The 115,343-nt window shown below is 28.9% G+C and carries 98 protein-coding genes, 2 pseudogenes and 3 riboswitches (2 of these 103 running past the window's edge); of the genes and pseudogenes, 89 read left to right on the top strand and 11 right to left on the bottom strand.

Annotated elements, in window-relative coordinates:
* The 20 genes from KGF36_RS09615 to fabZ all read left to right on the top strand — a co-directional run.
* Nucleotides 1-138, top strand: partial view of a thiamine pyrophosphate-dependent enzyme gene (locus KGF36_RS09615; protein WP_227827895.1) — the 3' portion only. Its footprint begins 615 nt before the window's first position; the window shows 138 of its 753 coding nt (coding positions 616-753); the start codon falls outside the window, past its left edge; its stop codon occupies nucleotides 136-138.
* Nucleotides 139-696 (top strand): 2-oxoacid:acceptor oxidoreductase family protein, encoded by a 558-nt coding sequence (locus KGF36_RS09610; RefSeq protein ID WP_227827894.1) that lies wholly within the window; start codon nucleotides 139-141, stop codon nucleotides 694-696.
* 170 nt (nucleotides 697-866) lie between these two features.
* Nucleotides 867-2,213, top strand: a complete 1,347-nt coding sequence (gene glmM / locus KGF36_RS09605) for a phosphoglucosamine mutase (protein ID WP_227854695.1) — start codon at nucleotides 867-869, stop codon at nucleotides 2,211-2,213.
* 267 nt (nucleotides 2,214-2,480) lie between these two features.
* On the top strand, nucleotides 2,481-4,313 hold the full coding sequence (glmS, locus tag KGF36_RS09600; RefSeq protein WP_227827892.1) for a glutamine--fructose-6-phosphate transaminase (isomerizing): 1,833 nt from the start codon (nucleotides 2,481-2,483) through the stop codon (nucleotides 4,311-4,313).
* A 105-nt stretch (nucleotides 4,314-4,418) separates the two neighbouring features.
* Nucleotides 4,419-5,576 carry a (Fe-S)-binding protein gene (locus KGF36_RS20475; RefSeq protein ID WP_413926883.1) on the top strand — a complete coding sequence of 386 codons (1,158 nt, stop codon included), beginning with the start codon at nucleotides 4,419-4,421 and terminating at the stop codon, nucleotides 5,574-5,576.
* Between the two features lie 28 nt (nucleotides 5,577-5,604).
* Complete coding sequence (locus KGF36_RS09590; protein WP_227827891.1) at nucleotides 5,605-6,201, top strand: CDP-alcohol phosphatidyltransferase family protein; 597 nt, start codon at nucleotides 5,605-5,607, stop codon at nucleotides 6,199-6,201.
* Between the two features lie 23 nt (nucleotides 6,202-6,224).
* Nucleotides 6,225-7,442, top strand: coding sequence for an ABC transporter substrate-binding protein (locus KGF36_RS09585; protein ID WP_227827890.1), 1,218 nt, complete (start codon nucleotides 6,225-6,227; stop codon nucleotides 7,440-7,442).
* Nucleotides 7,432-8,307 carry an ABC transporter permease subunit gene (locus KGF36_RS09580; protein WP_227827889.1) on the top strand — a complete coding sequence of 292 codons (876 nt, stop codon included), beginning with the start codon at nucleotides 7,432-7,434 and terminating at the stop codon, nucleotides 8,305-8,307. The genes KGF36_RS09585 and KGF36_RS09580 overlap by 11 nt, the downstream gene beginning before the upstream one ends.
* An 8-nt stretch (nucleotides 8,308-8,315) precedes the next feature.
* Entirely contained in the window at nucleotides 8,316-9,110 is a 795-nt protein-coding gene (locus tag KGF36_RS09575) for an ABC transporter permease subunit (protein WP_227827888.1), read from the top strand.
* A 20-nt stretch (nucleotides 9,111-9,130) separates the two neighbouring features.
* Nucleotides 9,131-10,168: an ABC transporter ATP-binding protein gene (locus KGF36_RS09570; RefSeq protein ID WP_227827887.1), complete on the top strand. Its 1,038-nt coding sequence runs from the start codon at nucleotides 9,131-9,133 to the stop codon at nucleotides 10,166-10,168.
* 135 nt (nucleotides 10,169-10,303) lie between these two features.
* Nucleotides 10,304-11,044, top strand: a complete 741-nt coding sequence (locus KGF36_RS09565) for a rhodanese-like domain-containing protein (RefSeq protein ID WP_227827886.1) — start codon at nucleotides 10,304-10,306, stop codon at nucleotides 11,042-11,044.
* 42 nt (nucleotides 11,045-11,086) lie between these two features.
* Nucleotides 11,087-11,872: a rhodanese-like domain-containing protein gene (locus KGF36_RS09560; RefSeq protein WP_227827885.1), complete on the top strand. Its 786-nt coding sequence runs from the start codon at nucleotides 11,087-11,089 to the stop codon at nucleotides 11,870-11,872.
* A gap of 185 nt (nucleotides 11,873-12,057) precedes the next feature.
* Complete coding sequence (locus tag KGF36_RS09555; RefSeq protein WP_227827884.1) at nucleotides 12,058-12,927, top strand: 4Fe-4S binding protein; 870 nt, start codon at nucleotides 12,058-12,060, stop codon at nucleotides 12,925-12,927.
* Between the two features lie 85 nt (nucleotides 12,928-13,012).
* On the top strand, nucleotides 13,013-13,750 hold the full coding sequence (locus tag KGF36_RS09550) for a YwmB family TATA-box binding protein (RefSeq protein ID WP_227827883.1): 738 nt from the start codon (nucleotides 13,013-13,015) through the stop codon (nucleotides 13,748-13,750).
* Between the two features lie 20 nt (nucleotides 13,751-13,770).
* The gene (gene murA, locus KGF36_RS09545; RefSeq protein ID WP_227827882.1) at nucleotides 13,771-15,024 is read left to right on the top strand and encodes a UDP-N-acetylglucosamine 1-carboxyvinyltransferase; all 1,254 of its coding nucleotides are present in this window, start codon (nucleotides 13,771-13,773) and stop codon (nucleotides 15,022-15,024) included.
* A gap of 86 nt (nucleotides 15,025-15,110) precedes the next feature.
* Nucleotides 15,111-16,175 (top strand): stage II sporulation protein D, encoded by a 1,065-nt coding sequence (spoIID, locus tag KGF36_RS09540; protein WP_227827881.1) that lies wholly within the window; start codon nucleotides 15,111-15,113, stop codon nucleotides 16,173-16,175.
* 65 nt (nucleotides 16,176-16,240) lie between these two features.
* Nucleotides 16,241-16,909: a M23 family metallopeptidase gene (locus KGF36_RS09535; RefSeq protein ID WP_227434544.1), complete on the top strand. Its 669-nt coding sequence runs from the start codon at nucleotides 16,241-16,243 to the stop codon at nucleotides 16,907-16,909.
* 97 nt (nucleotides 16,910-17,006) lie between these two features.
* Entirely contained in the window at nucleotides 17,007-17,267 is a 261-nt protein-coding gene (gene spoIIID, locus KGF36_RS09530; RefSeq protein WP_044212029.1) for a sporulation transcriptional regulator SpoIIID, read from the top strand.
* Nucleotides 17,268-17,464: 197 nt separating this feature from the next.
* Nucleotides 17,465-18,484, top strand: coding sequence for a rod shape-determining protein (locus KGF36_RS09525; protein ID WP_003425449.1), 1,020 nt, complete (start codon nucleotides 17,465-17,467; stop codon nucleotides 18,482-18,484).
* 15 nt (nucleotides 18,485-18,499) lie between these two features.
* A complete protein-coding gene (gene fabZ / locus KGF36_RS09520; protein ID WP_227483562.1) occupies nucleotides 18,500-18,928 on the top strand; it encodes a 3-hydroxyacyl-ACP dehydratase FabZ in 429 nt (142 codons plus the stop codon).
* 135 nt (nucleotides 18,929-19,063) lie between these two features.
* Here the strand turns inward: fabZ and yyaC are convergent, their stop codons facing one another.
* Nucleotides 19,064-19,573, bottom strand: coding sequence for a spore protease YyaC (yyaC, locus tag KGF36_RS09515; protein WP_161803358.1), 510 nt, complete (start codon nucleotides 19,571-19,573; stop codon nucleotides 19,064-19,066).
* A 188-nt stretch (nucleotides 19,574-19,761) separates the two neighbouring features.
* A riboswitch (SAM riboswitch) is annotated at nucleotides 19,762-19,865 on the top strand.
* A 136-nt stretch (nucleotides 19,866-20,001) separates the two neighbouring features.
* Between yyaC and metK the strand changes: the two genes are divergently transcribed.
* From metK to nhaC, 35 genes are all read left to right on the top strand, one after another.
* Entirely contained in the window at nucleotides 20,002-21,195 is a 1,194-nt protein-coding gene (metK, locus tag KGF36_RS09510) for a methionine adenosyltransferase (protein ID WP_227827880.1), read from the top strand.
* Nucleotides 21,196-21,529: 334 nt separating this feature from the next.
* Nucleotides 21,530-22,627, top strand: a complete 1,098-nt coding sequence (locus tag KGF36_RS09505; protein WP_227827879.1) for a hypothetical protein — start codon at nucleotides 21,530-21,532, stop codon at nucleotides 22,625-22,627.
* 271 nt (nucleotides 22,628-22,898) lie between these two features.
* Complete coding sequence (locus tag KGF36_RS09500; protein WP_227827878.1) at nucleotides 22,899-25,118, top strand: ATP-dependent RecD-like DNA helicase; 2,220 nt, start codon at nucleotides 22,899-22,901, stop codon at nucleotides 25,116-25,118.
* A gap of 2 nt (nucleotides 25,119-25,120) precedes the next feature.
* Nucleotides 25,121-25,903, top strand: a complete 783-nt coding sequence (locus KGF36_RS09495) for a ComF family protein (RefSeq protein ID WP_227827877.1) — start codon at nucleotides 25,121-25,123, stop codon at nucleotides 25,901-25,903.
* A 343-nt stretch (nucleotides 25,904-26,246) separates the two neighbouring features.
* Nucleotides 26,247-28,151 (top strand): BglG family transcription antiterminator, encoded by a 1,905-nt coding sequence (locus KGF36_RS09490; RefSeq protein ID WP_227827876.1) that lies wholly within the window; start codon nucleotides 26,247-26,249, stop codon nucleotides 28,149-28,151.
* Nucleotides 28,152-28,290: 139 nt separating this feature from the next.
* The gene (locus tag KGF36_RS09485) at nucleotides 28,291-28,599 is read left to right on the top strand and encodes a PTS lactose/cellobiose transporter subunit IIA (RefSeq protein WP_227483559.1); all 309 of its coding nucleotides are present in this window, start codon (nucleotides 28,291-28,293) and stop codon (nucleotides 28,597-28,599) included.
* 26 nt (nucleotides 28,600-28,625) lie between these two features.
* Complete coding sequence (locus tag KGF36_RS09480; protein WP_227434553.1) at nucleotides 28,626-28,952, top strand: PTS sugar transporter subunit IIB; 327 nt, start codon at nucleotides 28,626-28,628, stop codon at nucleotides 28,950-28,952.
* Between the two features lie 46 nt (nucleotides 28,953-28,998).
* Nucleotides 28,999-30,333 carry a PTS cellobiose transporter subunit IIC gene (gene celB, locus KGF36_RS09475; protein ID WP_227842679.1) on the top strand — a complete coding sequence of 445 codons (1,335 nt, stop codon included), beginning with the start codon at nucleotides 28,999-29,001 and terminating at the stop codon, nucleotides 30,331-30,333.
* A gap of 10 nt (nucleotides 30,334-30,343) precedes the next feature.
* Nucleotides 30,344-30,862 carry a GrdB-related putative oxidoreductase gene (locus KGF36_RS09470; RefSeq protein WP_227827874.1) on the top strand — a complete coding sequence of 173 codons (519 nt, stop codon included), beginning with the start codon at nucleotides 30,344-30,346 and terminating at the stop codon, nucleotides 30,860-30,862.
* A gap of 95 nt (nucleotides 30,863-30,957) precedes the next feature.
* Nucleotides 30,958-31,917 carry a N(4)-(beta-N-acetylglucosaminyl)-L-asparaginase gene (locus KGF36_RS09465; protein WP_227827873.1) on the top strand — a complete coding sequence of 320 codons (960 nt, stop codon included), beginning with the start codon at nucleotides 30,958-30,960 and terminating at the stop codon, nucleotides 31,915-31,917.
* A 54-nt stretch (nucleotides 31,918-31,971) separates the two neighbouring features.
* Nucleotides 31,972-33,024, top strand: a complete 1,053-nt coding sequence (locus KGF36_RS09460) for a Sapep family Mn(2+)-dependent dipeptidase (protein ID WP_227827872.1) — start codon at nucleotides 31,972-31,974, stop codon at nucleotides 33,022-33,024.
* Nucleotides 33,025-33,026: 2 nt separating this feature from the next.
* Nucleotides 33,027-33,701, top strand: a complete 675-nt coding sequence (locus tag KGF36_RS09455; protein ID WP_227827871.1) for a copper homeostasis protein CutC — start codon at nucleotides 33,027-33,029, stop codon at nucleotides 33,699-33,701.
* 556 nt (nucleotides 33,702-34,257) lie between these two features.
* Nucleotides 34,258-34,809, top strand: coding sequence for a ribosome hibernation-promoting factor, HPF/YfiA family (gene hpf, locus KGF36_RS09450; RefSeq protein ID WP_227827870.1), 552 nt, complete (start codon nucleotides 34,258-34,260; stop codon nucleotides 34,807-34,809).
* 131 nt (nucleotides 34,810-34,940) lie between these two features.
* Nucleotides 34,941-37,616, top strand: coding sequence for a preprotein translocase subunit SecA (gene secA / locus KGF36_RS09445; protein ID WP_227827869.1), 2,676 nt, complete (start codon nucleotides 34,941-34,943; stop codon nucleotides 37,614-37,616).
* A 14-nt stretch (nucleotides 37,617-37,630) separates the two neighbouring features.
* Nucleotides 37,631-38,738 (top strand): peptide chain release factor 2 gene (gene prfB / locus KGF36_RS09440; RefSeq protein WP_227850250.1). Its coding sequence is split into 2 segments (ribosomal slippage): nucleotides 37,631-37,705 and nucleotides 37,707-38,738, totalling 1,107 coding nucleotides; the frame shifts between segments, so codons are not numbered across the junction.
* Nucleotides 38,739-38,886: 148 nt separating this feature from the next.
* The gene (locus KGF36_RS09435; protein WP_227850251.1) at nucleotides 38,887-41,028 is read left to right on the top strand and encodes a Tex family protein; all 2,142 of its coding nucleotides are present in this window, start codon (nucleotides 38,887-38,889) and stop codon (nucleotides 41,026-41,028) included.
* Nucleotides 41,029-41,175: 147 nt separating this feature from the next.
* On the top strand, nucleotides 41,176-42,342 hold the full coding sequence (locus KGF36_RS09430) for an amidohydrolase (protein ID WP_227827866.1): 1,167 nt from the start codon (nucleotides 41,176-41,178) through the stop codon (nucleotides 42,340-42,342).
* Between the two features lie 59 nt (nucleotides 42,343-42,401).
* Nucleotides 42,402-42,519: riboswitch (FMN riboswitch) on the top strand.
* A 124-nt stretch (nucleotides 42,520-42,643) separates the two neighbouring features.
* Nucleotides 42,644-43,249: an ECF transporter S component gene (locus KGF36_RS09425; RefSeq protein WP_227827865.1), complete on the top strand. Its 606-nt coding sequence runs from the start codon at nucleotides 42,644-42,646 to the stop codon at nucleotides 43,247-43,249.
* Nucleotides 43,250-43,585: 336 nt separating this feature from the next.
* The gene (locus KGF36_RS09420) at nucleotides 43,586-44,626 is read left to right on the top strand and encodes a DUF4116 domain-containing protein (protein ID WP_227827864.1); all 1,041 of its coding nucleotides are present in this window, start codon (nucleotides 43,586-43,588) and stop codon (nucleotides 44,624-44,626) included.
* Nucleotides 44,627-44,813: 187 nt separating this feature from the next.
* Nucleotides 44,814-45,266, top strand: a complete 453-nt coding sequence (tsaE, locus tag KGF36_RS09415) for a tRNA (adenosine(37)-N6)-threonylcarbamoyltransferase complex ATPase subunit type 1 TsaE (RefSeq protein ID WP_227827863.1) — start codon at nucleotides 44,814-44,816, stop codon at nucleotides 45,264-45,266.
* On the top strand, nucleotides 45,266-45,982 hold the full coding sequence (gene tsaB, locus KGF36_RS09410; protein ID WP_227854694.1) for a tRNA (adenosine(37)-N6)-threonylcarbamoyltransferase complex dimerization subunit type 1 TsaB: 717 nt from the start codon (nucleotides 45,266-45,268) through the stop codon (nucleotides 45,980-45,982). Before tsaE ends, tsaB begins: the two co-directional genes overlap by 1 nt.
* Nucleotides 45,972-46,448: a ribosomal protein S18-alanine N-acetyltransferase gene (gene rimI, locus KGF36_RS09405; protein ID WP_227827861.1), complete on the top strand. Its 477-nt coding sequence runs from the start codon at nucleotides 45,972-45,974 to the stop codon at nucleotides 46,446-46,448. Before tsaB ends, rimI begins: the two co-directional genes overlap by 11 nt.
* Before the next feature lie 5 nt (nucleotides 46,449-46,453).
* The gene (gene tsaD / locus KGF36_RS09400) at nucleotides 46,454-47,470 is read left to right on the top strand and encodes a tRNA (adenosine(37)-N6)-threonylcarbamoyltransferase complex transferase subunit TsaD (protein ID WP_227839993.1); all 1,017 of its coding nucleotides are present in this window, start codon (nucleotides 46,454-46,456) and stop codon (nucleotides 47,468-47,470) included.
* A 273-nt stretch (nucleotides 47,471-47,743) separates the two neighbouring features.
* Nucleotides 47,744-50,452 (top strand): 4-hydroxyphenylacetate decarboxylase large subunit, encoded by a 2,709-nt coding sequence (hpdB, locus tag KGF36_RS09395; protein ID WP_227827859.1) that lies wholly within the window; start codon nucleotides 47,744-47,746, stop codon nucleotides 50,450-50,452.
* Nucleotides 50,453-50,455: 3 nt separating this feature from the next.
* Complete coding sequence (gene hpdC / locus KGF36_RS09390) at nucleotides 50,456-50,713, top strand: 4-hydroxyphenylacetate decarboxylase small subunit (RefSeq protein ID WP_227827858.1); 258 nt, start codon at nucleotides 50,456-50,458, stop codon at nucleotides 50,711-50,713.
* Nucleotides 50,706-51,656: a 4-hydroxyphenylacetate decarboxylase activase gene (gene hpdA, locus KGF36_RS09385; protein WP_227827857.1), complete on the top strand. Its 951-nt coding sequence runs from the start codon at nucleotides 50,706-50,708 to the stop codon at nucleotides 51,654-51,656. Before hpdC ends, hpdA begins: the two co-directional genes overlap by 8 nt.
* A 237-nt stretch (nucleotides 51,657-51,893) precedes the next feature.
* Complete coding sequence (locus KGF36_RS09380) at nucleotides 51,894-53,294, top strand: sigma 54-interacting transcriptional regulator (RefSeq protein WP_285891668.1); 1,401 nt, start codon at nucleotides 51,894-51,896, stop codon at nucleotides 53,292-53,294.
* Between the two features lie 217 nt (nucleotides 53,295-53,511).
* Complete coding sequence (gene ord / locus KGF36_RS09375) at nucleotides 53,512-54,579, top strand: 2,4-diaminopentanoate dehydrogenase (protein ID WP_227827855.1); 1,068 nt, start codon at nucleotides 53,512-53,514, stop codon at nucleotides 54,577-54,579.
* A 32-nt stretch (nucleotides 54,580-54,611) separates the two neighbouring features.
* Complete coding sequence (ortA, locus tag KGF36_RS09370) at nucleotides 54,612-54,920, top strand: 2-amino-4-oxopentanoate thiolase subunit OrtA (RefSeq protein WP_227827854.1); 309 nt, start codon at nucleotides 54,612-54,614, stop codon at nucleotides 54,918-54,920.
* Complete coding sequence (gene ortB, locus KGF36_RS09365; protein WP_227839989.1) at nucleotides 54,913-56,343, top strand: 2-amino-4-oxopentanoate thiolase subunit OrtB; 1,431 nt, start codon at nucleotides 54,913-54,915, stop codon at nucleotides 56,341-56,343. The genes ortA and ortB overlap by 8 nt, the downstream gene beginning before the upstream one ends.
* Before the next feature lie 77 nt (nucleotides 56,344-56,420).
* Nucleotides 56,421-56,795, top strand: a complete 375-nt coding sequence (locus KGF36_RS09360; protein WP_227827852.1) for an ornithine aminomutase subunit alpha — start codon at nucleotides 56,421-56,423, stop codon at nucleotides 56,793-56,795.
* The gene (gene oraE, locus KGF36_RS09355; protein WP_227827851.1) at nucleotides 56,789-58,993 is read left to right on the top strand and encodes a D-ornithine 4,5-aminomutase subunit OraE; all 2,205 of its coding nucleotides are present in this window, start codon (nucleotides 56,789-56,791) and stop codon (nucleotides 58,991-58,993) included. The genes KGF36_RS09360 and oraE overlap by 7 nt, the downstream gene beginning before the upstream one ends.
* Nucleotides 58,993-60,402 (top strand): GlmL-related ornithine degradation protein, encoded by a 1,410-nt coding sequence (locus tag KGF36_RS09350; RefSeq protein WP_227854693.1) that lies wholly within the window; start codon nucleotides 58,993-58,995, stop codon nucleotides 60,400-60,402. Before oraE ends, KGF36_RS09350 begins: the two co-directional genes overlap by 1 nt.
* On the top strand, nucleotides 60,387-61,451 hold the full coding sequence (gene orr, locus KGF36_RS09345; protein WP_227842673.1) for an ornithine racemase Orr: 1,065 nt from the start codon (nucleotides 60,387-60,389) through the stop codon (nucleotides 61,449-61,451). The genes KGF36_RS09350 and orr overlap by 16 nt, the downstream gene beginning before the upstream one ends.
* A 29-nt stretch (nucleotides 61,452-61,480) precedes the next feature.
* Complete coding sequence (nhaC, locus tag KGF36_RS09340; protein ID WP_227827848.1) at nucleotides 61,481-62,902, top strand: Na+/H+ antiporter NhaC; 1,422 nt, start codon at nucleotides 61,481-61,483, stop codon at nucleotides 62,900-62,902.
* Nucleotides 62,903-63,036: 134 nt separating this feature from the next.
* On the opposite strand, the gene KGF36_RS09335 is transcribed toward nhaC, so the two are convergent.
* The 3 genes from KGF36_RS09335 to KGF36_RS09325 all read right to left on the bottom strand — a co-directional run bounded on the left by KGF36_RS09335 (nucleotide 63,037) and on the right by KGF36_RS09325 (nucleotide 68,030).
* Nucleotides 63,037-64,392, bottom strand: coding sequence for an APC family permease (locus tag KGF36_RS09335; RefSeq protein ID WP_227854692.1), 1,356 nt, complete (start codon nucleotides 64,390-64,392; stop codon nucleotides 63,037-63,039).
* Nucleotides 64,393-64,428: 36 nt separating this feature from the next.
* Nucleotides 64,429-65,649 carry a M20 metallopeptidase family protein gene (locus tag KGF36_RS09330; protein WP_227842671.1) on the bottom strand — a complete coding sequence of 407 codons (1,221 nt, stop codon included), beginning with the start codon at nucleotides 65,647-65,649 and terminating at the stop codon, nucleotides 64,429-64,431.
* A 368-nt stretch (nucleotides 65,650-66,017) separates the two neighbouring features.
* Nucleotides 66,018-68,030, bottom strand: coding sequence for a sigma 54-interacting transcriptional regulator (locus tag KGF36_RS09325; protein WP_227827845.1), 2,013 nt, complete (start codon nucleotides 68,028-68,030; stop codon nucleotides 66,018-66,020).
* Nucleotides 68,031-68,642: 612 nt separating this feature from the next.
* On the opposite strand from KGF36_RS09325, the gene KGF36_RS09320 reads away from it, so the two are divergent.
* Nucleotides 68,643-69,293: a cyclic nucleotide-binding domain-containing protein gene (locus KGF36_RS09320; protein WP_227827844.1), complete on the top strand. Its 651-nt coding sequence runs from the start codon at nucleotides 68,643-68,645 to the stop codon at nucleotides 69,291-69,293.
* A 149-nt stretch (nucleotides 69,294-69,442) separates the two neighbouring features.
* Here the strand turns inward: KGF36_RS09320 and KGF36_RS09315 are convergent, their stop codons facing one another.
* Entirely contained in the window at nucleotides 69,443-70,819 is a 1,377-nt protein-coding gene (locus tag KGF36_RS09315) for an MATE family efflux transporter (RefSeq protein ID WP_227850256.1), read from the bottom strand.
* A 15-nt stretch (nucleotides 70,820-70,834) separates the two neighbouring features.
* Complete coding sequence (locus KGF36_RS09310) at nucleotides 70,835-72,748, bottom strand: ABC-F family ATP-binding cassette domain-containing protein (RefSeq protein WP_227827842.1); 1,914 nt, start codon at nucleotides 72,746-72,748, stop codon at nucleotides 70,835-70,837.
* A 135-nt stretch (nucleotides 72,749-72,883) separates the two neighbouring features.
* Here KGF36_RS09310 and KGF36_RS09305 point away from each other — a divergent pair, with 135 nt between their 5' ends.
* Both KGF36_RS09305 and KGF36_RS09300 read left to right on the top strand, forming a co-directional pair.
* Nucleotides 72,884-73,516 carry a redox-sensing transcriptional repressor Rex gene (locus KGF36_RS09305; RefSeq protein ID WP_227434586.1) on the top strand — a complete coding sequence of 211 codons (633 nt, stop codon included), beginning with the start codon at nucleotides 72,884-72,886 and terminating at the stop codon, nucleotides 73,514-73,516.
* A 137-nt stretch (nucleotides 73,517-73,653) separates the two neighbouring features.
* Nucleotides 73,654-74,208 carry an FmdE family protein gene (locus KGF36_RS09300; RefSeq protein ID WP_227827841.1) on the top strand — a complete coding sequence of 185 codons (555 nt, stop codon included), beginning with the start codon at nucleotides 73,654-73,656 and terminating at the stop codon, nucleotides 74,206-74,208.
* A gap of 213 nt (nucleotides 74,209-74,421) precedes the next feature.
* Here KGF36_RS09300 and KGF36_RS09295 read toward each other — a convergent pair whose 3' ends face one another.
* Nucleotides 74,422-74,592 (bottom strand): DUF362 domain-containing protein, encoded by a 171-nt coding sequence (locus tag KGF36_RS09295; protein ID WP_009888017.1) that lies wholly within the window; start codon nucleotides 74,590-74,592, stop codon nucleotides 74,422-74,424.
* Between the two features lie 283 nt (nucleotides 74,593-74,875).
* Between KGF36_RS09295 and KGF36_RS09290 the strand changes: the two genes are divergently transcribed.
* The 4 genes from KGF36_RS09290 (at nucleotide 74,876) to KGF36_RS09275 (ending at nucleotide 79,682) form a co-directional block, all read left to right on the top strand.
* On the top strand, nucleotides 74,876-75,943 hold the full coding sequence (locus KGF36_RS09290) for a CapA family protein (protein ID WP_227854691.1): 1,068 nt from the start codon (nucleotides 74,876-74,878) through the stop codon (nucleotides 75,941-75,943).
* A 170-nt stretch (nucleotides 75,944-76,113) separates the two neighbouring features.
* A complete protein-coding gene (gene cooS, locus KGF36_RS09285) occupies nucleotides 76,114-78,015 on the top strand; it encodes an anaerobic carbon-monoxide dehydrogenase catalytic subunit (RefSeq protein WP_227839780.1) in 1,902 nt (633 codons plus the stop codon).
* A complete protein-coding gene (locus KGF36_RS09280; RefSeq protein ID WP_227854690.1) occupies nucleotides 78,008-78,481 on the top strand; it encodes a 4Fe-4S dicluster domain-containing protein in 474 nt (157 codons plus the stop codon). The genes cooS and KGF36_RS09280 overlap by 8 nt, the downstream gene beginning before the upstream one ends.
* Nucleotides 78,456-79,682, top strand: coding sequence for an FAD-dependent oxidoreductase (locus tag KGF36_RS09275; RefSeq protein ID WP_227854689.1), 1,227 nt, complete (start codon nucleotides 78,456-78,458; stop codon nucleotides 79,680-79,682). The genes KGF36_RS09280 and KGF36_RS09275 overlap by 26 nt, the downstream gene beginning before the upstream one ends.
* Before the next feature lie 129 nt (nucleotides 79,683-79,811).
* On the opposite strand, the gene KGF36_RS09270 is transcribed toward KGF36_RS09275, so the two are convergent.
* Nucleotides 79,812-80,999 carry an SAM-dependent methyltransferase gene (locus tag KGF36_RS09270; protein WP_227827836.1) on the bottom strand — a complete coding sequence of 396 codons (1,188 nt, stop codon included), beginning with the start codon at nucleotides 80,997-80,999 and terminating at the stop codon, nucleotides 79,812-79,814.
* A 267-nt stretch (nucleotides 81,000-81,266) separates the two neighbouring features.
* Between KGF36_RS09270 and KGF36_RS09265 the strand changes: the two genes are divergently transcribed.
* The 17 genes and pseudogenes from KGF36_RS09265 to KGF36_RS09185 all read left to right on the top strand — a co-directional run bounded on the left by KGF36_RS09265 (nucleotide 81,267) and on the right by KGF36_RS09185 (nucleotide 99,671).
* Nucleotides 81,267-82,091 (top strand): ATP-binding protein, encoded by an 825-nt coding sequence (locus KGF36_RS09265; RefSeq protein ID WP_227854688.1) that lies wholly within the window; start codon nucleotides 81,267-81,269, stop codon nucleotides 82,089-82,091.
* Between the two features lie 127 nt (nucleotides 82,092-82,218).
* Complete coding sequence (gene gluD, locus KGF36_RS09260) at nucleotides 82,219-83,484, top strand: Glu/Leu/Phe/Val family dehydrogenase (protein WP_227434603.1); 1,266 nt, start codon at nucleotides 82,219-82,221, stop codon at nucleotides 83,482-83,484.
* 406 nt (nucleotides 83,485-83,890) lie between these two features.
* Entirely contained in the window at nucleotides 83,891-84,265 is a 375-nt protein-coding gene (locus KGF36_RS09255; RefSeq protein ID WP_227827834.1) for a M56 family metallopeptidase, read from the top strand.
* Between the two features lie 113 nt (nucleotides 84,266-84,378).
* On the top strand, nucleotides 84,379-85,035 hold the full coding sequence (locus KGF36_RS09250; protein ID WP_227854687.1) for a M56 family metallopeptidase: 657 nt from the start codon (nucleotides 84,379-84,381) through the stop codon (nucleotides 85,033-85,035).
* A gap of 674 nt (nucleotides 85,036-85,709) precedes the next feature.
* Nucleotides 85,710-86,840: a M56 family metallopeptidase gene (locus KGF36_RS09245; RefSeq protein ID WP_227850259.1), complete on the top strand. Its 1,131-nt coding sequence runs from the start codon at nucleotides 85,710-85,712 to the stop codon at nucleotides 86,838-86,840.
* 436 nt (nucleotides 86,841-87,276) lie between these two features.
* On the top strand, nucleotides 87,277-88,305 hold the full coding sequence (locus KGF36_RS09240) for an NlpC/P60 family protein (RefSeq protein ID WP_227842664.1): 1,029 nt from the start codon (nucleotides 87,277-87,279) through the stop codon (nucleotides 88,303-88,305).
* Nucleotides 88,306-88,596: 291 nt separating this feature from the next.
* A complete protein-coding gene (gene pyrB / locus KGF36_RS09235; RefSeq protein ID WP_227827830.1) occupies nucleotides 88,597-89,517 on the top strand; it encodes an aspartate carbamoyltransferase in 921 nt (306 codons plus the stop codon).
* A 40-nt stretch (nucleotides 89,518-89,557) separates the two neighbouring features.
* Nucleotides 89,558-90,250, top strand: coding sequence for a dihydroorotate dehydrogenase electron transfer subunit (locus KGF36_RS09230; RefSeq protein WP_227827829.1), 693 nt, complete (start codon nucleotides 89,558-89,560; stop codon nucleotides 90,248-90,250).
* Nucleotides 90,243-91,145: a dihydroorotate dehydrogenase gene (locus tag KGF36_RS09225; RefSeq protein ID WP_227827828.1), complete on the top strand. Its 903-nt coding sequence runs from the start codon at nucleotides 90,243-90,245 to the stop codon at nucleotides 91,143-91,145. Before KGF36_RS09230 ends, KGF36_RS09225 begins: the two co-directional genes overlap by 8 nt.
* An 87-nt stretch (nucleotides 91,146-91,232) precedes the next feature.
* Complete coding sequence (pyrE, locus tag KGF36_RS09220; RefSeq protein ID WP_227827827.1) at nucleotides 91,233-91,817, top strand: orotate phosphoribosyltransferase; 585 nt, start codon at nucleotides 91,233-91,235, stop codon at nucleotides 91,815-91,817.
* 220 nt (nucleotides 91,818-92,037) lie between these two features.
* Nucleotides 92,038-92,964 carry a ketopantoate reductase family protein gene (locus KGF36_RS09215; protein WP_227827826.1) on the top strand — a complete coding sequence of 309 codons (927 nt, stop codon included), beginning with the start codon at nucleotides 92,038-92,040 and terminating at the stop codon, nucleotides 92,962-92,964.
* 199 nt (nucleotides 92,965-93,163) lie between these two features.
* Nucleotides 93,164-94,450: a hypothetical protein gene (locus tag KGF36_RS09210; RefSeq protein WP_227854686.1), complete on the top strand. Its 1,287-nt coding sequence runs from the start codon at nucleotides 93,164-93,166 to the stop codon at nucleotides 94,448-94,450.
* Nucleotides 94,451-94,506: 56 nt separating this feature from the next.
* Entirely contained in the window at nucleotides 94,507-95,166 is a 660-nt protein-coding gene (locus tag KGF36_RS09205) for a prolyl oligopeptidase family serine peptidase (protein WP_227854685.1), read from the top strand.
* Between the two features lie 18 nt (nucleotides 95,167-95,184).
* A pseudogene (locus KGF36_RS20470) lies at nucleotides 95,185-97,140 on the top strand (prolyl oligopeptidase family serine peptidase).
* Nucleotides 97,141-97,155: 15 nt separating this feature from the next.
* Complete coding sequence (locus KGF36_RS09195; protein WP_227827823.1) at nucleotides 97,156-97,347, top strand: hypothetical protein; 192 nt, start codon at nucleotides 97,156-97,158, stop codon at nucleotides 97,345-97,347.
* 9 nt (nucleotides 97,348-97,356) lie between these two features.
* On the top strand, nucleotides 97,357-98,346 hold the full coding sequence (locus tag KGF36_RS09190) for a permease (protein WP_227854684.1): 990 nt from the start codon (nucleotides 97,357-97,359) through the stop codon (nucleotides 98,344-98,346).
* Nucleotides 98,347-98,936: 590 nt separating this feature from the next.
* Nucleotides 98,937-99,671 (top strand): MBL fold metallo-hydrolase, encoded by a 735-nt coding sequence (locus tag KGF36_RS09185; RefSeq protein ID WP_227827821.1) that lies wholly within the window; start codon nucleotides 98,937-98,939, stop codon nucleotides 99,669-99,671.
* Nucleotides 99,672-99,906: 235 nt separating this feature from the next.
* Here KGF36_RS09185 and KGF36_RS09180 read toward each other — a convergent pair whose 3' ends face one another.
* The gene (locus KGF36_RS09180) at nucleotides 99,907-100,803 is read right to left on the bottom strand and encodes a LysR family transcriptional regulator (protein ID WP_227827820.1); all 897 of its coding nucleotides are present in this window, start codon (nucleotides 100,801-100,803) and stop codon (nucleotides 99,907-99,909) included.
* 190 nt (nucleotides 100,804-100,993) lie between these two features.
* On the opposite strand from KGF36_RS09180, the gene KGF36_RS09175 reads away from it, so the two are divergent.
* The 8 genes and pseudogenes from KGF36_RS09175 to guaA all read left to right on the top strand — a co-directional run bounded on the left by KGF36_RS09175 (nucleotide 100,994) and on the right by guaA (nucleotide 111,045).
* Complete coding sequence (locus KGF36_RS09175; protein ID WP_227827819.1) at nucleotides 100,994-102,025, top strand: YeiH family protein; 1,032 nt, start codon at nucleotides 100,994-100,996, stop codon at nucleotides 102,023-102,025.
* A 293-nt stretch (nucleotides 102,026-102,318) separates the two neighbouring features.
* Entirely contained in the window at nucleotides 102,319-103,194 is an 876-nt protein-coding gene (locus KGF36_RS09170) for a DNA-3-methyladenine glycosylase family protein (RefSeq protein WP_227827818.1), read from the top strand.
* Between the two features lie 19 nt (nucleotides 103,195-103,213).
* Entirely contained in the window at nucleotides 103,214-104,704 is a 1,491-nt protein-coding gene (gene cls / locus KGF36_RS09165) for a cardiolipin synthase (protein WP_227827817.1), read from the top strand.
* A 192-nt stretch (nucleotides 104,705-104,896) separates the two neighbouring features.
* A complete protein-coding gene (gene groES, locus KGF36_RS09160; RefSeq protein ID WP_003420907.1) occupies nucleotides 104,897-105,181 on the top strand; it encodes a co-chaperone GroES in 285 nt (94 codons plus the stop codon).
* 32 nt (nucleotides 105,182-105,213) lie between these two features.
* Nucleotides 105,214-106,842 carry a chaperonin GroEL gene (groL, locus tag KGF36_RS09155; RefSeq protein ID WP_227827816.1) on the top strand — a complete coding sequence of 543 codons (1,629 nt, stop codon included), beginning with the start codon at nucleotides 105,214-105,216 and terminating at the stop codon, nucleotides 106,840-106,842.
* A 266-nt stretch (nucleotides 106,843-107,108) separates the two neighbouring features.
* Complete coding sequence (gene larB / locus KGF36_RS09150; RefSeq protein WP_227827815.1) at nucleotides 107,109-107,849, top strand: nickel pincer cofactor biosynthesis protein LarB; 741 nt, start codon at nucleotides 107,109-107,111, stop codon at nucleotides 107,847-107,849.
* 47 nt (nucleotides 107,850-107,896) lie between these two features.
* Nucleotides 107,897-109,122 (top strand): annotated as a pseudogene (gene larC / locus KGF36_RS09145) (nickel pincer cofactor biosynthesis protein LarC).
* Between the two features lie 59 nt (nucleotides 109,123-109,181).
* Nucleotides 109,182-109,283, top strand: a riboswitch (purine riboswitch).
* Nucleotides 109,284-109,506: 223 nt separating this feature from the next.
* Entirely contained in the window at nucleotides 109,507-111,045 is a 1,539-nt protein-coding gene (gene guaA, locus KGF36_RS09140) for a glutamine-hydrolyzing GMP synthase (RefSeq protein ID WP_227434621.1), read from the top strand.
* 192 nt (nucleotides 111,046-111,237) lie between these two features.
* Here guaA and KGF36_RS09135 read toward each other — a convergent pair whose 3' ends face one another.
* Nucleotides 111,238-111,717, bottom strand: a complete 480-nt coding sequence (locus tag KGF36_RS09135) for a MarR family winged helix-turn-helix transcriptional regulator (protein ID WP_227827814.1) — start codon at nucleotides 111,715-111,717, stop codon at nucleotides 111,238-111,240.
* A gap of 161 nt (nucleotides 111,718-111,878) precedes the next feature.
* Between KGF36_RS09135 and KGF36_RS09130 the strand changes: the two genes are divergently transcribed.
* Entirely contained in the window at nucleotides 111,879-112,778 is a 900-nt protein-coding gene (locus tag KGF36_RS09130) for a hypothetical protein (protein ID WP_227854683.1), read from the top strand.
* Nucleotides 112,779-112,946: 168 nt separating this feature from the next.
* On the opposite strand, the gene KGF36_RS09125 is transcribed toward KGF36_RS09130, so the two are convergent.
* Entirely contained in the window at nucleotides 112,947-113,780 is an 834-nt protein-coding gene (locus tag KGF36_RS09125; protein WP_227842653.1) for a serine aminopeptidase domain-containing protein, read from the bottom strand.
* 582 nt (nucleotides 113,781-114,362) lie between these two features.
* Here KGF36_RS09125 and KGF36_RS09120 point away from each other — a divergent pair.
* On the top strand, nucleotides 114,363-115,343 hold the beginning of the coding sequence (locus tag KGF36_RS09120; protein WP_227854682.1) for a GGDEF domain-containing protein. Its footprint extends 1,263 nt past the window's final position; only the first 981 of its 2,244 coding nucleotides appear in the window; its start codon is at nucleotides 114,363-114,365; the stop codon falls past the right edge of the window.

The following is a 115,343-nucleotide window of genomic DNA, read 5'->3' as shown; positions in this document are numbered from 1 at the left end:
ATAGTAGAAGTATTATCTACTTGTCCTACAAACTGGGGACTAGCTCCAAATGATGCTTTACAATGGTTAAGAGACAATATGATACCATACTATCCATTAGGAAATTTCAAAAATGTTGAAGTTGAGGAGGTGAAGTAAATGTCTACAGCTAGAGTAATATGTGCAGGCTTCGGAGGCCAAGGTGTTATGTCTATGGGACAATTACTTACTTATGCAGGAATGTTAGAAGGAAAAGAAGTTTCTTGGTTACCATCTTATGGACCAGAAATGCGTGGAGGTACAGCAAACTGTGCAGTAACTGTATCTAGTGAACCTGTTGGTTCTCCACTTATAACAGATGATGCAACTGCAGCTATATTATTAAATATACCAGCATTTGAAAAATTTAAAGACGATGTTGTACCTGGTGGAAAAATAATAGTAAACAGTTCTTTAATAAAAGAAAAAGTTGAAAGAACAGATGTAGATGTTTATTATATCCCAGCAAATGAATTAGCTGTTGAATTAGGTAATGATAAAGTTGCTAATATGATAATGCTAGGAGCTTACTTAAAAGTAGCTGATACAGTGGATATAGAATCTGTATTAGAAGCATTTAAAAAAGTTTTTGGACCTAGAAAAGAAAAATTTGTTCCATTAAACAGAGAAGCTTTACAAAAAGGTATGGATTCTGCATGTTGTGGAGCAACTAACTAATAAAGAAAAAAGATGTCAAAAAAAAGACAATAGAATTATTTCTATTGTCTTTTTTGCTGAGAAGTATTAAAATATTTTTATGACTGAAATTAAGAATATAATAGTATTTTATGAATTATAAAAATATAATACAAATTACAAGCTTTTCAATTATGAAAGGAGAATATTTAGTGAGAAAGTATTTTGGAACAGATGGAGTTAGAGGCATAGCAAATACAGAATTAAAATGTGATTTAGCATATAGACTTGGTAGAGCTGGTGGATTTGTTTTAGCTCAAGGAGACCATAGAGTAAAAGTAGTAGTAGGTAAAGATACTAGAATATCTGGAGATATGTTGGAGGCATCTTTAATAGCAGGTCTTATGTCTGTTGGATGTGATGTTATTACTGTTGGAATAATACCAACCCCTGCAGTTGCATATTTAACTAGAAAATATGGTGCTGATTGTGGTGTGGTTATATCTGCATCTCATAATCCTGTTGAATATAATGGAATTAAATTCTTTAATAAAAATGGATATAAATTGGATGATGAAATAGAGTTAAAGATAGAAGAATATATAGATGATATAGATAAAGTAGATTGTATGCCAGTTGGTGAAAATGTAGGACGAAGATTACATGAGCATTATGCACAAAGAGACTATGTAGATTATTTAAAATCAATAATTAACACTGATTTTAGAGGATTAAAGGTGGTTTTGGACTGTGCTAATGGTGCATCGTATAAAGTAGCACCAATAGTATTTGATGAATTAGGAGCAAGTGTAATTTCAATAAATAGTTCACCAGATGGAAACAATATAAATTATAAATGTGGCTCTACACATCCAGAACAACTTCAAAAGGCTGTTTTGGAACATAATGCTGACTTAGGTCTTGCATATGATGGAGATGCTGATAGATTAATTGCAGTAAATGAAGAGGGTCAAATTGTTGATGGAGACCATATAATGATATTGAGTGCTTTAAATTTAAAGAAAAATAATAAATTAGCACAAGATACTTTAGTAGTTACAGTTATGAGTAATATAGGATTAACAATAGCTGCAAAAGAAAATGGAATAAAATTATCTACTACAGCAGTTGGAGATAGATATGTTTTAGAAGATATGGTTAAAAATGGATATAATCTTGGTGGAGAGCAATCTGGACATATGATATTCTTAGATTACAATACTACAGGAGATGGAGTTCTTAGTTCTTTAATACTTGCAAATATAATACTGCAAGAAAAGAAACCTTTATCAGAACTTGCATCAATAATGAGTCAATATCCACAAGTATTAGTGAATGCAACAATAAAAAATGAAAATAAAACCAAATATATGGAATATCCAGAAATAAAAACTGAAATAGAAAGAATAGAATCTATTTTAGATGGAAATGGTAGAGTCTTAATAAGACCATCAGGAACTGAACCATTGGTTAGAGTTATGTTAGAGGGTAAAGAGGAAGGTCAAATAAAAGAATTAGCAACAAATTTAGCTAATCTTATACAAGAAAAATTATCGTAATTTATAAGGGTATTCTCAGATATAAACCCTGAGGACACCTTTCTAAGCGCCAGAACTTAGTTATAGACACAAGAATTAAGTATTATTGGAACTAAGTTGACGAGGTCAGAGTTAATCGAATTGTCGGCGGATGCTCTGCGGTGTGTTTACCATCGAAAGACTTCTTTAAATAATAGGAGTAATCCTATGGACAAAGGGAAGCCAAAGTAAACTTATATGACCTAACTCTTAAAATATATAAATAATATTTTTAGGAGGACACAAATAATGTGTGGAATAGTTGGATATTTAGGAAGTAGAAAGGCAGCAGAAGTTATCGTAGAGGGGCTTTCTAAGTTAGAGTACAGAGGTTATGACTCAGCAGGAGTAGCAGTTAATGGTTCTAATTGTGATGAACTTAATATTAGAAAGTTTAAAGGTAGACTTTCTGTGCTTGCAGAAGATTTAGAAAAAAATCCTATTGATGGAAATTTGGGAATAGGACATACAAGATGGGCAACTCATGGAGAACCATCTGATGTAAACTCACATCCTCATTTTAATCAAGCTAAAACAATAGCAGTTGTTCATAATGGGATAATAGAAAATTATATGGAAATCAAAGAAGAATTAATTTCTGAAGGTGTTAAATTTGAATCTCAAACAGATACAGAAGTAATAGCACATTTAGTAGATAAATACTATGAAGGTAACTTGTTAGACGCTGTATATAAAACTATATCAAAATTAAGAGGAGCTTATGCATTAGGTGTTATATGTAAAGATCATGGAAATGAATTAGTTGCAGTAAGAAAAGATAGTCCTCTTGTAGTCGGTGTGGGTGAAGGCGAAAACTTTATAGCATCAGATATACCTGCTTTATTAAAATATACTAGAGATGTTTATTTCTTAGACAATGGAGAGATAGTTCACCTAAAAGATGAAAATGTAACAATTTATGATTCTAATAGAAATCTTGTAGAAAAAGAAGTATTCCATGTAACATGGGATGTAGAAGCTGCATCTAAAGGTGGATATGATTACTTTATGTCAAAAGAAATACATGAGCAACCAACAGGAGTTAGAGAGACTCTAGAAAGAAGACTTGATGATAATGGAAATATAATTTTAGATAGTATAAATATTTCTAAAGAAGATTTAGATAAAATAAATAAAGTTTATATAGTAGCTTGTGGAACAGCATATAATGCTGGATTACTTGGTAAGTATGCTATAGAAAAATTTGTAAATATACCAGTAATAACTGATATAGCATCAGAATTTAGATATAGTGACCCATTTGTAGATGAAAACTCATTAGTAATATTAGTTAGCCAATCTGGTGAAACAGCAGACACTTTAGCAGTATTAAGAGATTCAAAAGCTAAAGGAGCAAGAATACTTTCAATAACTAATGTTGTAGGTTCATCTATAGCAAGAGAATCAGATGATGTTTTCTATACTTGGGCAGGACCTGAAGTAGCAGTTGCATCAACTAAGGCATATACAACTCAAATAACTTCTTTATATATGATAGCTTTAGATTTTGCTATTAAAAAAGGAACAATAACTAGAGAATTTTATGATAGTATGATTTCTAAGATGAAAGAAATACCATCAAAAATACAAGAAATATTAGACAATGAGGAATATATAAAAGAAGTTGCTAAAACAGTTGTTAGCTCTGACCATGCTTTCTATTTAGGAAGAGGTATAGATTATAGTTTAGCAATGGAAGGTTCATTGAAATTAAAAGAAATATCATATATACATGCAGAAGCTTTTGCAGCAGGAGAATTAAAACATGGAACAATAGCATTAATAGAAAAAGGAACTCCTGTAATTGCTATAGCTACTCAAGAAAAATTATTTGAAAAAATGGTTTCTAATATGGAAGAAGTAAGAGCAAGAGGAGCTTATGTCGTAGCAATTGCTCAAAGTCATAATAAAGACGTTGAAAAAGCTGCTGAAAAAATAATATATATACCAAACTCAGATGATATTTTATCACCAATATTAGCAGTTGTACCAATGCAATTACTTGCTTATCATGTTTCTGTACTAAGAGGTTGCGATGTAGATAAGCCAAGAAACTTAGCTAAATCAGTAACAGTTGAATAAAAATATATTAAAAATTGCATAGATAATATCTATTAGAAAAAACTCATTCTATTTGTTATAATTTTATAGAATGAGTTTTTTATTATAGAAAAAAACTATTAATCAATCTGGAGGTGTATTTGTATAAAAGAAGTAAAGCTAAAACTAGAGACATTAAAAAAAATCGAAAAAAATAACGATGATTGTATAAATTGCAAAAAATGTTTTAAAGTATGCCCTATGATGAAAGAATTTGGAGACTCACCAAGAGAACTTATGATAGATATTTTACAAAATAAATCAATAAATAAAAATATGCCATATTCCTGTATGTTATGTGGAATATGCAAGGTAGAGTGTCCAAAAGATATAGATTTAAAAGAAATATTTTTTGATGTAAGGAAAGAAATATTCCATGATAATCAAAAAGAATTAAATGATATAGGATATAGAACAATAAAATTTCATCAAACTAATAGTTTCTCTCCATTATTCTCAAAACAATTTATTAAAAAAAACACTAAAAAGATTTTTTTCCCAGGATGTAGCCTTTCTAGCTATAGTAATGACTTAGTATTAGAAACATATAAATATTTAGAAAATCATATAGAAAATATATCCTTAGCTTTTGAATGTTGTGGCAAGCCAACTTTAGCTATGGGAGATACAAATAAATTTGATGAATATTATTCTAAAATAGACAAGCTATTTAGAGAAAATGATATAGATGAGGTAATCGTAGCTTGTCCAAATTGTTTTAATACTATAAGAAATAATAGTGATATAAAAGTGATTTCAATATGGGAGGTGATAAAAGAATATGGGCTTCCAGAAAATCTAAAAAATCATTATGATGATTTAAATCAGGAATTTTTATTGCATGACCCATGCCCTATAAGAAATGAGAATAATATACATGAGTCAGTCAGAGATATACTGGGTTTTATGGGAATAAAAATAATTGAATTTGAAAAAAATAGAGAAAACACAGAATGTTGTGGCTCTGGAGGTATGGTAAGGGTTACTAATAATGAAGTTGCTATAAACCAGACCAAAAGTAGAGCAAATAATAAAAAAACAGATTATGTAATCTCATACTGTCAATCTTGTTGTGAGTCTATGTTAATGGCAGATAAAAAAGCACTACATGTATTAGATTTTATTTTTGATGTTGATGTTATAAACAAAAATAAATTAACCCAGAAAAAAACATCATCTATTAAAAAATGGAGCACAAGGTATAAAGGAATAGCATTAGCAAAGAAGATGAATATAGAAACTTAATAAATGCACATAAAAAGTATATAAGCTAATGAAAGGAAATGATATGTTAGATACACATGCAAGAAAATATGTAGAGCCATTTATAAGCAAAGGAGCAGAGTTCTTTTTAAAACTTAAATTAACCCCAAATAACGTAACAATAATAGCGCTTATAGTTGGAATATCTACATCTTTATTTATATATCTCGATATGAAAGTGCTAGCAATAATTACATTATGGGTTTCAGGATACCTAGATGCTGTAGATGGTGATATGGCTAGAAGTAGTAATAAAACATCCTTATTTGGAACATTAATGGATATTACTTTTGATAGAATAGTAGAAATAAGTATGATTTTAGTATTTGGTTTGAAGATGATTGATGTAAGATTAAATCTAATGATTCTTTTAAGTAGTATTCTTATGTCAATGACTATATTTTTAACTGTTGGTGCTTTAACTGATAAAAAAGGTATGAAATCATTTTATTATCAAGCTGGCGTAGCTGAAAGGAGTGAGGGATTTATACTTTTTACTTTGATGATTTTATTTCAAAGTTATATTGGGATGATAGCAAATCTATTTTCTATAGTAGTTTTATTTACAGCAGTTCAAAGACTATTAGAAGCAAAAAAAATATTATAAATTAATTTTCGAGAGGGGAAAAAATGAAAAAAAGGATATTAACAATACTATTATGTTTAGGACTTATATTTGGATTGGCAGGGTGCTCAAATAACGATAAAAAAGAAGAGCCTCAAAAAGACATATTAGAAAGTAGCAATGAAGAGATTTTAAAATCTGCAAAAGGTACAACAGTTAACTTTTATGGATATGGTGGAAATGAAGTAATGAATAAATGGTTTGATAGTTATGTAATTCCAAAGATGAAAGAAGACTATGAGATAACTTTAAAAAGAGTAGGAATGGATATAGAAAACATTCTTAATAAACTATTGTCAGAAAAACAAGCTGGAAGTGCTAAGGGTACTATAGATGTGGTTTGGATAAATGGAGAAAACTTTAAAACAGCAAAAGAGAATAAATTGCTATTTGGACCTTTTGTAGAGAAACTTTCTAATTATGAAAAGTATGTTGATTCATCTTCTGAAGATATTACTACAGATTTCGGAGTGAAGGTAGAGGGGATGGAAGCTCCTTGGGGTAAATCTCAATTTGCAGTTGTAACAGATACATCTAAGATTAATACAAAAATAACTGATGCAGAAACACTAAAAGAAGCAATTGTATCTAATCCTGGAAAATTTACTTATCCAGCTCCACCAGATTTTACAGGAAGTGCATTTGTTAGAAATATAATATATGATGTAGTAGGATATGATAAAGTAAAAAATTTACCAGAAGATGAAGCTAAAGTAAAACAAGCCATACAACCAGCTATGGATTATCTTAAAGAAATAAAACCATACTTATGGAATAAAGGTAAAACTTATCCTGCGACATCTTCCCAGTTAGACAATATGTATTCAGATAATGAAACTTATTTTACAATGACTTATGCTCCAAATGTATTATTAGGAAGAATAGAAAATGGAGCGTTTAGCAAATCTACAAAAGCAATAGAATTTGAAAAAGGAAATATAAGTAACACACACTTTGTTGCTATACCAGATAATTCTCAAAATAAAGAAGGTGCAATAGCGTTAATAGATTTCTTGATGAGTATAGATGCACAATCCTCTAAGACAGAAACTAAAAATTGGGGAGATACATCTGTTTTAGATATGAAAAAGATTCCAAGTGAAGATGTTAAGAAATTTAGTGAAACTATAGTATTAAAAAATTCAGTTCCAGAATTAAAAGCAGGAATAGTTCCAATAATAGAAAAAATATGGACTCAAGAGGTACTAGAAAGTGAAAAGTAAAATAATTAATGATAAAATAATTCCATATTTATTAATAGCACCTGTATCTATCATCTTGATACTTATAATGGGTGTAGGAATTATAAATTGCATCTCGCAAAGTCTAGGATTTTTTCCTCAGATTGGTCTTGAGCAAATTACATTAAGTTATTATAGAGAAATTTTTAGAGATTCTAATTTTTTAGAATCTCTTATCTTTAGTTTGAAGATTTCTTTAGTGTCATCGATTTTAGCTGTTATTATAGGTATACTTTTAGCATACATAATGTCTCAAAATAGATTTTCTAAAGTTAGATATATGATTCTAAATATTCCACTAGTAGTTCCACATATAATAGTTGTATTGTTGGTATTTATAATATTTTCTCAAACAGGTATAATTTCAAGAGTATTTTACTTTTTCAATATAATAAAGGATTCATCTGAATTTATACCAATGGTTTCTGATAAAAACGGAATAGGGATAATTTTAGTTTATCTGTGGAAAGGAATACCATATATAACACTAATGGTTTATAATATACTGAAAAATATAAATGATAATCTACAACAGGTATCTATAAATTTAGGTGCAAGTAAACTTCAAACTTTTAGATATATAGTGTTGCCACTTGCTATGCCCACAATAATTTCTTCATTTATAATAATTTTTGCCTTTTCGTTTGGTTCTTTTGAAGTTCCTTTTTTAATAGGAGCATCAACTCCAAAAGCATTACCAGTTCAAGCATATCTGAGTTATGCTAGCTCAGATTTAATGCAAAGACCAATCTCAATGTGTATCAATGTTTTATTATCTGGAATAAGTTTTATACTATTAATAATTTATGATAGATTTTTTAATAAAATATCAAAATATAATGTATAGGAGTATCTATGAGTAAAAAATTTAATATAATTCTTAATATCCTGTTTGTAGTTATTATAACTCCTATAATATTATTGGCAATATGGGGAGTTGTAAATACATGGCCATTTCCAAATTTTTTACCTAATGAATTTTCATTAAGAGGATTTAGATATATTTTAGATATAAGTAATCTGAATATTATTTTGAGAAGTATTATAATATCAATAACTGTAGTCTTAGTCACTATTTTATTAAGCATACCAGCATCCAAAGCATTAGCATTATATAACTTTAAAGGAAAAAGGTTTTGTGAGTTACTGATATTGTCTCCAATTATAATTCCACTAATATCTGTTGCTATGGGCATACATATAGCATTTATAAGAATAGGTCTAGCCAATAATACTTTGGGAGTAATTATTATAAATATACTTCCATGCATACCATATTCAGTTCGAATAATAACAGATGTTTATAAATTAATAGGTGATAATTTAGAAATACAAGCGAGAGTACTTGGAGCAAGTAGATTTAATACATTTAGATATGTGACTTTCCCTTTGATTTTACCAGGGATATTGGGTGCATCAAGTATGTCTTTCATAATATCATTTAGTCAATATTTTTTGACTCTTCTTATAGGTGGAGGTAGTGTCATAACCTATCCAATGATTATGTTTCCATATATACAAAGTGGAGACAGGACAATAGCATCTTTGTATAGTATGGTTTTTTTAATAATAAGTTTATTTATCTTGATAATAATAGAATACAATGTAAAAAAGAAATATAAACATATTCAAAATACAAGGCTATTTTAGTACGATTGGAGGTGTAACAATTGTCATCAGTTAAACTTATAAATTTATGTAAGAGTTTTAACAAAATAAAAGTTTTAAACAATATGAATTTGGATATAAAAGAAGGAGAAATAGTTTCTCTTTTAGGCCCATCAGGTTGTGGAAAAAGTACTACTCTAAAATTAATTGCTGGTATTCTACATCCTGATTACGGAGATATACTTTTAAATAATGAATCAGTATTAGATATACCTATAGGAAAAAGAGATACTGTGATAGTTTTTCAAGATTATTTACTATTTCCACATATGACTTTATATGAAAATATAGAATTTGGTCTTAAAATGAAAAAAATAAACAAGAATATAAGACAAAGTAAAGTAAATGAGCTTATAAATTTAGTTAAGCTAAAAGGATATGAAAATAAATATCCAAACGAACTCTCAGGAGGACAACAACAACGTGTTGCAATAGCAAGGTCTTTAGCAATAAATCCAAAGGTACTGTTATTAGATGAGCCATTTTCAAATTTAGATATTAATTTACGCAATGAAATGAGAGAATTTGTATTAGGATTACAAAAACATCTAAAGATAACAACGGTATTAGTAACACATGACAAAGAAGAAGCATTGATGATGAGTGATAGAATAGCAGTTATGTTAAATGGTGAGGTTAAACAATTCGACACGCCAGATAACCTTTATGAAAATCCCAAAAGTAAAGAAGTTGCAAATATATTTGGAGAAAAAAATTATTTAATAGGAAATATAAGAAACGGAGAATTTGTAAATGATATAATTTCTATTAAATTAGATAAATATAAAAATATAAATATAGATAATGTAGAATTAATGATACCAAAAGAAAGTATAATCCTAAAAGCGATTAATAATGATGTAGGAAGAGAAGGGATTATATTAAGAAAGAGATATGCAGGAGATAAAATTTACTATGATGTAGATATTGACGGAACTGTATTAAAAGCTAGTAGTAACAATAATTTATATGAAATAAATGAAAAGGTAAATGTATTTATAGAACAAAGAAAAATTCTATTCTTTCCTATTGAATTATAGAAAAAAACTATAACTGTAATCAAGTAAATAAGTATCAAATATATTTTAATTTTGTTATAATGAATTCGAATACTATAATAAAATAAGATTTTATATCAAAAAAGGGAATATTTTTAATATTTGGAGGGTAATTTTATGAAATTTAGTAAAAGATTTAAAGTTTTAGCTATTGGTTTAACTTTAGTATTAACATTAGGGAGTGTAGTTGGTTGTGATTCTAAAGAATCAGAAAAACCAAAAGAATCTTCTCAAAGTCAAGATAAGACTAGTTATAAAGAAGCCACAGGAGAAGAGGCTGTAAAAATGATGAAGAAAAATAAAGAGTTATTGATATTAGATGTAAGAGGTGCAGACGACTATGCTAAAGGTCATATTATAAATGGTATAAATATATCAGTGGATGATTTAGAAGGTAAATTAAGTGATTTAGAAGGATATAAGGATAAAACTATATTAGTGTATTGTAACTCAGGTAAAAAAAGTGCAAAAGCGGCTGAAATATTAATAAAAAATGGATTTAAAGATGTTTATAATGCAGAAGGTGTAAAAGATTTTGATTATGGACTAGTTACATATAATGATATAACTGCGCCTGAAATGTTAAAGTTAATAAGCGAAAATAAAGATGCTATAGTGATAGATGCTAGAAAGGCAAAGGAATTTGAAACTGGACATTTAAAAGAAGCTATCAATATACCATTAGAAGACACAGAAAAGAAAATGGGAGAACTTGATAAAAATAAGGATATAATCTTATACTGTAGAACTGGAAATAGAAGTGGACAAGCAGCTAAAATACTTTCAGAGAATGGATTTACAAAAGTATATAATTCAATTGATGGTGTAGATGAATATGATTTTGATTTAGTTAAATAGATTAAAATAATAAAAGATTGCTTAGAAATCGGAGTACAAATTATGTCAAAGAAATTCAGAGAAGAAAAAGAATCTTATGCAAAAGGGCATATACCTACAAGTGTTCATATAAATACTGATATTATAGAACCTCCTCCAACATGGATGCTTACTAATGATGATAATTTGGCCAAATTTGCTTTAGACTATGGATTTACAAAAGATGATACTGTGATAGTTTCAAGTAGTGCATCTATGGCTTCTTATAGAATTGCTATTATATTACGATATATAGGAGTAAGAGATGTAAGAGTTTTGAATGGCGGAATAAACTCATGGTTATCAGAAGGATATGAGTTGGAGTTAACTAGCAATCCAAAGAGTTCATGTACTACTTTTTGGGCAAATATACCAGCTAATCCACAACTAATTGTTAGTATACCAGAATTAAAGCAAAAGCTAAGAGATAAAAATAAATTTACGTTAGTGGACAATCGTTCTTGGGATGAACATATAGGTAAAATATCTGGATATAGCTATTGTGATAAAAAAGGGCGTATACCAGGAGCCTTATATGGTTATGCAGGTAGTGACAGTGTATCACTAGAAGAGTACCGTAATATAGATAACACAATGAGAAATCAATATGAGATCTTGGAAATGTGGGATAAAGAAAATATAGATACTAATAAACAACTTGCATTTATGTGTGGCAGTGGATGGCGTGCTGCAGAGGTATTAACATATGCAAATGCTATGGGATTTGAAAATACTTCTCTCTATAGTGATGGATGGATGGGATGGAGTCTTGATGATTCAAATCCAATTGAAATAGGAGATTTAAAATAGAATTTTGTAAAAAATACAATATAATTGTTTAAAATGAAGGTATATTCAGTTTATTAAGTTGAATATACCTTTGTTATGTTTTAAAATATAAACATAGTTAGAATATGCTTATATAGATGTACACTTATTTAAACATATTATTAGCAATATAGAATTAGAAATTTATATATTATGAGGTGTGAAATATGATTAGTAAAGCTGAAAAAGCAAGGTTAAAAGCTGAAGGTATATTAGCTCAAAGCCAAGAAGGGTATTTCTCAATAAGAATATTGAGTAGAGCTGGAAACTTTACAGCAGAACAACTTATCAACTTATCAAAGCTATCTGAAAAATATGGTAGAGGTTATTTAGGTGTTACTACTAGATTAGCTGTTGAAATACCATGGATAAAGTATGAAGATATAGATTTAATGAAGGAAGATTTAAAAGCTGTAGGGTTAAAGCATGGTGGTACGGGTAAAAAAGTAAGACCATTAGTCGCATGTAAGGGTACTGTATGCCAACATGGAATATATGATACACAAGAATTATGTGGAAAGTTACATGATTCATATTTTGGATATGATTTACCATCTAAAACTAAAATTACATTAGTTGGATGTCCAAATAACTGTGCAAAGGCGAATACTAATGATATGGGTATAGTAGGTCAAGTATATGTAAAATTTAATGAAGAGAAATGTAAAAATTGTGGGTTGTGTACATCATCCTGTAGACAAAAAGCAGTTTATATGGAAGATAAGAAATTAGTGTGGAATAAAGAAGAATGTGTAAATTGTGGAAAGTGTGCTCAAGCATGTCCATTTGGAGCTATGGAAGTTGATAAAAAAGGACTAGCTGTTTATCTTGGTGGTAGAATGGGAAGAGGCTATAGATTTGGAGATAGACTTAGTAATTTGTATACAGAAGATAATATAGAAGAATTAGTGCAAGATGTATTTTATACATATAAACAATTAGCAAGTCCAGGAGAAAGAATAAGTAAAGTATTAGAGAGAATTGGAATTGAAGAGTTTGAAAAACATTTATTGAATATAAAATTACAAAATGCATAAAAATACATAATGATGAAGTATATCTCTCTTAAATTTGTTAATAATTCTGTTATAGAGAAAAACAAATTTAAGGGGGATTTTTATTATGAAGATAATAAAATTAGTTGTAAGTTTTTTTATGTTAATGGCTATAGGCATGACAATATCTTATGCGGATACAAGCATAAATACTAGATATAATAAACTAATTAGTGCTCTTGAAACTTCAGAAGCTGATTTTAAATATTATAATATGAAAATTAATTCTGTTATAAATTATAATTTATCAAATAAAGAATTACATAATATTTTTCTAGAAATAATTAACAATCTAAAGCTAGATGAAAAAGGAATAAATTGGAATGAAAAAGGGTATGGCGATAAAATACAATTATGTGCTACTATAAAAGATAGCGATAAAGAAATTTCTATAAAAGGAATAAATAAAAATAATAAAGAAAGCTACATAATAGTTGACATATTGGACAACAAAGTATATAAACATAAAGAGGATATTTATAGTAGTGTAGAAAATGTGTTAAATAAATATTCATCTCAAGTAGATGTATCTGCTTGTGTTGTTGGAGAATACACAAAAAGGTTACAAAACCACAAATATGATGATATTTTACAAAAAATATTATATAATATGAGTGCTAAGCAAATAGATAAAGTGAAAGACGTAAACTTTTTATCTATGACAGCATATAGTAAAGTATTAAATGATGATGATTTAGAATATTTAGGGGAAAAAATCAATTTAAATATAGGAATTAAATATAATGAGGACGATGGAAAAACACTCATATATATTGCCACACCAATTATAAAATTAGATTATTAATTATGAGGAGATCAGAAAATATGGCTAAGATAATAGTAAAAAAGAGTAATCCACTTAAAGGTAGTGTTAAAATAGATGGTGCAAAAAATGCAGTTTTACCAATAATAGCAGCAACTTTATTAGCGAACGGGAAATCAACTTTAAATGGAGTCCCAAATTTGAGAGATGTTCATGTTATATCAGATTTATTGAGACATGTAGGAGCAGAAGTTGAATATAAAGAAAATATACTTACTGTTGATGCAAGTAATATAAAAACTTGTGAAGCTCCATATGAGCTTGTAAGAAAGATGAGAGCTTCTTTTTTGGTTATGGGACCATTACTTGCTAGATTTAATAGTACAAAAATTTCTATGCCAGGAGGATGTGCTATAGGAACGAGACCTATAGATTTACATTTAAAAGGATTTAAAGCTTTAGGTGCAAAAATAGAAATGGACCATGGTTTTGTTGAAGCTGCAACAGAAAAATTAGTAGGAAATAAATTGTATTTAGATTTCCCATCTGTTGGAGCTACTGAAAATATAATGATGGCAGCTTCTTTAGCAGAAGGAACTACAATAATAGAAAATGCAGCAGAAGAACCAGAAATAGTTGACTTAGCTAATTTCTTAAATGAAATGGGAGCAGATGTTAAAGGTGCAGGTACTAACACTATAAAGATAAAAGGTGTTAAGGAGTTAAAAGGAGCAGAACATAATGTAATTCCAGACAGAATAGAAGCAGCAACTTATATGGTTGCAGCAGCTATGACAAAAGGTGACATAACAGTTGAAAATGTTTTAATGGAGCATTTAAAGCCAGTTGTAGCTAAATTAAGAGAAGCAGGTTGTGAAATTACAGAGATGGACAATTCTGTTAGAGTAGTAGGTCCAAAGGTATTAAAGCCAATAGACATAAAGACTTTACCACATCCAGGGTTTCCTACAGATGTGCAAGCTCAGTTTATGGCTATGCTTACTGTAGCTAATGGAACTGGTGTAGTTATAGAAACTGTTTTTGAAAATAGATTTATGCATGTTGCTGAATTCAATAGAATGGGTGCTAATATAAAAATAGATGGAAGAAGTGCGGTTGTTAATGGAGTAGATGAATTACATGGTGCAGCAGTAAATGCTACTGATTTAAGAGCAGGAGCAGCGCTTATTTTATGCGGTCTTATAGCAGAAGGAGAAACTCAAATAGGAGAAATATACCATATTCAAAGAGGTTATGTTGATATAGATAAAAAGATAACAGCATTAGGTGGTCAAATCAAAATAGTAGAAGATTAATAATTGGTTTAGATAAGTAAGTTATAAATTGATAGGGTTGTTCATATACTTAAATACAAGGTTTTAAAAGCTAAGGAGGAGAGTATATGAAGAACCCATTGGTTGTTTTGTTAGGATTTGTAACTTGCTCTGTGTTAGTCCCTTCATTGATAACTTTAGTTTCTTACAAAAATGTGGAACTAACTGAAAAACCAGAGAAAGTAGTATCTATAAACAAAGCCATTAAAAAAAATGATATTAAAGATGAAAGTAAGAAAGAAGAGAAAAAGGTAGTAAACTATGAAACTGTAGACAAAAAAACACCAGTTATAAATGTCTATAATCACATATCAAGTAAAGTTGAAAAAATGGACATGGAAAACTATCTATGTGGAGTACTAGCTGGTGAAATGTCCTCGGATTTTGATATAGAGGCTTTAAAAGCCCAAGCTGTAGCAGCTAGAACGTATGTAGTATATAAGCAAGAACATGGGAAATCAAGTAAACATAAAAATGCAGTGGTATGTACTGATTACAAACACTGTCAAGAGTACAAGAGTTATGCTACTCTTAAAAAGTTGAATGGCGAAGAATGGATTAAAAATAAGTATTCTAAAATTCAAAACGCAGTTAAAGGTACTAAGGGGCAGATAATAACTTATAATGATAAGGCTATACTTCCTCTTTATTTCTCTACCTCTTCAGGGAAAACAGAGAATAGTGAAGAAGTATTTGCATCAAAATATCCTTATTTAAAATCTGTAGAAAGCCCATATGATAAGTATTCTCCAAAATTTGCATCAACACTTAAAATAAGCAATACAGATTTTGTCAAGAGTCTTAGAAAGTCTTATAGTAGTATTGTAATAGATGTGAATAATTTGAGTAAACAAGTTGCAATAACTAAAAGAAGCGATGGTGGAACTGTAGAAAAAATAAAATTAGGAAACAAAGAAGTAACAGGTAAAGATGTAAGAACTGTTTTTAACTTGAATTCTGCAAACTTTGATATAAAATTTGGAGAAGGATACATAGACTTTGTAGTAAAAGGATATGGTCATGGTGTTGGTATGAGCCAATGGGGAGCTGAAGGTATGGCAGAAGAAGGCTATAAATACTATGATATATTATCACATTACTATACTGATACAAAAATAAAAGATATATACTAATAATTGTATAAAATACCAAAAACACGTCAATAATCCAAATGTAGAAATATATTTGGAGGTGCGAAATGAAGAAAAAACTGTTAGAAAAAGATGGTTTTTATTTATCTTTATTTGTATGTGTTTGTTTATTAGCAGTAGGTGGAGTTTGGTTTACAAATAATAATGTAGATAAATTAGCTTCTAATAAAGGCATGATAGAAAAATCTAATAAAGATAGCGAAGAGGAAATACATTTAATTGAAAAAGATAAGAAAGATGCTATCCCTACTGCGACAGATTCAAAACAAAACTTAGAAAAAGCTAAGGCAAAAGAAGAAAATAAGTCAAGTACAACAAAATTAAATTACATTGGTGATAAGATAATAAGAGAGTATTCAGAAAAAGAACCTAGTTATTCTAAAACATTGGATGTTTGGGAAACTCATAAAGGTATAGATGTTAGTTGTACTAAAGGTAAAGAAATAAAATCTCTATTAAACGGAATGGTAGTAGATGTATTTGATGATGAAGAATATGGAAAATCAGTAAAAATAAAAAGCGACAATAATACTGTAGTAGTATATTCAAATCTAGATGAAAATGTTAGTGTTAAGAAGAATCAGAAAGTAACAGAAGGACAATCACTAGGTACTGTAGGAAGTACTTCTCAGATAGAAAGTGAAGAAGGTATACATGTGCATTTAGAAGCATATAATGGAGAAAAATCTATAGACCCAATGAGTCTAATTAAGTAAAAGCATAACAAGTTTAATCATATTTGGTTAAGCTTGTTATATTTTTTGGTGTTTTTACATATATATCATTAAAGCTATTATGTGAGGGGGGTAATCTTTGAGATCTCATATAGAGGAAAGAGCCATAGTGGTAGCAAAATATATACTTGAAAAAAACACTACAGTAAGACAAACAGCCAAGACATTTGGAGTAAGTAAAAGTACAATTCACAAGGATGTTACAGAAAGATTGAAGGAAATAAATCCATCCCTTGCCAAAGAAGTTAAAAGTGTGCTAGACAAAAATAAATCAGAGAGACATATTAGAGGGGGATTAGCAACGAAATTAAAGTATGAGAAGGAACATAAAAAAATGTAGGTTAAAAACCTACTTTTTTTATTACATTAAATTATTATAAGAAATATATTAGATAATTATAAATAGTAAAAGAATAATACCCTCAAAACATTTATTTTCTCTTGATTAAAGCGAGATTTTTGTATATGCTTTATTATAGGAGTATTAATAAATAGGCTTATAATATAATCTAATATATAAATGAAGGAGTTGAAAAAATGGCTGGAGCTGATATAGGCATAGATTTAGGTACTGCAAATGTACTTGTTTATGTTAGTGGTAAGGGAATCGTTTTAGAAGAACCATCTGTTGTTGCAATAGACAACAGAACAGATTCTGTTTTAGCTGTAGGAGAAGAGGCTAAAAAAATGATAGGAAGAACACCAGGTAATATAGTTGCAATAAGACCTTTAAGAGATGGTGTAATTTCAGATTATGATGTAACTGAGAAGATGTTAAAATCTTTTATAGATAAGATAGTTGATAAAAAGGGATTTGGAAGATTTTTCATGCCTAGAATTATGGTATGTGTGCCAACAGGTGTTACAGAAGTAGAAAAGAGAGCAGTAGAGGATGCAACTAGACAAGCTGGGGCTAGAGAAGTATATATCATAGAAGAGCCAATAGCAGCAGCTATAGGAGCTGGTGTAGACATATCACAACCTAATGGTAATATGATTATAGATATTGGTGGAGGAACTGTAGATATAGCCGTAATATCACTAGGAGGAGCAGTTGTAAGTGAATCTATAAAAGTTGGTGGAGACCGATTTGATGATGCTATAGTTAAGTACATGAAAAAACAACATAATCTTCTTATTGGAGAAAGAACAGCAGAAAAAATTAAGTTTGAAATTGGTTCTGCATTTAAGAGAGAAGAAGAAAAGTATATGAAAATAACAGGAAGAAATCTGATTACAGGTCTTCCTAGTTCTATAACTATAAACTCAACAGAAATGTTAGAAGCCCTTAGAGAATGTGTTGAACAAATAGTTGTTGCAACTCATGCTGTTTTAGAAAAAACACCACCTGAATTAGCAGCAGACATAGGTGATGTTGGTATAATAATGACTGGCGGAGGCTCATTATTATATGGATTAGATAAAATAATAGAACAGAGAACAGGAATAACTGTTACAATAGCAGATGAACCACTATCTTGTGTTGCGAAAGGAACAGGGATTGCTTTGGGCTCAATAGATTTACTTGAAACAGGTGGGTCTTTCAAAAGAAAATAATTAGGAGAGTTTAAAATGTTAAATATAGATGAAATAAAAGAACTAATACCACATAGATATCCATTTTTATTAGTGGACAAGATTACAGAGTTAGAAGTTGGAAAAAGAGCTGTTGGTATAAAAAATGTAACAGTTAATGAACCATTTTTTCAAGGTCATTTTCCAAATTACCCATTGATGCCAGGCGTGTTGATAGTAGAAGCTCTAGCACAAGTGTGTGGAGTGGCAATGATGTCTTTGGAAGAAAATAAAGGGAAATTAGGTGTATTTGCTGGTATTGATAAAGTTAGAATCAAGAGAGAAGTAAGACCAGGAGATACATTGACTATGGAAGTTGAAATGACAACGCTTAGAAGAAATATAGCAAAAGCAGATGCTAAAGCTTATGTTGGTGAAGAACTTGTCTGTAAAGGTGAGTTAATGTTTGCTCTAGTAGAGAAATAAAATTTTTAAGCATGAAAACAGAAGAATAAATATCAAAATAAAAAGGTAGATAATTTGGAGTATTTATTAAATTAAATACTCTATAGTATCTACCCTTTTAATACAAAAAATTTTATCAGTTACCTTATATAAGATTTAAGTAGATACCAATAGTGCTAAGGCTATTGTTTCAGCTAAGTCTAGTATAAAGCTAAGACGTATATTATTAAATGAAAGTCTGTTATTTTCATCAATTTTATCTACAATTCCTACTATAGAATAATTTCCTATTTGAGGTAGTTTTTTTCCCACACCTTTTCCAGGCAGGATAGGTCCTTCTCTAATCTGTATATTACCTATGTTACTCTGTGACCCCAAGCAAGCATCTATAGCCAAGAAGTTACCTTGTATATGTGTATTTTTTATAGTATCTAAAGACTCATATATATTTAAGGCGTGAATAGGGTTATCTAGTGTACCGTAAACGGGGTATTTAAATTTACTGTTTTTAAGTATTGTTCCAACTAAAGGGCCTAAAGTATCACCTATAGCCCTGTCTGTTCCTATGCAAACAACAATCGTATTTTCATTAATTATGGTTTTGAGAACTGAACTTAGCATCTGTATAACATCATCATCGCTGTAATTTACTTTAGCTAAATACAATAGGAACACCCCCTTCAAAAAAATATATGAATAAAAAACATTAAAAAGACCTAACTTTAAATTTCAGATAGAGATAATATTTTATTTGTCTCACAAAAAAAGTAATGGCAAAAATATGACTAAAAATCTTGACAAAATTTTAAAAAAATAGTAAGCTAATAAGGTAAAATAAAACTTAAATCTTGATTACCTTATCAAGAGAGGCTGAGGGATAGGCCCTGTGAAGCCCAGCAACCACCCAAATGGGAAAAGGTGCTAATTCCTGCAAGACAAAAGTCTTGAAAGATGAGGTCAGTTAATTAGTATGTGATTACGATTATTAACCTCTTCTTATAAGGAGAGGTTTTTTATTTTGAGTAAAATTTCTAAGAATTTAAGATAAGGTAAAACCTATAATAAAAATTAAGAATGAATAAGGAGGAACAAAAATGGCAAGACATTTATTTACTTCAGAATCAGTTACAGAAGGACATCCTGATAAGATATGTGACCAAATATCAGATTCAATATTAGATGCATTGTTAGAAAAAGACCCACAATCTAGAGTAGCTTGTGAAACTACAGTAACAACAGGCTTAGTTTTAGTAGCTGGAGAAATAAGTACATCTGCTTATGTAGATATACCTAAATTAGTAAGAGAAACAGTAAAAGAAATTGGATATACAAGAGCAAAATATGGATTTGACTGTGACACTTGTGCAGTTATAACTTCTATAGATGAACAATCTGGAGATATAGCTATGGGAGTTGATGAAGGTCTAGAAAGTAAGACTGGAGAAGAAATAGAACAAGAAATAGAAAAAGTGGGAGCTGGAGACCAAGGTATAATGTTTGGATTTGCATGTAATGAAACTCCAGAATTAATGCCACTTCCAATATCATTAGCTCATAAATTATCAAGAAGACTTACAGAAGTTAGAAAGACAGGTTTAGTTGATTATTTAAGACCAGATGGAAAAACTCAAGTTACTGTTGAATATGAAGGAAATAAAGCTATAAGAGTACATACAGTTCTTATATCAGCTCAACACTGTGAAACAGTATCAAATGATAAGATAAGACAAGATTTAATTGAGCATGTTATAAAATCAGTTATACCAGCTGAATTACTTGATGAAGATACTAAAATTTATATAAACCCAACAGGAAGATTCGTTATAGGAGGACCTCAAGGAGATACAGGTCTTACAGGAAGAAAAATAATAATAGACACTTATGGTGGATATTCTAGACATGGTGGAGGAGCTTTTTCAGGAAAAGACCCTACAAAAGTTGATAGATCTGCTGCTTATGCTGCTAGATATGTGGCTAAAAATATTGTTGCAGCTGGACTTGCAGATAAATGTGAGATAGAACTTGCATATGCCATAGGTATAGCTAGACCATTATCTATATTTATAGATACTTTTGGGACAGGCAAAGTTTCAGAAGAAAAGCTTGTTGAACTAGTAAACAAACACTTTGATTTAAGACCAGGAGCAATAATAAGAGATTTAGATTTAAGAAAGCCTCTTTACAAAAAGGTTGCTGCTTATGGTCACTTTGGTAGAACGGATATAGATTTACCATGGGAAAGAACTGATAAAGTAGAACAATTAAGAAAAGACGCATTAGGTGAATAATGCTTAGATAAGGAGCTGCTAGAATGTAATTTTAAAATTACGTTTTAGCAGTTTTTTATTTTATGATTAAATATATTTAATAAATACTAATTTTCAATCATATAATAAAGAAACGTTATTTAGTGAGATTAATATATTTCATTATATAATATTGCATTAAATTAATACATATTAGGAGACATATGTTAAAAACTGGTTAAGATTTCGTTAAGTAATGTTAAATAATTCAAAAAATATTGAAAAGCATCAATAATACAACTAATATAGTCTTAATAAACTTACATTAAATTTTACTTATTAAAAAATTTATTTTATTTAGGAGGGAGTAGTGTGTATGTTGGGTAAAATGAACATCAAAATGGTTATAAGTTTTGCTGGAGCATATGTAGCGACTGTAATAGGTTCTGGATTTGCAACTGGTCAAGAGATATTACAATTCTTTACGTTTTATGGGTATGCTGGTATTATAGGAGGAATAATATCTATGGTATTATTCTCATGGTTTGGAGCAGAAGTTATAGAAAAAGGGAGAGAACTAAAGCTTAAAGAGCCAATAAAGATTTATCAAGTATATTGTGGAAAATATCTTGGTACATTTTTTGAATGGTTTGGACCATTGTTTTTGTTTGGTACATTAGTAATAATGATTGCAGGAGCAGGAGCTACATTGTCAGAGTATTATGGGCTAAATCCATATGTAGGTAGAATTGGCATGGCAATCGTTTCCCTAATAACTGTATCTCTAGGTTTGACAAGACTTTCAAAGATACTAGGTAATATAGGTCCTATAATAATAATATTTACACTTTTAGTGGGAGCAATTAGTTTATTTAGTAATATTGGTGCTTTATCAAATGCAGGAGCTATAGTTGATAGTCTAAACGTTAAAACTGCTACATCAAATGGATATTTCTCAGGTGTACTTTATACTTGCTATAATGTAATAATAGTAATAACATTCTTGACAGGAATGGGAGCTTCAGCAGTAAATAAGAAAGATGCTGTATGGGGAGGTATAATAGGTGGAGTAGCACTTATGGCAGCAGCTATAATGATGAATCTAGCACTACTTTCAGATGTAGGAAATATATACACAAAAGAAATACCAGCTCTTTATTTAGCTGACAAGATATCTCCAATTATAGGTATTTTATTCTCAGTAGTACTTTTATTAGGAATATATACTACAGCTGTACCATTATTATGGTCAGTAACTAATAGATTTGTGGAAGATGACCATCCTAAATTTAAAATAATAACAGTAGTAGTAAGCATATTAGCATGTATAGGAGGATTATTACCATTTGATAAACTTGTAGGGACATTATATCCATACACAGGTTATATGGGAATTTTAATTTTACTATGTATGCTTTATCGAAGAATTACCAAAACTGAAGGATATAAGGAAAATAAATCTGAAGTAAATTAATATCAAAATAAATTTGTGAAATTTAATCTATGTTTTAGAAGCAAGATGGTTGAAATAAAATAATTATTTATATATGGTGCCTTTATTTTAAGGTACCATATTTTTAAGATGCAGATTTTTTTTGTTTCTGATAAAATGTATAATAGTTGGAAATTAAGTTAAGTATAAAAATATAGAAAAATTTTCTGATAGAATCCTATCATAGAACTTAATATATTTAAGTATACTAACATGCAAACGGAACAATTATTAGTATTTTTAGGAGATAAAAATGGAAAAATTAGAAGGAATGATAAGTGAAATAGTCTTTAAAAATGAAGATAATGGCTATACAATAGCTCATCTGGTAAATGAAAATGATGAAATTGTTGTTGTAGGATGTATGCCTACCTTAGCAATGGGAGAGAGTATAGAAGTTGAAGGTAAATGGGTAAACCACAAAATTTATGGAACTCAATTTGAAGTGAATAGTTTTATGCCAGTGAAACCATCATCTTTAGAAGGAATTTATGTTTACTTATCTTCTGGTATGATACATGGAATTGGCGAAAAAATGGCTAAGAGAATAATTGATAAGTTTGGTGTTGATACACTAGATGTAATACAAAATTACCCAGAAAAATTACAAGAAGTAGAGGGTATAGGCAGTAAAAAGGTAAAGCAAATAGTAAAGAGTTATGAAGAAGATAGAGAATTAAGAAACATAATAATAGAACTATCTCCTTTTGGAATAACACCCAATTATTGTTTAAAAATATATAAAAAATATAAAAGTAGTGCAATAGAAATTATAAATAAAAATCCATATCAGCTTGCTGAAGACATAAGAGGAATAGGGTTTAAAGTAGCTGATAGTATAGCTAATAAAATTGGCATAGATAAAAATTCTAAAGATAGAGTATGCCAAGGAATATTATATACCTTAAATAAATCCCTAAGTAATGGACATACATATTTACCAGAACATATTCTAATACAAGATTCGGAAAAATTGTTGGAGTTAAGTGGAGACATAGTAAAAGAATGTGTAATGATGTTGGTATATAATCAAAAAATACATATAGAAAAAGTGAATAATGAAAATCTCATATATCTTATGCCATACTACCTATCTGAAAATGGAGTATGTAGTCAAATAGTAAAATTGTCGCAGTATGAATTTGAAGATTTGAATATAGATATAGAAAATGAAATTAAAATTTTAGAAGATGATAAGAAAATTAAGTTAGCAGAGAAGCAAGTTTTAGCAGTTAAAGAATCTATGAACAGTGGAGTATTAATTATAACTGGTGGTCCAGGTACTGGAAAGACTACTACTATTAATGCAATTATAGATATATTTGAAAATAATGGTAAAAGCGTAACTTTAGCTGCTCCAACGGGAAGAGCAGCTAAGAGAATGAGTGAAACTTCTAATAAAGAAGCAAAGACTATACATAGATTATTAGAAATGGGATTTTCAACAGATGATGATTTAACATTTTTTAAAGATGAAGAAGATCCGATAAACTCAGATGTAATAATAGTCGATGAAGTATCAATGGTAGATATTATCTTAATGTATAATTTACTTAGAGCAATAAAATTAGGAACAAGAGTAATATTAGTTGGGGATAGTGACCAATTACCTTCTGTAGGTGCGGGTAATGTACTTAAGGACATGATAGACTCAAATATTATAAATGTGGTCAAATTAAATGAAATATTTAGACAAGCTCAAGAAAGTATGATAATTGTGAATGCGCATAAGATAAATAATGGCGAACCACTTCATTTAAATACAAAGGGAAAAGACTTCTTTTTTATAAGAAAATCAACGAATGAAGAGATATTGAATGAAATAATAGGTTTGGTAAATGAAAGACTACCTAAATTTTATAATGTTGATAAACTAAAAGATATACAGGTTTTATCTTCAATGAGAAAAGGAGAGCTAGGAGTTACCAATCTGAATATAGAGTTACAAAAGTATCTTAACAAAAAGGAGAAGTTTAAAGTAGAAGAAAGTTTTTCTAAAAGGTTGTTTAGAGTTGGTGACAAGGTAATGCAAGTAAAAAATAATTATACAAAAAAATGGGAGACAGAAGACCAAAAGGAAAGTGGGGAAGGTATATATAATGGAGATATAGGCTATGTATATTATATAGATAAAGATAAGAAAACTATTTACGTGCTATTTGACCAAACTAAAATTGTATCATATTTATATGATGAGTTAGATGAGATTGACCATAGTTTTTGTACAACTATACATAAAAGTCAAGGAAGTGAATTTCCAGTTGTAGTGATACCAATAACTTGGGCTCCTCCTATGTTATTAAGCCGTAATTTATTATATACAGCAGTGACAAGAGCAAAAAAATTAGTTGTGTTAGTTGGAGATGTGAAATATTTGGAATATATGATAAAAAATAATAGAGTAAATCAAAGATATTCAAACTTAGGATATAAGCTAAATAAATTCAAACAAGAAGGGCTGTTGATAGAGTAAATATGAAAATATGCAATGATAATTTTATTAAGAGTCTTAGAAATCTGATTAATAAATGTCTGGATTTTATTTATCCTGAAAATATAAATTGCATAATTTGTGATAAATCAATAAAAAAAACTAATACCTATTCAGTCTGTAAAAGTTGTTTTGATGAAATGAATTTTATACTAAATGGGTGCATAAAATGTGGAAAGCCAATCATACATCATTCGCTTGAAAAAGAATTTATTGAAGGATGTAGCTATTGTTTTGATAAAAGTTTTTATTTTGATAAGTCAATCTCCTGTATTGAATACAATGATATAACTAAAAAAATAATATTAGGATTAAAGTACAATCAAAAAACATTTATGGCTAAATACATAGCTCAAATAATGAAAGAAAAGTTGGATTTAGAAAATGTGAAATTTGATTATATATTATTTGTTCCACTTCATAGGAAAAGACTTAATAAAAGAGGATTTAATCAAGCACGAAAAATAGCTTTGAGTTTGAGTAAAATAATCAATGTTCCAATATTAGATTGTATATCTAGAGAAAAAAATACAAGGATGCTCTATAAGTTAAGTAAACAAGAGCGAAAAAAGGAATTAAAAAATGTATTTGCTGTTAACGAAAATATTAAATTAATAAATAATAAAAATGTACTTTTGATAGATGATATATTTACAACTGGCTTGACAACAAATGAAATATCTAAGATTTTAAAGTTATCTGGTGTTAATAAGGTTTTTGTAATGACTTTGCTTACAAGAGCAAATGACAACTATGTTATGGAATAATCTTATATATTGACAATTTTACTTTAAAATATTAAAATGAATAAGTGATATTTAGGTCTGTGGTTGAAAGTCCAAGCCAGTCGCAGGCAAAAGGATCCACGTAAGTTAACACTAAAAGTTGAGTTAATGAGCATGGTGCGGCTTAGAAGTAAGACCTACCGATAATAAAATCGAGAGAGAGTAGTAGTGCGGCGAACCCAAGCGAACCCTCCAGTAGGCGAGTGTGGGGTCAAAGACCAGGTCAGCTAAATATCATATTAAAAGAGAGCTAACATAATGTTTTTATGTGTAGCTCTTTTTTATATATAATAAATTTAGAATGAGTCATAAAGAGGTGATATATATGAACAAAAGACAAGAGAACTTGTTGACAGTATTGCTATTAAAAGAAGAATTTATAAATATCAATGAGATTGCTAACGATTTTGAGTGCTCAGAGAGAACAATAAGAAATGATTGTAAGTACATTGATGAATGGTTATCTACTTTTTGTAGTGCTTATATTAAAAGAAAGCCTAACATAGGGATTAAGTTTAGTGGAGATGATACGGATAAAATAGTAGTAAATCAGAAGTTAAGAGGTGAAGTTAAAAGAGTAAATAGTGAACTTCATAAACAAGTTGAGATATTGAATCTATTACTTTGCAATAATAAGAAAATTACCTTAAATGATTTATCCAATAAATTGTATATAAATAAAAATATTGTTAGAGAAGAAATAAATAAATTATCAGTAGAATTAAGTAATTATAATTTAAAAATTTCAACTAAAACAGGTAGTGGTATATGTATTGAGGGAAATGAGAAAGACATAAGGATAATGTTAGTGGCGTTCTTATTTAAATATATAGATAAATACAGACTAAACATGGATGAAATAGAATATTTCCATATGGTAGACATAATAGTTGTCAAAAATATAATGTCTATGATAGAAGATAAAATGGATATAAGACTTACAGATGTCTCATTCAGGCAATTGATGTTATTTTTACTTATAAATATCATACGAATAAGGTTAGGGAATTCTTTTGAAATATTAAATACTAAAAAAGAACTAAAATTAGAAATTCTTATATTAGATATAGAAAATGAGTTGAAATCCAGTCTGTCTATAGTGTTAAACCATGAAGAAAAATTATTTATAGAGTCACTAATACTTGGTATGAATAAACAAATAAATAGTAAAGATACTAAAAAATCACTATACCTTAATGAAGAATTATCAGAGTACACAAAAAGAATTATAAATCTAGTATCAGAAGAATCAGGTATAAACTTTAATAATGATATATTGCTTTATGACCAATTAATATGTCACTTAAATGTTACAATGCACCAAATGCAAAGTAATGTTTATTTGGAAAATCCACTTTTAGATAATATAAAAAATAAATTTTGTTTTTTATTTACAGTAATTTCAAATTCAATAGGAATTGAGCAAAAAGAAAAACAAATAACTGAAGATGAAATAGGTTATCTTACTCTTCACTTTCAAACATCTTTAGAAAGAAAAAGTAATAAGAGAGAATCAACTAAAAAAGCAAGTATCGTATGCCCATTTAGCTTTGGAGTAAGTATGTTACTAAAAGTAAAGATAGAAAAGAGATTTAATAATATAGAAATAGTTGAAACACTAAGGGAAGAAGATTTAAGAAGAGATAACTTCAATAAAATGATAGATTTTATAATTGCATTTCAAGAATATGAAAATGTACAAAAGCCAATTTTTATAACAACACCACTATTTACTGATGAAGATGAAAATAAACTCAAAGAATTTACCAACAAAATAAAAGAAAAAGATACATCATATAAACTTATGAATAGATTAATGATGTCTGATTATTTAATAAGAGAGCTAGAACATAATGATATTTATGAGGCTATAGCATACTTAACTAATTTATTAATCGAAAAGCATTATGCAGATAAGGAGTATTTAAATTCTATTATAGAAAGAGAAAAGGCATATCCAACTAATGTCGGGAAAGGAATATTGTTTCCTCATGGAGATATGAAATATATAAAACAATCTGTCCTATGTTTTGCAAGATTGAAAACACCAATAAAAATTAGAAATGGAAAATACATAAAGATTATACTTTTGTTAGCTTATAAAAAAGATGATGATAGAAAAGTATTTAGAGAATTATTCAAAGAAATATCTAAATTGACAGAAGATGAAAATATGCTTGATGTGCTAAGTAAATGTGATATTAAAAATATAAAAAATATTCTTATATAAATTTATATCAAAATGTGAATAAGCACAAAATTTTCCATGTAATGGAAAAAGTTGTGCATGTTTTTTTGTTTTTATAAGATATTATATATCTATCAGATAGAAATCAGTTAAAAGTAGACAAGTAATTTAGGAGGAAGAAATGGAAGAAATAGTATTAAAGATTATAATTCATGCTGGAAATGCAAAATCTATGCTTTACGAAGCTCTTGATTGTGCAAAGGAAAACGATTTTGAAAAGGCTGATGAATTAATCGAAAGTGCAAATGAAGAAATATTAAAAGCACATAAAGTACAAACAGAACTTATACAAAAGGAAGCAGGAGGAAATAAGTCAGATATATCTATCTTACTAATTCACTCTCAAGACCATTTAATGACTTGTATGAGTGAAAGAAACCTTATAAAAGAAATGATAGTGCTAAGAAAAGAAATTCAAAAACTAAAATAAAAAGTAGTTAAGGGGGATTTAAGATAATGAAGAGAAAAGTATATTTATTTTGTAGTTTTGGGATGTCAACAAGCTTACTTGCAGGAAAGATGCAGAAAGTAGCAGATGAACACAATTTACCAATAGAAGTAGAAGCATTTCCAATAGCAGAAATTGATAAGATAGTTGCAGAAAAGAATCCAGATTGTATATTGTTAGGGCCTCAAGTTAAATACATGCTAAAGGAGTTAAAGCCAAAGTTTGAAGCTCAAGGAAAACCTGTGGATATAATAAACGAAACTGATTATGGAACTATGAATGGAGAAAAAGTACTAAAGCTTGCTATAAAATTAATAAAATCTAAACAAGCTTAAAGGCTTAAAATATAGTAAAAAGATACTGAGAAATGAGGGTGGATAGATGAATAAATTGGAAAGAATACTTATGCCATTGGCTGAAAAAATAGGTAAAAATAAATTATTAATTGCAATTAGAGATGGTTTTTTAGTATCATCACCATTATTGATAATAGGGTCGTTATTTTTATTAGTAGCAAACTTCCCAATAAAAGGATGGGACGAATTCGTAGGTCAAATTTTTGGTCCAGATTGGGCAGTAAAATTACAACAACCAACTATAGCGACCTTTGAAGTAATGACTTTACTTGCAGTTTTAGGAATTGGTTACTCTTATGCTAAACAAATAGATGTAGACCCAATTGCATCAGCAGCAGTTGCAATAGTCGCTTTTTTTATAGTGACACCATTTGTAATACCATATACACCAGAAGGAACAAAGGCAGTCTATATGGTAACAGGTATCCCATTAGGTTGGATGGGTTCTAAGGGAATGTTTGTAGGAATGATAACCGCAATAACATCTGTTAAATTATTTGCAGTAGTTGTCAAAAAAGGGTGGACATTGAAGATGCCAGATGGAGTTCCTCCAACTGTTTCAAAATCATTTGCTGCATTAATACCAAGTGCAATAGTTATGATAGTTTTCTTTTTAGTTAAGATTGCTTTTGAAGCTACACCATATGGAAGTATACATGAATTTATATTTAAGTTTTTACAAATGCCATTATTAAAATTAGGAAATAGTTTAGGTGCTATGGCAATAGCTTATATATTCTTACATTTATTCTGGTTCTTTGGAATAAATGGTAGTAGTGTTGTTGGAGCTGTCTATAATCCAATATTAAAAATTTTATCAGCTGAAAATTTAGCTGCTTTTCAAGCTGGTTCAAAAATACCAAACATAATAACTGGTCAATTCCAGGATATGTTTGCAACATTTGGTGGAGCAGGTAGTACACTATCCTTAATTATAGCTATGTTACTTATATGCAAAAGTAAACGTATAAAATCAATGGGTAAATTATCAATTCTACCAGGGATATTTGGAATAAATGAGCCATTAATATTTGGTCTACCAATAATGCTTAACCCAATATTATTGATACCATTTGCAATAGTTCCAACAATAAACATAATAATAGCTTATTTCTGTATGTCAGCAGGATTAGTACCACTTACAAATGGAGTTCAATTGCCATGGACAACTCCAATTATATTCTCTGGATTTCTAACAACAGGATGGCAAGGTGCCTTACTACAAATAATACTTCTTGTACTAGGAATATTTATGTACATGCCATTTATAAAAATGTTAGATAAACAATATTTAAAAGAAGAAAAAACAAATGTTGAAGAGGAAGATGATGATATATCTTTTGATGATTTAGTATTATAGGAGGAAAATTATGAAGAAAATAGTTATGATATTGGATCAAATACAAGCAGGTGCAGGTGGGAAAGAAAAAAGCAATATACCTCCTGCTGGAAAATCAAGCCCATTAGGTCCAGGTATAATGATGGAACCATTTTTAAAAGAATCTAAAGTGATAGCGACACTTTTTTGTGGGGATGAATTTTTTATAAACAATGAAGAAGAAGTGACAAATAAGATGATAGCTATGGTTAAAAAGTTAAATCCTGATGTAGTTATTTGTGGACCGAGTTTTAACTATGAAAATTTTTCTAAGATGTCAGCAATATTATCTAAAAGTATAAACAATAAAACGGATATACCAGCTTTTGCGGCTATGTCAGAAGAAAATACAGATATAATAAACGAATACAAAAATGATATATGTATAGTTAAGACACCTAAAAAAGGTGGAATTGGTCTTAACGATTCACTAAACAATATATGTAAATTAGCAAAATCAATAGCAAATAAAGAAGATATAACTTCAATGAGAGAAGAATTTTGTTATTAATTAATACTTCACCAATTGTCAAGTTTAAGTACCATACTATATTATGATTAAAGTATATGGATAGAGTTTATATAATTAAGGAGGGATTTTCTGATATGTGGGGAATGATAGCAACATGGAGAATGGCCATAGAAGGAATCACTGAAGCATCAGAACATTTAGAAAAAGGAATGGAAGCAGGAGATGCTGTAGAACTTGCTGTAAGAAAAGTTGAAGATTATCCATTCTATAAATCGGTTGGATATGGAGGACTTCCAAATGAAAACTGTGAAGTAGAACTTGATGCTGCATTTATGGATGGAAACACACTAGATATAGGAGCAGTTGCAGGTATAAGAGATTATTCTAATCCTGTCAGTATAGCTAGAAAATTAAGTTATGAGAAAGTGAATAATTTCTTAGTTGGAATAGGAGCTGAAGAGTATGCTCATAAAAATGGATTTGAAAGAAAAAATATGTTAACAGATAGAGCTAAGCTACATTATAAGAAGAGAAAAAAAGAAACTTTAGATAAAGGATTAAGCCCATATGCTGGTCATGATACTGTTGGGATGATATCTTTAGATAAAAATGGAAAGATGTGTGCAGCAACCTCAACAAGTGGTCTATTTATGAAGAAAAGAGGTAGAATAGGAGATTCTGCACTATCTGGTTCGGGGTTCTTCGTTGATAGTAGCATAGGAGGGGCTACAGCTACTGGTCTTGGAGAAGATTTGATGAAAGGATGTATATCATATGAGATAGTTAGACTTATGAAAGAAGGAAAACATCCACAAGAGGCATGTGATATAGCAGTAAATGAGTTAGATGAACAGCTTATCAAAAGACGAGGAAAAGCTGGAGATTTATCATTAGTTGCTATGAATAATAAAGGAGAGTGGGGAGTAGCTACAAATATAGCTGACTTTACATTTTCAGTAGCTACTAAAGCAGAAGCTCCTACAGTATATATATCAAATAGAATAGATGGTAAAACTATACATAAGGTTGTGTCAAACGAGTGGATGGAAGCATATGAAGCTAGGATAAAGGCACCAATAGAAGTGAGTGAATAAAGTTTGTATTTATACAGTAAAGTAGAGTTCTTTAATATTTAAAAGGAGATTTTTATGAATATCATAAACAATAAAGTAGATGAGATAAAAGAAGATTTATTAAGTGATATTGTAGATATTGTAAAAATACCTAGCGTTGAAGGGGAGCCAGAAAATGGCTTCCCTTTTGGCGAAAAGGTAGGAAAAGCACTTAATAAAGCACTAGAAATTTCAAGAAAATTAGGATTTAAAGTTAGAAACTTAGACAATTATATTGGTTATGCAGAATATGGAGATAGTAAAGATTATATCTGTGTAATTGGCCATGTAGATGTAGTACATGAAGGTAAAAATTGGATATATCAACCTTATGGAGGAGAGATATATAATGGAAGAATCTATGGTAGAGGGGTATTAGATAATAAAGGGCCTATAATGTGTTCTTTATATGGACTATATGTTATTAAAGAATTAAGTTTAAAGTTAGATAAAAAAGTTAGGATAATTTTTGGTACAAATGAAGAAAGTGGATTTAAAGATATACCATATTATTTAAAAAAAGAAAAACCTCCTATAATGGGGTTCACACCAGATTGCAAATATCCTGTTGTATATGGTGAAAAAGGTATGGCGAAAATTATAATCAAAAATAACTGTAACTATAAGGAAGACATATTTTTAAGCTTTATAGAAAACATGTCTGAAAAAGTGATTGTTACAAATCAAGAGTTACATAAAGAGAATAGTTACATAATGCTGGAGATAAAAGTAAAATATGACTTTAGTTATAAACTAGAAGATGTATTATATGAAATAAAATCTAATTTTCCTAATGGTACAGAGATAGAAGTAATTTCTAATTTTAATCCTGTATATTTTGATAAGGATAGTAAGCTTGTTAAAAAACTTCAAATAGCTTATGAAAGAGTAACATCATTAGATGGTACTCCAGTAACAACTAATGGAGGTACATATGCAAAAGTAATGCCAAATATAGTTCCATTTGGACCTTCGTTTCCAGGACAAAAAGGAATAGCACATAATCACGACGAATACATGGATATAGATGATATAATTTTAAATGCAAAGATATTTGCAAATGCAATATATGAATTAGCAAAGGAGTAGTTATGTTAGAGATAATAGGAATGACAGTAGAAGACGCTAAGATTATAGAAGATTGTGGCGCAGATAGAATAGAATTAGTTAGTGCTTTAACTGAAGGAGGACTGACACCAAGCTTTGGCCTTATAGAAAGTGTTGTTAACAGTGTAAAGATACCTGTGAATGTAATGATAAGACCTCATGCCAAAAGTTTTGTGTATAGTAAAGAAGATATAAGTATAATGTTAAAAGATATAAATATAGTCAAAGAGATTGGAGCTAATGGAGTTGTATTTGGAATGCTAGATAAGAATGATAATATAGACGAAGAAAATTTAGATTTTTTGTTGCAATACTGCGATAATCTTGATGTTACATTTCATAGAGCAATAGATGAATCAAATACAATAGAAAGTGTTAATATTCTAAAGAATTATGACAGAATTACAAATATACTAACATCAGGGGGCAAGGGAAATATAAAAGATAATATAAAAATTATAAAAGATATGATGCTTAACTCTAATAATATAAAAATTCTTTTAGGTGGAGGTCTTGATTTTAATAATATAGTTGAAATAAAGGGAGTAACTAAGGCAAATAATTTTCATTTTGGTACAGCTGTTAGAATAGATAAGAGTCCATTTGAAGATATAGACAGACAAAAGCTTAAACAATTAGTAGATATAATTTCGAAATAATATAAACATATATGATTTATACAACTTATTAGATTAAATAAAGAGTGTTAGTCAATTGTAGTTTGGGTATATGAATATTGATTAAGAAATTATTGTTATGATGCTTTACTACTTTTAGGTAATCTTGAAGCTAAACTAAATAGTGAAAGAAAAAATGAAATATGGAGGTCTTAGAAGGTGGATAACTATGAAAAATTTATAAAAGTTAAGTGGCATAGAATACATATAATTTCCTAAAATTACCACTTTATGACATGAATTCACATATTAATAAACAATTATTGGAGATATTTGTGGATAGAAAGGGCAATAAAAATAGCTTTAAATACACAGGAACAAGAGTTATTAACAGTTTTATCCACATTATCCACAGGGTATTGTTATAATATTAATCCACATAAGCATTAAGGTGATTAAAAATGAAAAATAATTCTATCAATTGAATAGAAAAAATCACAAAAGTTAATAATAAAAGAAGGATTATGAGAGTTCGTGTAGAATATATTATTAAAGTATAAATTTTCTTATACTGGCATAATTGAAGGGAGATGTACTTATGAACATAATTATATCTGGAAAACAAATCGAATTGACTGATGCAATAAAAAATAAAATCGAAAGCAAATTAAGTAAGTTAGATAATTACATTCATCCAGACACTGATGTAAAGGTTACAGTAAGTGCTAGAAAAACAAGACAAAAAATAGAAGTAACAATAGCTACTGTAAATGGTCCTATAATTAGAGCAGAAGATATGCAGGAAAATTTATACACAGCTATAGATGTTGTATATGATAAATTAAGTAGACAATTAAAAAAATATAAAAAGAGACTACAAGATAAGCATCAAGACAATAAGAGTATAAGATTCCAAGATGCAGAGATAAATCTAGCAGATGAACAAGAAGATTACGAAGATGAAAATCAAGATATAGTAATTCAAAGACGTAAGAAGTTTAGTGTTAAGCCAATGAGCGAAGAAGAAGCTGTATTACAAATGGAATTAGTAGGACATGATTTCTATATGTTCAAGAATATAGATTCAGATGAAATAGCCGTAGTTTATAAACGTCATAATGGCGGATATGGTATAATAGAACATGAATAAAGCAATTTAGATTTAATCATATTAGCTATCGATAAATTATTTATCGATAGCTTTTTAAATTAATATTAAAAGTATAGTTTTTATGGTAAAATGAATAATAGTACAATAAAGAACGAGGAGAGATGTAAAATATGAGCTTTATGGATAGTTTATTCAACATGGCAGATAAAAAAGAATTGAAAAAGTTCAGTAAGACTGTTGATATAATAGATTCATTAGAACCTAAATTTGAATCTATGGCAGACTCGGAACTTAAAAATATGACAAATACATTTAAAGAAAGATTAGAAAATGGAGAAAGTATAGATGATATACTTCCAGAAGCATTTGCAGTAGTCAGAGAGACTTCTAAAAGAGTATTAGGTCTTAGACACTACAGAGTTCAAATGATTGGAGGTATAGTATTACATCAAGGAAGAATAGCTGAGATGAAAACAGGTGAAGGTAAAACTTTGGTTGCAACTGCTCCTGTTTATTTGAATGCTCTTACTGGAAAAGGTGTACATGTTGTAACAGTAAATGACTACCTTGCAAAACGTGATAGAGACCAAATGGCAAAAGTTTATGAGTTTTTAGGAATGAGTGTAGGTGTTATTGTACATGGTCAAAATCCAAAAGTTAGAAAAGAACAATATGATTGTGATATAACTTATGGTACAAATAATGAATACGGATTTGACTACTTAAAAGACAATATGGTAATACACAAAGAGCAAAGAGTTCAAAGAGGATTAAATTATGCGATAGTGGATGAGGTCGACTCTATACTTATAGATGAAGCTAGAACACCACTTATTATATCTGGTCCTGGAGATAAATCAACTCACTTATATTCAGATGCAAATACATTTGTGTTAACTTTAAAACCAGATGACTATGAATTAGAAGAAAAAGATAAGGCTGTATCTCTAACAGCATCAGGTATACAAAAAGCAGAGGTATATTTTAATGTTGATAATATAACAGATATATCTCATACAGAGTTATACCACCATATAAATCAGGCTCTAAGAGCACATGTAATAATGAAAAAAGATGTTGATTATGTTGCTAAAGACGGAGAAATAGTAATAGTTGATGAGTTTACTGGTAGACTTATGTTTGGTAGAAGATATTCAGAAGGCTTACATCAAGCAATAGAAGCAAAAGAAGGTCTTAAAATACAGAGAGAATCTAAAACACTAGCTACTGTAACATTCCAAAATTACTTTAGAATGTATAAAAAACTTTCAGGTATGACTGGTACAGCAAAAACAGAAGAAGAAGAGTTTAAAGCAATATATAAAATGGATGTTTTCCAAGTGCCTACTAATAAGCTTATGGTAAGAGAAGATTTACCAGATTGTGTATATAAAAGTGAGATAGGTAAATTTAACGCTGTAGCTGAAGAAATAATTGAAAGACACAAAGTTAATCAACCAATACTTGTAGGTACAGTTTCGATAGAAAAGTCAGAACTACTATCACAAATATTAAAGAAAAAAGGTATTAAACATGAAGTGTTAAACGCTAAACACCATGATAAAGAAGCAGAAATAATAGCACAAGCAGGTAGACTTGGAGCTGTTACAATAGCTACTAACATGGCTGGTCGTGGTACTGATATAGTTTTAGGTGGGAATCCAGATTTCTTAACTAAGAGAGAAATGAGAAGAAATGGATTTAAAGAAGATGTAGTAAATAGAGTTGATACTCCAATAGAAGGAATACCTGTGGCAGGAAATGAAATTTTATTTGAAGCTAGAGCAGAGTACGAAAGATTATATAAACAATTTAAGCAACAAACAGAAGAAGAACAAAAACAAGTGATAGAAGCAGGTGGACTTGCTATAATTGGTACAGAAAGACATGAATCTCGAAGAATAGATAACCAGTTAAGAGGTCGTGCTGGTCGTCAAGGTGACCCAGGTAGCTCAAGATTTTATATAGGGCTTGATGATGACCTTATGAGATTGTTTGGAAGTGATAGAATATCTGGAATCGTAAATAAAATAGGTCTTGAAGAAGACATGCCTATAGAACATAGAATATTATCTAAATCTATTGAAGGTGCACAAAAGAAAGTCGAAGGTAAAAACTTTGGAATAAGAAAACATGTACTTCAATATGATGATGTTATGAATAAGCAAAGAGAAATAATATATGCAGAGAGAAAACGTGTATTAGAAGGTGAAGATTTACAAGAGCAAGTACAGTCAATGACTCATTCTATAATAGAAGAATCAGTGACTCTTTATACAAAAGATAAAGGATTTGATGAAGACGGATTTAAGGAACATATGTATAATCTGTTCTTACCAAAAGGTAGTATAGAAATCCCAGAGATAGAAAAGCTTAATCCAGTTGAAATAACAGAAAAAGTTTATGAAATAGCTATGAAGATATATACTGCAAAAGAAGAACAAATAGGTTATGAAAGAATGAGAGAAGTTGAGAGAGTTATCTTACTTCAAGCTGTTGATAATCATTGGATAGACCATATAGATGCAATGGATCAATTACGTCAAGGTATAGGGCTTCGTGCTGTAGGTCAACAAGACCCAGTTATTGCTTATAAAATGGAAGGTTTTGATATGTTTGATGAGATGAATAAACATATCAAAGAAGATACTGTAAGATATTTATTTAATATAACAATAGAGGCTCCAGTGGAAAGAAAAGCAGTTGTAGATGTTGAAAATCTAACTTCTCCATCAGATGGAACTCTTCCAACAAGTAAAACTATTAAAAAAGATGAAAAGGTTGGAAGAAATGATTTATGTCCTTGTGGAAGTGGCAAGAAATATAAAAACTGTTGTGGAAGATAGTCTTGGAGGATTAAATGTTAAGGATACAAGAGTATAGACATAGTGTGGAGCAAATAGCTTCAAATTTAGAAGAATTGAGGGTTTCTCTTTGACGTAGCTTCATTGATGGAAAAGATAAAAATTAATGAAGAGAAGATAAACAAACAAGATTTTTGGAATGATAATGAAGTAGCACAAAAAGTACTTCAAGAAAATAAAGCTTTAAAAGAAACTCTAGATGAATATGAAAGTCTAAACAACTTATTAGAAGATATAGAAGTATTAATTGAAATAGGTCTAGAAGAAGAGGATGATTCTGTTGAAAAGGATATAGAAAAGTCTATAGAATCAATAGAAGAAAAATTATCTGAGATGAAAATAAAAACTCTTCTAAATGGTGAGTATGATAAAAATAATGCTATATTATCTATAAATGCTGGAACTGGAGGTCTAGACGCTCAAGATTGGGCTCAGATGCTTCTAAGAATGTATATAAGATGGGCAGAAGGTAAGGGTTATAGAGTTAAGCTTTTAGATATAATATCAGACCCTGAAGCGGGAATAAAGACATCTACAATTCTTGTAGAGGGAACCAACACTTATGGATATTTAAAAAGTGAAAAAGGGGTTCATAGATTGGTAAGAATATCTCCATTTGACCCATCAGGAAAGAGACATACTTCATTTGCTTCTATAGATGTAACACCAGAGTTAGATGAAAATATAGAAGTGGAAATTAATCCATCAGATTTAAAGATAGACACATATAGAGCGTCTGGTGCTGGAGGACAGCATGTAAATACAACTGACTCAGCCGTTAGAATAACACATATTCCTACTGGTGTAGTGGTTCAGTGTCAAAATGAAAGGTCTCAACATTTAAATAAAGATAGAGCTATGAGACTTTTGATGGCAAAATTGATAGAGTTAAAAGAATTAGAGCAAAAGGAAAAAATAGAAGATATACAAGGCAAATACTCACAAATAACGTGGGGTAGCCAAATTAGGTCATATGTTTTCCAACCATATAAGTTAGTCAAAGACCATAGGACAAATGCTGAGTTTGGAAATGTAGATAGTGTGATGAATGGAAATATAGACTTGTTTATCAATGAATACTTAAAAATGAATAAGACAGTTTAATAAATAATGCACAGTAATTAAGATAGATATATAAGAAGGTTAGTGCTTACTATGCACTTTTTACAGCACTTAGGCTGAGGACTACAACCCTCAGCCTTCGTTCTGTTTGTTATACTTATGAAAAAACTAACATTAGGAGTGAAAAAAATTGGATATAAATCAAATCTTAAAAAATGAATTTAATCTCAGAGACGAACAAATAAATAATACACTAAAGCTTATTGATGAAGGAAATACAATACCCTTTATAGCTAGATACAGAAAAGAAATGACTGGTGAGATGAGTGATGTCACATTAAGAGAATTCTATGAAAAATTGATGTATCTAAGAAACCTTCAAAGTAGAAAAGATGATGTAGTTAGGTTAATAGATGAACAAGGAAAATTAACAGATGAGATAACACAAAATATAGAAAAAGCAAAAACACTACAAGAAGTAGAAGATATATATGCGCCATATAAACAAAAGAAAAGGACTAGAGCAACAATAGCAAAAGAAAAAGGTCTAGAAAATCTAGCAGTATCAATACTAGAGAGGAATCTAGATAATATAGATTTAGAGGCAAAGAGTTATATAAATGAAGAAAAAGAAGTAATTTCTGTTGAGGATGCCCTAAAAGGCGCAAGAGATATAATTGCAGAAACAGTTTCAGATGATGCTAAGATTAGAAAATACATAAGAGAGCTTGCTTTAAGACAAGGAATGATAGTTAGTAAAAGTTCTACTGATGAGAAATCAGTTTATGATATGTATTATGATTATAGTGAAGCAGTAAAAAGTATGGCTCCACATAGAGTTTTAGCAATAAATAGAGGAGAAAAAGAGAATTTTTTAAAAGTTAAATTAGAAATAAATAATGATAAAGTTTTAAATTATATAGTAAATGAATATGTAAATGATAAAAACTTTAAGAATAAAGATGAAATTGTAAATTCAATAGAAGATTCGTATAAAAGATTAATTTTCCCATCTATAGAAAGAGAAATAAGAAATCATCTGACAGAAATAGCTCAAGAAAGAGCTATAAGTGTATTTGGAAAAAATGTTAAAAGTTTATTACTTCAACCACCAGTTAAAGATAAAGTAGTTATGGGATTTGACCCTGCATTTAGAACTGGTTGCAAAATAGCAGTTGTAGATAAAAATGGTAAATTATTGGACTATACAACAGTATATCCAACAGACCCTCAAAATAATGTAGAAGGGGCAAAGAAGGCTTTAAAAGAATTAATTGAGAAATATAATATAGAAATAATTTCAATAGGAAATGGGACAGCATCAAGAGAATCAGAAACATTTGTATCAGAAATGATAAAGGAGATAGATAGAGAAGTTCAATATGTTATAGTCAGTGAGGCTGGTGCATCAGTTTATTCAGCATCTGAACTTGCAAATGAAGAACATCCAGATATAAATGTATCAATAAGAGGAGCTATATCTATAGCGAGAAGACTACAAGACCCATTAGCAGAACTTGTAAAAATAGACCCTAAGAGTATAGGTGTAGGTCAATATCAACATGACTTAAACAAGAAGAGATTAGAAGAAGTATTAAATGGAGTTGTTGAGGATTCTGTAAATAGTGTTGGAGTAGATTTAAATACTGCATCATATTCTCTCTTAGAGCATATTGCAGGAATAAGTAAGGTTATCGCAAAAAATATAATAGCATATAGAGAAGAAAATGGAGACTTTACATCAAGAGTCCAATTGAAAAAAGTAAAAAGACTTGGACCTCAAGCATTTACTCAATGTGCTGGATTTATGAGAATTTTAGATGGAAAAAATCCTCTAGATAATACAGGTGTACATCCTGAAAGTTATGATATATGCAAAAAAATGATTGAAATAATAGGATATTCTTTGGATGATGTAAAAAATAAAAATATAGAAGAAATAGATGAAAAAGTTAAGGAAATTGGTTTGAGAGAATTAAGTGAAAAATTGGAAGTAGGTCAAGTTACTTTAAGAGATATAATAGCTGAAATCAAAAAACCAGGAAGAGACCCAAGAGAAGAAGGTATAAAGCCTATACTTAGAACTGATGTCTTAAAAATTGAAGATATACAAGAAGGAATGTCTTTAAAAGGTACTATAAGAAATGTTGTAGATTTTGGAGCATTTGTAGATATTGGAATAAAAAATGATGGATTAGTTCATAAATCAGAAATGAGTAATAGCTTTGTAAAAGACCCTATGAGTATTGTTACAGTAGGTGATATAGTAGATGTAAAAGTAATTGGAATTGACTTAAATAAAAAAAGAGTAGCATTGTCAATGAAAAAATAGGCTAATTTATGTTTAGTTATGCTACTTACATGTAACAATTATAAATGTAAGTAGCATAATAAAAAATTTAAGAAATTATGAAATGAGATTGTAAAAAAATAATATTTAAAATAATTAGTATAGTATTGAAAATCAGGAGGAAAATGAATGGTTTTTGTAAAAAATGGTAACATAAATACCATAACAAATGGAATAATTCAGGGAGATATACTTATAGACCAAGGAAAAATAATAGAAATAGGAAAAGATTTAATAGCACCTTTAGATGTAGAGGTGATAGATGCAAGTGGTAAATTTGTGTTTCCAGGGTTTATAGATGCCCATACTCATTTAGGATTATGGGAAGATGGTATAGGATTTGAAGGAGCAGATGGAAATGAAGAAACTGACCCAATAACACCACAATTAAATCCTATAGATGGGATTAATCCAATGGACAGAACATTTAAAGAAGCTTTTGAAGGTGGTATAACTTCTGTATGTACAACTCCTGGAAGTGCGAATGTTATGGGAGGTCAATGTATAGCTATAAAGACATATGGAAAAAGAATTGATAAAATGGTAATAAAAAATCCAGTAGCATCTAAAATAGCCTTTGGAGAAAATCCAAAAAGTTGTTATGGTCAAGATGATAAATCTCCACAAACTAGAATGGCAATAGCTTCATTACTTAGAGAAAATCTTAAAAAAGCAGAAGAATATTTAGAGGAAGTCGACCTGTATGAAAGTCATGATGATGAAGACTGTGAAAAACCTGAATATGATATAAAAATGGAAAGTTTGATACCTGTTTTAAGAGGAGAAATTCCTTTTAAAGCACATGCCCATAGAGCTGATGATATGTTCACAGCTATAAGGATTGCAAAAGAGTTTAATTTAAAGCTTACATTAGACCATTGTACAGAAGGTCATCTTATAGTGGATGAGCTATTGGAAGAAGGATTTCCTGTAATAGTAGGACCATCATTATCAGAAAGGTCTAAATTTGAACTTAGAAATTTAACGTTTAATACAGCTGGAATACTTTCAAATGCAGGGCTTGATGTGTGTATAATGACAGACCATCCAGTAATACCAGTTCAATATCTTCCAATATGTGCAGGGATAGCAGTTAAGCATGGTATGAAAAAAGAAAAAGCAATAGAATCCATTACAATAAATCCAGCTAAGACTCTAGGGATTGAAGATAGAGTAGGTTCTATAGAAGTTGGGAAAGATGCAGATATAGTAATTTGGGATAATTCTCCACTAGAGATTCAAAGTAAGGTGCTTTACACGATAATAAATGGTAAAGTAGTGTACGAAAAAAAATAACTTGACAATTATTAAAAAATTAACTAATATAAGAGTGTAAGGAAAATTAAAAAATCAAAGAAGATCTTCGGGGCAGGGTGAGATTCCCTACCGGCGGTATAGCCCGCGAACTACTTAGGTGGTTGATTTGGTGAAATTCCAAAGCCGACAGTAAAGTCTGGATGAGAGAAGATATTTATGGAATATAAATAAGTTTATTTTAGTTTGTTTAAACTATATCCATAAAAACTCGAAGATAGGGTCTTCGAGTTTTTTGTTTTTCCTAAAAAATATAAATATATTTATTAGGAGGATAATAATTATGCAAAGTACAGCAAAAAGAGGTAATATGATTTCAACAAGAACTTTAGTAGTAATGTCAATTTTATCAGCAATATCTTATTTACTAATGTTTATTCAAGCACCAATACCAGGTATATTTCCAGATTTCTTAAAAATTGACTTATCAGATATTCCAGCAATATTTGGTGGTATGTCTTTAGGGCCAGTGGTTGGGTTTGGAATAGTTGTAGTAAAAAATGTACTACAAGCAATTACAGCAACAACAACTGGAGGGATAGGAGAATTTGCAAATATATTAATTGGTGGTTCTTATGTAATGATACTTTGTTATTCATATAAGAGAAGTAAAGATTTAAAAGGTGTATTAATTGGTTTTGTATTAGGAACAATAGCAATGACTATAATTGGTTCATTAGTGAATTATTTTGTAATGTTACCACTTTATGGTCAAATGATGGGACTAGATGCTATAATAGGCTTAGGTTCAGCTCTAAATCCTAAAATTCACGACCTATTTACTTTTGTAATTTGGATGATAGCTCCATTTAATGTACTAAAAGCTGTGATAATATCTTTAGTAACATTACCACTTTATAAAAAAATGGGAAATGTAATAAAAAAATAATCAGACAAGAAAATATAAAATTTTAAAATTAAATATATTGGAAAGCCATAATTTATTTATAACTTCAGTCTCATGTTGTGATTGATGTATTAAATACATTATGGCTTTATTAATTTATCAAAAAATGTATTTAAAATAAGAAATATTTAGACAGATTTAATTTTTAAAATAAAGGAAGAATTAAAACGATTAACTATTAAAATACTAAAAAGGTATCTACAATATGCAGAGCGAATTCATAATAAACAAAAAATAAAGTTATTATTAAGAATAAATAATGTTTTGAACTGTAATTCTTAATAATAGCTAATTTAATAATGATAGGAGAGTAGATTTATGAAAGTATGTAAAAAAATGAAAAAAGTATTTTTAGACGATAAAGGGTATTATTTTAATAGTGATTGGGAAAATATTCATATAGGCATTGATAGTGAAATGTTAGGAGATTCTTTAAAGCATATTACGAATGAATATATTGAAAATATGGAAAGAGTGAAGTATGATTATCATGAATTAGAAAATATAAATAACCAAACAGATGGTATGTGTATTTTAGCGGTAAGGCAGAATTATAAAGCTTTGAAGTATGTAAAAGAGCAAACAGAAGAATTATGTTTAGAAGCTATAAGGTACAATTATAGAGCACTTGAATATGTAAAAGAACAAACTGAGTATATATGTCTTGAAGCAATAAAAAAGGATTGCAATGCACTTAAGTATGTAAGAAATCAAACAGAAGAACTTATTATAAAAGCAATAAGATGTTCTTCTAATATAGATGTTGTAAGTATATTAAAAGCTTTAGAGGTTCAAACAAGAAAAATATGTTTAGAATCAATTAAAAAAGATGGCAGGTGTCTTGCATATGTTAGAGAACAAAGTGAAGAATTATGTATAGAAGCAATAAAACGAAACTATAAAGCACTTCAATATGTACAAAACCAAACAGAAAAAATGTGTATAGAAGCTGTAAGTCAAAATGGTATGGCATTACAATATGTAAACCAGCAAACAGAAAAAATATGTTTAGAAGCAGTTAAACAAGATGGAAGGAGCCTACAATTTGTTAATAATAAGACAGAAGAAACATGTATAAGAGCTATAAGATATTTGGATAAAAAGTACAATATTAAAGATGTACTAAATTACATAGATAACTATACAGAAGAGATATGTACAGAGATTGTAAGACAAAATGGAAAGATGCTTATGTATATAAAAAATCAAACAGAAAAAATGTGCATTGAAGCAGTAAAAGAAAATTATAAATCTCTCAAGTACGTAAAAGAGCAATCAGAGGAAATATGTAAAGAAGCTCTAAAACAAAATTGTAAGGCAAAAGAATATGTAAAGATTGCTATTGATGATTATATATAAGTTTTGATTAAAAAATAGCTACGCACACTCATGACTTTAGCCATGGGAGGTTCAGAGAATCATCAATATTGAAAGATAAACAAAAAAGATAAATAGAAGTACTTTATAATAGTTGGGGCTTATACTATAATTAATTAAGCAGTGATATAAATTCACACGACGATTATATCAAGATGGAGATGAATTAATGGCAAAAATATATTTAGAAAATGAAAGTAAAACTAGAGAAATAGGACATAAATTAGGTAAATTATTAAAAGAAGGTAGTGTAATTTGTTTAGTGGGGGATTTAGGAGCTGGAAAGACCACAATGACACAAAGTTTAGCAGACTCATTAGGAATAAATGATTATATAACAAGTCCAACTTTTACTATAATAAACGAATATGAAGGAAAAATACCTTTGTATCATTTTGATGTTTATAGAATTGGTAGTAGTGATGAAATGTATGATATTGGATATGATGAATATATAAATTCAAATGGAATCTGTATAATTGAATGGGGTAATTTAATAGAAGATATACTTCCAAAAGAATATTTAAACATAGAATTAAGATACAAAGATGAAGGAAGAGAAATGATATTAACTCCAAAAGGAGATTATTATAAAGGTATAGTTGAGGAGTTGATTAAATAATGAAGATATTAGGTATAGATACATCTTCTATGGCAGCAAGTGTAGCAGTTGTCGAAGATGATAATTTAATCTGTGAGTTTACAGTAAATAACAAAAAAACTCATTCACAAAAGCTTATGCCAATGATAGAAAATATGTTGGATATGAGTGATTTAAACATAAAAGAGATGGATTTGTTAGCTATATGTATAGGGCCTGGTTCATTTACAGGTCTTAGAATAGGTATGGCTACAGTAAAAGCTATAGCCCATGTAAATAATCTACCAATAATAGCAGTAAATTCTTTAGAATCTTTAGCTGGTAATATGAATTTATGCGAAAGAAAAATATGCTCTATATTAGATGCACAAAAAAATCAGGTTTATTCAGCTAAATATAAGTTTGAAGATGGAGAGTTAATAGGGTTAGATAGTGTTGATGTTGTAGAGTTTGAAACTTTACTAAAAGAGATTAAATCAAGTGATGAAGAATTTATAATAGTTGGAGAAGCTGTTTATAAATATAAGGATGAGCTAGAAAACATAAAAAATATAAAGATACCTTCACCAGCTCATAATGTATCTAAAGCAGGAAGCTTATGTTCTGTAGCATTAAATAAATATAGTAAAAATATAGATGTACATACTTGTTATACAATAAACCCTATGTATATCAGAAAATCTCAGGCTGAAGTACAATATGACGAAAAAATGAAGAGGATAAATAATGAAAGATAATACAAAACAAATAGTAGATGATGTAAAAATAGAAGAAATGACTATTAAAGATATAGATGAAGTTTTTGAAGTAGAAAAAAATTGTTTTGAAGATTATTGGTCAAAAGAATCTTTTAGAAAAGAGTTATCTAATGAAGTTGCAAAGTATATAGTAGCAAAACTAGATGGAAAAGTAGTTGGATATGTTGGAATTTGGCTTATAATTGATGAAGGGCATATAAATAATGTAGCTGTTCATAGTGACTATAGAGGCAGAAAAATAGGAGATAAGTTAATAAAAAGATTAGTTGATTTATGTAAAGATAATAATATTGCGTCTATGACATTAGAAGTTAGAGCATCAAATAAAATAGCACAAAATCTATATAGAAAATATGGATTTAAAATGGGTGGAATCAGAAAAGAATACTACAGTGATAATAAAGAAGATGCAATTATAATGTGGAACCAATTAAAAGAGGTGTAGAGTTTATGGGTGATATAATAACATTAGCTATAGAGAGTAGCTGTGATGAGACAGCTGCATCAGTTTTAAAAAATGGTAGAGAAGTACTTTCAAACATAATCTCTACTCAAATAGAAACACATAAAAAGTTTGGCGGTGTAGTACCAGAGGTGGCTTCAAGAAAACATGTGGAAAATATTGATATAGTTGTTCAAGAAGCTTTAGACAAGGCAAATATAGGATTTAATGATATAGACCACATTGCAGTTACATATGGTCCAGGGCTAGTAGGGGCTTTATTAGTTGGATTATCCTATGCTAAAGCACTTGCATATACATTGGATATTCCTCTTGTAGGAGTAAATCATATTGAGGGACATCTAAGTGCAAACTATATAGAACATAAAGATTTAAAACCTCCTTTTATAACATTAATAGTATCGGGAGGTCATACTCATTTAGTAGAAGTTAAAGATTATGGTAAATATGAAATTTTAGGAAAGACGAGAGATGATGCGTCTGGAGAAGCCTTCGATAAGATTTCAAGAGCTATGAATTTGGGTTACCCAGGAGGTCCTATTATTGATAATTTAGCTAAAAAGGGAAATAAGCATGCTATAGAATTTCCAAGAGCTTATTTAGAAGAGGATAGCTATGACTTTAGTTTTAGTGGTCTAAAATCTTCTGTATTGAATTATTTAAATGGAAAAAGGATGAAAAATGAAGAAATAGTAGTTGAAGATGTTGCTGCATCTTTTCAAGAAGCTGTAGTTGAAGTTTTAGCTACTAAAGCATTAAAGGCAACAAAAGATAAAGGTTATGATGTTATAACTCTTTCTGGTGGAGTTGCTTCTAACTCTGGTCTTAGAGCTAAAATAACAGAACTTGCAAAAGAAAGTGGAATTATAGTTAAATATCCTCCTTTAATTTTATGTACAGATAATGCTGCTATGATAGGTTGTGCAGGATATTATAATTTCATAAACAATAAAACACATGATATGAGTCTGAATGCAGTTCCAAATCTTAAGATAAACCAGTAATATAAACTAGGTTTAAAAATAAATTGAGTAAGTATTTTTATAAAATTAAATATAGTGTCTATTAAAGCTTAAAACAAGACCATGGATAATCTTTATATTCTAATAAATCAGGAGGTTTTTTAGATATTTAGGTATAAGGTAAATTTATGGTCTAAATTGTTTTAAGTTTTATTTTTTTGTAGAAAGATTATTTTAGAAAGTGGGTAATAGACTCTTTTTTTTCATTCTTAAAAAGTTTTATACTAAGTGTAGAAAGTTTAAGGAGGGGAAGAAATGAGTCAAAGTAAAGAAGATAAAATAAGAAGTATTTTAGAAGCAAAAAATATTAAAGCAAATTTTCAAAATCAAGAAAATTTAGATGAACTTAGTGAAAAAAAAGCAAGTAAAAGAGCAGATGATTTATTGAATGTATATTACAATACATTGTCTACAGCTGATATGGAATTTCCATATTGGTACAATAGAGAATATAGAAAATCAGATGGTGATATAGCAGTAGTTAGAAGAGCTAAAGCTCTTAAAGCTGCTTTTTCTCATATGACACCAAATATAATACCTGGTGAGAAGATAGTAATGCAAAAAACACGCCATTATAGAGGCTCTTTCCCAATGCCTTGGGTAAGTGAAAGTTTCTTTGTTGCTCAGGGAGAACAAATGAAAGAAGAAGCAAAGAAGTTAGCTAGCAATACAGCAGATGAGCTTACAAAATTTGGTTCTGGTGGAGGAAATGTAACTGAAAGTTTTGGAAATGTTGTTTCAATAGCTGGTAAATTTGGAATGAGAAAAGAAGAAGTTCCTGTTCTTGTAAAAATGGCAAAAGAATGGGTTGGAAAATCAGTTGAAGATTTAGGATTTCACTATGAAAAGATGATGCCAGATTATGATTTAAAAGAAAATTTAATGAGTACACTTATATGCATGTTTGATTCAGGATATACACTTCCTCAAGGTAGAGAAGTTATAAACTATTTTTATCCTTTAAATTATGGATTAGATGGAATTATAGAAATGGCAAAAGAATGTAAAAAAGCAGTCGCAGGAAATGCATCTGGAGATGGTCTTATCGGAATGGATCGTCTATATTTTTATGAAGCTGTTATTCAAGTTATTGAAGGGTTACAAGCTTGGATTTTAAACTATGCAAAACATGCAAAATATTTAGAGAGTATAGAAACAGATTTAGAAGCAAAAAAAGAATATTCAGATTTAGTAGAGATATTAGAACATATTGCACATAAACAACCTCGTACATTTAGAGAAGCTCTTCAATTGACTTATACAATCCATATAGCATCAGTAAACGAAGATGCGATATCTGGTATGTCTATAGGTCGCTTTGGTCAAATTTTATATCCTTGGTATGAACAGGATATGGAAAAAGGACTAATTACAAAAGAAGAAGTTATTGAATTATTAGAACTTTACAGAATAAAAATCACTTGTATTGACTGTTTTGCTTCAGCAGGTGTAAATGGAGGAGTATTATCAGGAAATACATTTAATACTTTATCTATAGGTGGTTTAAGAGAAGATGGTTCTACAGGAGCTAATGAATTAGAAGAATTATTATTAGAGGCAAGTATGAGATGTAGAACTCCTCAACCTAGCTTGACTATGTTATATGATGAAAAACTTCCAGAAGATTTTTTAATGAAAGCTGTTGAATGTACAAAACTTGGTTCTGGTTATCCAGCATGGGTAAACAATTCAAATGGGACAACATTTATGATGAAGCAATTTGCCGATGAAGGAATGACTGTTGAAGAAGCTAGAGCATTTGCATTAGGTGGATGTCTTGAAACATCTCCAGGATGCTGGAAACAACTGACTTTAAATGGAAAGACATATTCTATTGCAGGTGGAGCAGGACAATCTGCTGGTTCTGGAGTTCACTTTATTGCTAATCCCAAAATCTTAGAGCTTGTTCTTATGAATGGTAAAGACCATCGTATGAATATACAAGTATTTGAACCTCATAATAAGCCATTAGATACTTATGAAGAAGTTGTAGAAGTATTTAAAGATTATTATAAACAAGCGATAAATGTTCTTGAGAGAGCAAATAATATTGAGTTAGATATATGGAGAAAGTTTGATACTTCTATAATAAATTCTCTATTAAAACCAGACTGTTTAGATAAAGGTCAACATATAGGAAATATGGGCTATCGTTATAATGCAACATTAAATGTAGAAACTTGTGGAACTGTTACTATGGTTAATTCATTTGCTGCACTTAAAAAACTTGTATATGATGACAAAACTTTTACAGTTGAAGAAATGAAGGATGCTGTATTAAATAATTTTGGATTTAAAGACGCATTAGAAGTTGGTAATTATTCTATGGCAGACCAAGTAAAAGTAGATAAGACTGGCAAATATGATGCTATTTATAAGGCCTGTCTTGATGCACCTAAATATGGAAACAATGATTTGTATGCAGATACGATTCTTAAAAATTATGAAATATGGTTAGCAAAAGTGTGTGAAGAAGCACAATCTTTATATGCTAAAAAAATGTATCCTTGTCAAATTTCTGTATCTACACATGGGCCACAAGGAGCTGCCACTTTAGCTACTCCAGATGGTAGATTAAGTGGAACAACATATTCAGATGGTTCAGTTTCTGCATATGCAGGAACAGATAAAAATGGTGTGTATGCATTATTTGAATCTGCAACTATTTGGGACCAAGCAGTAGTTCAAAATTCTCAAATGAATTTAAAACTTCACCCAACAACTATTAGAGGACAACAAGGAACAAAAAAACTGTTAGATTTAACAAGAAGTTATTTAAGAAAAGGTGGATTCCATATTCAATACAATGTTGTGGACTCAGAAACTTTGAAAGATGCACAAAAAAATCCTGACAATTATCGTCAACTAATGGTACGTGTTGCTGGATTTACTCAATATTGGTGTGAGTTAGGTAAACCAATACAAGATGAAGTAATTGCTAGAACAGAGTATGAAGGGGTGTAAAATATGAGAAAACATAGTGATTGTATGAATTTTTGCGCAGTAGATGCCACTAAAGGGATTTGTAGATTATCAAAACAAATGATTAATCTAGATGATGAAGCATGTTCAGAAATAAAAGTAATGCCAAAATGTAAAAATTGTAAAAATTTTGTTGACGCTAATGATGAAGGTATAGGTAAATGTGTTGGGTTAGAAAATAAAGATTGGGTATACTCAACATTAAACGCAATTACTTGTGAAGGGCATGTGTTTAATGAATAGTCAAAGCCAATTAGAAGGAATGATTTTTGATATACAAAGCTTTTCAGTTCATGATGGGCCAGGTTGTAGAACAACTGTATTTTTAAATGGATGTCCACTTAGTTGTAAGTGGTGTGCAAATCCTGAAAGTTGGACTGTTAGACCACATATGATGTTTAGTGAGTTGTCTTGTCAATATGAAAATGGATGTACTGTATGTCATGGTAAATGTAAAAATGGTGCATTGAGTTTTGACCTTGACAATAAGCCCGTCATAGATTGGGATATATGTAAGAATTGTGAGAGTTTTGAATGTGTCAACTCATGTTATTATAATGCGTTTAAATTATGTGCAAAACCCTATACTGTAGATGAACTTGTAAAGGTGATTAAGCGTGATTCTAACAACTGGAGAAGTAATGGAGGAGTAACATTTAGTGGAGGAGAGCCACTACTTCAACATGAATTTTTACATGAAGTGCTATTAAAATGTCATGAAACAAATGTGCACACTGCTATTGAAACGAGTGCATGTGTTTCAAATGAAATTTTTAATAATATATTTAAGGATATAGACTTTGCGTTTATTGATATAAAGCATATGGATAGAGAAAAACACAAAGAACAAACAGGTGTGTATAATGATTTAATATTAGAAAACATATCAAATCTTGTAAACTCTGACTGGGGTGGAAGATTAGTACTTAGAGTACCAGTTATTTCAGGGTTTAATGATAGTATGGAAAATATAAATGATATTATATCTTTTATGCATAAAAATAATTTAGTAGAAATTAACCTATTACCATTTCATAGACTAGGAGAATCAAAGTGGATTCAATTAGGTAAAGAATATGAGTATTCTGATAAAGGAGATGTTGATGAAGAACATCTTGAAGAATTACAGGACATATTTTTAGATAATGGCATAGCCTGTTATGTTGGACATGAGACTGCTTTTTAGAAATAAATATCATAAAAATTAAATATTAGTTTGCAGAAGGGAGTTATCGCATGAGTAAATTAAATTTATTCTGTGATAGCTTCTTTTTGCTATTCATACTCTACTATATAGTTCATCCAGCGTTAATTAAAAATATAATGGACATAAAAAATATCATAAATATGTGATAAGATAAATATATAGAAATATTTTACTTATTTTGGGGTTGTTATATATTTAGGTACTGGGGTGATATAGTTGAACCAAGAAATATTTTTTAAAGTAATGAATGAAATATTGGAAAATATTGATGAAGGGGTACATTTTGTTAATAAAGAAGGGAAAACTATAATCTACAATGATTCTGTACAAAAAATGGAAAAAATGAATAGACATGATATTTTAACTAATTCATTTTTTGATATAGTCAGCAAAATGAAAATAAATAGAAGTACACTAGTAGAAGTTTTGGAAAAAAGGGAAATTATTAAAGACAATATTCAAAAATATCTAGATAAAAATGGAAAAGAAATAACAGCAATAAATACTACGATACCAATTGATATTAAAGGAGAATTTGTAGGGGCACTTGAAATATCAAAGAATATGACAACTATAGAAAATTTATTAAACAGAAGCTATAAAAAAAATTTAGTTAATAAAGTTAATAATAAACAAAAAAATGGCTATGAATTTGATGATATTTTAGGTGAAAGTGATTTGATTAAAGAGGCAATAGCAAAATCTAAGAAAGCTTGTAAGTCTGATGCCTCAGTATTTATATATGGTGAAACTGGGACAGGCAAAGAGTTATTTAGCCAGTCCATTCACTATGGAAGTAATAGAAAAAATTATCCGTTTATAGCACAAAATTGTGCAGCTTTACCAGAATCATTATTCGAAGGAATACTATTTGGAACTGCTAAGGGAGGATTTACAGGTGCAATAGACAGGCCAGGTTTATTTGAACAAGCTAACAAAGGAACATTATTATTAGATGAAATAAATTCCATGCCTATTATGTTACAGGCTAAATTACTAAGGGTTTTGCAAGAAGGTTATGTAAGAAGAGTTGGAGGGACCAAAGATATACCTGTTGATGTAAGAATTATTGCAACAACAAATGAAAGTCCAAGAGTTATTTTAAATGAGAATAAAATTAGAAAAGATTTATATTATAGGCTTAACATAATACATATAAAAATTCCTCCTCTTAGAGATAGAAAAGAGGATATATCTGTATTATGCAAAAAATTTATTTCAAAGTATAATAAAAAGTTAAATAAAAAAGTAGTAGGTATTTCAGATGAAGCTATCAGAATTTTAAAAAATTATGACTGGCAAGGTAACATAAGAGAACTGGAAAACATAATTTATTGTACTATGAGTATGATGGAAGACGAGATACAAATAGAAACAAGCATGATTAATCTAAATGACTATTACAATCTAAAAGAGAATAAAGAGGTTAACAATTATTCTTTAAATGATTTAGAGAATAAGACACTTAATAATATTATTGGTGAGATAGAAGAGAAGTATATATATGAATCATTAGAAAAGACCTCATATAATATAACTAAGGCTGCATCAATTTTAGGTATGAACAGGCAAAATTTACAGTATAAAATGAAAAAATATAATATCAAAATATTATAAAGGAGCAAAATAAAGGAGCAAAATTATTATGAAAGAGCAAAATTTTTTGCTCTTTTTTTATTTCTCAGAAAAAATATTATTTTTTATTTATGAAAATATATAACAAGATAATTATAGTTTCAACGTTCTCATAAATATTTAACTTCGTTTTGAAGTTGGCACGATTTATGCTTTAACTAATAATTAAGAATATATAAATTTTTAGGAGGGTGTATATATGAGAAAAGTAAGAGTTGGTATATGGGGATTTGGAGCTATGGGGATAGGAATGGCTAATATGATTTTAAAAAAAGAAGGTATAGAAATAGTATCTGTTTGCAGTAGAAGTACTTCAGGTAAAAGTATGTATGATGTCCTAGGAATTGAAAGAGGAGAAAGAGAAGAAGTTATTATCAATGGAAATTATGAAGAAGTTTTTAAAGAAAAAAGTGCAGATGTTGTTTTATTAGCAACTGATTCATTTACCAAAAAGGCTTTTGATAAAATAATGTTCTTATTAAATAGAAAAATAAATGTTATATCAACAGCAGAACAAATGGCATATCCACAAGCTGATGATGCAGATTTGGCTAAGCAAATGGATGAAGTTGCAAAAGAGAATGGAGTAAGTATTCTTGGAACAGGAATAAATCCAGGGTTTGTATTAGATTTACTAGTATTAGCACTTTCAGGTACTTGTGAAGAAGTTAATAGTATAAAAGCTAAGAGGGTAAATGATTTATCACCATTTGGAAAATCTGTTATGGTAGAACAAGGTGTTGGAGTAACAAAAGAAGAGTTCATAAAAGGTGTAGAAAATAATACTATAGCAGGTCATGTAGGATTTGTAGAATCAATAAATATGATAGCTGATGGATTAGGATGGAAACTAGATAAGATAGAACAAACAAAAGAACCAATAATGACTACAGTAGATAGAAAATCTAAGTACGGTGAGGCATTAGCTGGAAATGTTGCTGGTTGTAGACAATGTGGATATGGATATGTAAATGGAGACGTTTTAATTGAAATGGAGCATCCACAACAGATAATACCTGAAGCAGAAGGCATTAAAACAGGAGACTATGTATCAATAAAAGGGATACCAAACATTGATTTACAAATAAATCCTGAAATACCTGGAGGGGTAGGTACTTACGCAATGATAGTAAACTCTATTCCATTAATAATAAATGCTAGACCAGGTCTTAAAACTATGTTGGATATACCAGTACCTAGAGCAATAATGGGAGATATAAGAAATCAGATAGAAGTTGAATTAGAAGAAGAATCAAAAGCAAATTAATAAAATAACATAGTTAATAAGGGGATGAAAAAATGGATGCTAAAATTAATGATTGGGTTATTATACACAATATAGTGTTAACTCCAGAAGAAAGAGCTCCACAAGTTCCAGAGGATACTAAGAAAGTATCCTTAGAAATGTGGGTTAAAGGATTTATACAAAAAGATGCTTTTATAGGCGATTTAGTAGAAGTTAAAACAATTACAGGTAGACTTGTAAAAGGTAATTTACTTAAAGTAAATCCATACTATACTCATGATTATGGTAAATGTATACCAGAGTTACTCCAAATAGGAATACAGGCGAAAGAAATATTATTTGGAGGTGTATGTAATGAATAATGCAGCATCAATGAAAGATATGAGCTATCAAGCTGTTATGGGAAGAAACAATGAAATAATGAAAAATGCAATTGGACTGGATTACTCATCTTTTGAACAAGAAGGAATAGGATTTGATTATGAAAAAATGATGGGTGAAACAGGATATACATTACAAGATATTGAAGCAATTCAATCACAATATGCTGTTGGAAATACTCCTATAATAGAACTTAAAAATTTGACTAAGCTAGCTAGAAAATGCGCTCCAGAAGGTAAAGGTGCTAGAATATTTGTAAAAGATGAAGCAATGAATGCATCTGGTAGCTTTAAAGCGAGAAGAGCAGCTACTGCAGTATATCATGCCAAAAAAATGGGATATAAAGGTGTAATAGCAGCCACTAGTGGTAACTATGGGGCAGCTGTAGCATCTCAAGCAGCAATGCAGGGGTTAAAATGTATAATAGTCCAAGAATGCTATGATTCTAATGGTGTAGGTCAACCTGAAATTATAGAGAAAGCAAGAAAATGTGAAGCCTATGGAGCAGAAGTTGTTCAATTAACTGTTGGGCCAGAATTATTTTATACATTCTTAGTTTTATTAGAAGAAACAGGCTATTTTAATGCATCATTATATTCACCATTTGGCATTGCAGGTGTAGAAACTTTAGGGTATGAGTTAGCTATTCAATTTAGAGAAAAATATAAAAAAGACCCAGATATAGTTGTTTGTACAAATGCAGGTGGAGGTAATCTTACTGGAACTGCAAGGGGTCTAATAAAAGCTGGTTCCCTTAATACTAAAGTAGTAGGAGCAAGTGTTGATTTGAAAGGATTACACATGGCTAGTGATAATCAATTTAATAAAAAATCATTTACAACAGGACATACAGGTTTTGGTATACCATTCTGTACATGGCCTGATAGGTCAGATGTACCTAGATCTGCAGCTAGGCCACTTAGATATATGGACAGATATGTGTTAGTAAAACAAGGAGAAGTTTTCTATACAACTGAATTATTAGCACAGTTGGAAGGGATAGAGAGAGGTCCTGCTGGTAATACATCTTTAGCAGCAGCATTTTCTTTAGCACAAGAATTAGATGAAGATAAAGTTATAGTAGTACAAGAGACAGAGTATACAGGTGCAGGTAAACACATATGTCCACAACTTACTTTTGCAAGAGAAAATGGAATAGATATAAAATTTGGGAATCCAGAAGAAGAAATTGCAGGAGTAAACTTAATATTACCAGAAAGACCAGAATTATTAAAATGTGTTGATATTGATATGAATAAAATAAGAAAATCATTTATAAAAAATTGTATCTCTCACAACGATATTCATGATGTTGATAGTATAAGTAATCAAGATATAGAATTTTTAATGGAAGAAGTAAAAAGTTCAAGAGATTTTGTTATTGATACGTTAAATAATTTATAATAGTTACTGTTTTTTAATTTAACATGAAATAAATAGTTGGAAAATTCACTTAAATTGATATGAATGGGGGAATGTTCATGAAAAAAAGAGAGGATGATTTTGAGGTTAGAAGAAAACATCTTCAGAAATTGAGTGATGATGAGTTAAAAGAAAGATTTTGGAGTTTAGCTACCCAGATAGTAGAACCAATGATAGACCTTGGTAAAAAGAACACAACACCATCAATAGAAAGGTCTGTTTTGTTAAGAATGGGATTTTCTTCTCTTGAGGTAAAACCTATTTTAGAAGGTGTTATGGAAAGAGGTCTTATAGGTAAGGGGGCAGGGCATGTAGTTTATAAGTTTGCTAAATCTAAAAATATATCAGTTAGAGAAGCTGGTTTATTATTAGTTAATGGTGAATATTGGGATGAAGTTACATGTTTATTTAGAGAAGGGGTAGAATCATGTTAAAGGAAAATAAAAAATTAGATATAGACTATATATTAAAAGATTTGGATAAATATAAACCAAAAAGAAGAGGTTGGGTTTGGAGAGAACACTTGGAAAATCTTGAAATGGGACCTTTTGAATATAAAGACTGTACAAAACCTTTAAAGAAGAGTATAGGGTTACCATCATCTAAATATTTCAATAATATAGACCCTCAACCAAGCCCAGTTATTACTACTGAAATAGCTTCTGGAAGATTTGAAGATGATATAAGAAGAATGAGGATGGCAGCTCATCATGGTGCTGACCACTTAATGGTCATTAGAACAGCTGGACAATCGCATTTTGATGGACTTATAGAAGGTACTCCTCAAGGTATAGGTGGTGTTCCAATAACAAGAAAACAAGTAAGAGCTCAAAGAAAAGCTCTTGACTTTATAGAAGAAGAAGTTGGTAGACCTATTAATTACCATTCATATGTAAGCGGTGTTGCAGGTCCTGAAGTAGCAGTAATGTTTGCTGAAGAAGGGGTCAATGGAGCACATCAAGACCCACAATATAATGTTCTATATAGAAATATAAACATGGTAAGATCTTTTGTAGATGCTTGTGAAGCTAAACAAATAATGGCTTTTGCCAATATAGCTCAAATAGATGGAGCACATAATGCTAATGCTACTGCTAGAGAAGCATGGAAGGTAATGCCTGAACTTATGGTTCAACACGCTTTAAATTCTATATTCTCAGAAAAAATAGGAATAGATAAAAGTAATATATGTTTATCAACAGTTCCACCAACAGCACCTCCAGCACCATGTTTAAGAATAGACTTACCTTACGCTGTTGCACTTAGGGAATTATTTAGCGATTATAAGATGAGAGCTCAAATGAATACTAAATATATGGAATCATCAACTAGAGAAGCGACCGTCACTCATGTATTAAATTTATTAACATCAGTTTTAACTAGAGCTGACATACAATCAACTATAACACCTGACGAAGGTAGAAATGTACCTTGGCATATATACAACATAGAAGCATGTGATACAGCAAAGCAAGCTTTAGTTGGTATGGATGGTCTTATGGATATGATAGAACTTAAAGATGTTGGCGAATTAAGATACAAAGCAAGAGAGCTTAAAGAAAGAGCTGTATTATATATGGAAGAAATATTTGAAGTTGGCGGATATTTTGAATCTGTAGAACAAGGATTCTTCGTTGACTCAGGAAATTATCCAGAAAGAAATGGTGATGGAATATCTAGAAAAATAAAAGGCGGAGTTGGTGAAGGTACTGTTTATGAAAGAGATAAAGATTATTTAGCACCTGTAACTGCTCACTTTGGATACAATAATGTAGCTCAATACGATGAAAAAGCTATAGAGAATCCATCAATATTAATAGATGGATGTACATTTGAAAATCCAGACAAAATAATATACATCGATGAACTTGATGATTTTGATAACGTGGAAAACAGACTAAAAGAATCAGAGGAATACAGAAGTGGAACTAAAATCAAGCCTGAAATGGAATGGTGTGCAGATGGAATTGTAATGATAACAATGATGCTTCCTACCGATAAAAGAACAGCTGAGTTTGCAGCTTTGGAATTTGTCAAAAAAATGAATTTACAAGAAGTTGAGGTTATAAGTAGAGAAGTTATGCATGAATCTGAAGGCACTAGGATAGAAGTAAAGGGAAGAGTTCCATTTGATATAGATTTAAATGATTTAGTAATACCAGAAGAGCCTAAAGTACTAACTGATGAAGAAATAAGAGCAGATATAGAAGAAAAACCTATGAAAATAGTTTCAGCAACAGTTGGAGAAGATGAACATTCAGTTGGTTTAAGGGAAATAATAGATATAAAACATGGTGGTATTGAAAAATATGGTATAGAATGCCATTACTTGGGAACTTCTGTACCTGTAGAGAAATTAGTAGATGCAGCAATAGAGCTAAATGCAGATGCAATACTTGCATCTACAATAATAAGTCATGATGATATTCATTATAAAAATATGAAGAAATTACACGATTATTGTGTAGAAAAAGGTATAAGAGATAAAGTAATGATTGCTTGTGGAGGAACACAAGTAACACCTGAAATAGCCGTTGAACAAGGAATAGATGCTGGATTTGGAAGAAATAGTAAAGGTATACATGTAGCCACTTTCTTAGTTGAAAAAAGAAGAGAAATGAATAATAAATAATGAAGAATAAAAAAGTTTCTCTAAAAATAGATGTGTTGGTAGCTGAAATAGGAAGTACTACCACTGTAGTAAACGCTTTCCATGATATTGATACTGATAATCCTGTATTTTTAGGTCAAGGTCAGGCTCCAACAACAGTGTTTGAAGGTGGCGATGTAAGAAATGGCTTATCAGGTGCTATTAAAGATTTAGCTAATAAATTATCTGTAGATGATATAAAGTATAATGATATGTTTGCAACTTCTAGTGCAGCTGGTGGATTAAAAATGACTGTTCATGGATTAGTATATGATATGACAGTAAAAGCAGCTAAAGAAGCTGCTCTAGGAGCTGGAGCTGTTATTCGTCAAGTAACATCAGGTAGAATTAAAAGAACTGATTTAAAGAAAATAAAAGAAATAAATCCAAATATAATTTTAATAGCTGGTGGAGTTGATTACGGAGAAAGAGATACAGCTATTTATAATGCCGAAATGATAGCTTCTATAAATTTAGGTATACCAGTTATATATGCTGGTAATGTTGAAAATCAAGAGGAAGTAAGGTTAATATTTGAAGATACAAATTATAAGCTTTATATAACAGAAAATGTATACCCTAAAATAGATTTATTGAATATAGAACCCACAAGAAAAATCATTCAAGGTGTGTTTGAAGATCATATAACTACAGCACCAGGAATGAAATATATTAAAGAAATGGTTAATGAAAATATTACTCCAACTCCAGGGGCTGTAATGGAAGCTTCTAAACTCCTATATAAAAATATTGGAGATTTATTAACTCTAGATGTAGGTGGAGCAACTACTGATGTACATTCTGTTACAGATGGAAGTGACTATATTAATAAAATATTAGTTAACCCTGAACCTGTAGCTAAGAGAAGTGTTGAGGGGGATTTAGGTGTATATGTAAATATGAAAAATATAGTAGAAGTTATAGGCAAAGAAAATTTACAAAATGAATTATCTATAGATATTGATAAAGTAATAGATAATTATCCGCCAATACCAAAATCAAAAGAAGAAATATTATTTGTCGAGAGATTGACAAAAGAAGCTGTTATTAAAGCTATGTTAAGACACTCAGGAAAAATGAGAAATATTTATGGAACAACTGGAAAAATCAAAATTGCAGAAGGAAAAGATTTAACAGAAGTAAGATATATAGTGGGTACAGGGGGAGCACTTACTAGGCTCCCTAGTAGAATTAAAATATTAGACAATATAACTAAATACAATAAAAATAAAGAATTACTATTTCCAAAGGAAAAAACAAAGATATTGATAGATAGTGACTATATTATGGCTTCTATGGGTGTTTTGTCTAAAAAATACGAAGAAGCATCTCTTAAGCTCCTACTAAAAAGTTTGAACTTCGAGGAGGAAAGATTATGTACCCTAGATTAGAAATAGATATAGAAAAATTAAGACATAATGCTAAAATAATTTTACAGAGTTGTCATGAAAGAAACATTAAAGTATCTTTTGTAACTAAATCATTTTGTGCACAAAAAGAAATAGTAGAAGCAGTATATAGTGAAGGAATAGACTATATAGCAGATTCAAGAATTCAAAACTTAAAAAAATTACAAGATATAAATTTACCCAAAATGCTTATTAGAATACCCATGATAAGTGAACTAGAAGAGGTTATCAATTATTGTGATATAAGTTTTAACTCAGAATTAGAAACTATAAAGAAATTAAATGAGTTATGTGAAAGTAAAAATATTATTCATAATATAGTTCTTATGTTTGACTTAGGAGATTTACGAGAAGGTTACTTTTATGAAGAAGACCTCTTTAATAGTATAAAAGAGATAGTAAGATTAAAAAATATTAAAATAGTTGGTATAGCTACAAACTTAACTTGTTATGGAGCTGTTATACCATCTAAAGAAAATATAGGTAGGCTAGTAAGTATAGCTCAAAAGATAGAAGGTAAATTTGGAATAAATCTAGAAATAGTATCAGGAGGTAACTCAAGCTCTATACATCTAATGACAAGTAATAATATGCCAGAAGGTGTTACTAATTTGAGAATAGGTGAATCTATTCTACTTGGTAGAGAAACCGCATATGGCAAAAATATAAATGGGACATATCAAGATGTATTCAAATTAATATGTCAAATAGTTGAATGTAAAGAAAAGCCATCAGTTCCTATTGGTGAAATAGGAGTTGATGCTTTTAGAAATAAACCTGTTTATGAAGACAAGGGAATCTTAAAAAGGGCAATCATAGCAATAGGTAAACAGGACATAAATATTGACTCTTTAATTCCAATAGACACTGATATAAAGATATTAGGGGCAAGTTCAGACCACATGATATTAGATGTAAGTAATACAAAATATGACTATAAATTAGGCGACAATGTAGAATTTTTATTAACTTATGGAGGCATCGTGTCATCTAGTACGAGCGAATATGTTTCAAAAAAAATTATAGTGTAGTGTTCAAATAATTAGGAGGAAATTATTTTATGAAAGAGCGAGAATGTAGAAAAGCAAATCTGTTTGATGCAATGATACCAATTACTTGCTTGATATTATTTTTAAGTTTAGGGGTATTAATGTATGGCTCATCACCTCATGTACCACTAATAGGAGCTGCAGCAGTAGCAGGACTTGTAGCTGTATATAGGCTTGGATTTAAATGGAAAGACCTAGAATTAAGTATGTTCAATAGTATAAAGATGGCAATGCAAGCAATCTTAATCATAATTATAATAGGTGTACTTATAGGAACTTGGATAGTAAGTGGAGTAGTTCCATGTATGATTTACTGGGGGCTAAAAATTTTATCACCAAATATTTTTTTAGTAGCATCAACACTAGTATGTGCAATAGTATCTCTTGCAACAGGTTCATCTTGGAGTACAATGGGTACAGTAGGTGTAGCACTTTTAGGAATTGGCCAAAGCTTGGGTATGCCAACTGGATTAATAGTTGGTTCTATAATATCTGGAGCTTACTTTGGAGATAAACTATCACCTTTATCTGAAACGACTAACTTAGCTCCAGCTATGGCAGGAACAGATTTGTTTACACATATAAAATATATGCTATATTCAACTATACCATCATTATTAATTTGTTTAGTAATTTATGGTGTAATCGGAATGAAGTATTCAGGTCAAGCATTAGACATAAAACAGATAGAGTTAATTAGGTCTACATTAGATTCTACATTCAATACTTTATCACCAGTATTATTATTAGCTCCAGCAATAGTAATTGGATTAGTTATATTTAAAGTTCCTGCGATACCAGGACTTATAGTAGGTGCTGTATTAGGAGTATTGTTTGCAATAGTTTTCCAAGGAGAATCTATGAATGTAATATTAGACGCAGCACAAAATGGATATGTTTCATCAACACAAATAGAAGAGGTAGATGCTTTATTATCTAAAGGTGGGATTATGAATATGATGTCCACTGTATCTTTAACAATATGTGCTTTATCTCTTGGAGGTATTTTAGAAAAAACAGGCATGCTTGAAGCAGTAGCTTCTTCTTTACTAAGATTAGCAAAGGGTGTATTTGGAACAGTATTATGTACAATGGTAACTTGCACGGTTACTAACATAATAGCAGGTGAACAATATTTATCTATAGTTATACCAGGAAGAATGTATAATAAGGAATATAAAAAGAGAGGTATACACCCTAAGATGTTGTCAAGAGCTTTAGAAGATAGCGGAACTTTAAGTTCTCCACTGGTACCATGGAATACATGTGGAGCGTATATAACAGCAACATTAGGGGTATCTGCATTAACATATGGTCCATATGCATTATTAAATATTATAAATCCATTGGTATCTCTAGCATTAATTGCATGTAAGTTTAAAATAGCAAAAATAGAAGATGAACCTGAAACTTGTTTGAATTTTGATGTTTGATTATAGTATTTAATATATGTTACTTATTAGAAAAAATAAAGACCTAAACTTTGTGTAAATAACAAAATTTAGGTCTTTATTGACTTTTTCTATAAATTTAAAATAAAAAAGAATGTCAAGTAATCTATAAAATATTACTGAATTTTTTCTCTTGGAATATACAATTTTGAATCTTCTGATTTATTTTCGCACTCACATTCATTTTTTTTATTTTTTTTCATAAGTACATATAAAGGTGCTATCAATAACATTGCTCCTAGTCCTATCAAAACCCTATTTTGAGTTATAGGTTTTGACATATCTTCAACCCAAGCTTGTTGTAACAACCATAAACTACCTAATATAGCTACTGTTGGTATAACAGGGCCAAAAGGAATTTTAAATGAAGCCTGAATATCTGCTCTTTTTCTTAAAACTATTACTGATAAACAAGTTGGTATGTATTGAGCGAATCTGGCAATTACACTCATTACTGCAAGCTGTTCAAAACTTCCAGTTAATACAAGTGGTATACAGAAGATTAAAGACATTATTATTGCTACATATGGAGCATCATATTTATTTGTTTTTCCTATAAATGCTGGAAGAGAACCTTCTTCTGCTAGAGCAGATCCACATTTAGGAGTTACTATTGAAGAACCTATATTTATTCCAAATATAGATATTAATGTTGCTACAGATATAAAGACTTTGCCATAATTACCTAAAAATACGCTTGAAGCGTCTGCGATTGGAATACTATTTTCAAATAGTTTGTCTCCAAGTATACCCATACAGACAACTTGAATTAAGATATAAATTATTGCACATATAAATATTGTAGTTATTAATGCTATTGGAAGATTTTTTTTAGGATTATCCATTTCTCCACTTGCTACAACAAATGATTCAAATCCAGTAAACGCGTAAAATACTAATATTATAGCTGGTCCTATACTGGAATTTAGAACATTACCTGAAGGAACAACATTATCAAATTTTATAAAGAATATTCCGATTATTACAAAAATTATTAATGGTACTAATTTAGCTATAGTTATTACATTATTCATTATCTTTGTGCTTTTAATTCCAAATAAGCTGTTTATTGAAAGTAATGTCACTAATGTCACTGCGATATACCCTTTATATTCAGTAGCAGCTTCTGGCCAAAATGCGCCTAAAGCTGTTGCAAATCCTACTGCCAGTGTAGACCATGATATGATTCTAATAACCCAAGACATTGTACCAACTTCAAAACCTATAAAATCACCAAATGCCTTTTTGGAGTATAAATATGCACCTCCATTTTTGTCAAACATACTTCCAGCCTCTGCAAAACATAAAAGTATTGATAGAACTAGAAGTGTAGCAAAAATATATATAAATATACTGTTTTGGCTTGCTAGATTGTAAACTTTACCTGGTAGTAAGAATATACCTGAACCTATGATACTATTAATTCCTAATAATATCATACTAAATAACCCTAATTTTTTAGCTTTTTCCATATTAATTTATCTCCTATTCTTTTATTAATTACCATATTAATTAAAATATAAAGTATTCATTACATGCATCATAACTCCTATTGGCAGACAATCCTCATCTACATTAAATTTAGAGGTATGAAGAGGTGAAGTCAGCCCTTTTTCCTCGTTTTTGCACCCTAAATGGAAGAAGGCTCCTTTGCAATGTTCTGTATAAAAAGAAAAATCTTCTCCACCTAATGAAGGGTTTGTTCTCAGTATAAATTTTTCTTCTCCAAGTAATTCCTTAGTATTTGAAATAACAGTATCTACTAATTCCTTTTCATTTATAACAGCAGGGTAATTTTCGTCACTCACATATAATGTTCCAATACATCCAAATGCAGATGCTGTATCTTCAACAATTTTAGTAATCTTATTAATTACAAAATCCCTTGTCTCACTATTTAAAGTTCTCAATGTACCTTCTAATTTTACATCTTCACATATTACATTATGTGCATCACCACCATATATTTTGCCTATAGTCAAAACTGCAGCATTATTTGGTTCTAGGTTTCTACTTATTATGGTTTGTAGTGATGTAACAATTTGTGAAGCTGTGACTATTGCATCAATACCATTTTCAGGGTATGCACCATGAGCTCTTTTACCCTTAACACTTATTTCTATAGTATCAACACTTGCATTTAATGTGTCGTATTTTGTTTCAATAAATCCTGTTTTAATGTGTGGCATGACATGAAGCCCAAATATATAATCAGCTTTAGGGTTTTCTAAACACCCGTCTTCAACCAAGAATTTTGCTCCACCAAAACCTTCTTCTGCTGGTTGAAATAAGAATTTTACATTTACATTTAGACTATCTTTCATTGAATGGAGTACTTTACATGCTCCAAGTAGCATTGTTGTATGCGCATCATGACCACAAGCGTGCATTTTTCCATTATGTATTGATTTGTAAGGTATATCGTTTTCTTCTTCTATAGGAAGCGCATCCATATCTGCTCTTATACAAATAGTTTTATCTGCATTTTCCTTTAAAATGTATGCCATAATTCCATTGTGTTTTGTAAATTCCATATAATCAATTCCTATTTCTTTTAAATAAGAAATGACTTTTTGTTTTGTAAGATTTTCCTCAAGAGCTAATTCTGGAATTCTGTGTAATTCTCTTCTAACATCTATTAACCAAGGTTTTATAGAATTACAACTTTCTATTACAAAATCTTTTTCTAATTCTTTAACTTGATTTTCTAATTTTAAAGCTGGTTGCATTTTTATTCCTCCAATTGCTTTTTATTGTTTTGTTAATATAGTTAAGCAATTATTATGCCATATTTTTTTACTTAAGAATTTTGTTTTTTATAAAAATATTGAATAAAAAAAATCATTATATTGTATGAAAAGTATGAAAAATAAATATTATATTGCAATTTTCAGTAAAAAATCTTATTTTGGATAAAGATTATGCTATATATGAGTGTTTATAAAGAAAATAGGAAAATTTTTATGTATCCTATTCCTATTAATTCCTATTAATTAGATAAAAATAAACTATAATTTTTATGTATTTAGCAAACAAAAAAATCTACTAAGGAAACAAATTATTCCCTAATAGATTTTTTATTTAATATTTGATAAACTTATAGAGTTTCATACTTTAATTTATTATAAAAGGTTTCTCCTTTTTGAGTTATTTTACTTCCATATCTTCCTGAATTACAAATTATAAATTCTTCTTTTTTTAGATATTCAAATATTTTTTTTATTTTCCCTTCAGTAATTTGAATATTTTTATCTAGTAATCTTTGTAAAATTAGTCCTCTACCAATACCAACATCTGATTCTTTATTTAAGATTAACACTTCTAGTATATTTAAAATATCATTTTTATTATACTTTAGTTTTAATGGGGAATTCTTATTATCTAAAGTTCTTAAGTTTGGAGGTAAGTCCTTTTCAAGTACAATATCATCACACATAATATTTAAATAAGATGTTACATTTTGGAGTTCTCTTATATTACCTTTCCATTTATAGTTTTGTAGAAGCTCTTTTGCTTCTGGTGTAATCAATAACTTTTTATTAATTAAATCTTCCATAATAATTAAAATATCTTCTTTTCTTTCCCTTAAAGGAGGTATATTTATTGGAATTGTATTTAATCTATAATATAAATCCTCTCTAAATTTACTATTATCAATCATTTGTTCTAGATTTTTATTAGTAGCTGATATGATTCTAACATCTATATTAATTATATTATGAGAACCGACAGGCATTATTTGTTTTTCTTGAAGAACTCTAAGGAGCTTTGTTTGTAGTTCTAAGGGCATGTCGCCAATTTCATCTAAGAATATAGTTCCATTGTTTGCTAGCTCAAATAATCCTTGTTTTCCTTCTTTTAGACCACCAGTAAAAGTACCTTTATCATATCCAAATAACTGACTTTCTAGTAAGTTTTCGGGAACAGCTGCACAATTTACTGCTATAAATGGCTGATTTTTTCTAGTTGAATTATTGTGTATAGATTGGGCTATGAGTTCTTTACCAGTTCCACTTTCACCTCTAATAAGTATACTTAAATCAGATTTAGAAACTTTTTTAGCTAAATCTATGCATTCAAGCATCTTTGGGCTATTTGTTTTTATATCTTTGAATGTATATTTTGCTATTTGTCCTTTTTCTCTTAATTTTTTAGTTAAATTTTGTTCTAGCTTTTTTATGTATGTTATTTCTTGTAAACTGTAATATGTACCCATTTTTTCATCTTTATTGTATATGTTTTTTTTATTTACATTTATATACTTTTTATCAAATATAACAACCTTGTCCAATATCTCTTTTTCATTTAATAAAACCTTTAAACTATCTATAAACACTTCTTCAATATGTTTACCATAGATATCTTCTTTTATATTTAAGATGTCTTTTACTTTACTATTATATGTATTTATTACACCATCTTTTGAAGTAAATAATATTCCATCTTTTGATAAGTTCAATATTGTATCTAATTCTTCTATCTTTAAAAACAGTTCCTTATATTTATCTTTTATACCTGTGTCTAAACTTATTATTTCTTCTGAGTATTTAACTAGATTAGATTGTATTTCTTTTGAATCGATTTGTAATAAGTTTATTATTTCTATAAATGTAGAAATATCTATATATCTATGACCTAAATCAAAAATATCTGAGATAAAACTAGGGACTTTTTCTGGAACTCCTGGAGTTATAGCTATCTTTATATCTTTATAATTATTTTCGTTCATATATGGAACTGGTCTGATATTAGTTACTCCAATCTTATAAAATAAGCTTATAGTCTCTAAAGTAGTTTCATCAGAATCATTTACAATTAAAGCATTTGTACCTTGTGGTAAGGATAATAAATCATATACTTTATCTTCTTTAAAAGTTCTTCTTATTACAATAACTTTTTTCTTGTCCAATATATTATTTATAATTTTATCTAATCTCTCTACAGACATTACTAATATTACGTCATCGTTTATAATATCATCATCATTTATTTCATTTATAAAATATCTGTTAATTTTTATGTAATCTCCAAAAACTAACTTTAAGTTATTTTCCAAAAAATCTATTAAATCTTTTCTGCTATCATTTACCAAAGCTACTGATTTTTTCATTGATTTCTCCTTATTTATATAATAAATAGTTTTTAATAATATTTACAGGAAGGTTATTTCCATAATCAATATATCTCATTGTATCTAAAATGGTACAAAACTTATACAATATTAATACTTAAACTATTCAACATTATTAATACTATAAAATAATTTAATTTTAATATCTTTTTTATGTAACATCAATAATTTTATATCTAACCTTTTAAGTTTAATAGAGTTTTATACAAAAAAGAAGGTGCCTAGATATGATTTTTTGAGAATCATACATAGAAACCTTCTTCCTTATAATTAAATCTTGTCACCAAATCCCCCTAAGTGTTGCTTAAAATCTAAAATGTATGTATATTTTTCATTTCTATTCGATTAAATTATAATATACATCTAAAAAATTTATTTTAACAAATTCTATTGATAATACAATTTCATAAATATAGAATTATATTAAAATAAATAATATATGAAAATATATATGTATAAGTTTATTCTGCTTGAGTAGAATAGATTTGTCAAGATTAATTTAATTGTTATATTATCTTTTGTTAAAAATTAATCTAAATTAAAATATATAAATAGAATATTTTATACAATATATCATAAAAGGAGAATTTAATGAAAGCAGAAGAAACGAGCATATACCCAATTATTAAAAATAACTTAAATCAAGTATCCATTGTCGAATATAAAAAAGGGCAAAGATTTGTAGCGTCAGATGAAGATTTACAAGAAGTCTTTTTTATAATAGAGGGAGTTGCATTAGTAGAATGCTCTACTAGAGGAGGAAACAAATTTCTTGTTGATATTGTACCAGAAAATGAATTTATAGGTAAAATTAGTTATATATATGAACATAATTTGAAATGTGATATCTTTGCGAAAACTAATATAAAATTATTCCGATTTAAAAAAGATGTCTTTGATGACCTATACCTTAAAAGAGATTTTATTGAATTATTTCACAGTAAATGTACAAGAAGAATATATGAGTTGTACAAGACTAGAATGGTAAGAGAATTATTTTCTTGTACAGAAGTCATTGCATATTGTATATTAAAAAAACAAGAGAATAGTACATGTAAAGCAAAGTATATTCGTAATTTTAGTGAAATTTATTCAATCAGTAGAAAGAGTAGATACCACTCCCTATTGAATTTAATTGAAAAGGGTATAATTAAAAAAATAGATAGTACATATGAAGTTTTGAATTATGATAAATTATATAGATTAGCCTTTGAAGTAAAGGAATTTTTAGAAGATAAATAGTTATAAATATTATTGTTATTTCACTTAAATATAATATAATAATTTCTATAAAAAATAAAAAATAGCTTCACTGAAAACTAGAAATAATTTAGCTGTTTTCAGTGAGACTATTTTAAAGTATTATATACTACTAAAATATACTATTGTTATTAATCAATTTCTTTAACTATGTTGATAGCCCATTTTTTAGATAATGCTCTAGGTACACCAAATATAAATTTTACAACTTCTTCACTGTAAGTGAGTAGAACAAGGATAAATATAGGTGCCCCTTTAAATGCTGCTATAAAAGTTAAAGGAAGTGAAGCTAACCACATACATCCTAATTCTAAAAATAGAGCATATTTAGTATCTCCACCACTTCTCAAAATACCAATTATAATTAATGTATTAAATGATTTTAGAGCCATTAGTATACCCATTATAAAAAATATTTTAGTTATATCAGAAGACAAGCTATCAGAAACACTGAACATCTTTAATAATAATGGGATATTTAAAATTAAAATAATTCCAAGTATTAAACCAGCTAAAAACACTAGTATAGAAAATTTCTTAGCATATTCAATGGCTCTTTTGATATGGTCAGCACCAAGTTCATTACCAAGCATAATAGATGCACCAGATGCAATACATACAGCAGTCATTATAAAAAAGTTACCTGTACTAGTTGCTATTTGACTTGCCGCTATAGCAGATGTACCTGCCCTTGAATAGGCAACAGAATACAGAACAGTTCCAACTGCCCATGCAGAGTCATTTACAAATATAGGGAAACTCTTTGATGAAAAAGATTTGATAAAAATATTATCAATAGTCTTTAGATTTTTCAAACCAAATTTTAATATATAGTCTTTTTTATAAAAATAGACATAAGTAAGCATTAAAATTAATTCGCATATTCTTGCAATTACAGTTGCTAAAGCAGCTCCTTTTACGCCTAATGCAGGAAGCCCTAAATTACCAAATATAAATCCATAATTTAAAATAACATTTGTTACAAGAGCAAATGCACTGCAAATCATACCTAACTTAGGATTCCTAACACCTCTAGAACCAGTACTAAACACTGTACTTATAGCTATCAATGGATAACTAAATACTGCAATACTAAAATACTCTATACAAAGTCTTACAACCTCTGAATCATAAGAAAATATGTGTATTATTGGTTTTGGCGTTAGTAGAGCAGGGATAACAAATACAAAACTTAAAGCTAGTGCTAATATACAGGTAAGACCTGTAACCTTTCTTATATTACTAATATCTTTCTTTCCATAAAACTGTGAAATAAAAACTCCAGCTCCACCTGTAATACCAGACAGAGACATATTAAAAAGGAAGAAAAATTGGTTTGCAACTCCAACTGAAGCTACAGATACTTCACCTAAACTACTTATCATAACTGTATCTATTACATTTACAGATGTAGAAATTAAGTTTTGTATGATAATAGGTATACATAAAGATAGAAGTATCTTGTAAAACCTTTTATTTTCATCCTTTAAAGAAAACAATGCTTGCAAATAATCCTCTCCTTTTTACATAAACTCTTCCCACTCATCATATAGAGATGAAAGGTCATTTTCTAAACTGATTTTTTCTTGACTGACTTCTTTAGCTTTCTCAGGATTAGAGTATACTTCTTCTTGACACAATAGCACATCTAATTCTTCAATTTTAAGTTCTAGTTTTTCAATTTCTTTTTCTATACTTTGCCTTTTTATTCTATTTTTCTTTTCTAATTCTCTTTGTTCTCTTTCTTTTCTTTTTTCATCCTTTATTTGAGTCCTTGTTTTTTCTTCTTTCTCTTCAACAATACTCATTTCCTGAACTTGTCTTTTCTTATCAATATAATAATCATAGTTACCTAAATATTCAGTAACTCCATCTTCATCTAAAACAAGAATCTTATCTACAACAGTATTTAGAAAATATCTATCGTGTGATATTGTAAATATAGTACCATCATAATTAGTTAATGCTTCCTCAAGAACCTCTTTAGAATCAATATCTAGGTGGTTAGTAGGCTCATCTAACAATAAGAAATTTGCATTGGATAGTATAAGTTTAAGTATAGCCACTCTGGCTCTTTCTCCACCACTTAATGTAGAAATTTTCTTGAAAACTTCTTCATCAACAAATAAAAATGCTCCTAACATATTTCTTAAAGTGGTTTGAGTAAGATGATTATTATTTTCCCAAATTTCATCAATTATGGTGTTATCCAAATTAAGAGTTTTTTGTTCCTGATGGAAGTAAGAAACATGGACATTAGTTCCAAACTTAATATTACCATTAAGAGGTTGTAGTTCGTTAGTTATTATTTTAAATAATGTAGACTTACCAATACCATTTGCACCTATAAGAGCAACTTTTTCTCCTCTATATATGTCTAAGTTTAAATCTTTAAAAAGTATTCTTTTTCCATATCCCATAGATACATCTCTAATTTGAAGGACATCATTCCCACTTTGAACAGAGGGAGTAAACTGTATACGAGCTTTTTTTCTATAAGCTTCTGGCTTATCTAAAACATCTACTTTGTCCAATGCTTTTTCTTTGCTTCTCGCACGTTTTAGGTGCTTTTCCCGACCATACGCTTTTAGTCTTTCAATAGATTCTTCTTGTTTTTTTATTTCTTTTTGCTGGTCTTCGAATTTTTTTAGTTCTAGTTCTTTTTCTATTTTAGACAGCTCAACAAATTTAGAATAGTTACCATTATATACTTTAAGTCTTTTATTGTGAATTTCAAAAATTCTATTTACAGCTTGGTCTAAGAAATATCTATCATGAGATATTAGCATAACAGTACCTTTGTATTGTTTTAAAAATACTTCTAACCATTCTATTGCTTCAGAATCTAAGTGGTTAGTAGGCTCGTCAAGTAATAATAAAGTTGGTTTTTTAAGAAGTAATTTTCCTAAAAGAACCCTAGTTTTTTCACCACCAGAAAGTATACTTATTGGTTTATCCATATCATTGTCACTAAATCCTAATCCTTTTAAAACTCCTTTAGCTTCAGACTTATATCCATATCCATTTAAATCTGAAAATAATTCTAACTTATGTGAATATTCATCCATGATTTTTTCTAAAATTGGAGAGTTTGTTTTTGTGCTTTCCTCAGATATTTTAACTTCCAATTCTCTTAAATAGGATTCCATATCTATCAAATCTTTAAAAACTTCCAACACTTCTTCTAAAATGGTATTATCCGAATAAAAATTGGTATTTTGTTCTAAATATCCGATTTCACAATCTTTAGAAGTGTAAATATCTCCACTATCATAGCCATAAATTCCCGATATTATTTTAAATAAAGTAGTTTTTCCAGTACCATTAATGCCAATTATACCAATTTTATCCCCTTCATTTACTGTAAAACTAATATTTTCCAATATAGAATCTATACCAAAACTTTTATTTAAGTTGTTGCATGACAAAACAATCATAAATTTCTACCTCCTTGAACTATCTAAAATTATAATGTTTTGATATAATATAATCAAGGTTATATGTATTAGTTTTGAAAAAGAAATATTTTATTGTGAATCAAACAAAAAAGAGGACACTTTTAGGAGGTGAAAATGTTGGGAAATAAAAATATATCAATGGCAGTTATAAGAAGGCTCCCAAAATATCATAGATATCTTGGAGACTTATTAGATAGGGATATACAAAGAATATCTTCTAAAGAATTGAGTGATATAATAGGTTTTACTGCTTCTCAAATAAGACAAGATTTAAATAACTTTGGTGGATTTGGACAACAAGGGTATGGTTATAATGTAGAGGCTCTTCATACTGAGATAGGTAAAATACTTGGATTAGACCGACCATATAATGCAGTTCTTGTAGGAGCGGGTAACTTGGGACAAGCTATAGCCAATTATGCAGGATTTAGAAAAGCTGGATTCGAGATAAAAGCTTTGTTTGATGCAAATCCTAGAATGATAGGTTTAAAGATAAGAGAATTTGAAGTGTTAGATTCAGACACTTTAGAAGAGTTTATAAAAAACAATGATATAGATATTGCTGTATTATGTATACCTAAAAATGGAGCACAAGAAGTTATTAATAGAGTTGTAAAAGCTGGAATAAAAGGTGTATGGAATTTTGCACCATTAGATTTAGAAGTTCCGAAAGGTGTTATAGTTGAAAATGTAAACCTAACAGAAAGCTTATTTACTTTATCATATTTGATGAAAGAAGGAAAGTAGACAACTTAAACATATTAATAATAAGTAACTATGAAGAGTATTGAGAAAGTCAGAAGATTTAATATTAAATCATCTGGCTTTTTAAAATATAAAAGCTAAAATTGATATAATATAGAAGTAAACTTAATATAAAGGGAGTGATATTAGTGGAAGAGTTATGGCAAAAAGCTATTGAATTTCATGGTCATGAATGTCCAGGTCTAGCTATAGGATTTAAAGCGGCACTTGCAGCGAGAAAATATTTGGAATGTAATCAGTCAGGGGATGAAGAGATTGTATGTATTTCTGAAAATGATGCATGTGGAATAGATGGTATACAAGTGGTATTAAGTTGTACGATGGGTAAAGGGAATTTGCTGCTTAGAATGACAGGTAAATCAGTATACCATTTTTTTAATAGGGAAAATGGAAAGTCTATAAGAATATATGTGAAATCAAAACCATTTGATATGGATAGAGAAGGGTATAAAAAATACTTATTAGAAAGTGAATTTGAAGATATATTTGAAATTACAGACACAAAATTAAGACTTCCAGAAAAGGCAAGAATATTTAAGTCTCTTAAATGTGAAGTGTGTGGAGAGTTTGCACCTGAGCAATATATAAGAATTCAAGATAGCAAGAAGGTATGCCTTGATTGTTTTAGCAAATACGAAAGATTTTATGAAGAAGGAAAAGAAACATCAAATTAAAAATATTAGGTTTATACATAGCAATGAAAGAGTCACAGCAAAGGATTATATACAATATTATTAAATTTATATAATAGAAATAAATGCTTTATTTTAATGGAGTAAAGTGATGATATTTAAAAATAAATGTTATTTAATTTATGCATAATAAAAAGAGACTGATTAATATTGATAAAATCAAATTAAGACAGTCTCTTTATGAATAACCAATTATTATTCTGGTTGAGGTGCATCTACAGGACAAGCTCCTGCACAAGAACCACAGTCTATACAAGAACCAGCATCTATAACATATGCGTCGTCTCCAGCTGATATACAGCTAACAGGGCATTCAGCCTCACAAGCACCACAGCTTATACAAGCGTCAGTAATTTTATATGCCATTTTGAAATCCTCCCTTTTATATGTATTGTAATTCAATAACATTATAACAAATATTATTGAATATAACAATTAAATTAATTCTACAATAAAAACTTTATTGTGATATTCTTATTTTAAAGTTTTACAATAAATTTTAATCTGCTTATATTTTTATTTATCTTAGAGAAGTTTACCTTAAAAATAAAATTAAAGTTTAAAAGTTATGTATGTAGTACATTTAAAAATGTTATACTCTTAAAGAGTATATTTTATTAAGAATTTGTTGATTTAAAGGAGATTTAATATGAAAAATAAGTCAGTTTACATATGTATTATGAGTTTATTGTTGCTTGTAGTAGGGTGTTCTAATAATTCGAATAAAGAAAACAATATTAAAAAAGATTCTAATAATAACCAAAGTCAGGTTGAAGAACAAAAAAGAGAGCCTATAATAAAAGATATAACTATAAGTTTTGCTGGTGATGTAACTATGGGAAACTATAAAGGTTCATCATACTATGGTAGTTTCGACCATGAATTTGAAAGACAAGGAAAGGACTATGATTATTTTCTTAAAAATGTAAAACCTATATTTGAAAAAGATGATTTGACAGTAGTTAACTTAGAAGGTCCTCTTACCAATGCATCAAAGGCGAAGGAGAAGAAGTTTGCATTTAAAGGCAAACCAGAATATATAAACATTTTGAAGTCTGGAAGTGTAGAGGCAGTAAGTGTTGCGAATAACCATTCAGAGGATTATTTTGAGGAAGGTATGAAGGACACTAAGTTCATATTGGATGAAAATAAGATAAATTACTTTGCTTTAGGTAAAGATGCATTAATAGATGTTAATGGAATTAAAGTAGGTTTATTGGGATATAATGGATTGTCAACTGAATACAATGAAAAAAACTTAAAACAAATGGAAGATGAGATTAAAGCCCTAAAAGAGAAGTCAGATGTTGTTATGGTTTATTTTCACTGGGGAATAGAGCTGGAATATTCTCCAGATAAAAAACAAAAAGATTTCGCTCATTATGTGATAGATAAGGGTGCAGACTTAGTTATAGGTTCTCATCCTCATGTAGTTCAAGGTATAGAAAAGTATAAAGATAAGTATATAGCCTATAGTTTAGGAAATTTTTGTTTTGGAGGAAACAAGAATCCTTCTGATACAGACAGTTATATATATCAACAAACTTTTACCTTCTCAGATAATAAACTATCTTCAATTAAAGAGCCAAATATAATACCAACAGCAATAACATCTAGTAGCTCTAGAAATAATTATCAACCAAAAGTACTAGATGGAAGTGAGAAGGATAGGGTTTTAAATAAGCTAGAAAAAATAAGTAAAGATTTGAACAATTAAAAGTGTAAAAAAAAATAAATATATATATTTATTTTAATAATTTATATTTTGTTTGAAGCTTGGGAAAACGTGGTATCAAATAAGTAGATTTTAATAGTTAAATTGTAGTCAATCACTATAATGCTATTAAATCTACTTTTTTAATATAAAAATATAAGGGGGAATTTGTAATGGCTTGTAACACTTGTAAAATGTGCGAAAGCGCAGACAAGAAATTAGAAAGTTTTGTAGCTTCAAAGGATGTTGAAACAGCATTTCATAGAACTGAAGATCAAAAGGTTAAATGTGGTTTTGGACTTCAAGGAGTCTGTTGTAGACTCTGTTCAAATGGACCATGTAGAGTAACTCCAAAGTCACCAAGAGGTATATGTGGAGCAGATGCAGATACTATAGTAGCAAGAAACTTTTTAAGAGCAGTAGCATCAGGGGCAGCTTGTTATTTACATGTGGTAGAAAATACAGCTAAGAATTTAAAAAATGTTGGAATAACTAAAGGTGTTATTAAGGGAGAAAAAACATTAAATCAATTAGCAGAGATGTTTGGAATAGAAAGTGATGAAAAATACGATAAATGTATAAAAGTAGCTGATAAAGTTATAAATGATTTATATAAATCAAGAGATGACAAGATGGAATTAGTAGAAAAAATAGCTTATGCACCTAGAGTAAAAAAATGGAAAGAGTTAGGTATAATGCCTGGTGGTGCAAAATCAGAAGTGTTTGATGCAATAGTAAAATCATCAACAAATTTAAACAGTGACCCAGTAGACATGTTAGTCAACTGTTTAAATTTAGGAATATCAACAGGGTTATATGGTCTTACTCTAACTAATCTTTTAAATGATGTTATGTTAGGAGAACCAGTTATAAGAATGGCTCCTGTAGGATTTAATGTAATAGACCCAGACTACATAAATATAATGATAACAGGTCATCAACATTCAACATTTGCAAATTTCCAAGACAGATTAAAAGATGAAGATGTTATAAAATTAGCTCAATCTGTTGGGGCAAAAGGATTTAAATTAGTAGGATGTACATGTGTTGGTCAAGATTTACAATTAAGAGGAGAACATTACCAAGAAGTATTTGCTGGTCATGCTGGTAACAACTTTACAAGTGAAGCTGTTTTATCAACTGGAGCAATAGATATAGTTCTTTCTGAATTTAACTGTACTATACCTGGACTTGAGCCAATAGCAGATAAATATAAAGTAAAAATGGTTTGCTTAGATGATGTTGCTAAAAAAGCAAATGCAGAATATATAGAATTAGATAGAAGCAATTTAGATGAACTTAGTAATTCATTAATACAAAAAGCACTAGAATCTTATAAAGATAGAAGAGGAAGTGTTGAAATAGATATACCAAAAGACCATGGATTTGAGCAGTCTTTAACTGGTGTAAGTGAAAAGAATCTAAAAGCATTTTTAGGAGATTCATGGAAACCTCTTATTAATTTAATTGCAGAAGGAAAAATTAAAGGGGTTGCAGCTGTTGTAGGATGTTCAAATATGACAGCAGGAGGTCATGATGTAAATACTGTTGAATTGACTAAGGAGTTAATTAAAAAAGATATTATAGTACTTTCAGCAGGATGTTCTACTGGAGGATTAGAAAATGTTGGTCTTATGTCACCTGGAGCAGAAGAATTAGCAGGAGAAAACTTAAAAGAAGTATGTAAGACTTTAGGAATACCACCAGTATTAAACTTTGGGCCATGTTTAGCTATAGGAAGACTTGAAATAGTAGCAACAGAGTTAGCAGCTGAGCTTGGAATAGATTTACCACAATTACCATTAGTGCTTTCAGCTCCACAATGGTTAGAAGAACAAGCATTAGCTGATGGAGCTTTTGGACTTGCTCTTGGTTTACCTCTTCATTTAGCATTACCTCCATTTATAACAGGAGGAAAATTAGTAACAGAGGTATTAACAGAAAAATTAAAAGACTTAACAGGAGGACATGTTATAGTGAATCCAGATCCTAAATCTTCAGCTGATCAATTAGAACAAATAATAATAGACAGAAGAAAAAATTTAGGGTTAAAGGATGTGGAATGTAATGCATAGAATTTTTATAAATAAAGATTTATGTACAGGCTGTAAAAGTTGTGTATTAGCTTGTATGTTAAAGCATAATAAAGATTATGACATGTATACTCTTGATTTAGAAAATATAGATAATGATAGTAGAGGGCATATAGAACTAGATAGCAAACATAATAATCCAGTTCCAATTCTTTGTAGACACTGTGATGAACCGGAATGTGCCTTAGCATGTATGAGTGGTGCAATGCATAAAGATAGTCAAAGTGGAATTGTTTCATATGATGAAGAAAAATGTGGTTCATGTTATATGTGTGTGATGTCTTGTCCATATGGATTATTAAAACCAGATGATAGAAGCAAGAAAAATGTACTTAAATGTGATTTATGTAAAGATGAGGAATATCCTAGATGTGTAGCTAATTGTCCAAGTGGGGCAATTGAATTACAGAAGGAGGAAAATGATGAATTATGTAGTGTTAGGGGCTAGTGCTGCTGGTATAAATGCAGCAAAAACATTGAGAGAATTAGATAAAGATTCTAGTATAGTGATAATTTCTAAAGATGAAAATATATACTCAAGATGTATGCTACATCATGTTATATCTGAACACAGAACTTTAAAACAAATAAACTTTGTTGATGAAGACTTTATGGAGAAAAACAATATAAATTGGATTTCAGGTAAAACTGTTAAAGGAATAGACACAGATAAAAAACTAGTTCAAATGGAAGATGTCACTGTAAATTATGATAAGCTTTTAATAGCTACAGGTGCATCTTCTGCTATTCCTCCTATAAAGAATTTAAGAGAAGGAAATTTTGTATACTCTGTAAGAAACATAGATGATATTTATAAAATAAAAGAGAAGGCAGAAAAATCGAAGAAAGTTGTTATAATAGGTGCAGGACTAGTTGGGATAGATGCTTTAATTGGTTTATTTAAATATGAACAGCTAGATATTTCAGTGGCCTTTATGGAAAAATATATTTTAGATAGACAATTAGATGAATATACAGCATCAGTATATGAAAATAAATTTAAAGAAAAAGGCGTAAAATTTTATCCAAGTGCATCAATACAAGAAATTATTTTAGATGATAGCAAAGATGTTAAAGGTGTTGCATTTTCAAACGGAGAAATTCTTGATGCAGACATGGTAATCGTAGCTACAGGAGTGAAACCTAATGCTGACTTTTTGGATGAAACAGGAATAGAATATGACAGAGGCATAATAATAGATGATAGATGTCAAACAACACAAGAAGATATCTATGCAGCAGGGGATGTTGTAGGTAAAAATGCCATCTGGCCTATAGCTGTAAAACAAGGAATTATAGCTGCACACAATATGGTTGGAAAAGATAAAAAGATAGAAGATGAATTTGCTTTTAAAAATAGTATGAATTTTATGGATATACCAACCATTTCTATAGGCATGAATACACCTGTAGATGATAGTTATAAAGTATTAACTAGACATGGAAATGATTGTTATAAAAAGTTTATTTTTAAAGATAATATAATCTATGGAGCAGTTATACAAGGAGATATTTCATATGTAGGTGTATTAACTCATTTGATAAAAAATAAGGTTGAAATATCTGATTTAGAAAATAGGATATTTGATGTATGTTATGCAGACTTCTTTAACATAAAAGAAAATGGAGAGTTTTGTTACAGTGTATAATAGCTGAATTAAAACTTATAAATAAATAGAGCTATTTTAAGATAAAAGATTTTAGTTTATAAAAGCTTTACTTAAATATAGCTCTATTTTTATAATTAAGTTCAAATTTTGATTAATTTATAAAAGTACCTATTTTGAACAAGAATACATATAATCTCTAGTTAGAGGTAAATCATTTTTGATACCTTTAGTGAAAAGTATCTGATGTATATCTATAATACCAGTATTGAAAGCAGCAGCGCAAGAACAAAGATATAAATCCCACATTCTTATAAATTTATCATCAAACATTTCTTTAATCTTAGGAAGACTATCATAGAAGTTTTTATGCCAAGATAATAAAGTTTTTACATAATGTAATCTTAAACTTTCAACATCTATAGTATGATAGTTATAATCGCTACAAATATGTATCATTTCTCTTAAACTAGGAATAACTCCACCAGGGAAAATATATTTTTTTATCCAAGGGTCTCCATAAGATTCTTTTAAGCCACTTATATAGTGAAGCAAAAATAATCCACTATCTTTTAGGACAGCATTTACATTTTTAATAAAAAGCTCATAATTTTCTCTGCCAACATGTTCAAGCATACCAACGCTAACAACTCTATCAAATGTAAGATTTGATTCTTTAAGTTCTCTATAGTCCATAAGTTTTACTTCAAGGTAATCTTGAAGATTCTCTTCTTTAATTCTAATATTAAACTCTTTAAATTGTTCTTCGCTAAGTGTAATTCCCACACCATGAATTTTATATTTTTTTGCTGCTTCTATTAATAGAAATCCCCATCCACAACCAATATCAAGAAGACTCATACCTTCTTCTAAATTTAGTTTAGTTAATATGTGATGAACTTTATTAACCTGAGCATCATAAAGATTATCATTATCATCTTTAAAATATGCACAAGAATAACTAAGTGTTTTGTCTAGCCATAAACTATAAAAATCATTTCCAATGTCATAATGAGCGTGTATTTCTTTTTTTTGATGTCTCATCGAATTAGATGAATGTAGCAAATGTTTTACAGCTGAGTTATCAATATTAAATTTGTCTATCTGTTTTAGAAGTAGATTTAAGGTTAAAAATAAATCTCCTTCAACCTCAATGTCTCTATTTATGTAGGCTTCTCCAAGTGCTAAAGATGTACTTTTTAATAATTCAGATTTGCTAATATCATTATTTACAATAACTTTAAATTGAGGAGAGCTATCTCCAACTAGAAATTCTTCCCCGTCTTTAAGCCTAACTAGAAATGGTGTTTCATTAAATCTTTCTAAATAGTCTTTTAAAAAATTTTTTGTAATGTTCATATTACCAGCTCCTTTTAATGTAAATCCAGTAAGTTTTCCTTGCTTAAAGTATATTATATTCCTTTTTTTAAAAAAGTAAAATTTTTTTTTGGTTAATTTTTACTTGAATGAACTTTTTATTTTATAAAGGAATTTTATCTTGTGATATTTTATTTTATAAATTTTAGTATTGGATATAATATTCAATTAGTAATGATATAATAATTTTAATTAATAATAAAGTTTTGAAGCAATTAGTTTGAAACTATTTAATGAAGGAGATATCAAATGGAAGTATATGCTTTAGTTGGGTCAAGTGGTACAGGAAAAAGTTATAAGGCACTAGAGTTTGCATATGAAAATGACATAGATTATATAATTGATGATGGGATTTTAATATATAGAAATAAAGTTTTAGCAGGTATATCAGCAAAACAAGCAAAGACTACTATTGAGGCAGTTAAAAGAGCTATTTTTTATAATTTAGAACATCGGCAAAAGGTTAGAGAGGTAATAGAAAAAGAAAACATAAATAAGGTTCTTGTTATAGGAACTTCAAAAAAAATGATTAATCAGATTGTAGAGAGATTATCAATCGGAAAAGTTTATAAATTTATAAATATTCAAGATATAAGTACTAAATATGAAATAGAAATAGCAAAACAATCTAGAAAAGAAGGAAATCATGTAATTCCTGTTCCAGCAGTTGAAATAAAAAATATGACAAGTGGTCTTAGTATAAATCCATTGAAAAGGTTTTTTAGAAAAGGAAATAATATAAATATGGTGGTTTTAGAAAAGACAATTATAAGACCTACTTTTAGTTACGTTGGCAAAGTTTATATTGATGCAGATGTAATTAAACAAATAATTGAATATGAAGTGTACAACTTTGGAAGCATTGATAGAATAAATAAAACCAATATAGAGAATTGCAACAATTTTATGAATATTTTTGTAAGTATAAATATCAATGATTTAGAAGTTATAAAAAAAATTGAAAGTATGCAACATATAATAAAAAAGTCTATTGAGAGAATGACTTTAGTTAATGTACAAAAAATAGATATTAACATTCATAAAATTAAAAAAATAAACTTCCTCCCATGTTAAAAAATAAACTGAGAAAATGATATACTAATTTGCAATAAAGTGTGCTATAATTAAACTGTAAATTTAGGAAATGGTTTTTCTAAATGGAGTATACATAATTATAACGTATTTATAAGGGGGCTTTCAAATGTCAGGAAAAGATGTAAATGTCTTCGAGATGGCGCAATCTCAAGTAAAAAATGCATGTGATAAATTAGGTATGGAACCAGCAGTTTATGAATTACTAAAAGAACCTATGAGGGTTATTGAGGTTTCAATTCCAGTAAAAATGGATGACGGTTCTATAAAAACTTTTAAAGGATTTAGATCACAACATAATGATGCAGTAGGGCCAACAAAAGGTGGAATAAGATTCCATCCAAATGTTTCAAGAGACGAAGTAAAAGCTTTATCTATATGGATGACTTTCAAATGTTCTGTAACAGGTATACCATATGGTGGAGGTAAAGGTGGAATAATAGTAGATCCATCAACTTTATCTCAAGGTGAATTAGAAAGATTAAGTAGAGGATACATAGATGGAATATATAAATTAATAGGTGAAAAAGTTGACGTTCCTGCACCAGACGTAAACACTAATGGACAAATAATGTCTTGGATGGTTGATGAATATAATAAATTAACTGGACAAAGTGCTATAGGTGTTTTAACTGGTAAACCAGTTGAATTTGGTGGTTCTTTAGGAAGAACAGCTGCTACTGGATTTGGTGTTGCTGTAACTGCAAGAGAAGCTGCTGCTAAATTAGGAATAGATATGAAAAAAGCTAAATTAGCTGTTCAAGGTATAGGAAACGTTGGTTCTTACACAGTTCTTAACTGTGAAAAACTTGGTGGTACTGTTGTAGCTATGGCTGAATGGTGCAAATCAGAAGGTTCTTATGCTATATACAATGAAAATGGTTTAGATGGTCAAGCTATGTTAGACCATATGAAAGAACATGGTAACTTATTAAACTTCCCAGGAGCTAAGAGAATATCTTTAGAAGAGTTCTGGGCTTCAGATGTTGATATAGTAATACCAGCTGCATTAGAAAACTCTATAACTAAAGAAGTTGCTGAATCTATAAAAGCTAAATTAGTTTGTGAAGCTGCTAATGGACCAACTACTCCAGAAGCTGACGAAGTATTTGCTGAAAGAGGAATAGTTCTTACTCCAGACATATTAACTAATGCTGGTGGAGTTACAGTTTCTTACTTCGAGTGGGTACAAAACTTATATGGATACTACTGGTCAGAAGAAGAAGTAGAGCAAAAAGAAGAAGTAGCTATGGTTAAAGCATTTGAATCTATTTGGAAAATCAAAGAAGAATACAATGTTACAATGAGAGAAGCTGCTTATATGCATTCAATTAAGAGAGTTGCTGAAGCTATGAAATTAAGAGGATGGTACTAGAATTACTCTTAATAAATAATAGGATATAATTATTTAATATATAAAAGGGCTGTACTATGTACAGCCCTTAAAAGTTGTATGACTCAAAATAATTTGGGTCATTTTTTATTTTGTAAGATATATTAATGTAATCTATGCAAAAAAATTAAATACAACTATAATCAATAAAACTAAAGTTGATGTAATTAAAATTATTTACTTTCAAAACACTTATAATGTAATATTAGTAGGTTTTAGATAGAGTCTATATATTATAACTTAAACTAATTCTTGTCAATTGACGCACTAATTATGAATAAGATATAATTAAATAAAAATAGTTTTATAAACTTAATTGAAAAAATATTAAATAAAAATAAATATATTTCTAAATTAAATATGTTTCAAATGAGATAGGAGAGAGTTGATGGCTAACTTAATTCTAAATGGGATTTCTAGAACAGTTATAGTGAGTAGTTTATGTATATTTTTAATATTAATTTTTAAGCAAACGATATTTAAAAGATTTAGTAAGAAGTTCAATTATTATATATGGTTAATAGTAGTTCTTAAGTTGTTACTTCCATTTACCTATTATACCTTTACAGTTAATATTTTAAGAAATAAAACGAAAGCCAATATTGATAATATTAACTTAGAACATTTTAATAGTGTTTCAACTTTAAGTAATAGTATTTTGATATATGTTTGGATTTCTACTGTAATAATATATTTAACTTATACTATCTTTAAATACATAAAACTAAAAAACTTAATAAATGACTTATCTTATGATGTTTAGGATGAAGAAATAATAAATCTTTATGTAAGTATATTAAAAGAATTTAATATCACAAAAGATATAAAGTTAAAATATTCTTATGAAGTTGAAACACCAGCATTTTTGATTCATGTGTGCTTTTACCACCACATGATTATAAACTAAAAGAACTTGAATGGATTTTTAGACATGAGCTTATGCATTTTAAGAGTAAAGACCTCTGTTTGAAATATGTAGTGTTGTTTTTAAAAATAGTTTATTGGTTTAATCCAGTTATATATATAATGGATAAACATATGGATTTAGACTGTGAACTTTATTGTGATGAGAGGGTTTTAAAAAAGTTTAGTACAGAAGATAAAAAAGACTATGCTTTAACAATTATAAATGCAATGAGAAGAAGCTCAAATTCTTCAAACAAATTTGTAGCTGGGTTACATAAGAAATCTGATATTAAAAAGAGAGTAACGAATATGTTTAATGAAAAATATAAGAATGGTATATTAATAGCTTTAATTATATGTTTATTATCATCAGTTACTTTCATCAAGTTTGATTCAGATAGTATTATTGAGTATAATGTTCCTTTAGATAGACCTAAAAATGTATGTAAAAAAATTGATATCGGTAAAGCAGCTAGTCTTGGAGATTTTGTTGAGTATACATATGCGACTGCGCCTGAAAAAGTTAGAAGAATATATGCAGAAAAATGTAAAGCTTTAGGAATTACTCCTAAAGATTCTGATAAAATAGAGATTCCATCAGGGGCTTATAATGAATTAACATTATAATTAAAGCAAGAAAATTTAAATTTCAAATTCACTATTATTAAGATTTCTTTTTATTAATAATCTTTATAAAAATATATTATATATAAAATTTACATAAAAACAAAAAATAATATTTATGTATACTTTAGTCTGAAAATGAAATACCTTCAATTAATGGTATTAAAATTTATTTTTAATAAATAATATAATTATTTAAGATATAAAAAAAGAAGCTCTTTGTAAGGACATTAAAAGTTAAATGATTCAAAGTAATTTGAGTCATTTTTTATTTGTATAATATTATATGAATAAAGATATTTAGCTATTATATAGTACAATATTATGAAGTTTATAAAAGAGTGACTTTAATTAATTACTGATAATTGCTAATTTATTACTGTTAAATTATAATTAAATAGAGATTATTTAATAAATTGTAGTTTGTGAAAACTCTTAAAAATAAAAAAATTATCTACAATAAAGTAAATATATTTTAGGTAGGAATAGAGTTTTGACAAAATCAAAAAAGTGTGAATTTAATCTAAAATAGAATATTTATATAAATATAAAATAAATATTAAGCAAGCAAAATAGATGTTTATTCTGTAATTTCAAAAACAATAGAAAATATGAAAAACTTAAAAATTAAGTAAATTTAAATACAAAATACTAATAAATAAGTTAGGTGAAAATATATGGTTAATTCAATTCTAAATGGGATTTTTAGAACTGTTATAGTAAGTAGTTTAAGTATTTTTCTGATATTGATTTTCAAGAAAAATGTATTCAAAAGATTTAGTAAAAAATTTAATTATTACATATGGATGATAGTTGTTATTAAGCTGTTGCTACCTTTTACATACTATACCTTTACAATAAATATCTTGAGAAGCAAAGAAAATATCAATATTAATAATATAAATTTAGAGGGCTTTAATAATGTTTCAAATTTAAAGAATAATATTTTATTATATGCTTGGCTTATAACTGTAGTAATATATTTAATTTATACTATATTTAAATACATAAAACTTAAAAACTTAATAAATGATTTATCCTATGATGTTGAGGATGAAGAAATAATAAATCTTTATAAAGATATATTAAAAGAATTTAATATAACAAAAGATATAAAACTAAAGTATTCTTATGAAGTTGAAACACCAGCATTTTTTAATTCATGTGTACTTTTGCCACCACATGACTATAATTTAAAAGAACTCAATTGGATTTTTAGGCATGAACTTATGCATTTTAAGAGTAGAGACCTTTGTCTAAAGTATGTAATGTTATTTTTAAAAATAGTATATTGGTTTAATCCATTTGTATATATAATGGACAAACATATAGATTTAGATTGTGAACTTTATTGTGATGAGAGGGTTTTAAAAAAACGTAGTGAAGAAGAAAAACAAGATTATGCTCTAACAATTATAAATGCAATGAGAAGAGGTTCAAATATTTCAAATAAATTTGTGGCTGGATTACATAAACAATCTGATATTAAAAAAAGAGTAATGAATATGTTTAATGAAAAATATAAAAATGGTATTTTAATGGCATTAACTTTATGTTTATTATCTTCTATTACTTTTTTAAAAGTAAATTCAACTAGTATTGCTAATTTAAATGTATTACCTAAAGATTTGGATTACTCAGAAACTACTAATAGAGCAATAATAGGCTTTATATCATTTACATATGCAGATGCTCCTGAAAAGGTTAGAAAAGAGCATAAAGAAAACTGTGAGTATTTGGGGAAGATTCCAAAAGATTCTGATGAAATAGAAGTTTATATAAAATTCTATAACAAATTAGAACCATAAGTAAACTTAGAAAAAACTATAATCTAAAAGTCACTTTTCTAAAAGTGACTTTCTATAATAAGTTGAAAAATTCACTATATTTCTAACTTTATAGAAGTTTTATTAAAAAATATACGATACATAAAAACGCACAAAAAAACACATAAAACAATATTTATGCGTACTTTAGCTTCAAAAGGTACAAAATTCTTTACTTTTACAAACTCATATTATATAATTAAGTAAATAATGTATATTTAGGTGACATATTGGATAAGCTAATTAATTATTATTTATTAATATAATGATACTATAAAAGTTATATAAAGAGGTTTACAAAAAAGTTACAGATAGAGCTTTTATTAATGTATTGTGTATTAGTATTTTATCCTTAGGTACACTTCACCTACAAAATAGAATCATAAGATAATTATGGGAAAATTTTAGGAGGTTTATCGTGAAGAAAAAGATATTAATACCAGTATTTGCATCAGTTATGGCATTATCAGTAAGTTCAATTGTAAATGCAGATGAAATAAATGATTCATCTCAAAATAAAGATGATAAAACAAATACTGAATTAAATTTAGGCGAATATAAAGAAGTAAAATATAAAGTTGCAAGAATAAAAGATGGAGTAGCTATAAAGATAAGAGAAGAAGGTCAAGTTCAAAATATAGCTTATTCTGGAGACGAATTTACAGTTCTAGGAATCCAAGGAGAATGGGTTAAAGTTAAAGTTGAAGATGGCGAAGGTTGGTTGGCTACTAGATATGTAGATATATCTGAAGGGGTAGGATATACTAATGCTGATAAAGTAAACTTAAGAAAAGATAAAAGTGAAAATTCAGAAGTAATTGGGGAGCTAGAAAAAGGAAGCTCTTTATTGGTTTTAGAGGAAAATGGAGATTGGTTAAAAGTTAAAGATGGAGAAACAGAAGGATATGTAAAATCTTCTTATCTAACTGATAAAGCTCCAGTAATAGAAGAGCCACAAGTAGACCAAAATGTTACTCAAAATGGAGATTCTACAAACACAAATAACAATCAACAAAACAATACAAATAATAATCAACAAAATAATAATTCCAATGTGCCAACAGCTAACTCTAATGCAGTTCAAGCTGTGCTTAATTTGGCTTATTCTAAGCAAGGTTGCCCATATGTTTGGGGAGCAGAAGGGCCAAATACTTTTGACTGTTCAGGATTTACACAATATGTATACAGAAATGCAGTAGGAAAGAAGATACCAAGAACATCTAAGGCACAATCTAATTATGGACAAACTGTAAGTAAGGCAAATTTACAGCCAGGAGACTTAGTATTCTTTACAACTAATGGTTCTGGTTCTGTTAGTCATGTTGGTATATATGTAGGTGGAGGTAATATGATACATTCACCATCAACAGGAAAAACAGTTCGTGTAACTAGTATAAATTCAGCATACTATACAGCAAGATTTGTTACAGCAAAAAGAATCTTATAATCGATTTGTACTATAATAAATTGATAAATACATAAATACAAATGCTCTATATTATATTTAATTTAATCAGAAAATCTAAAATGATTATATGTTAAATGCAATATAGAGTTTTTTTGCGTTATCTTAAATTTTGATGTGGATTTATATTAATATTACTATTAAATAGTATTCTTTCCAGATAATGATTATTTGTGCAATACCTTGACAGGATAAGGTAAAGGTGATAAGCTACTAACAGTACAAAAATACTTTTAATTTTAGTTCAGAGAGGCTAAAAAAGGAGGACGAAAGATGTTAAAATCAAGAAATTTAATCCAACCAGAAGACTTTTCAATAGAAGAAATAGATGAAATATTAGAATTAGCTCAAAAAATAATTGACAATCCGTCAAAATATTCTCATATATGTGAAGGTAAACTATTAGCTACATTATTTTATGAACCGTCAACAAGAACAAGATTAAGTTTTGAATCTGCTATGAACAGACTAGGAGGTCGTGTCGTAGGTTTTTCAGAGCCAAACTCATCATCTGCATCAAAGGGTGAAACTTTAGGTGATACGATGAGAATAGTATCTAGTTATGTTGATATAATAGCTATGAGACACCCTCAATCAGGTGCAGCTATAGAAGCATCAAAATTCACAGAAGTACCATTTATAAATGCAGGAGATGGCGGAAATCAGCATCCAACACAAACACTTACAGATTTACTTACTATAAAATCATTAAAAGGAACTTTAGAAAATCACACAATAGGATTATGTGGTGATTTAAAATATGGAAGAACTGTACATTCTTTAGTTAAGGCTATGGCAAGATACAAAAATACTAAGTTTGTATTTATAGCACCTGAAGAACTAAAAATGCCAGACTATATAAAAGAAGCTATAAAGGGACATGCTTACTATGAAACTAATAATTTAGATGATGTTATAGGAAGTTTGGATGTTTTATATATGACTAGAATTCAACAAGAAAGATTTGAAGATAAATCAGAATACGAAAGACTGAAAAACTATTATATTTTAAATAAAGCTAAATTAGAAAAAGCATCTGAAAGTATGTTAGTAATGCATCCATTACCAAGAGTAAATGAAATAGATGTTGATGTAGATACAGATGATAGAGCTGTTTATTTTAAGCAAGCTAAATATGGAATGTTCGTTAGAATGGCATTAATAATAAAGCTTCTAGGTATAAATGAAGGCTAGTAGTTACATTATATAATAGTAAAGTAAAGGAGATTTTGGGATGTATAAAATTCTAGAAAATATATACATAGGTGAAGATATGTATAGAATGAAAGTAAAAGGTACTTTTGAAGGTAAGATGGGGCAATTTTATATGCTAAGAGCATGGGATACTTATCCAGTACTTTCAAGACCTATAAGTATACATGATATAGATGAAGAAGGTATAACTTTTCTTTATAAAGCAGTAGGAGAAGGAACTCAAATTATTAGTAATCTAAAAGTGAATGATACTATAAAGCTAGAAGGTCCTTATGGAAATGGATATAGTAAAGTTGATGGAAAAGTAGCTCTAGTAGGTGGTGGAATCGGTGTAGCACCATTGTATTTAGTTGCTAAAAATATAAAAGACTGCGATGCTTATCTTGGATTTAGAGAAGATGTTATATTAGAAAATGAATATAAAGAAGTTTGTAATGAGGTATATACAACAGTAGGAAATACGTTTGTAACAGATATAATTGATGTAGAAAAATATGACTATATATTAACATGTGGGCCAACTCCAATGATGGAAAAATTGGTTAAAATGGTAGAAGGTACTAAAACAAGGATTATGGTGTCACTTGAAAATCATATGGCATGTGGAGTAGGAGCGTGTTTAGTATGTACATGTAAGACTACTAAAGGAAACAAAAAAACTTGCAAAGATGGTCCAGTATTTTGGGGAGAGGACGTGATTTTTAATGGCTAATTTGAACATAAAATTTGGAAATATTGATTTTAAAAATCCAGTAATAATGGCGTCTGGGACTTTTGGATTTGGAAGAGAATATAATGAAATTTATGAGATACAAAAACTTGGTGGGATAAGTAGTAAAGGTCTTACTTTAAATAAAAAACCTGGTAATAATGGTATGAGAGTTCATGAGACACCATCAGGTATGATGAATAGTGTTGGACTTGAAAATCCTGGAGTTCAAGGATTTATAGACAGTGAACTTCCTTTCTTCAGTGAGTTAGATTTAGTTAGAATTGCTAATGTTGGAGGCGGAACATTAGAAGATTATCTACTTGGGGTTAAGCTGTTAAATGACAAGCCTGTAGATATTATTGAATTAAACATATCTTGTCCAAATGTCAAAGCAGGAGGAATGGCTTTTGGTATAAAAAATGAAGTGGCAAGAGAAGTTGTTCGTGAGGTAAGAAACGTAACTAAACTACCTCTAGTAATAAAATTATCGCCTAATGCTGAAGATATTGTGGGTATGGCAAAAGTTTGTGAAGAAGAAGGTGCTGATGGAGTATCTTTAGTTAATACTTTTAAAGCAATGGCAATTGATATAAAAAATAGAAAGCCAGTATTTGAAAATGTATATGCTGGATTATCTGGACCAGCTATAAAGCCTATAGCTCTTAGAATGGTACATGAAGTTTGTAAAAATGTAAATATACCAGTAATGGGAATGGGTGGAATAACTAAAGCTACAGATGCCATAGAATTTATAATGGCAGGAGCTACTTGTATTCAAGTTGGAACTGCAAATTTCATGAATCCTAAAATTGGTCTTGAGATAATAGATGGAATCAATGAATTTATGGATAGAGAAGGAATAAAGAGTTTAGAAGAAATAAGAGGAATTATATAAGTCAGTGTAGGTATGATAAATAAGTATAACTAAATCAAATAATATAAATTAAAATAAATATAATATTAACATGGAGGAAAAAATAATATGAGTAAAGTAGATGTAGTAGATATATTAAAGAAAAGTGATGCATTATTAGAGGGACATTTTTTATTATCTTCAGGAAAACACAGTAACAGATATGTGCAATGTGCAAAGTTATTAAGATTCCCAGAGTATGCAGCTGAGGTATTAAATACAGTTGTTGAACAAATTAAAGATTTAGGTATAGACTTAGTAGTTGGGCCAGCTATGGGTGGAGTAGTAGTTTCTTATGAGTTAGGAAGACAGTTAGGAAAAGAAGCTATATTTACTGAGAGAAAAGATAATACAATGGAGTTAAGAAGAGGATTTGAAGTTAAAAAAGGTGCAAAAATAATAATTGCTGAAGATGTTGTTACTACTGGTAAGTCAACTATGGAAACAAAAAGAGTATTAGAAGCATTAGGTGGAGAAGTTATAGGTGTTGCCTGTATAGCTGATAGAACTAATCATGATATAGGTATGCCTATATATAGTGCAGTAAAACTTGATATTCAAGTTTATGAAGCTGGTGAATGTCCTTTATGTAAAGAGGGAAAATTACCAGTTGTTAAACCTGGAAGTAGAGAGTTTAAAGAATTAGGAATGTAATAACTAATTAATTAAATTTAACATTATTTGAGGAAATACAAATTTTTTTGACTAAAAAAATATCAATTTAAATATATAAATAAGAGATAATAAACAGCTAGCTTTCATTTAAAAGGCTAGCTGTTTTTTGTTGAAAATATATTTACAAAACAGTAGCTAGTAGCAGTACAATATAATTATAAAATAAAAAATTATTATATATATTGGGGAGGGTTTCGGTATGAGTAATCAATTAAAGAAAAATCAAAAAAAGGTTGTATTTTTTGGTGTTGGTGCTGTTGGAGCTACCTTTGCAGAACAATTTTTAAATTCTAAATATGATTTTAAAATTCTTTGTGACCAAAAAAGAAAAAAAAGATATTTAGAAGATGGTTTTATAATAAATGGAAAAAGATATGACTTCGATTATATAACTAAAGATGAATATAAACAAGAAGCTGATTTTATAATTATAGGTTTAAAATACAATAACCTAAAAGAAAATATAGAAGAGTTAGATGGATTGGTTGGAAAAGATACAGTAATAATGTCTTTATTAAATGGAGTTAATAGTGAAGAGATAATAGGAGAAAGATTTGGAATTGAAAAAATGGTATATTCATATGTAACAAATATAGATGCAAAAAAAATAGAAAATAATATTATACATACTACAGATGGAATAATTGTATTTGGAAATAAAGATAATAGTGAAGATAGAAAAACAGATATAATAACTGAAGTTTTTGATAGTGTAAATATAGAATATGTATTATCAAAAAATATTCAACGAGATATGTGGTGGAAATACATGGTTAATATTGGGGTAAATCAAACTTCAGCTATACTTGGAGCTTCTTATGGAGTGTTTCAAGACTCTGAATATCTAAGAGAGTTAGCAAAATCTGCAATGAGAGAAGTTGTTGATATAGCTCAAGTAAAAGGTATATGTCTTACAGAAGATGATGTAGAAAATTCATTACATAGAATACTAGAACATTCAAGAGAAGGTAGAACATCAATGCTTCAGGATGTAGAGGCTCATAGACTTACAGAAGTAGATATGTTTTCTAAGAATATTTGTGAACTTGGAAGAAAGTATAACATACCAACTCCTATAAATCAGACTCTTTTTTATATGATAAAAGTAATTGAAAGTAGATTTTAGAAAATTTTTAGAAAAAAATTGAGGCTGTGAGTAAATCTGTGTAAAACAAATTTATCTACAACTTTTTTAGTAGACACAATTGGTAAAAATGGTTATACGTCAAATTATGAATACTAAAAAAATAAAAAATTTTAAATTTAAAATAAAAAATTTGAAAGGAATTTTGAATAAAATTATTACAGAAGGGATAGAAAATACTATGAAAAAGCTATTTACAAGTGAAACATTTTTGGAATTTCAGTTTATCAGTGACTGCCAACTGTCTCCAGATGGAGGATATACAGCCTTTGTTATAAAGAAAGCTGATATCAAAGAGAATGGTTACACAAGCCAACTTTATGTATTAGACAATAAAAGTGGAGAATTAAAACAAATAACTTCTATAGATTCTGTAGGAGCATATGCTTGGGAAAATGAAAATACGATTTTGTTCCCTGCTTTGAGAAATGAAAAAGTAAAAGAAGGTATTAAAAATGGCAAGCAATGTATGAGTTACTATGCTTTATCTTTACATGGTGGAGAAGCAGAAGAACTTTTTAGATTACCCATCAAAGGTGGTAAATTGAATCCTATAGGAAAAGGTTTGTATGCAGTAATTGATTCTTATGATAATGACCAACCTGCTATGGAAGGATTGTCAGAAGAAGAACAGCAGAAAAAAATAAATGCTTATAATAAAAGACAATATGAACACTTTAAGGAAATTCCTTATGCTGTCAATGGTGAAGGATATATTAGTAGGAAAAGAAAGCGCCTGTACTTATATAACAATAATACAAAGGAATTAAAGCCAATTACAGTCCCAATGTTTAATGTGGTAGGTATGAAAATAAATGATGGCAAAATATTATATGTAGGACAGGAATTTGAAAATGTAAAAGGTTTAAAAATTGGAGTTTATGTGTTTGATACTAAGAATAATACAAATGTTTGTATATTAGAAAAAGATAATTATATTATAAAAGGTTTTGAATTATATAAAAATAAAGCAGTGTTAAATTTAACAGATGCTTTGTCTTATGGTAATGGCGAAAATGGAGATTTTTATACCATTGATATTGATACAAAAGAAATTAAACTTCTTTCAGAACATCAACATCATTGTATAGGAAATACAATAACATCTGATATTAAAATAGGTACAGGGCAGACAACAAAAGTAGATGGTGAATATATTTATTATACTTCTACAGTAAATATGGACTGCATTATTGAGAGAATACATATTCCAACAGGAAAACAGGAAAAAGTTACAAAAACAGGCTCTGTTGATTTTATCGATGTGAAAGATGGCAATATTGTATGTGTAGCTTGTACAGGAAATCAATTACCTGAAGTTTATACAGTAGAAAATGAAACTTTATGCAAGAAAACATATTTGAATGAACATATTCTACAGGAATATAAAATTTCTGAACCAGAATATATGGAATCAAAAGGAAGTTCTAATTGGGAAATACAAGGATATGTATTTAAACCAGAGTAGATTATGAAGTAGGAAAAAAATATCCAGCTATATTGGCAATTCATGGTGGGCCAAGATTGACATATGGACCATATTTTATGAATGAAATACAGGTATTTGCAAGTTCAGGATATTTTGTATTCTTCTGTAATCCAAGAGGTTCCGAAGGTCGAGGAAATGATTTTGCTGATATTAGAAAACAATTTGGAGATATTGATTACATAGATTTTATGGAGTTTACAGATGCTGTACTTGAAAAATATCCTGATATTGATGAAACGAAGTTAGCTGTAGAAGGTGGAAGCTATGGCGGATTTATGACAAACTGGATAATTGGTCATACAAATCGTTTTGCTGCTGCTTGTGCTCAACGTTCTATTGCAAACTGGAGTGGTATGGAGGGTACAACAGACATTGGTTATTATTTCTGCAAAGGGCAAACAGGAGCTTCTCACATGGAAAATCATGAGCTTCAATGGAAACAATCTCCTCTTGCTTACGCTGATAAATGTGTTACTCCAACTTTATTCTTACATGGGGAAAAAGATTATCGTTGCTATATGCAAGAAGCATTCCAGATGTTTTCTGCATTGAAAATTCATGAATGCCCTACAAAACTTTGTCTTTTTGCAGGAGAAAATCATGAGTTATCACGTTCTGGCGGACCAAAACAAAAACTGCAAAGATTCGTAGAAATGTTAAATTGGTTTTCAATATATGTTAAAAAAGAGCAGTAAAGAGAGTAGAATATAAAAATGGAAAAACTAAAAATTGAAAGTTCAGATATTTATGAATATTTATTTCCTCATGATATTTCTTGTTCCCCTGATGGAAAGTATATTGCTTATATTATATCAAATATCAATGAGGAAAAAGATTGTTATGAACATGACTTATATGTTATGGAAATAAAAACAAAGAAACAAATACATTTAACTCAAACAAGAGATGTAACAGCATTTAGCTGGATTTCTAATACAGAATTATTTTTTACTTCAAAAAGAGATAAACCAAAAGCAGGTACAACAGATTTTTACACTATTTCTATACAAGGAGGAGAAGCAAAAAGAGCATTTTCTATTCCAAAAGCCTGTGGTCTACCTGTATCATTGGGAAATAAATTGTGGTTATTGATGACAAAAAATCCAACAGATGCTAAAAAATCAGAACCAGATAGAGCGGTAGAAGGTGTGGACTATTGGACATTTACAGATAAACCTTTTATAAGAGATGGAGAAAATTTTTCTCAAAGAAGACGTGTTACTTTAGAGTTGTATCAAGAAGGAAAAAATGAAACAAAAGCTATTACACCAAAATATTGTGATGTAGCAAGTTTAGATGTTTCTTCTGACAAAAAAAGAATTTTATATATTGGTCAGATTTATGAAGATTGTGCGACACCTTTTTCTGGTCTTTGGGAGTATCATTTAGAAACTGGAGAAACAAAAGAACTTGTTCCACAGGGAAAGTATCAAATTAGTTTGGCTAAATATGTTGGTGAAAATAAAGTAATGTTGCAGGCTTCTACATTAGACCGTTCTATTACACAGAACCATGATATTTTTATGCTTAACTTGGATAATGGTGCAATGAATATGATTGCAAGCCCAGATGGTATGTATGCTACATTATTGGATGTAGATGCTGTATATGGTGGTGGGCGTAGTAATAAAGTCATAGGAGATAAGTTTATTGGTGCAAGAATTTGCAGAACTATGACAGAGTTTAATGAATTTGACACAAAAACAAGTAATATACGCATTATTACAAAAGTAGATGCTTTTACCTCTTTTGATGTTTATGACAACACAATGTATGTAGTTATGCTGAAAGACTATGAATTAGCAGAAATATACAGCATTGATATGATGACAGGAGAAATGATAAAAATGACTACTTTTTCTAAACCATACTTAGATAGTCATAAAGTATCTTTACCTGAAAAATTAACATTTGTGGCAAAAAATGGAGAGGAAGTAGATGGTTTTGTAATACCACCTGTAGATGTTAAAGAAGGTGAAAAATATCCAGCTGTATTATTTATCCATGGTGGACCTAAATGGGCATATGGTTATATGTTTACACATTTGAAACAGTGTGTAGCGTCAAAAGGAATGTATGTTATTTACTGTAATCCTCATGGAGGCGATGGATATGGTGAAAAATTCTTGGAGATGGTAGAAAGATGGGGTTATGTTGATTATGAACATCTCATGGAATTTGTAGATACCTGTATTGAAAAATATCCTGGTATTGATGCAGACCGCCTAGGTGTGACAGGAGGAAGTTATGGTGGTTATATGGCAAACTGGATAATTGGCCATACAGACCGTTTCAAAGCAGTTGCTTCTCAAAGAGGTATTAGTAACTTAGTTACAGCATCTTTGATTATTGACTTTGGTGATAGAATTATGAAGCAAACTTGTGGTGATAAGACACCCTAGAATCATGAGGAAGTTCTTTGGAATCATTCGCCTATTAAATATGTAAAAAATGTTAAAACACCAACTTTGTTCTTACATAGCGATAGAGATTATAGATGTTTTATGGGAGATACTTTCCAAATGTTCACAGCATTAAAACAGCTTGGTGTAGATACAGAAATGTATTTATTCCATGGAGATACACATGGATTGTCTAGAAATGGCAGACCATCTAATAGAATTGTACGTGCTGATGCCATTGTAGATTGGTTTGAAAGATATTTATAATAAGGGGGTTATTTTATGAGTGAAATGTTATTATGGTTTAGTGTTGTATTAGTTTTGTTTGCTATTGGAGATTTAATTGCAAGTAAAACAAAAGCAAAAGTTTCTGCTGTATTTGTCACATTACTTTTATTTTTGATTCTCTTTGTCACAAAAGTGATACCAGCAGATATTATTGAAAAAGCAGGTATGACTGCAGTGGCAAGTTAGAGTGTTCCAATGATTATGTTCAGTATGGGAACAATGTTGAATGTCAAACAGTTCATAGACGAATGGAGAACTGTGTTGACAGCATGGCTTGGAATTTTGGCAGTTATCATTTGTGTTTCATTGTGTATTCCTCTGTTTGGAAAAGCAACAGTATTGACAAGTATACCAGTTATAAATGGGGCTTTACCTGCTACCATTATTATGACGCAGGAAGCGTTAGAAAAAGGATTGACACTTGCAGCAGCTACAGCAACAGTTGTATTTGCAATTCAGAAATTTGTTGGTACACCAATTGCCTCTAGAGCTGCACTACAGGAAGCCAACCGTCTTTTAATAGAATATCATGAAGCAAAAGGAAAAGGAATTGATTTAGCAAATGTGAGTGGTGAAAATAAAGAAACAGAAGGTACAGCAAAAAAAGCAAAACAGGTTTTCTGTGAAAAATATGATAAATATTATTCTACAAATGTTTGTATATTTTTTATAGCTATATTCTCTTATTTAGGATATGAGTTTTCAGAGATTATTCATATGAATTATTCGATTGTATGTCTTGTTGTTGGTGTTCTTGTAACGCGTATTGGTATTGTACCAAAAGACATTTTAGAAAAAGGAAAAATAAAGGGGTTTATCAACATGGTTGTGTTTGTGGCTGTTATTCTTTCTTTAGCGAAGGTTTCTTTGACAGATTTAGTTAGTCTTTTTGTACCAATTGTAGGTATGTTTGCAGTTTCTATTATTGGTATATTTATTACAATGAAGGTATTACCTGGATGGAAAATTATTGGTTCTAAACCTCTTGCCTTTGGTGTAGGATTTTGCCAGATGCTGGGATTCCCAACAACATATTTGATTTCAAATGAAGTATGTAATGTCACTGGAGAAACAGAAGAAGAAAGAGCATATTTGATGTCTAAAATAATGCCTAAGCTAGTAGTTGGTGGTATGGCTTGTATGATTTCTATAGTGGTAGCTGGTATTATTGTACCAATGCTATAAATAAATTTTGTAATTAAATAGTAAATAGGAAAAGGGATAATTATTTATTGGGATAGGTTATAATATAAAAAGGATTCTAAAAGTCATAAAAAGCTTGTAGAATCTTTTTTTATGTTAACTTAAATAATGAACGCATAAGTTTAAGGGAAATACTCATAGCTATAACATGAGAATGATAAATAAAATTAAAAATTCTAATACATATGCAGTATTTAAAATTTCTTCTGTTATGTCATGTTTGATTTTTAATAACTCTTTCACGTTTTATCTAAAATAAAAACCACTCAAATATGACTAAGAGCGGTTTGAAATTCAATGTTAATTTAATTTTAGAATTATCCATCTTATAATATATAAAATATGAATTAAAAAATATTTTTAATAGCTATAACTATTGATATTACTTATTTTTATATTAATTACTATATCATAAAATAACAAAAAAATCAAGTCGAGTAATCTCTCTGTTTCAGTGATATACTAGGTTTTAATAGTTTTTAATAAACATAATGTAACTAGAGGATAATCTATGTTTTTTAATTTTTTTGATTAAAGTTACCTCTAGCTCAATAATTATAAGGAGAAATATTATGAATTTGAAAAAAGGATTAGATATTTTAGAAATTCCATCAAGTATATTAGGTAAGGGTAAAGTTATATATATTCCAGTAATCTATACAGAAGATGAGGCAACCATTGTTGATACTGGACTTCCAGGTCAAGGAGAGTTAATAATTGATGCTCTTAATAAGAGTAATACAAGTTTTAATAAATTAAAAAATATCATAATAACTCACCATGATATAGACCATATAGGAAATATAAAATATTTAAGAGAAAAATCTAAAAATGATATAAAGGTATATGCATACAAAAGTGAAGTTAACTATATAACAGGTGAGGAAACGCCATTTAAACTTTGCATATTAGAGCAAGAGATAGATAATCTTAATGACAAAATGCTTGATATGTTAAATGCTATAAAACTTGGATTTAAGTCATCATATACTACAGTAGATGTATCTTTAAATAACCATGAGGTTTTACATTTAAGTGAAGAAGTAGAGGTTATACACACAGGTGGTCATACTAGGGGTCATATATGTCTTTATTTAAAGAAATCTAAAGTACTTATTGCTGGAGATTTATTAGAGATAAAAGATGGTAAACTTAGACCAGTTGATGTAATGCATAGTGACAAGCAAGAATTGATAAAAGCTATTAAGAAATTAAGTAACTATGATATAGAGGAAATAGTTTTTAGTCATGGTGGATTATATAAAAAAAATATAATTGAAACATTAAAAAATATAGTTATTGAATAATGTTACATGATTGAAAATACTTTCCAGCTCTTTATGAAAAATTTATCTATATAGTAATTAAATATGAGAAGGAAAGAAACAAAAAATGTATAAATAATTATTTACTTGATATTTTGAGAATAAAAATATTACTGGAATCAGAAATTTCCAGTAATATTGAGTAGGAAAAAATATATTTACACAAATCTATAAACATTCTCAAAAAACTTATAATTATTGTTAGTTTTAAATTATATTAATCTTCAATGCTATTTAAATTACTAAATATTTTTAACTCTTCAATGAAAATACTTGCTGCTTTTGATAAAGTTATATCTTTTGGAAAGATATATGAAAAATGTCTGTTATAGTTGCTTCCAAGTTCTATAACAGATAGTTCGTTATTTAAAACAGGTAAGCTTGTTACTAGATTAGATACTATTGTAATCCCTAAATTATTTCTAACTGATTCTTTGACAGCATAGTTACTTCCAAAGACCATCATACTTTTTGGAATAATTTCCTTAACACTTAAAAACATATCCAAATAATCTCTAGTACCAGAACCATCTTCTCTGACTATCCATTTCTGATTTTGAAGCTTATCAAAACTAAAATCTTTTAATAAAGGACTATTATATGGAAGTGCTAAAACCATCTTATCTTCAAAAAAATATTCTTGCATAAATGTGGGTGAAGAACAAGTCCCTTCGATAAGTCCAATATCTAAAATATAATCCTTAACATGAGAAGATACAATAGATGTATTTTCTATGAAAATTTCTATATCTATGTCAGGATACTTTTGAGAAAATAGTGCAAGAAAATTAGGAAGAATATATTCTCCAATAGTTAAACTTGCGCCAATCTTTAAACGTCCAGTTATAGCATCTGAAACCTGATTTACATCATGATATGTAACACTTAAAAGATTTAGTATTTCCTTGGCTCTTTTATATAATATTTGTCCACTTTCTGTGATAAAAATAGTTTTCTGTTTAATAGACCTATTTATAAGCACAACTTTAAAGTAATTTTCTAAGTTTTTAATATGTTTACTTACACTTGGTTGTGATAAATTTAGATATTCACCAGCCTTGGTGAAATTTTTATATTCAACAACAGCCACAAACGTTTTTAATTCTTCAAACAATTTTTTATATCTCCTTTGCATAACAAAAATTTTGTATTTTTTATAAGTTACTTACAGATAATTGTAATATATACATTAATCATTAAAAATATTAATCATTACGATATTATATATTTATTTTACTTATGGTTATTACAATTATATACTATTATTGTAAAGAAAACTATATTAATTGGAAGGTAGGTATATTATGTTAAAAAATAAAAGTAGTTTTACATTAAAGAATATAAAAGAAATATTACCTGGATTGTTTGTATCAGTATTAGTAGGTTATATTAGTATATTTATTTCGACATTAATACCTAAGGTAGGAGCAGCATCAATCTCTATATTTTTGGGTATGTTTGTAGGAAATTTATTTTTAAACCAGAAAGTATTTCAAAAGGGTTATAAATTTTCAGAAACAGATTTGCTATCATATTCAATAGTATTATTAGGAGCAACACTTAGTATATCTACTCTAATAGATTTAAAGATTTCAGGTATATTGTTTATAATATTACAAATGACAATAACAATAGTATCAGCACTTTATATAGGTAAAAAGCTAGGTTTTGGTGAAAACTTTAGATTTCTTATGGCAAGTGGAAATGCAGTATGTGGTTCTTCTGCTATAGCAGCAACAGTTCCAGTAGTTAATGCTACAGACAAAGAAAAAGGAATAGCAATAACTATTGTAAATGTTACTGGTATATTTCTTATGTTTTTACTTCCAATAATATCTCAATTCTTATATAGTCATGAACTTGTAAAAACATCAGCAATGATAGGTGGTACATTACAATCAATTGGTCAAGTTGTGGCAAGTGGAGCTATAGTTGGGGAAAATGTAAAGGATTTAGCAACTATTTTCAAAATAATGAGAGTAATATTCTTAGTTGTAGTTGTTTTAGTATTTGGTCATTTGAAAAATAAGTCTAACAGTGAAATTATTGAAGAAGAAAAAGATGAAATAAAAAAGAAAAAAATAAATATACCATGGTATGTAATTGGTTTTTTCATAACTTGTGCACTTTTTTCAATTAATATCATACCAAAAGAAGTATCTGTATTGTGCAAAGAAATAAGTAATAAATTTGAAATAATAGCACTAGCAGCAATTGGATTAAAAGTTAATGTAAAAGACTTAGTAAGACAAGGTAAAGCAGTTTCTTTATATGGTTTATTTGTAGGAACAGTACAAGTTATATCAGCGATAGTTTTGATAAAGATATTTATATAGAATAAAAGTATTGATTATAATATCAATCTACTTAATCAAAATAATATGTTATTAATAATCGATAATATAAATAAAAAATGAATTCTAATAAGCGTAGATGGGTATAAGCTTATTGGAGTTCATTTTTTATTTATAGTGAAAATTTAAAGTAAAATATTATTTTACATAATAATAACATTATAAATTTTGAAATTAGTTATCTTTGTGTTAAAATAAGAAAAATGCACATATCACAGTTAAGTATTTAAGCAGATAAATAAAATAAAAATATAAATATTAAGGAGATTTTTTATATGAATGTTTATGAAAAGAATAATGTAGTTATACTAGAAGGAGTAACAGATTTTGATCCAAAACATATATTTGAGTGTGGTCAATGTTTTAGATGGCAAAAGCAAGAAGATGGCTCATACACAGGAGTTGCGAAAGGTAGAATATTAAATGTAAAAAAAGAAGATGATAAAGTATATTTAAATAATACAAATTTAGAGGAGTTTAATAGTATTTGGTATAATTACTTTGATTTAGGGACTGATTATACAGAAATAAAAAACAATCTAAAAAGTATGGATGAATATTTAAATAAAGCTACTGAATTTGGATGGGGAATAAGAATATTGAGACAAGATGGATGGGAAATGCTTATATCATTCATAATTTCTTCTAATAATAGAATTCCTATGATACAAAGAGCTATAGAAAACTTATCAAAAAGTTTTGGTAAATACATAGGTGAGTATGAAGGTAAAGAATACTATGCATTTCCAACACCAGAAGAGTTAAATAAAGCCTCACAAGAGCAAATAAGAGCATGTCAAACAGGTTTTAGAGACAAGTACATAAAGAGTACTACACAAGCTGTTATAGAAAATAATGATAAGGTATCTGAATATGTAAATCTAAGTACAGATGATTGTAGAAAAGAGCTTTTAAAATTTAATGGAGTAGGTCCAAAGGTATGTGATTGTATTGCGTTATTTGGCATGCAAAAATATGATTCTTTTCCAGTTGATGTATGGGTTAAGAGAGTTATGCAAGAGTTCTACATAAATGAAGATATGAGTTTACCTAAAATGAGAACTTATGGGATTGATAAATTTGGAGAAATGTCTGGATTTGCACAACAATATCTATTTTACTATGCAAGAGAGCTTGGTATAGGAAAATAGACTTAAGGGGGAAGGAATTATGGGAGTGATAGGCACAATATTTCTGTTCTATTTAATTATATCATATCTAGCTGGAGCCATAATTTCTGTAATTATATTACTTGAAAATAGAGATCCTGCAAAAACCATGTCTTGGTTATTGATGTTTATCATATTTCCTGGGATAGGGTTAATTATATATGCTATTTCGGGTAGAAATATTAGAAAACGAAAATTATTTAAAACTCAAAAACTAGCTAATAATATAAAAGAAAAGAAACTTTTTGATACATTAGAAAAGATAACAGAAATTGTTGAACTAGAAAAAGAATCTATAAGGCAAAATAAGCTTTTAAGAGATGAAGAAGATGGTAGCTATAGAAAAAGAGTCATAAGCATGCTACTAAAGACTGGGATGTTTCCATTTACTAAAAACAATAAAGTAGATGTTTTTGTAGATGGAAATGAAAAATTTAAGAGACTTATAGAAGATATAAGAGAAGCTAAAGACCATATTCATTTAGAGTACTTTATAATCAAAGACAGTGAAATAGGTAGGGTGTTAAAAGAAGAACTTATAAAAAAAGCTAAGGAAGGTATTAAAATAAGAATTTTATATGATGATGTAGGGTGTTGGAGATTTTGGTTTAATAGAAAATTTTTCCGAGAAATGAGAGAAGTAGGTATAGAAATAGCAGCTTTTTTACCTACAAAATTCCCTATAATAGGAGGAAAGTTAAACTATAGGAATCATAGAAAAATTGTTGTTATTGATGGAATAATTGGATATACAGGTGGAATAAATATAGGAGATGAATATTTAGGAAAAAATGAGAAGTTTGGGTATTGGAGAGATACTCATATTAGAATTAAAGGAATTTCTGTATATATGCTTCAAATGACATTTTTGATTGATTGGTATTATACAACAAAAGAGGTTTTAGTCACTAAAAATTACTTTCCAAGTGTCGGAAATGTAGGTGAAAGTATGATACAAGTGGTAGCTAGCGGACCAGATAGTGATTGGGAAGACATTCATTATGCTTATTTTTCTGCTATATGTCAAGCTAAACAAAATGTTTATATAGAAACTCCATACTTTATTCCGGATGAGAGTCTGCTGAAAGCTATAAAAAGTGCTGCACTTAGTGGTGTAGATGTAAGAATAATATTTCCTAAAATTGCAGACCACAAAATAGTTAATATAGCATCTTATTCATATTTTGAAGAAATATTAAGAGCAGGTGGTAAAGTCTATTTGTATAAAAAAGGATTTATACATTCCAAAGTAGTAATAATAGATGATAAAATTGCTTCTGCGGGTACAGCAAACATGGACTTAAGAAGTTTTATGCTCAACTTTGAAGTGAATGCTTTTATTTATGATGAAGATGTTATCAAGGTAATGACAGATGATTTCTTTGAAGATTTAAGTCATTGTGAAGAGCTTAATTTAGAGGTATTCATGAACAGAAATATTGTACAAAAAATTAAAGAATCTGTAGCCAGATTATTTTCACCAATATTATAAAAAATTATTAAAAAAGGTATTGAAAATTATGTGTGATTGGTATATTATAATAATTGTTAGCACTCTAGTAGATAGAGTGATAATAAATAAAAAGTATATATATAAATCTACATACAAAAGTAGTATTAATTTAAAAATAACTAAAAACATAGGCAAACTAGTCTATACTTAATATTTTAGGAGGCGTGAATAATGAAAATAAGACCATTAGCTGACAGAGTAGTAATTAAAAAAGTAGAAGCAGAAGAAAAGACTGCAAGTGGAATAGTTTTACCAGGAGCAGCTAAAGAGCAACCTCAAATAGCTGAAGTTGTAGAAGTTGGACCAGGTGGAATAGTTGAAGGAAAAGAAATAAAGATGGAATTGACAGTTGGAGACAAAGTTATATTCCAAAAATATTCTGGAACAGAAGTTAAAATAGAAGGGCAAGAATATACAATACTAAGACAAAGTGATGTATTAGCTGTTATTGAATAAATATAGAATAAATTTATTAGGAGGGGTTTAAAATGGCTAAAGAAATTAAATTTTCAGAGGAAGCAAGAAGAGCTTTAGAAGCTGGTGTAAATAAATTAGCAGATACAGTAAAAGTAACATTAGGACCTAAAGGAAGAAATGTTATATTAGATAAAAAATTTGGTTCTCCACTTATAACTAATGATGGTGTAACTATAGCAAAAGAAATAGAATTAGAAGATAGATTTGAAAATATGGGAGCTCAGTTAGTTAAAGAAGTAGCAACTAAAACTAACGACGTAGCTGGAGATGGTACTACAACTGCTACAGTTTTAGCACAAGCTATAATCAGAGAAGGTTTAAAAAATGTAACAGCAGGTGCTAACCCAATACTTTTAAGAAAAGGAATACAAAAAGCAGTAACAGTAGCAGTAGAAGAATTAAAAAATCAATCAAGAATAGTAGAAACACAAGAAGCTATATCTCAAGTTGCTTCTATATCTGCTGGTGATGAAGAAGTTGGAAAATTAATAGCAGAAGCTATGGAAATAGTAGGTAAAGATGGAGTTATAACTGTTGAAGAATCTCAAACTATGAATACTGAATTGGATGCTGTTGAAGGTATGCAATTTGACAGAGGATTCGTTTCTGCATATATGGTTACAGATGTAGACAAGATGGAAGCAGTTTTAAACGACCCATATATATTAATTACTGATAAAAAAATATCTAACATACAAGAACTATTACCAATTCTTGAACAAATAGTTCAACAAGGTAAAAAGCTACTAATAATCGCTGAAGATGTAGAAGGTGAAGCATTATCTACATTAGTTGTTAATAAATTAAGAGGAACATTTGATGTAGTAGCAGTTAAAGCTCCAGGATTTGGAGATAGAAGAAAAGAAATGCTTCAAGATATAGCTATACTTACAGGTGGTCAAGTAATATCAGAAGAATTAGGATATGATTTAAAAGAAGCTGATTTATCTATGTTAGGTAGAGCTTCATCTGTTAAAGTAACTAAAGAAAATACTACAATAGTAGATGGTTCTGGAGATAAAAAAGCTATAGAAGATAGAGTAAATCAAATCAAACATCAAGTAGAGCAAACTACTTCAGATTTTGATAGAGAAAAATTAATGGAAAGATTAGCTAAGCTTGCTGGTGGGGTAGCTGTTGTAAAAGTTGGAGCTGCTACAGAGGTTGAGTTAAAAGAACGAAAATTAAGAATAGAAGATGCTCTTAATGCAACTAGAGCTGCTGTAGAAGAAGGAATAGTAGCTGGTGGAGGAACTGCTTTTGTTAGTGTTATACCAGCAATAGGAACACTAGTTGATAGTTTAACTGGAGAAGTTAAACTAGGAGCTCAAATAGTTAAAAAAGCATTAGAAGAACCATTAAGACAAATAGCTATAAATGCTGGTCTTGAAGGTGCTGTAATTGTACAAAATGTTGTTAATGCTGAAGCAGAAACTGGATTTGATGCTTTAAATGAAACATATGTAAATATGATAGAAGCTGGTATAGTTGACCCAACTAAAGTTAGTAGAAGTGCTTTACAAAATGCTGCATCAATAGCAAGTACTTTCTTAACTACTGAAGCTGCTGTTGCTGACCTTCCTGAAAAAGAAGATGTAGGAATGCCAGGAATGGGTGGCGGTATGCCAGGAATGATGTAATCTTAAAATATTTAAAAATATAAATTTTAAGATAGAGAACTATTTTGACTTAGATTTTAATATCTAAGTTGAAATAGTTCTTTTGTATATATCTAATTTTTTATGTATTTACAACTTTAATATATATATTTGGATAATTAGTATCTAGACTATAATAATATCTTTGAAGTGGTATTGTTATTTTTTAGGTTATGATGTTAGATATATATTAATTAAGGTATAATTGTTGGTAGAGAATAAATCAAAGTTTAAAAGGATGCGATAATATGGATTTAAGAAAATTGCTTGAACAGGTTAAAAATGAAAACATTGATATAGATGTTGCATTAGAACAATTAAAAGATTTACCCTATGAAGACCTTGGATATGCAAATATAGACCATCATAGAGAATTAAGAAATGGATATCCAGAAGTAATTTATTGTGAAGGTAAAAGTGATGAACATATTTTAGGAATTATTGATAAAATGAATCAAAAAGGTTCTAATATATTGGGGACAAGATGTAGAAAAGAAACATTTTTAAAAGTTAAAGAAATTTATAGTCATGCTGAATATGAGGAATTATCTAAAATTCTTAAAATTCAAAATCATGTTATAGAGAATGTTGGAAAAGGCAAAATTGTAATTGCAACAGGAGGAACTTCTGATATACCAGTAGCAGATGAAGCATATTATACAGCTAAATTTTTAGGTAATGATGTTGATAGAATATATGATGTTGGAGTGGCTGGTATACATAGACTTTTAAATAAGAGACATAAAATAGATAGTGCCAGGGTAGTAGTAGCTGTTGCAGGAATGGAAGGTGCACTTGCAAGTGTAATTGGAGGTCTAGTTGATGTTCCAGTAATAGCTGTCCCAACATCTGTCGGATATGGAGCCAATTTTGGAGGATTAGCAGCATTATTGGCTATGTTAAATAGTTGTGCGTCTGGAATATCTGTTGTAAATATTGATAATGGTTTTGGAGCAGGATATTTGGCAGCTATGATAAACAAATTATAATAAATATATTGATATAAATTAGACATAAATTATACGATATTAATCTAATGTTTATTAGATTTTTCATTATTAAAACTGAGGAGAAATATATGAGTGAAAAAATACTTTATTTTGATATAGTAAGTGGTATATCAGGGGATATGACCCTTGCAAGCTTATTAAATTTAGGTGTACCTAAGGAAATTTTTTTGGAGGAAATTCATAAACTAAAAATGAGCGATGAATTTAATATAAATATAAGCTCAAAAAATGAAAGTGGAATATCAGGTACAACAGTAAAAGTAATTACGAAAGAAACACATATTCACAGGAATTTAGTGGATATATTTGAAATTATAGATGAAAGTGATTTAAATGAAAATGTAAAATCTAATGCTAAAAAAATATTTATGGTAATTGGAGAAGCAGAAGCAAAGGTTCATGGAACTACGATAGATAAGATACACTTCCATGAGGTAGGGGCTATAGATTCAATTGTAGATATCGTAGGAGCATCTATATTAGTTGATTTACTTTGTATAGATAAGATTTATTCTAGTACAGTGTCTGTTGGCTCAGGATTTGTAAAATGTGACCATGGAGTCATGCCTGTACCTGCACCTGCAACTATGGAAATATTAAGAGGTGTACCAATTAAATTAAATAATGTAAGAGGAGAATGTACAACTCCAACAGGAGCTGCAATAATAAAAGTTCTGTGTGATGAGTTTATAGAGGATTTTGAGTTTTCTCCAATACAAATTGGATATGGAATAGGTCATAAGAAATTTGAAGTACCTAATATGCTAAGAACAGTATTAGGCGAAAAAAAAAAGAAGAATTAATTTATGAAATTAGTGCAAATATCGATGATATGTCTTCGGAAGTATATTCTTATTTGTATGAAAAAATATTAGACGAGAAAGCGTTAGATATTTATACAGAAAGCATTTATATGAAAAAGAATAGACCTGCAACGAAAATATCGATTTTATGTAATAAAGTAGATTTAGAAAAATTTATTGAAATATTGCTTTTAGAAACTAGCACTTTTGGAGTACGATATAATGCGTACAACAGAGAAATTTTAGATAGAAAGTTTGTAAAATTAGATACAGAATATGGATTAGTTACAATAAAACTAGGGTATTACAAAGATAAATTAGTTAAAGCTACTCCAGAATATAATGAATGTAAAACTATAGCAAAAAATGAAGATATTCCTATAAAAAAAGTGTTTGCTGATATAAATTTTAGAATAAAAGAAGAATTTAGTGAAAACTTATTGACATAAGTAATAAATTTTGATAAATTAATACTCAGCCTTAATAAATAAAAGTAAACAGAAAAAAATATATAAAATATAAACTCACTCGTATATGCTCAGAGATATGGTCTGAGAGTCTCTACCAAGATACCGTAAATATCTTGACTATGAGTGAAATTATTATACCAAAAGACCTAGTTAAGTAAATGTGTAGGCTGAGTTATACTCCCTATGTGTTGGCTATAAGATAAGGGTCATTTTGGAAGCCTGTATAGTAATTTCACTTTTGTTAGAAATTATGGAAGTTACTATACAGGTTTTTTGTGTAAAAAGATTTAATATAATTTAGACTGTATTGTGTTAAAATAAATATATATAAAAACTATATTATACAAGGAGAGATGTAAATTTATGAAACATGAATTAGTACTTGTAATAGATTTTGGAGGTCAATATAATCAGTTAATAGCTAGAAGAGTTAGAGAAAACAATGTATATTGTGAAATACTTCCATGTACTGCAAGCATAGAAAGAATAAAAGCAAAAAATCCTAAAGGGATAATATTTACAGGTGGGCCAAATAGTGCATACTTAGAGGATTCTCCAACAATATCAAAAGAAATATTTGAACTAGGAGTACCAATACTTGGTATATGTTATGGAGTTCAAATAATGTCTCATGTATTAGGTGGAGTTGTAAGAAAAGGCAACAAACAAGAAAAAGAATATGGAAAAACATCTATAACTTATGGAAAATCATCATTATTTGAAGGGATTACTACAAATAGTGTTTGGATGAGTCATACTGATTTAATAGAAAAGGCTCCAGAAGGATTTACTATAGTTGCAAACACTAAAGATTGTCCAGTAGCTGCTATGGAAAATGTAGAACAAAAACTATATGGAGTTCAATTCCATCCAGAAGTAGAACATTGTTTAGAAGGGGATAAGATACTTAAAAATTTCTTATACAATGTATGTGAAGTAAAAGGTGACTGGACTACAGATTCATTTATAGAAGATAAAATAAAAGAATTAAAAGAAAAAATAGGCGACAAAAAAGCTTTATGTGCTTTAAGTGGAGGCGTTGACTCTTCTGTTGCCGCAGTTCTTATTCATAGAGCAATTGGGGATAACTTGACTTGTATATTTGTTGACCATGGTTTGCTTAGAAAAAATGAAGGAGACGATGTAGAAAGAATATTCAGAGAGAAATTCGATATAAATTTAATAAGAGTTAATGCAGAAGATAGATTCTTATCTAAATTAAAAGGAATTTCTGAGCCAGAAGCTAAGAGAAAGATAATTGGTGAAGAATTTATAAGAGTATTTGAAGAAGAATCAAATAAATTAGGAAAAATGGATTTCTTAGTTCAAGGAACAATTTATCCAGATGTTATAGAAAGTGGACATGGAAATGGTGCTGCTACTATAAAATCTCACCATAATGTTGGTGGAATTCCTGAAGATGTAGATTTCCAAGAAATAGTTGAGCCATTAAGAGAACTATTTAAGGATGAAGTTAGAAAAATAGGATTAGAGCTTGGTATAGAAGAAGGATTAATATTTAGACATCCTTTCCCAGGGCCAGGTCTTGGAATAAGAGTTATAGGTGATGTAACTAAAGAAAAATGTGATATATTAAGAGAAGCAGATGCTGTTTATATGGACGAGCTTAGAAAAGCTGGTTTATATAGAGAAATATGGCAAGCTTTTGCAACATTACCAGATGTTAAGACTGTTGGAGTTATGGGAGATGAAAGAACATATGCTTATTTAGTTGGTTTAAGAGCAGTTACTTCTTCTGATGGAATGACTTCTGACTGGTATAAGATGCCTTATGATGTTTTAGAGAAAATTTCTAATAGAATAATCAATGAAGTTGATGGAGTAAATAGAGTAGTTTATGATATAACTTCTAAACCACCTGGAACAATAGAGTGGGAATAGTTAATAGTAAGCTAGAAGGCCTTTAAATAGGGCATTTCTAGCTCTTTTTCTGTCCATTTTTTACGTGTTTTCATACATATCATGCTGTATAACTATTCTTTTAGGTTATATTTATGTTTTTAACGGAATGCGTAAAATTCAAAGTCATAATATATCTTAGTTGAGCTAGACTTTGTGCTATAAATAATTATTTTACTCATAATGTTTTTCTTCTCTTTCAACTCCTGTATATAGTTTTGTAATCATTTGATAAAACAGACTGATTTCTTCATTTGAATAATCTTGAAATATATTGTTTAATTTCTCAGTATGGAGTTCCTGTACTTTTTGTGAATATTCATCTGCTTTTTTTGTTAATACAATAGAAGTATTTCTTTTATTATTGGGTTCATGCTCAATAGCTATAAATCCTTTGCTTTCAAGAGAAACAGCTAGTTTTTTTATATTTTGACGTGAAGACCCTAAGAGTTTTCCAAGATAAGTAAAAGTAGTTTTTTCATCAGCATGCTTTACCATTGTAAGAAGCATAAATTGTTTTAAAGTAAGATGTTCATCTGCTTTATCAAAAATAGTTTGTAATCGGTTCTGTAAAATAAATATGCTTGCAAAAATACCTCGAACTTCATTATTTCTTTCACCACTAAAATTTTTAATCATATTTTTAATTTGCATAAGATATTCCTTTCATGTGAAATCTACTATTTACATTATAGTAATAAGTTGCTATAGTGTAAATAGTAACTTATTACTATAATTTACACAAGGTATTTTTCAGTTGACTTAACTAACAACACTCAGAATCTTTAAATACTTTACCTTAGGGAGGAAATCAAATGATAAAGAAAAAACAAATGACCTGGCTAAATATTTCAGCAACCATTATATTCATACTATTGCTAATCATTACAGTTTGTGGAATATTTTCATTCTCTATAGATAATAAATATGAGGCAATAAACCTATATGGGCAAGTTATTGAGATGTATGGTACAGGTATCTATCAATATGACTCATATTTCAAGGCACCTATATTGATAGGTTCAGACTTAGTAATGTTTTTAATTGTTGTTCCAGTTATTGGTTCATACATATTTCGTGATATAGATACAGTAGAACAAAAAACAAATTTTCTCACAATTCTAGGTATCGTTTTGTATTATGCTTTTAGTATTTCGTTTGGTGTTGCACATAATCAGTTACAACTAGTATATATTTTGTTAACTTCAATTTCATTTTTCACTCTATTTACTTTACTGATGGATATTTATGGAATATCACTTTGCTATAACTGTTCTTTCCATTTAAGAAAGGTAGAATACATGTTTTTGATATTAGCAGGTACTTCAAATATTGTTGCATGGTTACCAGATGTATTACATTCATTATTTACAAGTAGTACACTTGAGAGAATAGAAATGTATACTACAGAAATTACTTATGTGCTTGATATGGGAATTATTAGCCCTTTGGTTTTTATTATTATTTATCTATTAATAAAAAAGAAAAGCTATATTTCATTAGTTTTATATAGAATGATATTAGTAACATTAAAAGTTATTGGGGTAATGCTTCCAATACAAACTCTTGTACAGCTACGAGCAGGCATTTATATTCCAATTCCTGAATTGGTTACGAAAGTTGCTATTTTTGTGACACTTGCGATAATCTCTATCTATTTTGATAAGTTAAATAAAAAAAGAATTATAGTGATTCTGTCAAATAATAATTTTTAGTTTCACAGGATGCAAGCTCAAAACAAGTAGAATATATCATGGTAGATTGTTTTTATCATATGAATTTTAAAAGGTAGATGTCGTAATGACTTATACCTCTTACTCAGTTTACTTTATTATATATTAATCATTAAACTTGAATTTTATGTTTAGTATTTTTGTTGTATTCTATTGATTTTCTATAAACCACTCATATACTGTCTGACAAAACTTTTCACTATTTAAATAGTAGCTATTATGAACATCATCAATTTCAACAAGCTTCTTTTTACAGCTCAACGAATTATAATAGCTATCAAAATACTTAGGTTTGAAATATCTGTCATGAAGCGTTTTAAAAACAAGTGTTGGAATATTAACTCCATTTTTTATTACACTATCTTGTGCGACAAAACATTCTAACATTGTATTCATTACCTTTGTGCTATTTTTCCAAATATTAGGGTTGTCTTGCTCAATCATTTTGTAAAACGCATTATCATGGGCTTCATTATAACCTTCATATTTAGGTGGTTTTACTGTTATATGAAAATTAGGAAGGAGTTTGAGGAAAAAGTTTAATAATTTAACAGTGGGATAAGAATAACCTACCCCTGACGTATTTTTATAATCAACACAGGCAAACTGGGCAAAACTTTTTAACTTATTACTTGTACATGCATAATACTGTGCAAACATGCCACCAATACCTGCATTTCCGTATAGATGTATGTTGGAAGAATAATTCTTTTCTATATACGCAATGACAGAGTCTAAGTCTTTTACAATTGAATTACGTGAAAAATCTTTTTCATTACCACCGCTTTTACCTGTTCCTGAAAAATCAAAGGCAAAGACATTTACATCATATTGCGAAAGAGGTTCGTATGCTAACTGTAAATCAAGCGTAGTTACAATAGGAGTATGTGTAACAATAATATTCGTAGATGATTTTCCACTAATGAATGAATTACAAAAAATCACTGTATTTCCGTTTGGTATTTTTATATGTTGCCAACTCACTTACTTTTCCTCTCTTTCATATGTAAAATATTAGAATAATAAAATTATAAATTATTTATTGGTCATATTTTATCACAGTTACATATTAAAGTCATTTATTTTTTAGTTGTATTATAATATTAATAATAAAGCAGTATATTAGAATGAAATTTATATAGTGAAATTCATATAATAAAATTTATTTTCAGGATAATTAAAAACTACCTTTTAATTTTAGATTAAAATCTTGATATTTTTACAAAGGTAGTAGAGCAAAGAATAGTCTCTGTACATTATGATAAGCTATTGTTTTACTATTGTTGATATTAAGGATATAGAATTTGTTAGTATTGAATAAATAGAAATATAAATTTAGATTATGAATTTTATTTTTAAACAATATTCTACAATAATATAATAGAAAATATTACATAAATAAAATGAATAAAGAGATTATCCGTGAATTATTATTGGAATATAAAGGAGTTTTGTTGAATATTGGTAAATAGAATATTATAATATAGTGTGGATAGATTTTTAGTAATAAAATTTGTAGAGTTAGTATTTATACTAAAAATGGACTTATAATTTGGAGGACAAAAAATGAAATTATCAAGGTACGAAAAAAACAATATGGTTTTGTCTATAATTTTATGTGCACTTATTATTTCAATTCTTGTAATTACTGTTTTTACTACTGTAAAACTGTACAACATATCTAATAAGCAAACTAAAAACTATTTAAACGATGTATCTACACAAATTGTATCAAATGTTGACAATCAAATTGAGTTTATTTTGTCTGATTTAAGACTAATGGCAGATTTTATTAAACAATATGAAGGCGATAGTCGATATGATTACTTAGCAAAAAGAAAAACTAGTTATGAATATTCTGATATTGGGATAATTGATTTAAAAGGTGAAGCAGAGTTTTTAAGTGGAAAAAAATTGGACTTAGAGAATACTGTTTCATATAAAAAGGGAATAGAAGGTAAAGAATATACAGAACTTATAGAGTCACTAGACGTTGTACTCTACAGTGTACCTATATTTGATGATAAACATGAGGTATCTAGTATTTTAGTCGGCGTTTCTCAAAAAGAAAGTGTGAATAATATTCTTAGTATTGACAGTTTTAATGGAGAAGGAACTATTGAAATTGTTAATACTAAGGGGAAACCTCTCTTTATAGGTAAAAATAGTGAGTTGATAAAGGATATTAGTCATAAATATAGAGGTGCTATAAATGAGCATTGGGTTCCCAAAATGATGGATGACTTTAAGAGTGAAGAATCAGGAGAAATTATAATAACTTCATCAAAAAATGTAAAGTGTTTGCTAACTTATCATCCAGTAACAAAAGATTTAAATGATTGGTATTTTGTTCTTATAGTGCCTGAAGAAGCTGTTTTAGGTGAATTGAATAAATTAAACATTTTTACAATAATAATGACATTTATAATTATTTTTATTATTGGAATTATAACATGGATTTTATATACTATTAGAAGAAAATATATAAAACAAATCGAAGATATTGCTTATTTAGATAATATAACAAATGGTATTAATTCAACAAAA

The organism is Clostridioides sp. ZZV14-6009, from assembly GCF_020658095.1.
GTDB lineage: Bacteria > Bacillota > Clostridia > Peptostreptococcales > Peptostreptococcaceae > Clostridioides.
This window is presented reverse-complemented; position numbering and strand designations above follow the sequence as displayed.

Bases quoted from the DNA above. Each gene is read 5' to 3' on its own strand.
- KGF36_RS09610 (WP_227827894.1), top strand. From the start codon at position 139: ATGTCTACAGCTAGAGTAATATGTGCAGGCTTCGGAGGCCAAGGTGTT.
- glmS (WP_227827892.1), top strand. From the start codon at position 2,481: ATGTGTGGAATAGTTGGATATTTAGGAAGTAGAAAGGCAGCAGAAGTT.
- KGF36_RS09590 (WP_227827891.1), top strand. From the start codon at position 5,605: ATGAAAGGAAATGATATGTTAGATACACATGCAAGAAAATATGTAGAG.
- KGF36_RS09585 (WP_227827890.1), top strand. From the start codon at position 6,225: ATGAAAAAAAGGATATTAACAATACTATTATGTTTAGGACTTATATTT.
- KGF36_RS09575 (WP_227827888.1), top strand. From the start codon at position 8,316: ATGAGTAAAAAATTTAATATAATTCTTAATATCCTGTTTGTAGTTATT.
- KGF36_RS09565 (WP_227827886.1), top strand. From the start codon at position 10,304: ATGAAATTTAGTAAAAGATTTAAAGTTTTAGCTATTGGTTTAACTTTA.
- KGF36_RS09560 (WP_227827885.1), top strand. From the start codon at position 11,087: ATGTCAAAGAAATTCAGAGAAGAAAAAGAATCTTATGCAAAAGGGCAT.
- KGF36_RS09555 (WP_227827884.1), top strand. From the start codon at position 12,058: ATGATTAGTAAAGCTGAAAAAGCAAGGTTAAAAGCTGAAGGTATATTA.
- KGF36_RS09550 (WP_227827883.1), top strand. From the start codon at position 13,013: ATGAAGATAATAAAATTAGTTGTAAGTTTTTTTATGTTAATGGCTATA.
- murA (WP_227827882.1), top strand. From the start codon at position 13,771: ATGGCTAAGATAATAGTAAAAAAGAGTAATCCACTTAAAGGTAGTGTT.
- spoIID (WP_227827881.1), top strand. From the start codon at position 15,111: ATGAAGAACCCATTGGTTGTTTTGTTAGGATTTGTAACTTGCTCTGTG.
- KGF36_RS09535 (WP_227434544.1), top strand. From the start codon at position 16,241: ATGAAGAAAAAACTGTTAGAAAAAGATGGTTTTTATTTATCTTTATTT.
- KGF36_RS09525 (WP_003425449.1), top strand. From the start codon at position 17,465: ATGGCTGGAGCTGATATAGGCATAGATTTAGGTACTGCAAATGTACTT.
- fabZ (WP_227483562.1), top strand. From the start codon at position 18,500: ATGTTAAATATAGATGAAATAAAAGAACTAATACCACATAGATATCCA.
- metK (WP_227827880.1), top strand. From the start codon at position 20,002: ATGGCAAGACATTTATTTACTTCAGAATCAGTTACAGAAGGACATCCT.
- KGF36_RS09505 (WP_227827879.1), top strand. From the start codon at position 21,530: ATGTTGGGTAAAATGAACATCAAAATGGTTATAAGTTTTGCTGGAGCA.
- KGF36_RS09500 (WP_227827878.1), top strand. From the start codon at position 22,899: ATGGAAAAATTAGAAGGAATGATAAGTGAAATAGTCTTTAAAAATGAA.
- KGF36_RS09495 (WP_227827877.1), top strand. From the start codon at position 25,121: ATGAAAATATGCAATGATAATTTTATTAAGAGTCTTAGAAATCTGATT.
- KGF36_RS09490 (WP_227827876.1), top strand. From the start codon at position 26,247: ATGAACAAAAGACAAGAGAACTTGTTGACAGTATTGCTATTAAAAGAA.
- KGF36_RS09485 (WP_227483559.1), top strand. From the start codon at position 28,291: ATGGAAGAAATAGTATTAAAGATTATAATTCATGCTGGAAATGCAAAA.
- KGF36_RS09480 (WP_227434553.1), top strand. From the start codon at position 28,626: ATGAAGAGAAAAGTATATTTATTTTGTAGTTTTGGGATGTCAACAAGC.
- celB (WP_227842679.1), top strand. From the start codon at position 28,999: ATGAATAAATTGGAAAGAATACTTATGCCATTGGCTGAAAAAATAGGT.
- KGF36_RS09470 (WP_227827874.1), top strand. From the start codon at position 30,344: ATGAAGAAAATAGTTATGATATTGGATCAAATACAAGCAGGTGCAGGT.
- KGF36_RS09465 (WP_227827873.1), top strand. From the start codon at position 30,958: ATGTGGGGAATGATAGCAACATGGAGAATGGCCATAGAAGGAATCACT.
- KGF36_RS09460 (WP_227827872.1), top strand. From the start codon at position 31,972: ATGAATATCATAAACAATAAAGTAGATGAGATAAAAGAAGATTTATTA.
- KGF36_RS09455 (WP_227827871.1), top strand. From the start codon at position 33,027: ATGTTAGAGATAATAGGAATGACAGTAGAAGACGCTAAGATTATAGAA.
- hpf (WP_227827870.1), top strand. From the start codon at position 34,258: ATGAACATAATTATATCTGGAAAACAAATCGAATTGACTGATGCAATA.
- secA (WP_227827869.1), top strand. From the start codon at position 34,941: ATGAGCTTTATGGATAGTTTATTCAACATGGCAGATAAAAAAGAATTG.
- KGF36_RS09430 (WP_227827866.1), top strand. From the start codon at position 41,176: ATGGTTTTTGTAAAAAATGGTAACATAAATACCATAACAAATGGAATA.
- KGF36_RS09425 (WP_227827865.1), top strand. From the start codon at position 42,644: ATGCAAAGTACAGCAAAAAGAGGTAATATGATTTCAACAAGAACTTTA.
- KGF36_RS09420 (WP_227827864.1), top strand. From the start codon at position 43,586: ATGAAAGTATGTAAAAAAATGAAAAAAGTATTTTTAGACGATAAAGGG.
- tsaE (WP_227827863.1), top strand. From the start codon at position 44,814: ATGGCAAAAATATATTTAGAAAATGAAAGTAAAACTAGAGAAATAGGA.
- tsaB (WP_227854694.1), top strand. From the start codon at position 45,266: ATGAAGATATTAGGTATAGATACATCTTCTATGGCAGCAAGTGTAGCA.
- rimI (WP_227827861.1), top strand. From the start codon at position 45,972: ATGAAAGATAATACAAAACAAATAGTAGATGATGTAAAAATAGAAGAA.
- tsaD (WP_227839993.1), top strand. From the start codon at position 46,454: ATGGGTGATATAATAACATTAGCTATAGAGAGTAGCTGTGATGAGACA.
- hpdB (WP_227827859.1), top strand. From the start codon at position 47,744: ATGAGTCAAAGTAAAGAAGATAAAATAAGAAGTATTTTAGAAGCAAAA.
- hpdC (WP_227827858.1), top strand. From the start codon at position 50,456: ATGAGAAAACATAGTGATTGTATGAATTTTTGCGCAGTAGATGCCACT.
- hpdA (WP_227827857.1), top strand. From the start codon at position 50,706: ATGAATAGTCAAAGCCAATTAGAAGGAATGATTTTTGATATACAAAGC.
- ord (WP_227827855.1), top strand. From the start codon at position 53,512: ATGAGAAAAGTAAGAGTTGGTATATGGGGATTTGGAGCTATGGGGATA.
- ortA (WP_227827854.1), top strand. From the start codon at position 54,612: ATGGATGCTAAAATTAATGATTGGGTTATTATACACAATATAGTGTTA.
- ortB (WP_227839989.1), top strand. From the start codon at position 54,913: ATGAATAATGCAGCATCAATGAAAGATATGAGCTATCAAGCTGTTATG.
- KGF36_RS09360 (WP_227827852.1), top strand. From the start codon at position 56,421: ATGAAAAAAAGAGAGGATGATTTTGAGGTTAGAAGAAAACATCTTCAG.
- oraE (WP_227827851.1), top strand. From the start codon at position 56,789: ATGTTAAAGGAAAATAAAAAATTAGATATAGACTATATATTAAAAGAT.
- KGF36_RS09350 (WP_227854693.1), top strand. From the start codon at position 58,993: ATGAAGAATAAAAAAGTTTCTCTAAAAATAGATGTGTTGGTAGCTGAA.
- orr (WP_227842673.1), top strand. From the start codon at position 60,387: ATGTACCCTAGATTAGAAATAGATATAGAAAAATTAAGACATAATGCT.
- nhaC (WP_227827848.1), top strand. From the start codon at position 61,481: ATGAAAGAGCGAGAATGTAGAAAAGCAAATCTGTTTGATGCAATGATA.
- KGF36_RS09335 (WP_227854692.1), bottom strand. From the start codon at position 64,392: ATGGAAAAAGCTAAAAAATTAGGGTTATTTAGTATGATATTATTAGGA.
- KGF36_RS09330 (WP_227842671.1), bottom strand. From the start codon at position 65,649: ATGCAACCAGCTTTAAAATTAGAAAATCAAGTTAAAGAATTAGAAAAA.
- KGF36_RS09325 (WP_227827845.1), bottom strand. From the start codon at position 68,030: ATGAAAAAATCAGTAGCTTTGGTAAATGATAGCAGAAAAGATTTAATA.
- KGF36_RS09320 (WP_227827844.1), top strand. From the start codon at position 68,643: ATGAAAGCAGAAGAAACGAGCATATACCCAATTATTAAAAATAACTTA.
- KGF36_RS09310 (WP_227827842.1), bottom strand. From the start codon at position 72,748: ATGATTGTTTTGTCATGCAACAACTTAAATAAAAGTTTTGGTATAGAT.
- KGF36_RS09305 (WP_227434586.1), top strand. From the start codon at position 72,884: ATGTTGGGAAATAAAAATATATCAATGGCAGTTATAAGAAGGCTCCCA.
- KGF36_RS09295 (WP_009888017.1), bottom strand. From the start codon at position 74,592: ATGGCATATAAAATTACTGACGCTTGTATAAGCTGTGGTGCTTGTGAG.
- KGF36_RS09290 (WP_227854691.1), top strand. From the start codon at position 74,876: ATGAAAAATAAGTCAGTTTACATATGTATTATGAGTTTATTGTTGCTT.
- cooS (WP_227839780.1), top strand. From the start codon at position 76,114: ATGGCTTGTAACACTTGTAAAATGTGCGAAAGCGCAGACAAGAAATTA.
- KGF36_RS09280 (WP_227854690.1), top strand. From the start codon at position 78,008: ATGCATAGAATTTTTATAAATAAAGATTTATGTACAGGCTGTAAAAGT.
- KGF36_RS09275 (WP_227854689.1), top strand. From the start codon at position 78,456: ATGAATTATGTAGTGTTAGGGGCTAGTGCTGCTGGTATAAATGCAGCA.
- KGF36_RS09270 (WP_227827836.1), bottom strand. From the start codon at position 80,999: ATGAACATTACAAAAAATTTTTTAAAAGACTATTTAGAAAGATTTAAT.
- KGF36_RS09265 (WP_227854688.1), top strand. From the start codon at position 81,267: ATGGAAGTATATGCTTTAGTTGGGTCAAGTGGTACAGGAAAAAGTTAT.
- gluD (WP_227434603.1), top strand. From the start codon at position 82,219: ATGTCAGGAAAAGATGTAAATGTCTTCGAGATGGCGCAATCTCAAGTA.
- KGF36_RS09255 (WP_227827834.1), top strand. From the start codon at position 83,891: ATGGCTAACTTAATTCTAAATGGGATTTCTAGAACAGTTATAGTGAGT.
- KGF36_RS09245 (WP_227850259.1), top strand. From the start codon at position 85,710: ATGGTTAATTCAATTCTAAATGGGATTTTTAGAACTGTTATAGTAAGT.
- pyrB (WP_227827830.1), top strand. From the start codon at position 88,597: ATGTTAAAATCAAGAAATTTAATCCAACCAGAAGACTTTTCAATAGAA.
- KGF36_RS09230 (WP_227827829.1), top strand. From the start codon at position 89,558: ATGTATAAAATTCTAGAAAATATATACATAGGTGAAGATATGTATAGA.
- KGF36_RS09225 (WP_227827828.1), top strand. From the start codon at position 90,243: ATGGCTAATTTGAACATAAAATTTGGAAATATTGATTTTAAAAATCCA.
- pyrE (WP_227827827.1), top strand. From the start codon at position 91,233: ATGAGTAAAGTAGATGTAGTAGATATATTAAAGAAAAGTGATGCATTA.
- KGF36_RS09215 (WP_227827826.1), top strand. From the start codon at position 92,038: ATGAGTAATCAATTAAAGAAAAATCAAAAAAAGGTTGTATTTTTTGGT.
- KGF36_RS09210 (WP_227854686.1), top strand. From the start codon at position 93,164: ATGAAAAAGCTATTTACAAGTGAAACATTTTTGGAATTTCAGTTTATC.
- KGF36_RS09195 (WP_227827823.1), top strand. From the start codon at position 97,156: ATGAGTGAAATGTTATTATGGTTTAGTGTTGTATTAGTTTTGTTTGCT.
- KGF36_RS09190 (WP_227854684.1), top strand. From the start codon at position 97,357: ATGATTATGTTCAGTATGGGAACAATGTTGAATGTCAAACAGTTCATA.
- KGF36_RS09185 (WP_227827821.1), top strand. From the start codon at position 98,937: ATGAATTTGAAAAAAGGATTAGATATTTTAGAAATTCCATCAAGTATA.
- KGF36_RS09175 (WP_227827819.1), top strand. From the start codon at position 100,994: ATGTTAAAAAATAAAAGTAGTTTTACATTAAAGAATATAAAAGAAATA.
- KGF36_RS09170 (WP_227827818.1), top strand. From the start codon at position 102,319: ATGAATGTTTATGAAAAGAATAATGTAGTTATACTAGAAGGAGTAACA.
- cls (WP_227827817.1), top strand. From the start codon at position 103,214: ATGGGAGTGATAGGCACAATATTTCTGTTCTATTTAATTATATCATAT.
- groES (WP_003420907.1), top strand. From the start codon at position 104,897: ATGAAAATAAGACCATTAGCTGACAGAGTAGTAATTAAAAAAGTAGAA.
- groL (WP_227827816.1), top strand. From the start codon at position 105,214: ATGGCTAAAGAAATTAAATTTTCAGAGGAAGCAAGAAGAGCTTTAGAA.
- larB (WP_227827815.1), top strand. From the start codon at position 107,109: ATGGATTTAAGAAAATTGCTTGAACAGGTTAAAAATGAAAACATTGAT.
- guaA (WP_227434621.1), top strand. From the start codon at position 109,507: ATGAAACATGAATTAGTACTTGTAATAGATTTTGGAGGTCAATATAAT.
- KGF36_RS09135 (WP_227827814.1), bottom strand. From the start codon at position 111,717: ATGCAAATTAAAAATATGATTAAAAATTTTAGTGGTGAAAGAAATAAT.
- KGF36_RS09130 (WP_227854683.1), top strand. From the start codon at position 111,879: ATGATAAAGAAAAAACAAATGACCTGGCTAAATATTTCAGCAACCATT.